Annotated in this window: 96 protein-coding genes, 3 tRNA genes and 5 pseudogenes (2 of these 104 only partly in view); 57 read left to right on the forward strand and 47 right to left on the reverse strand. The window is 71.7% G+C overall.

All coding sequences use genetic code 11. The features are described 5' to 3' along the window. The 8 genes from gnd to ACLF5H_RS25515 all read left to right on the forward strand — a co-directional run. Nucleotides 1-559, forward strand: the 3' portion of a protein-coding gene (gnd, locus tag ACLF5H_RS25480) for a phosphogluconate dehydrogenase (NAD(+)-dependent, decarboxylating) (RefSeq protein ID WP_421678351.1). It extends 320 nt beyond the left edge of the window; 559 of the gene's 879 nt are visible here — the last part of the coding sequence; its start codon lies off the left edge, out of view; its stop codon occupies nt 557-559. Between the two features lie 96 nt (nt 560-655). Next, a complete protein-coding gene (recF, locus tag ACLF5H_RS25485) occupies nt 656-1,777 on the forward strand; it encodes a DNA replication/repair protein RecF (protein WP_421678352.1) in 1,122 nt (373 codons plus the stop codon). Beyond that, the gene (locus tag ACLF5H_RS25490; RefSeq protein WP_421678353.1) at nt 1,774-2,310 is read left to right on the forward strand and encodes a DUF721 domain-containing protein; all 537 of its coding nucleotides are present in this window, start codon (nt 1,774-1,776) and stop codon (nt 2,308-2,310) included. Before recF ends, ACLF5H_RS25490 begins: the two co-directional genes overlap by 4 nt. A gap of 421 nt (nt 2,311-2,731) precedes the next feature. Further along, a complete protein-coding gene (gene gyrB / locus ACLF5H_RS25495) occupies nt 2,732-4,780 on the forward strand; it encodes a DNA topoisomerase (ATP-hydrolyzing) subunit B (RefSeq protein WP_037650806.1) in 2,049 nt (682 codons plus the stop codon). Between the two features lie 42 nt (nt 4,781-4,822). Continuing rightward, the gene (gyrA, locus tag ACLF5H_RS25500) at nt 4,823-7,417 is read left to right on the forward strand and encodes a DNA gyrase subunit A (RefSeq protein ID WP_421678354.1); all 2,595 of its coding nucleotides are present in this window, start codon (nt 4,823-4,825) and stop codon (nt 7,415-7,417) included. An 18-nt stretch (nt 7,418-7,435) separates the two neighbouring features. Further along, the gene (locus tag ACLF5H_RS25505; RefSeq protein WP_421678355.1) at nt 7,436-8,281 is read left to right on the forward strand and encodes a DUF3566 domain-containing protein; all 846 of its coding nucleotides are present in this window, start codon (nt 7,436-7,438) and stop codon (nt 8,279-8,281) included. A gap of 109 nt (nt 8,282-8,390) precedes the next feature. Further along, nucleotides 8,391-8,467 (forward strand) — tRNA-Ile (locus ACLF5H_RS25510). A 72-nt stretch (nt 8,468-8,539) separates the two neighbouring features. After that, nucleotides 8,540-9,406: an acyl-CoA thioester hydrolase/BAAT C-terminal domain-containing protein gene (locus tag ACLF5H_RS25515; protein ID WP_421678356.1), complete on the forward strand. Its 867-nt coding sequence runs from the start codon at nt 8,540-8,542 to the stop codon at nt 9,404-9,406. Between the two features lie 4 nt (nt 9,407-9,410). Here the strand turns inward: ACLF5H_RS25515 and ACLF5H_RS25520 are convergent, their stop codons facing one another. The 3 genes from ACLF5H_RS25520 to ACLF5H_RS25530 form a co-directional block, all read right to left on the reverse strand. Further along, nucleotides 9,411-10,223 carry a hypothetical protein gene (locus tag ACLF5H_RS25520; protein ID WP_421678357.1) on the reverse strand — a complete coding sequence of 271 codons (813 nt, stop codon included), beginning with the start codon at nt 10,221-10,223 and terminating at the stop codon, nt 9,411-9,413. Continuing rightward, nucleotides 10,220-10,759, reverse strand: a complete 540-nt coding sequence (locus ACLF5H_RS25525) for a SigE family RNA polymerase sigma factor (RefSeq protein ID WP_421678358.1) — start codon at nt 10,757-10,759, stop codon at nt 10,220-10,222. The genes ACLF5H_RS25520 and ACLF5H_RS25525 overlap by 4 nt, the downstream gene beginning before the upstream one ends. Nucleotides 10,760-10,939: 180 nt before the next feature. Continuing rightward, nucleotides 10,940-15,022: an AAA family ATPase gene (locus ACLF5H_RS25530; RefSeq protein WP_421678359.1), complete on the reverse strand. Its 4,083-nt coding sequence runs from the start codon at nt 15,020-15,022 to the stop codon at nt 10,940-10,942. Nucleotides 15,023-15,582: 560 nt separating this feature from the next. On the opposite strand from ACLF5H_RS25530, the gene ACLF5H_RS25535 reads away from it, so the two are divergent. Both ACLF5H_RS25535 and ACLF5H_RS25540 read left to right on the forward strand, forming a co-directional pair. Further along, complete coding sequence (locus ACLF5H_RS25535; RefSeq protein WP_421678360.1) at nt 15,583-16,086, forward strand: hypothetical protein; 504 nt, start codon at nt 15,583-15,585, stop codon at nt 16,084-16,086. Nucleotides 16,087-16,150: 64 nt separating this feature from the next. Further along, nucleotides 16,151-16,339 carry a ferredoxin gene (locus tag ACLF5H_RS25540; RefSeq protein ID WP_111583350.1) on the forward strand — a complete coding sequence of 63 codons (189 nt, stop codon included), beginning with the start codon at nt 16,151-16,153 and terminating at the stop codon, nt 16,337-16,339. Between the two features lie 25 nt (nt 16,340-16,364). Here ACLF5H_RS25540 and ACLF5H_RS25545 read toward each other — a convergent pair whose 3' ends face one another. Beyond that, nucleotides 16,365-17,141 (reverse strand): glycosyltransferase family 2 protein, encoded by a 777-nt coding sequence (locus tag ACLF5H_RS25545; RefSeq protein ID WP_421678361.1) that lies wholly within the window; start codon nt 17,139-17,141, stop codon nt 16,365-16,367. Between the two features lie 187 nt (nt 17,142-17,328). Further along, entirely contained in the window at nt 17,329-17,724 is a 396-nt protein-coding gene (locus tag ACLF5H_RS25550; protein WP_421678362.1) for a DUF6344 domain-containing protein, read from the reverse strand. A 349-nt stretch (nt 17,725-18,073) separates the two neighbouring features. On the opposite strand from ACLF5H_RS25550, the gene ACLF5H_RS25555 reads away from it, so the two are divergent. Together ACLF5H_RS25555 and ACLF5H_RS25560 are read left to right on the forward strand one after the other, a co-directional pair. Continuing rightward, nucleotides 18,074-18,202, forward strand: coding sequence for a DLW-39 family protein (locus tag ACLF5H_RS25555; RefSeq protein ID WP_003999697.1), 129 nt, complete (start codon nt 18,074-18,076; stop codon nt 18,200-18,202). 284 nt (nt 18,203-18,486) lie between these two features. Next, nucleotides 18,487-19,770: a hypothetical protein gene (locus ACLF5H_RS25560; RefSeq protein WP_421678363.1), complete on the forward strand. Its 1,284-nt coding sequence runs from the start codon at nt 18,487-18,489 to the stop codon at nt 19,768-19,770. Here the strand turns inward: ACLF5H_RS25560 and ACLF5H_RS25565 are convergent. Together ACLF5H_RS25565 and ACLF5H_RS25570 are read right to left on the reverse strand one after the other, a co-directional pair. Continuing rightward, nucleotides 19,734-21,089, reverse strand: coding sequence for a protein kinase domain-containing protein (locus ACLF5H_RS25565; RefSeq protein ID WP_421678364.1), 1,356 nt, complete (start codon nt 21,087-21,089; stop codon nt 19,734-19,736). The genes ACLF5H_RS25560 and ACLF5H_RS25565 overlap by 37 nt on opposite strands. A 66-nt stretch (nt 21,090-21,155) precedes the next feature. Continuing rightward, on the reverse strand, nt 21,156-21,704 hold the full coding sequence (locus tag ACLF5H_RS25570) for a helix-turn-helix domain-containing protein (RefSeq protein ID WP_085565637.1): 549 nt from the start codon (nt 21,702-21,704) through the stop codon (nt 21,156-21,158). Between the two features lie 181 nt (nt 21,705-21,885). Between ACLF5H_RS25570 and ACLF5H_RS25575 the strand changes: the two genes are divergently transcribed. The 3 genes from ACLF5H_RS25575 to ACLF5H_RS25585 all read left to right on the forward strand — a co-directional run bounded on the left by ACLF5H_RS25575 (nt 21,886) and on the right by ACLF5H_RS25585 (nt 23,028). Continuing rightward, nucleotides 21,886-21,958, forward strand: a tRNA-Ala gene (locus ACLF5H_RS25575). 183 nt (nt 21,959-22,141) lie between these two features. After that, nucleotides 22,142-22,570 (forward strand): DUF7144 family membrane protein, encoded by a 429-nt coding sequence (locus ACLF5H_RS25580; protein ID WP_421678365.1) that lies wholly within the window; start codon nt 22,142-22,144, stop codon nt 22,568-22,570. A gap of 101 nt (nt 22,571-22,671) precedes the next feature. Then, nucleotides 22,672-23,028 (forward strand): beta/gamma crystallin domain-containing protein, encoded by a 357-nt coding sequence (locus tag ACLF5H_RS25585; RefSeq protein ID WP_421678366.1) that lies wholly within the window; start codon nt 22,672-22,674, stop codon nt 23,026-23,028. Between the two features lie 70 nt (nt 23,029-23,098). Here ACLF5H_RS25585 and ACLF5H_RS25590 read toward each other — a convergent pair. Continuing rightward, a pseudogene (locus tag ACLF5H_RS25590) lies at nt 23,099-23,754 on the reverse strand (DUF5324 family protein). Between the two features lie 202 nt (nt 23,755-23,956). Between ACLF5H_RS25590 and ACLF5H_RS25595 the strand changes: the two are divergent. Continuing rightward, nucleotides 23,957-24,487: a peptidylprolyl isomerase gene (locus tag ACLF5H_RS25595; RefSeq protein ID WP_162132274.1), complete on the forward strand. Its 531-nt coding sequence runs from the start codon at nt 23,957-23,959 to the stop codon at nt 24,485-24,487. Between the two features lie 95 nt (nt 24,488-24,582). Further along, nucleotides 24,583-25,503, forward strand: a complete 921-nt coding sequence (locus tag ACLF5H_RS25600) for a rhomboid family intramembrane serine protease (RefSeq protein WP_421678367.1) — start codon at nt 24,583-24,585, stop codon at nt 25,501-25,503. Nucleotides 25,504-25,738: 235 nt separating this feature from the next. Here ACLF5H_RS25600 and crgA read toward each other — a convergent pair whose 3' ends face one another. Next, nucleotides 25,739-25,993 (reverse strand): cell division protein CrgA, encoded by a 255-nt coding sequence (gene crgA, locus ACLF5H_RS25605; RefSeq protein WP_421678368.1) that lies wholly within the window; start codon nt 25,991-25,993, stop codon nt 25,739-25,741. 151 nt (nt 25,994-26,144) lie between these two features. On the opposite strand from crgA, the gene ACLF5H_RS25610 reads away from it, so the two are divergent. The 5 genes and pseudogenes from ACLF5H_RS25610 (at nt 26,145) to ACLF5H_RS25630 (ending at nt 30,368) form a co-directional block, all read left to right on the forward strand. Beyond that, on the forward strand, nt 26,145-26,933 hold the full coding sequence (locus ACLF5H_RS25610; RefSeq protein WP_421678369.1) for a DUF881 domain-containing protein: 789 nt from the start codon (nt 26,145-26,147) through the stop codon (nt 26,931-26,933). A 21-nt stretch (nt 26,934-26,954) separates the two neighbouring features. Continuing rightward, the gene (locus ACLF5H_RS25615) at nt 26,955-27,653 is read left to right on the forward strand and encodes a class E sortase (RefSeq protein WP_421678370.1); all 699 of its coding nucleotides are present in this window, start codon (nt 26,955-26,957) and stop codon (nt 27,651-27,653) included. Nucleotides 27,654-27,872: 219 nt separating this feature from the next. Beyond that, on the forward strand, nt 27,873-28,511 hold the full coding sequence (locus ACLF5H_RS25620; RefSeq protein ID WP_421678371.1) for an aminodeoxychorismate/anthranilate synthase component II: 639 nt from the start codon (nt 27,873-27,875) through the stop codon (nt 28,509-28,511). Then, a pseudogene (locus ACLF5H_RS25625) lies at nt 28,508-29,600 on the forward strand (class E sortase). Before ACLF5H_RS25620 ends, ACLF5H_RS25625 begins: the two are co-directional and overlap by 4 nt. Before the next feature lie 15 nt (nt 29,601-29,615). Continuing rightward, nucleotides 29,616-30,368, forward strand: coding sequence for a class E sortase (locus tag ACLF5H_RS25630; RefSeq protein ID WP_421678372.1), 753 nt, complete (start codon nt 29,616-29,618; stop codon nt 30,366-30,368). 81 nt (nt 30,369-30,449) lie between these two features. Here ACLF5H_RS25630 and pknB read toward each other — a convergent pair whose 3' ends face one another. From pknB to ACLF5H_RS25660, 6 genes and pseudogenes are all read right to left on the reverse strand, one after another. Then, a complete protein-coding gene (gene pknB / locus ACLF5H_RS25635) occupies nt 30,450-32,447 on the reverse strand; it encodes a Stk1 family PASTA domain-containing Ser/Thr kinase (RefSeq protein ID WP_421678373.1) in 1,998 nt (665 codons plus the stop codon). A gap of 169 nt (nt 32,448-32,616) precedes the next feature. After that, entirely contained in the window at nt 32,617-34,092 is a 1,476-nt protein-coding gene (locus tag ACLF5H_RS25640; RefSeq protein ID WP_421678374.1) for a peptidoglycan D,D-transpeptidase FtsI family protein, read from the reverse strand. Then, on the reverse strand, nt 34,089-35,537 hold the full coding sequence (locus ACLF5H_RS25645; RefSeq protein ID WP_421678375.1) for an FtsW/RodA/SpoVE family cell cycle protein: 1,449 nt from the start codon (nt 35,535-35,537) through the stop codon (nt 34,089-34,091). Before ACLF5H_RS25645 ends, ACLF5H_RS25640 begins: the two co-directional genes overlap by 4 nt. Nucleotides 35,538-35,564: 27 nt before the next feature. Then, entirely contained in the window at nt 35,565-37,127 is a 1,563-nt protein-coding gene (locus tag ACLF5H_RS25650) for a Stp1/IreP family PP2C-type Ser/Thr phosphatase (protein WP_421678376.1), read from the reverse strand. 140 nt (nt 37,128-37,267) lie between these two features. Continuing rightward, a pseudogene (locus tag ACLF5H_RS25655) lies at nt 37,268-37,836 on the reverse strand (FHA domain-containing protein FhaB/FipA). Between the two features lie 10 nt (nt 37,837-37,846). Continuing rightward, nucleotides 37,847-38,757: pseudogene (locus tag ACLF5H_RS25660) on the reverse strand (FhaA domain-containing protein). 671 nt (nt 38,758-39,428) lie between these two features. Here ACLF5H_RS25660 and ACLF5H_RS25665 point away from each other — a divergent pair. Continuing rightward, nucleotides 39,429-39,512 (forward strand) — tRNA-Leu (locus ACLF5H_RS25665). A 352-nt stretch (nt 39,513-39,864) separates the two neighbouring features. Then, complete coding sequence (locus ACLF5H_RS25670) at nt 39,865-40,206, forward strand: helix-turn-helix domain-containing protein (RefSeq protein ID WP_421678377.1); 342 nt, start codon at nt 39,865-39,867, stop codon at nt 40,204-40,206. On the opposite strand, the gene ACLF5H_RS25675 is transcribed toward ACLF5H_RS25670, so the two are convergent. Next, on the reverse strand, nt 40,203-41,000 hold the full coding sequence (locus ACLF5H_RS25675; protein WP_421678378.1) for a hypothetical protein: 798 nt from the start codon (nt 40,998-41,000) through the stop codon (nt 40,203-40,205). The genes ACLF5H_RS25670 and ACLF5H_RS25675 overlap by 4 nt on opposite strands. Nucleotides 41,001-41,418: 418 nt before the next feature. Next, entirely contained in the window at nt 41,419-41,589 is a 171-nt protein-coding gene (locus ACLF5H_RS25680; protein WP_421678379.1) for a hypothetical protein, read from the reverse strand. Between the two features lie 315 nt (nt 41,590-41,904). Here ACLF5H_RS25680 and ACLF5H_RS25685 point away from each other — a divergent pair, with 315 nt between their 5' ends. Continuing rightward, the gene (locus ACLF5H_RS25685; RefSeq protein WP_421678380.1) at nt 41,905-42,153 is read left to right on the forward strand and encodes a response regulator transcription factor; all 249 of its coding nucleotides are present in this window, start codon (nt 41,905-41,907) and stop codon (nt 42,151-42,153) included. A gap of 14 nt (nt 42,154-42,167) precedes the next feature. On the opposite strand, the gene ACLF5H_RS25690 is transcribed toward ACLF5H_RS25685, so the two are convergent. Next, complete coding sequence (locus tag ACLF5H_RS25690; RefSeq protein ID WP_421678381.1) at nt 42,168-42,680, reverse strand: hypothetical protein; 513 nt, start codon at nt 42,678-42,680, stop codon at nt 42,168-42,170. A gap of 111 nt (nt 42,681-42,791) precedes the next feature. After that, on the reverse strand, nt 42,792-43,841 hold the full coding sequence (locus ACLF5H_RS25695) for a LuxR C-terminal-related transcriptional regulator (protein ID WP_421678382.1): 1,050 nt from the start codon (nt 43,839-43,841) through the stop codon (nt 42,792-42,794). Between the two features lie 436 nt (nt 43,842-44,277). Between ACLF5H_RS25695 and ACLF5H_RS25700 the strand changes: the two genes are divergently transcribed. The 5 genes from ACLF5H_RS25700 (at nt 44,278) to ACLF5H_RS25720 (ending at nt 49,565) form a co-directional block, all read left to right on the forward strand. Continuing rightward, the gene (locus ACLF5H_RS25700; RefSeq protein WP_421678383.1) at nt 44,278-45,741 is read left to right on the forward strand and encodes an MFS transporter; all 1,464 of its coding nucleotides are present in this window, start codon (nt 44,278-44,280) and stop codon (nt 45,739-45,741) included. A gap of 234 nt (nt 45,742-45,975) precedes the next feature. Beyond that, the gene (locus tag ACLF5H_RS25705) at nt 45,976-46,515 is read left to right on the forward strand and encodes a MarR family winged helix-turn-helix transcriptional regulator (protein WP_421678384.1); all 540 of its coding nucleotides are present in this window, start codon (nt 45,976-45,978) and stop codon (nt 46,513-46,515) included. A gap of 206 nt (nt 46,516-46,721) precedes the next feature. Next, the gene (locus ACLF5H_RS25710) at nt 46,722-48,164 is read left to right on the forward strand and encodes a DUF2252 domain-containing protein (RefSeq protein ID WP_421678385.1); all 1,443 of its coding nucleotides are present in this window, start codon (nt 46,722-46,724) and stop codon (nt 48,162-48,164) included. A 209-nt stretch (nt 48,165-48,373) separates the two neighbouring features. After that, nucleotides 48,374-49,186, forward strand: coding sequence for a hypothetical protein (locus ACLF5H_RS25715; RefSeq protein ID WP_421678386.1), 813 nt, complete (start codon nt 48,374-48,376; stop codon nt 49,184-49,186). 49 nt (nt 49,187-49,235) lie between these two features. Then, nucleotides 49,236-49,565 carry a rhodanese-like domain-containing protein gene (locus tag ACLF5H_RS25720; RefSeq protein ID WP_037650299.1) on the forward strand — a complete coding sequence of 110 codons (330 nt, stop codon included), beginning with the start codon at nt 49,236-49,238 and terminating at the stop codon, nt 49,563-49,565. 30 nt (nt 49,566-49,595) lie between these two features. Here the strand turns inward: ACLF5H_RS25720 and ACLF5H_RS25725 are convergent, their stop codons facing one another. The 6 genes from ACLF5H_RS25725 to paaA form a co-directional block, all read right to left on the reverse strand. After that, on the reverse strand, nt 49,596-50,738 hold the full coding sequence (locus ACLF5H_RS25725; protein ID WP_421678562.1) for an acyl-CoA dehydrogenase family protein: 1,143 nt from the start codon (nt 50,736-50,738) through the stop codon (nt 49,596-49,598). Nucleotides 50,739-50,862: 124 nt separating this feature from the next. Further along, nucleotides 50,863-51,927 carry a 2Fe-2S iron-sulfur cluster-binding protein gene (locus ACLF5H_RS25730; protein ID WP_421678387.1) on the reverse strand — a complete coding sequence of 355 codons (1,065 nt, stop codon included), beginning with the start codon at nt 51,925-51,927 and terminating at the stop codon, nt 50,863-50,865. Further along, on the reverse strand, nt 51,927-52,481 hold the full coding sequence (paaD, locus tag ACLF5H_RS25735) for a 1,2-phenylacetyl-CoA epoxidase subunit PaaD (protein ID WP_421678388.1): 555 nt from the start codon (nt 52,479-52,481) through the stop codon (nt 51,927-51,929). The genes ACLF5H_RS25730 and paaD overlap by 1 nt, the downstream gene beginning before the upstream one ends. Then, the gene (gene paaC / locus ACLF5H_RS25740) at nt 52,475-53,206 is read right to left on the reverse strand and encodes a 1,2-phenylacetyl-CoA epoxidase subunit PaaC (RefSeq protein ID WP_421678389.1); all 732 of its coding nucleotides are present in this window, start codon (nt 53,204-53,206) and stop codon (nt 52,475-52,477) included. Before paaC ends, paaD begins: the two co-directional genes overlap by 7 nt. Next, on the reverse strand, nt 53,203-53,490 hold the full coding sequence (gene paaB / locus ACLF5H_RS25745; RefSeq protein ID WP_014673816.1) for a 1,2-phenylacetyl-CoA epoxidase subunit PaaB: 288 nt from the start codon (nt 53,488-53,490) through the stop codon (nt 53,203-53,205). Before paaB ends, paaC begins: the two co-directional genes overlap by 4 nt. Beyond that, nucleotides 53,487-54,521, reverse strand: coding sequence for a 1,2-phenylacetyl-CoA epoxidase subunit PaaA (paaA, locus tag ACLF5H_RS25750; RefSeq protein WP_421678390.1), 1,035 nt, complete (start codon nt 54,519-54,521; stop codon nt 53,487-53,489). Before paaA ends, paaB begins: the two co-directional genes overlap by 4 nt. A 379-nt stretch (nt 54,522-54,900) precedes the next feature. Here paaA and ACLF5H_RS25755 point away from each other — a divergent pair, with 379 nt between their 5' ends. From ACLF5H_RS25755 to ACLF5H_RS25765, 3 genes are read left to right on the forward strand one after another with little or no spacing between them, the layout of a single operon-like run. Continuing rightward, entirely contained in the window at nt 54,901-55,860 is a 960-nt protein-coding gene (locus tag ACLF5H_RS25755; RefSeq protein WP_421678391.1) for a DUF5819 family protein, read from the forward strand. Next, nucleotides 55,857-57,056, forward strand: coding sequence for an HTTM domain-containing protein (locus tag ACLF5H_RS25760; RefSeq protein WP_421678392.1), 1,200 nt, complete (start codon nt 55,857-55,859; stop codon nt 57,054-57,056). The genes ACLF5H_RS25755 and ACLF5H_RS25760 overlap by 4 nt, the downstream gene beginning before the upstream one ends. Continuing rightward, nucleotides 57,053-57,805: a TrmH family RNA methyltransferase gene (locus ACLF5H_RS25765; protein ID WP_421678393.1), complete on the forward strand. Its 753-nt coding sequence runs from the start codon at nt 57,053-57,055 to the stop codon at nt 57,803-57,805. Before ACLF5H_RS25760 ends, ACLF5H_RS25765 begins: the two co-directional genes overlap by 4 nt. 51 nt (nt 57,806-57,856) lie before the next feature. Here ACLF5H_RS25765 and paaN read toward each other — a convergent pair whose 3' ends face one another. Then, nucleotides 57,857-59,548, reverse strand: coding sequence for a phenylacetic acid degradation protein PaaN (gene paaN / locus ACLF5H_RS25770; RefSeq protein WP_421678394.1), 1,692 nt, complete (start codon nt 59,546-59,548; stop codon nt 57,857-57,859). Between the two features lie 159 nt (nt 59,549-59,707). Between paaN and ACLF5H_RS25775 the strand changes: the two genes are divergently transcribed. Both ACLF5H_RS25775 and ACLF5H_RS25780 read left to right on the forward strand, forming a co-directional pair. Beyond that, a complete protein-coding gene (locus ACLF5H_RS25775; protein WP_421678395.1) occupies nt 59,708-61,222 on the forward strand; it encodes a 3-hydroxyacyl-CoA dehydrogenase in 1,515 nt (504 codons plus the stop codon). Continuing rightward, nucleotides 61,219-61,809, forward strand: coding sequence for a TetR/AcrR family transcriptional regulator (locus ACLF5H_RS25780; RefSeq protein WP_421678396.1), 591 nt, complete (start codon nt 61,219-61,221; stop codon nt 61,807-61,809). The genes ACLF5H_RS25775 and ACLF5H_RS25780 overlap by 4 nt, the downstream gene beginning before the upstream one ends. Before the next feature lie 101 nt (nt 61,810-61,910). Here ACLF5H_RS25780 and ACLF5H_RS25785 read toward each other — a convergent pair whose 3' ends face one another. Then, nucleotides 61,911-62,408, reverse strand: a complete 498-nt coding sequence (locus ACLF5H_RS25785) for an Lrp/AsnC family transcriptional regulator (RefSeq protein ID WP_421678397.1) — start codon at nt 62,406-62,408, stop codon at nt 61,911-61,913. 175 nt (nt 62,409-62,583) lie between these two features. Between ACLF5H_RS25785 and pdhA (ACLF5H_RS25790) the strand changes: the two genes are divergently transcribed. The 7 genes and pseudogenes from pdhA (ACLF5H_RS25790) (at nt 62,584) to ACLF5H_RS25820 (ending at nt 70,763) form a co-directional block, all read left to right on the forward strand. Next, complete coding sequence (gene pdhA, locus ACLF5H_RS25790; protein WP_421678398.1) at nt 62,584-63,738, forward strand: pyruvate dehydrogenase (acetyl-transferring) E1 component subunit alpha; 1,155 nt, start codon at nt 62,584-62,586, stop codon at nt 63,736-63,738. Then, nucleotides 63,735-64,739, forward strand: a complete 1,005-nt coding sequence (locus ACLF5H_RS25795) for an alpha-ketoacid dehydrogenase subunit beta (protein ID WP_421678399.1) — start codon at nt 63,735-63,737, stop codon at nt 64,737-64,739. Before pdhA (ACLF5H_RS25790) ends, ACLF5H_RS25795 begins: the two co-directional genes overlap by 4 nt. After that, nucleotides 64,739-66,148 carry a dihydrolipoamide acetyltransferase family protein gene (locus ACLF5H_RS25800; RefSeq protein WP_421678400.1) on the forward strand — a complete coding sequence of 470 codons (1,410 nt, stop codon included), beginning with the start codon at nt 64,739-64,741 and terminating at the stop codon, nt 66,146-66,148. The genes ACLF5H_RS25795 and ACLF5H_RS25800 overlap by 1 nt, the downstream gene beginning before the upstream one ends. 60 nt (nt 66,149-66,208) lie before the next feature. Then, on the forward strand, nt 66,209-67,144 hold the full coding sequence (locus ACLF5H_RS25805) for an NTP transferase domain-containing protein (RefSeq protein WP_421678401.1): 936 nt from the start codon (nt 66,209-66,211) through the stop codon (nt 67,142-67,144). A gap of 205 nt (nt 67,145-67,349) precedes the next feature. Further along, nucleotides 67,350-68,594 (forward strand): annotated as a pseudogene (locus tag ACLF5H_RS25810) (molybdopterin molybdotransferase MoeA); the annotation flags it as partial. Next, entirely contained in the window at nt 68,582-69,724 is a 1,143-nt protein-coding gene (locus ACLF5H_RS25815; protein WP_421678402.1) for a potassium channel family protein, read from the forward strand. The pseudogene ACLF5H_RS25810 and the gene ACLF5H_RS25815, both read left to right, overlap by 13 nt. 58 nt (nt 69,725-69,782) lie before the next feature. Next, entirely contained in the window at nt 69,783-70,763 is a 981-nt protein-coding gene (locus ACLF5H_RS25820) for an NAD(P)H-quinone oxidoreductase (RefSeq protein WP_421678403.1), read from the forward strand. Nucleotides 70,764-70,814: 51 nt separating this feature from the next. Here the strand turns inward: ACLF5H_RS25820 and ACLF5H_RS25825 are convergent, their stop codons facing one another. Continuing rightward, on the reverse strand, nt 70,815-71,501 hold the full coding sequence (locus ACLF5H_RS25825; protein WP_421678404.1) for a hypothetical protein: 687 nt from the start codon (nt 71,499-71,501) through the stop codon (nt 70,815-70,817). A gap of 181 nt (nt 71,502-71,682) precedes the next feature. On the opposite strand from ACLF5H_RS25825, the gene ACLF5H_RS25830 reads away from it, so the two are divergent. Beyond that, a complete protein-coding gene (locus tag ACLF5H_RS25830) occupies nt 71,683-72,225 on the forward strand; it encodes a bacterial proteasome activator family protein (protein ID WP_085565677.1) in 543 nt (180 codons plus the stop codon). Nucleotides 72,226-72,361: 136 nt separating this feature from the next. On the opposite strand, the gene ACLF5H_RS25835 is transcribed toward ACLF5H_RS25830, so the two are convergent. After that, the gene (locus ACLF5H_RS25835) at nt 72,362-74,002 is read right to left on the reverse strand and encodes a protein kinase domain-containing protein (RefSeq protein WP_421678405.1); all 1,641 of its coding nucleotides are present in this window, start codon (nt 74,000-74,002) and stop codon (nt 72,362-72,364) included. Between the two features lie 344 nt (nt 74,003-74,346). On the opposite strand from ACLF5H_RS25835, the gene ACLF5H_RS25840 reads away from it, so the two are divergent. Next, nucleotides 74,347-75,981 (forward strand): protein kinase domain-containing protein, encoded by a 1,635-nt coding sequence (locus ACLF5H_RS25840; RefSeq protein WP_421678406.1) that lies wholly within the window; start codon nt 74,347-74,349, stop codon nt 75,979-75,981. Nucleotides 75,982-76,151: 170 nt separating this feature from the next. Here ACLF5H_RS25840 and ACLF5H_RS25845 read toward each other — a convergent pair whose 3' ends face one another. Then, nucleotides 76,152-77,171 carry a phosphotransferase gene (locus ACLF5H_RS25845; RefSeq protein WP_421678407.1) on the reverse strand — a complete coding sequence of 340 codons (1,020 nt, stop codon included), beginning with the start codon at nt 77,169-77,171 and terminating at the stop codon, nt 76,152-76,154. Nucleotides 77,172-77,717: 546 nt separating this feature from the next. Here ACLF5H_RS25845 and pdhA (ACLF5H_RS25850) point away from each other — a divergent pair. From pdhA (ACLF5H_RS25850) to ACLF5H_RS25860, 3 genes are read left to right on the forward strand one after another with little or no spacing between them, the layout of a single operon-like run. Then, on the forward strand, nt 77,718-78,971 hold the full coding sequence (gene pdhA / locus ACLF5H_RS25850) for a pyruvate dehydrogenase (acetyl-transferring) E1 component subunit alpha (protein ID WP_421678408.1): 1,254 nt from the start codon (nt 77,718-77,720) through the stop codon (nt 78,969-78,971). A gap of 1 nt (nt 78,972) precedes the next feature. Next, on the forward strand, nt 78,973-79,950 hold the full coding sequence (locus ACLF5H_RS25855; RefSeq protein WP_085565680.1) for an alpha-ketoacid dehydrogenase subunit beta: 978 nt from the start codon (nt 78,973-78,975) through the stop codon (nt 79,948-79,950). A gap of 11 nt (nt 79,951-79,961) precedes the next feature. Then, entirely contained in the window at nt 79,962-81,389 is a 1,428-nt protein-coding gene (locus ACLF5H_RS25860; RefSeq protein WP_421678409.1) for a dihydrolipoamide acetyltransferase family protein, read from the forward strand. A 79-nt stretch (nt 81,390-81,468) separates the two neighbouring features. On the opposite strand, the gene ACLF5H_RS25865 is transcribed toward ACLF5H_RS25860, so the two are convergent. Continuing rightward, nucleotides 81,469-82,323 (reverse strand): calcium-binding protein, encoded by an 855-nt coding sequence (locus ACLF5H_RS25865; RefSeq protein ID WP_421678410.1) that lies wholly within the window; start codon nt 82,321-82,323, stop codon nt 81,469-81,471. Nucleotides 82,324-82,695: 372 nt separating this feature from the next. Here ACLF5H_RS25865 and ACLF5H_RS25870 point away from each other — a divergent pair, with 372 nt between their 5' ends. Beyond that, nucleotides 82,696-83,466 carry a hypothetical protein gene (locus ACLF5H_RS25870; RefSeq protein WP_421678411.1) on the forward strand — a complete coding sequence of 257 codons (771 nt, stop codon included), beginning with the start codon at nt 82,696-82,698 and terminating at the stop codon, nt 83,464-83,466. A 25-nt stretch (nt 83,467-83,491) separates the two neighbouring features. On the opposite strand, the gene ACLF5H_RS25875 is transcribed toward ACLF5H_RS25870, so the two are convergent. From ACLF5H_RS25875 to ACLF5H_RS25885, 3 genes are all read right to left on the reverse strand, one after another. Beyond that, nucleotides 83,492-84,490, reverse strand: a complete 999-nt coding sequence (locus tag ACLF5H_RS25875; protein WP_421678412.1) for a DUF1648 domain-containing protein — start codon at nt 84,488-84,490, stop codon at nt 83,492-83,494. Continuing rightward, complete coding sequence (locus tag ACLF5H_RS25880) at nt 84,487-84,837, reverse strand: GntR family transcriptional regulator (protein WP_421678413.1); 351 nt, start codon at nt 84,835-84,837, stop codon at nt 84,487-84,489. Before ACLF5H_RS25880 ends, ACLF5H_RS25875 begins: the two co-directional genes overlap by 4 nt. A 181-nt stretch (nt 84,838-85,018) precedes the next feature. Further along, complete coding sequence (locus tag ACLF5H_RS25885; RefSeq protein WP_421678414.1) at nt 85,019-85,921, reverse strand: D-alanyl-D-alanine carboxypeptidase family protein; 903 nt, start codon at nt 85,919-85,921, stop codon at nt 85,019-85,021. 188 nt (nt 85,922-86,109) lie between these two features. Here ACLF5H_RS25885 and ACLF5H_RS25890 point away from each other — a divergent pair, with 188 nt between their 5' ends. Continuing rightward, nucleotides 86,110-86,781 (forward strand): GntR family transcriptional regulator, encoded by a 672-nt coding sequence (locus ACLF5H_RS25890; protein WP_421678415.1) that lies wholly within the window; start codon nt 86,110-86,112, stop codon nt 86,779-86,781. Continuing rightward, nucleotides 86,778-88,073 carry an MFS transporter gene (locus ACLF5H_RS25895; protein WP_421678416.1) on the forward strand — a complete coding sequence of 432 codons (1,296 nt, stop codon included), beginning with the start codon at nt 86,778-86,780 and terminating at the stop codon, nt 88,071-88,073. Before ACLF5H_RS25890 ends, ACLF5H_RS25895 begins: the two co-directional genes overlap by 4 nt. 21 nt (nt 88,074-88,094) lie before the next feature. Here the strand turns inward: ACLF5H_RS25895 and ACLF5H_RS25900 are convergent, their stop codons facing one another. Beyond that, the gene (locus tag ACLF5H_RS25900; protein WP_421678417.1) at nt 88,095-88,847 is read right to left on the reverse strand and encodes an SAM-dependent methyltransferase; all 753 of its coding nucleotides are present in this window, start codon (nt 88,845-88,847) and stop codon (nt 88,095-88,097) included. Between the two features lie 111 nt (nt 88,848-88,958). Continuing rightward, complete coding sequence (locus ACLF5H_RS25905; protein WP_421678418.1) at nt 88,959-89,783, reverse strand: maleylpyruvate isomerase family mycothiol-dependent enzyme; 825 nt, start codon at nt 89,781-89,783, stop codon at nt 88,959-88,961. A 182-nt stretch (nt 89,784-89,965) separates the two neighbouring features. Between ACLF5H_RS25905 and ACLF5H_RS25910 the strand changes: the two genes are divergently transcribed. Then, nucleotides 89,966-90,784 (forward strand): carbon-nitrogen family hydrolase, encoded by an 819-nt coding sequence (locus ACLF5H_RS25910; RefSeq protein WP_421678419.1) that lies wholly within the window; start codon nt 89,966-89,968, stop codon nt 90,782-90,784. A 129-nt stretch (nt 90,785-90,913) separates the two neighbouring features. Here the strand turns inward: ACLF5H_RS25910 and ACLF5H_RS25915 are convergent, their stop codons facing one another. Continuing rightward, nucleotides 90,914-91,408, reverse strand: coding sequence for an LURP-one-related/scramblase family protein (locus ACLF5H_RS25915; RefSeq protein WP_421678420.1), 495 nt, complete (start codon nt 91,406-91,408; stop codon nt 90,914-90,916). Nucleotides 91,409-91,561: 153 nt separating this feature from the next. On the opposite strand from ACLF5H_RS25915, the gene ACLF5H_RS25920 reads away from it, so the two are divergent. Continuing rightward, entirely contained in the window at nt 91,562-93,406 is a 1,845-nt protein-coding gene (locus ACLF5H_RS25920) for an NHL domain-containing thioredoxin family protein (RefSeq protein ID WP_421678421.1), read from the forward strand. Here ACLF5H_RS25920 and ACLF5H_RS25925 read toward each other — a convergent pair. From ACLF5H_RS25925 to ACLF5H_RS25935, 3 genes are all read right to left on the reverse strand, one after another. Further along, nucleotides 93,394-93,654 (reverse strand): DUF6458 family protein, encoded by a 261-nt coding sequence (locus ACLF5H_RS25925; RefSeq protein ID WP_085565692.1) that lies wholly within the window; start codon nt 93,652-93,654, stop codon nt 93,394-93,396. The genes ACLF5H_RS25920 and ACLF5H_RS25925 overlap by 13 nt on opposite strands. 147 nt (nt 93,655-93,801) lie before the next feature. Then, nucleotides 93,802-95,151, reverse strand: coding sequence for a M18 family aminopeptidase (locus tag ACLF5H_RS25930; RefSeq protein ID WP_421678422.1), 1,350 nt, complete (start codon nt 95,149-95,151; stop codon nt 93,802-93,804). A 123-nt stretch (nt 95,152-95,274) separates the two neighbouring features. Continuing rightward, nucleotides 95,275-97,101, reverse strand: coding sequence for an acyl-CoA dehydrogenase (locus ACLF5H_RS25935; RefSeq protein ID WP_421678423.1), 1,827 nt, complete (start codon nt 97,099-97,101; stop codon nt 95,275-95,277). A 195-nt stretch (nt 97,102-97,296) separates the two neighbouring features. Here ACLF5H_RS25935 and ACLF5H_RS25940 point away from each other — a divergent pair, with 195 nt between their 5' ends. The 3 genes from ACLF5H_RS25940 (at nt 97,297) to ACLF5H_RS25950 (ending at nt 100,186) form a co-directional block, all read left to right on the forward strand. Beyond that, nucleotides 97,297-97,779: an SseB family protein gene (locus ACLF5H_RS25940; RefSeq protein WP_037650207.1), complete on the forward strand. Its 483-nt coding sequence runs from the start codon at nt 97,297-97,299 to the stop codon at nt 97,777-97,779. A 150-nt stretch (nt 97,780-97,929) separates the two neighbouring features. Then, a complete protein-coding gene (locus tag ACLF5H_RS25945; RefSeq protein ID WP_421678424.1) occupies nt 97,930-98,907 on the forward strand; it encodes a pirin family protein in 978 nt (325 codons plus the stop codon). 160 nt (nt 98,908-99,067) lie between these two features. After that, nucleotides 99,068-100,186, forward strand: a complete 1,119-nt coding sequence (locus ACLF5H_RS25950) for an AI-2E family transporter (protein ID WP_421678563.1) — start codon at nt 99,068-99,070, stop codon at nt 100,184-100,186. Here ACLF5H_RS25950 and ACLF5H_RS25955 read toward each other — a convergent pair. Beyond that, a complete protein-coding gene (locus ACLF5H_RS25955) occupies nt 100,084-102,285 on the reverse strand; it encodes a SpoIIE family protein phosphatase (protein WP_421678425.1) in 2,202 nt (733 codons plus the stop codon). The genes ACLF5H_RS25950 and ACLF5H_RS25955 overlap by 103 nt on opposite strands. Before the next feature lie 165 nt (nt 102,286-102,450). Here ACLF5H_RS25955 and aspS point away from each other — a divergent pair, with 165 nt between their 5' ends. Continuing rightward, the gene (aspS, locus tag ACLF5H_RS25960) at nt 102,451-104,214 is read left to right on the forward strand and encodes an aspartate--tRNA ligase (protein WP_421678426.1); all 1,764 of its coding nucleotides are present in this window, start codon (nt 102,451-102,453) and stop codon (nt 104,212-104,214) included. Between the two features lie 78 nt (nt 104,215-104,292). Here aspS and ACLF5H_RS25965 read toward each other — a convergent pair whose 3' ends face one another. The 4 genes from ACLF5H_RS25965 to ACLF5H_RS25980 all read right to left on the reverse strand — a co-directional run bounded on the left by ACLF5H_RS25965 (nt 104,293) and on the right by ACLF5H_RS25980 (nt 110,165). Continuing rightward, nucleotides 104,293-104,988, reverse strand: a complete 696-nt coding sequence (locus ACLF5H_RS25965) for a nucleotidyl transferase AbiEii/AbiGii toxin family protein (RefSeq protein WP_421678427.1) — start codon at nt 104,986-104,988, stop codon at nt 104,293-104,295. A gap of 100 nt (nt 104,989-105,088) precedes the next feature. After that, entirely contained in the window at nt 105,089-106,705 is a 1,617-nt protein-coding gene (metG, locus tag ACLF5H_RS25970) for a methionine--tRNA ligase (RefSeq protein WP_421678428.1), read from the reverse strand. A gap of 98 nt (nt 106,706-106,803) precedes the next feature. Continuing rightward, nucleotides 106,804-109,128, reverse strand: coding sequence for a VWA domain-containing protein (locus ACLF5H_RS25975; protein ID WP_421678429.1), 2,325 nt, complete (start codon nt 109,126-109,128; stop codon nt 106,804-106,806). Nucleotides 109,129-109,376: 248 nt separating this feature from the next. After that, on the reverse strand, nt 109,377-110,165 hold the full coding sequence (locus ACLF5H_RS25980; RefSeq protein WP_421678430.1) for an alpha/beta fold hydrolase: 789 nt from the start codon (nt 110,163-110,165) through the stop codon (nt 109,377-109,379). Nucleotides 110,166-110,264: 99 nt separating this feature from the next. On the opposite strand from ACLF5H_RS25980, the gene ACLF5H_RS25985 reads away from it, so the two are divergent. After that, nucleotides 110,265-111,632 (forward strand): PLP-dependent aminotransferase family protein, encoded by a 1,368-nt coding sequence (locus ACLF5H_RS25985; protein ID WP_421678431.1) that lies wholly within the window; start codon nt 110,265-110,267, stop codon nt 111,630-111,632. On the opposite strand, the gene ACLF5H_RS25990 is transcribed toward ACLF5H_RS25985, so the two are convergent. After that, the gene (locus ACLF5H_RS25990; RefSeq protein WP_421678432.1) at nt 111,520-112,455 is read right to left on the reverse strand and encodes a hypothetical protein; all 936 of its coding nucleotides are present in this window, start codon (nt 112,453-112,455) and stop codon (nt 111,520-111,522) included. The genes ACLF5H_RS25985 and ACLF5H_RS25990 overlap by 113 nt on opposite strands. Nucleotides 112,456-112,579: 124 nt before the next feature. Next, on the reverse strand, nt 112,580-112,705 hold the 3' end of the coding sequence (locus ACLF5H_RS25995; protein WP_421678433.1) for a hypothetical protein. 357 nt of this gene lie beyond the right edge of the window; 126 of the gene's 483 nt are visible here — the last part of the coding sequence; the start codon falls outside the window, past its right edge; it ends in the stop codon at nt 112,580-112,582.

Consider the following 112,705-nt stretch of genomic DNA (forward strand, 5'->3'; position numbering starts at 1 on the left):
GGACTGCGGCGTCTCCGGCGGCGTCTGGGGCCTGGAGAACGGGTACGCGCTGATGTACGGCGGCGACGCCGAGCACGTCGCCCGGGTGCGGCCGGTCTTCGACGCGCTCAAGCCGGAGGGCGACTTCGGCTCGGTGCACGCGGGCAAGGTCGGCGCGGGTCATTTCGCGAAGATGGTCCACAACGGCATCGAGTACGCGATGATGCAGGCCTACGCCGAGGGCTGGGAGCTGCTGGAGAAGGTCGACTCCGTCACGGACGTCCGTGAGGTCTTCCGCTCCTGGCAGGAGGGCACCGTCATCCGCTCCTGGCTGCTCGACCTCGCGGTGAACGCCCTGGACGAGGACGAGCACCTGGACGACCTGCGCGGTTACGCGCAGGACTCCGGCGAGGGACGCTGGACCGTGGAGGCCGCGATCGACAACGCGGTGCCGCTGCCCGCGATCACCGCGTCGCTGTTCGCGCGGTTCGCCTCCCGCCAGGAGGACTCGCCGCAGATGAAGATGATCGCCGCGCTGCGCAACCAGTTCGGCGGCCACGCCGTGGAGAAGAAGCCGTAGCGAAGAAGTAGTCCAGGGGCCGCCCCGCGGCCCACAGCCCGTTCGACCCACAGCCCGTTCGTCGCACGGAAGCGGAAGGAGGCCGGCGCACCGCTCATGCACGTCACGCATCTCTCGCTGGCCGACTTCCGCTCGTACACGCGGGCCGAGGTCCCGCTCGACCCGGGCGTCACGACCTTCGTCGGGCCCAATGGCCAGGGCAAGACCAATCTGGTGGAGGCGGTCGGCTACCTGGCGAGCCTGGGCAGCCACCGGGTCGCCTCCGACGCGCCCCTGGTGCGCATGGGCGCCGAGCGCGCCGTCATCAGGGCGCAGGTCCGCCAGGGCGACCGGCAGCAGCTGGTCGAGCTCGAGCTGAACCCCGGCCGCGCCAACCGCGCCCGCATCAACCGGTCCTCGCAGGTCAGACCCCGGGACGTGCTGGGCATCGTACGGACCGTGCTGTTCGCGCCCGAGGACCTCGCCCTGGTGAAGGGGGACCCCGGGGAGCGGCGCAGGTTCCTGGACGAGCTGATCACCGCGCGCTCCCCGCGGATGGCCGGGGTGCGCTCCGACTACGAGCGGGTGCTCAAGCAGCGCAACACGCTCCTGAAGTCGGCGGCGCTCGCGCGCAGGCACGGCGGGCGGACCATGGACCTGTCCACGCTCGACGTGTGGGACCAGCACCTCGCGCACGCCGGTGCCGAGCTGCTCGCCCGCCGGCTCGATCTGATCGCCGCGCTGCGGCCGCTGGCCGACAAGGCGTACGAGCAGCTGGCCCCCGGCGGCGGCCCGCTCGCGCTGGAGTACAAGCCGTCCGCGCCCGGCGAGGCCCACAGCCGCGAGGACCTGTACGCGCAGCTGCTGGCCGCCCTGGCCGAGGCCCGCAAGCAGGAGATCGAGCGGGGCGTCACCCTCGTCGGCCCCCATCGGGACGATCTGGTCCTGAAACTCGGCCAGTTGCCCGCCAAGGGGTACGCCTCGCACGGCGAGTCCTGGTCGTACGCCCTCGCCCTGCGCCTCGCCTCGTACGAGCTGCTGCGCGCCGAGGGCAATGAGCCCGTCCTCGTCCTGGACGACGTCTTCGCCGAGCTGGACGCGCGCCGCCGCGAGCGGCTCGCCGAGCTGGTCGCGCCCGGCGAGCAGGTGCTGGTCACCGCGGCCGTGGACGACGATGTCCCGGATGTGCTGGCCGGGGCGCGGTACTCCGTCTCGGGTGGGACGGTGGAACGCGTATGAGCGGCGAAAAGGACAGCTCCAAGAAGAGCGGCGAGCCCTCCGGTGTGGACCTCGCCCGCGTGGCGTTGCGCGCGGCGAAGGAGCAGGCCCGCGCGCGCGGTGACGCGGCCCGGCAGAAGAAGCAGGCCCGGCGGGGCGGCGGGCTGCGGTCCGGGGCGCGGGCCGACGGCCGGGACCCGATGGCGCTCGGTTCGGCGATCAACCGGCTGATCACCGAGCGCGGCTGGGAGACCCCGGCGGCCGTGGGCGGGGTGATGGGCCGCTGGCCGCAGATCGTCGGCGAGGACCTGGCCAAGCACTGTGTGCCGCAGCGTTACGACGAGGACGAGCGGGTGCTCGTGGTGGCCTGCGACTCCACGGCCTGGGCGACCCAGCTGCGGCTGCTCGCGCCGGCCCTGGTCGCCCGGCTCAACGCGGATCTCGGCCATGGCACGGTCCGGCTGATCAAGGTGCACGGGCCCGGTGGCCCGGCCCGCCGCTACGGCCCGCTGCGGGCCCCGGGAAGCATGGGCCCGGGCGACACCTACGGGTGACGTACCTCACGTCGCGATCTCTCGTCACCCCCCTCTGTCCTGCGGGTTTGCCCTGCGCGCGCCCTTGTGTCCAGGGGTGCGGGACGCGTACTGACCCTGGAGTAGCCAAGGGTTGACGGCTCGAAGCTCTGAGTGCCGCTGTGAGGCTCTTGGAGCCCCCTTCCGTATATCGGTACCCGGCCGAGACCGGTTCAGGGCGGCACATGGGGACTCAGGTACCGGCAAACCCCCATCGATGTCAGCGCTACCGGTAGACTGGAAGCCAATCCCGCCCCAACGTGGGGACCGCCCGGGAAAAGCTGAGCAACGCTGATCAAGGCTTACCAACGCAACATGCCGCAGCCGCTCCGGCAGCCTTCCCCCATCGGGGGTGCCCTCAGGAGCCCGGCTCGTGCTGTGCCAGTGCCAGAAAGGGCGCTTCGTGGCCGATTCCGGCAACCCCAACGAGAACATCCCGTCCACCGACGCCGGCGTGAACGCCGAGGCCCCGGCCTCGACGGCCTCGTACGACGCCAGCGCCATCACCGTGCTCGAAGGGCTGGACGCGGTCCGCAAGCGGCCCGGCATGTACATCGGCTCCACGGGCGAGCGCGGACTGCACCACCTGGTGTACGAGGTCGTCGACAACTCGGTCGACGAGGCGCTGGCGGGTTACGCGGACCTCATCGACGTGACGATCCTCCCCGACGGCGGCGTCCGCGTCGTCGACAACGGCCGTGGCATCCCGGTCGGCATCGTGCCGTCCGAGGGCAAGCCGGCCCTGGAGGTCGTGCTGACCGTGCTGCACGCGGGCGGCAAGTTCGGCGGTGGCGGCTACGCCGTCTCCGGCGGTCTGCACGGTGTCGGTGTGTCCGTCGTGAACGCCCTGTCCGGCAAGGTCTCCGTCGAGGTCAAGACCGACGGGTACCGGTGGACGCAGGACTACAAGATGGGCGTGCCCACCGCCCCGCTGGCCCAGCACGAGGCCACCGAGGAGACCGGTACGTCGGTCACCTTCTGGGCCGACCCGGAGATCTTCGAGACCACCGAGTACTCCTTCGAGACGCTGTCCCGGCGCTTCCAGGAGATGGCCTTCCTCAACAAGGGCCTGAACATCAGGCTCACCGACGAGCGCGAGTCGGCGAAGGCCACCAGCGGCGCGGACGAAGCGGGCGCGGACGAGAAGGCCGAGGTCAAGTCGGTCACGTACCACTACGAGGGCGGCATCGTCGACTTCGTGAAGTACCTCAACTCCCGCAAGGGAGAGGTGGTGCACCCCACCATCATCGACCTGGAGGCGGAGGACAAGGACAAGAGCCTGTCCCTCGAGGTCGCGATGCAGTGGAACAGCGGCTACAGCGAGGGTGTGTACTCGTTCGCCAACATCATCCACACGCATGAGGGCGGCACCCATGAGGAGGGCTTCCGCGCCGCGCTGACGTCGCTGATCAACAAGTACGCGCGCGACAAGAAGCTGCTCCGGGAGAAGGACGACAACCTCACCGGCGACGACATCCGCGAGGGTCTGACCGCGATCATCTCGGTCAAGCTCAGCGAGCCGCAGTTCGAGGGCCAGACCAAGACCAAGCTGGGCAACACGGAGGCCAAGACCTTCGTGCAGAAGGCGGTCTACGAGCACCTGAACGACTGGCTGGACCGCAACCCGAACGAGGCCGCGGACATCATCCGCAAGGGCATCCAGGCCGCCACCGCGCGGGTCGCGGCCCGCAAGGCCCGTGACCTCACCCGGCGCAAGGGCCTGCTGGAGTCGGCGTCGCTGCCGGGCAAGCTGTCCGACTGCCAGTCGAACGACCCCACCAAGTGCGAGATCTTCATCGTCGAGGGCGACTCCGCCGGTGGTTCGGCCAAGTCCGGCCGCAACCCGCAGTACCAGGCGATCCTCCCGATCCGCGGCAAGATCCTGAACGTGGAGAAGGCCAGGATCGACAAGATCCTGCAGAACCAGGAGATCCAGGCGCTGATCTCCGCCTTCGGCACGGGTGTGCACGAGGACTTCGACATCGAGAAGCTCCGCTATCACAAGATCATCCTGATGGCGGACGCCGACGTCGACGGCCAGCACATCAGCACCCTGCTGCTGACCTTCCTGTTCCGCTTCATGCGGCCGCTGGTCGAGGCCGGGCACGTCTACCTCTCCCGGCCGCCGCTCTACAAGCTCAAGTGGGGCCGGGACGACATCGAGTACGCCTACTCGGACCGCGAGCGCGACGCGCTGATCGAGATGGGCCGCCAGCGCGGCAAGCGGGTCCGCGAGGACTCCATCCAGCGCTTCAAGGGCCTCGGCGAGATGAACGCCGAGGAACTGCGCGTGACCACGATGGACCAGGAGCACCGCGTGCTCGGCCAGGTCACCCTGGACGACGCCGCCCAGGCCGACGACCTGTTCTCGGTGCTGATGGGCGAGGACGTCGAGGCACGCCGCCAGTTCATCCAGCGCAACGCCAAGGACGTCCGCTTCCTCGACATCTGAGTCGGTCTCAGCTGACCGCACAGGGAAGGATCTTCACCAGCAATGGCCGACGAGAACACTCCAGTCACCCCCGAAGAGGGCGGCGAACTCGCCATGCGTGTCGAGCCCGTCGGGCTCGAGACCGAGATGCAGCGCTCGTACCTGGACTACGCGATGTCCGTCATCGTGTCCCGTGCGCTGCCCGACGTCCGGGACGGCCTCAAGCCCGTCCACCGGCGTGTGCTGTACGCGATGTACGACGGCGGCTACCGCCCCGAGCGCGGCTTCTACAAGTGCGCCCGTGTCGTCGGTGACGTCATGGGCAACTACCACCCGCACGGCGACTCCTCCATCTACGACGCCCTGGTGCGCCTCGCCCAGCCGTGGTCGATGCGGATGCCGCTGGTGGACTCCAACGGCAACTTCGGCTCCCCGGGCAACGACCCGGCCGCGGCGATGCGCTACACCGAGTGCAAGCTGGCGCCGCTGTCGATGGAGATGGTCCGCGACATCGACGAGGAGACCGTCGACTTCACGGACAACTACGACGGCCGCTCCCAGGAGCCGACCGTCCTGCCGTCCCGCTTCCCGAACCTGCTGATCAACGGCTCGGCCGGCATCGCGGTCGGCATGGCGACCAACATCCCGCCGCACAACCTGCGCGAGGTCGCGGCCGGCGCCCAGTGGTACCTGGAGAACCCCGAGGCCTCGCACGAGGAGCTGCTCGACGCGCTCATGGAGCGCATCAAGGGCCCCGACTTCCCGACCGGCGCCCTGGTGGTGGGCCGCAAGGGCATCGAGGAGGCGTACCGCACCGGGCGCGGCTCGATCACGATGCGCGCGGTGGTCGAGGTCGAGGAGATCCAGGGCCGGCAGTGCCTGGTGGTCACCGAGCTGCCGTACCAGGTGAACCCGGACAACCTGGCGCAGAAGATCGCCGACCTGGTGAAGGACGGCAAGATCGGCGGCATCGCGGACGTCCGCGACGAGACGTCCTCGCGCACCGGTCAGCGGCTGGTGATCGTCCTCAAGCGGGACGCCGTCGCCAAGGTCGTGCTGAACAACCTGTACAAGCACACCGACCTCCAGACGAACTTCGGCGCCAACATGCTGGCGCTGGTCGACGGCGTGCCGCGCACGCTGTCCCTGGACGCGTTCATCCGGCACTGGGTGACGCACCAGATCGAGGTCATCGTGCGCCGGACCCGCTTCCGGCTGCGCAAGGCCGAGGAGCGCGCGCACATCCTGCGCGGTCTGCTGAAGGCCCTGGACGCCATCGACGAGGTCATCGCGCTGATCCGGCGCAGCGACACCGTCGACATCGCGCGCACCGGCCTGATGGGGCTCCTGGAGATCGACGAGATCCAGGCCAACGCGATCCTCGAGATGCAGCTGCGGCGCCTGGCGGCCCTGGAGCGGCAGAAGATCGTCCAGGAGCACGACGAGCTCCAGGCGAAGATCAACGAGTACAACCAGATCCTGGCCTCCCCGGTGCGCCAGCGCGGCATCGTCAGCGAGGAGCTGGCCGCGATCGTCGAGAAGTTCGGCGACGACCGCAAGACCAAGCTGATCCCGTACGAGGGCGACATGTCCATCGAGGACCTGATCGCCGAGGAGGACATCGTCGTCACCGTCTCGCGCGGCGGTTACGTCAAGCGGACCAAGACGGACGACTACCGGGCGCAGAAGCGCGGCGGCAAGGGGGTGCGGGGCACGAAGCTGAAGGAGGACGACATCGTCGACCACTTCTTCGTCTCCACCACCCACCACTGGCTGCTGTTCTTCACCAACAAGGGCCGGGTGTACCGGGCCAAGGCGTACGAGCTGCCCGAGGCGGGCCGGGAGGCGCGCGGCCAGCACGTGGCGAACCTGCTCGCCTTCCAGCCGGACGAGGCGATCGCCGAGATCCTCGCCATCCGGGACTACGAGGCGGCGCCGTACCTGGTGCTGGCCACCAAGTCCGGCCTGGTCAAGAAGACGCCTCTGAAGGATTACGATTCGCCCCGCTCCGGCGGTGTGATCGCGATCAATCTGCGGGAGCGCGAGGACGGCGGCGACGACGAGCTGATCGGCGCCGAGCTGGTCTCGGCCGACGACGACCTGCTGCTGATCAGCAAGAAGGCGCAGTCGATCCGGTTCACCGCCACCGACGAGTCCCTCCGCCCGATGGGCCGCGCCACCTCCGGCGTCAAGGGGATGAGTTTCCGCGAGGGCGACGAGCTTCTCTCGATGAATGTGGTGCGACCCGGTACGTTCGTGTTCACTGCCACCGACGGCGGGTACGCGAAGCGGACCCTCGTCGACGAGTACCGCGTCCAGGGCCGCGGCGGCCTCGGCATCAAGGCCGCCAAGATCGTGGAGGACCGCGGTTCGCTCGTCGGGGCGCTGGTCGTGGAGGAGACCGACGAGATCCTCGCGATCACCTTGTCCGGTGGTGTGATTCGCACGCGAGTCAACGAGGTCAGGGAGACGGGCCGTGACACCATGGGCGTCCAACTGATCAACCTGGGCAAGCGCGATGCCGTGGTAGGTATCGCACGTAACGCCGAGGCGGGGCGCGAGGCGGAGGAGGTCGACGGCGAGGACGCCGACGACATCACCGCCGAGGAGGCCCAGGCCACCGGCACGGACGAGGGTGAGTCGCCCTCGGCCGAGTAGCACGAGGAGTGAGTCATCGTGAGCGGAGCCACGGGCGCCGGATCGGCCGGTACCTCCACGGGTACGGAGACGGACGGCGGCGGCCGTGGCTCCGCCGCGCATGCGGGGGCGGCCACCGACCCGCAGACGACCAACCTGAAGCCGGTGCGGGCGTCCGCGGCGGACGCCTCCGGCACGTCTGCACCCCAGGGGGGAACTGTGACGGACACCCGAGGCCCGGCCGCGGCCGGTGAGGCGCAGTCGTCGTCTCCGCTCCCCGGGGAGCGGCGCCCCGAGCAGCCCGGCGGGCCGTACCACCCGCCGCAGGAGGGGGGGATGGGGACGGACACCCGGGGCCTTGCTGTGGCTGGTGATGTGCAGTCGTCTTCTCCGCTCCCCGGGGAGCGGCGCCCCGAGCAGCCCGGCGGGCCGTACCACCCGCCGCAGGCCTACCCGGCGCAGCAGGCGGCCGGCGGGGTACGGCGCCCCCGTACCGGGGTGCGGACCGCGCCGCGCACCCGTAAGGCGCGGCTGCGGGTGGCCAAGGCCGACCCGTGGTCGGTGATGAAGGTCAGTTTCCTGCTCTCCATCGCGCTGGGCATCTGCACGATCGTCGCCTCGGCGGTGCTGTGGATGGTCATGGACGCGATGGGCGTGTTCTCCACGGTCGGCGGCACGATCTCGGAGGCGACCGGCTCGAACGAGGCGAACGGCTTCGACCTCCAGTCCTTCCTGTCGCTGCCGCACGTCCTGATGTTCACGACGATCATCGCGGCCATCGACGTCGTCCTGGCCACCGCGCTGGCCACGCTCGCCGCCTTCATCTACAACCTCTCCGCGGGCTTCGTCGGCGGCGTCGAACTGACCCTCGCCGAGGACGAGTGACGGCCGAGTGACGGACGAGCGACGGCCGCCGGTAACCGATTTTGGGACTGACGTGGTCGTGCGCTAATCTTCAGGAGTCAGCGCGCGGGACATACACCGCAGGCGCGGCGGGGCTATAGCTCAGTTGGTTAGAGCGCATCCCTGATAAGGATGAGGCCACAGGTTCAAATCCTGTTAGCCCCACCAGCACGAAAACCCTCGATCGGCAACGGTCGGGGGTTTTCGGCATTTCGATGACGGTTCATCGGATCGGTGCGCATGCCTGGGGGGCCTGTGGAGATCGTGGAGCGGGAGCTGGCCGAGCCCTGGGAGGGGATGCTGGCCTCCCCGGTGGGCGGCAGTGCGGCCGGGGTGCTGGTGCTGGCCGGGTCCAGCGGGCGGGTCATGCGGGAGCGGGCGCGGCTGCTCGCCCGGCAGGGGATCACCGCGCTCACGATCCGCTGGTTCGGGGGGCCCGGGCAGCCGCCGGGGATCTGCGAGGTGCCGCTGGAGACCTTCACCGCCGCCGTCGATCTGCTGCGCGGCACGGGGGCGCGCCGGATCGGTGTGCTCGGCCTGTCCAAGGGGGCCGAGGCGGCCCTGCTCACGGCCGTTCACGACGACCGGGTGGACGTGGTGGTCGCCCTGTCGCCGAGCCCGCTGGTCTGGTGCAATGTCGGGCCCGGCCGGGACGGGGCCGACCGCCCGTACCGCTCCTGCTGGACCTGGCGGGGCCGCCCACTGCCCTTCGTGCCGATGGACGACTCCTGGACACCGGCCGAGCCGGAGGACGGGCCCGTCGCCATCCGGGGCTGGTACGAGCGCAGCGAGCGGACCTTCGCCGATCTGCTCCCGGCGGCGGAGATCCCCGTCGAGGCGGCGCGGGCCGAACTGATCCTGGTCGCGGGCGGCGACGACGCGATGTGGCCCTCGGATGTCTACGCCGCACGGCTGGCCGAGCGCGGGCGGGCGGCCGGGGCGGGAGTCCGCCTGATCACCCGCGCCGACGCCGGGCACCGCCCCCTCTTCCCCGGCGAACTCCCCTCGCCGCCGTCCCCGACCTTCCGGTACGGCGGCACACCGGAGGCCGACGGACTGCTCGGCGCGGCCGCCTGGCCGCACGTCCTGGACGCGCTGCGGGGCTGAGGGGCTACCTGGTCACCTCCGCGGACTGGTAGGCGGTCCCGCCGGGGGCCGCGCAGAAGAACCAGTTGGCGGTGGGGAACCCCTCGATGGACCGGATGGCGGCGTTCGAGGGGCGGATCGGGGTGTCGTCGGGTGCGAGATCGGCCGTGGTCGCGCTGCCGTCCTTCCAGTGGCAGGTGACCTGGCGTGCCGTCCTCGCCACCATGCCGACGACCAGGTTCTGGGTGCTGTCGTCGGGCGCGAGGGGCTTGAGGAAGACATGGATCTCGGTGCCCTTCGGGCGGGGCAGGGCGGCGACGGTGTCGGAGGTCACCATCCGCAGAGTGGGTTTGCTGTCGCCCTTCTTGAAGGCGCGGTAGATGAAATAGCTCGTCCTGCCGATCAGATCGGAGGGGCTGCCCGAGGTCACCGGGGTGAGGCCCCAGTCCGCCATGGCCTTCATCTGCCGGACGGCCTCGCTCCGGTCGCGGGGCGCCGGCCACACCTGGGTGTTCACGCTCCAGTTCGCGCCGTCGCGGGTGCCCGAACCCACCATCGCCATCACCGGCTCGTCCACCAGCTCCCCGCCGACCCCCCTCTCCGCCGGAGCGGCCGACTCGCGGCCGGGCAGGGCGGTCACCGCCCCCACCGTGCCCCCCGCCACCACCGCGGCCGTGACCGCGGCTGCCGCCCACCGCCGTGCCCGGCGCCGCCGTCCGCCCCGTACGACCGCCGCGACGGGCGCCGGACCGGTCTCGATCTCCCGCGCCGTGTCCGCGAGGAGGAGGGCGATCCTGTCCTGTGCCATGCCGTGCTCGTTCCCGTCCGTGTTCGTCATGCCCGCCCTCCCTGCGGGACCGCGTCGGCCAGCGCCGGGATGAGGCGCAGCTTCGCTATCCCCTTGGCCGTATTGCTCTTGACCGTGCCGACGGAGCAGCCCATCGCGTGTGCGGTCTGGGTCTCCGTCAGGTCCTCCCAGTAGCGCAGGACCACCGCCTGGCGCTGCCGCGCGGGCAGCTGGGCGAGCGCCCTGAGCAGCACGTCGCGGTCGACGGCCTGGGTGATCCGGTCGCCGCGGTCGGCCTCCTCGCGCACCAGGCCGGAATCGTCCTTCGGCGCCAGGAACTCCTTGAGCTTGCGGCGGTGCCGACGGGCGTGCAGGTTGATCATCACGCGCCGGACATAGGCGTCCGGGTCGTCCGCCCTACCGACTCTGCGCCAGGCCGTGTAGGCCCGCTCCAGCGTGGACTGGGCGAGATCCTCGGCGGAGTGCCGTTCCCCGGTGAGGAGAAAGGCCGTCCGCAGCAGCCGTGACCAGCGGGCGGTCATGAATCTGCCGAACTCTTCGTCCCGGTCCTGTTTTCCGTCCTCCATGGACACCTCCTGAACATCTAAGGGAGTCCATGGGCCGTGCGGGGCGTTGCCTCGGGCCGGGCATGAAAAGACCCGATCGCTGGCGACGGGGGATGCACCAGCGATCGGGCTATGGCCAAGGGTAACAAGGTTGTCGGTCGTGTGGAGCCAAGTCGGAGGGAAAAAACGGAAGTTGGCCGATCAGTGGCCACACGGAGGGTCGTAGGACAGGCGCGGGAGGTACTCCTGCCACTTGGCGGGCGTCAGGACGCCCCGGGTGACCGAGCAGATGTGATCGATGGCCGTGCCGGCGTCCAGGTCCCACAGGCGCACCGTGTCCGGGCCGCTGGAGACGCCGAGGACGCGGCTGCCGGGGCTGAAGGACAGGAAGGTGCCGGTCTTGGCGTTGGGCGTCATGGACTGGCCGATCGGCCGTGCCGCGGTGGGGTCGGTGACGTTCCACAGCCGGACCGTGTTGTCGTCGCCGCCGCTGGCCAGCGTGTTGCCGTCCGCGTCGAAGGTCAGCGAGGTGACCGCCTCGGTGTGGCCGGTGAGCGGTGCGCCGAGCGGCTTTGCCGCGGCCGGGTCGGCGACGTTCCACAGCCGGACCGTGTCGTCGTCGCTGCCGCTGGCCAGTGCCTTGCCGTCGGGGGTGAAGGCCAGCGCGTTGACCGGGCCGGTGTGCAAGGTGAGCGGTGCGCCCAGCGGCTTTGCCGCGGCCGGGTCGCGCAGGTCCCACAGCCGGATGGTGCTGTCCGCGCTGCCACTGGCCAGGGTGTGCCCGTCGGGGCTGAAGACGAGCGCGTTGATGTAGCCGTGGTGGCCGGCGAGCGGCGCGCCCAGCGGGGCCGGGCGGGCCGGGTCGGACACGTTCCACAGCCGTATGGTCCGGTCGTCGTTGGCCGTCGCCAGGGTGTGCCCGTCGGGGCTGAAGGCGAGGGCGTTGGGCCCCATGAAGCGGGTCCGCAGCGGCAGCGGCGGCCCGGGCAGGGAGGGGCGGGCCGGGTCGGAGACGTTCCACAGGTACACCTTCTGCTCGCCGGTGAGGACGGCCAGGGTGCGGCCGTCCGGCGAGAAGACCAGGGTGTCGGCGCCGTCGCCGCTCATGAACGGCGGGCCGAGCCGCACCGGCCGCCCCGGGTGCGCCACGTTCCACAGCCGCAGCCGCCCGTCGCGCGCGGTCGTGGCCAGCACCCGCCCGTTGGGGCTGAACGCGCCGCTGCGGCCGATCATGTCCGAGGTCGGGATCGACCACAGGCGCACCTTGGCGTCCCCGCTGCCGGTGGCGAGGGTGCGTCCGTCGGGGCTGAAGCCCAGCGCGTACATCTCGCCGCTGCTGCCCGCGAGGGGCTCGCCGATCTGCGAGGGGGAGTCCGGGTCGCTGACGTTCCACAGGCTGGCCGTGCTGTCCGCGCTCGCGGCGGCGAGCCGCCCGCCGTCGGGGCTGAACGCCACCGACCAGACGGGCCCGGTGTGTCCGGTCAGGGGCGCGCCGAGCGGTTTCGCCGCGGCCGGGTCGGCGAGATCCCACAGCCGTACGGTGTCGTCGGCGCTGCCGCTGGCCAGGGTGTGCCCGTCCGGGCTGAACGCGACGGAGTGCACGATGTCGGTGTGGCCGCGCAGCACGCGCAGCAGGGTGGGCCGGCGCGGGTCCGTCACCTTCCACAGCCGGATCGTGTGGTCGTCGCCGCCCGCCGCGAGGGTGCGCCCGTCGGGGCTGAAGGCGACGCTGCGCACGGCCGCGGTGTGCCCGCGCAGCACGGCGAGGGCGGTGGGGTGCGCGGGGTCGCGCACGTTCCACAGCCGTACGGTGCCGTCCTCGCCCGCGGTGGCGAGGGTGTGCCCGTCGGGGCTGAAGGCGACCAGGTAGATGGTGCCCGAGTGGCCGGCCAGGGGTGTGCCGAGCGTGGTCGGGTGGGCCGGGTCGGCGACGTTCCACAGCCGGATCGTGCCGTCGTCGCCCGCGCTGGCCAGCACCCGGCCGTCGGGGCGGAACACCGCGCTGCTCACCCAGCTGGAGTGCCCGGTCAGGGGCCCGCCGAGGGGGCGGGGCCGGGTCGGGTCGGTGACGTTCCACAGCCGTACGGTCCGGTCGTAGCTGGCGGTGGCCAGGGTGTGGCCGTCGGGGCTGAAGGAGGTCAGGTAGACGGCGCCGGTGTGCCCGGACAGCGGCGTGGCCAGCGGCGCGTTCACTATGGAGATCAGCCTGCTGTACGTGCCCTTGTCGTCGGGGCGCAGATGGTGGGCGACCAGGTCCAGTTGGGCGGCGAGCGAGGGGTCGGTGCGCTGCACCCGGTCCGCCTCGGCGAGCACCTGTTCGAACACGGCGTCGTCGCGCTGCTGCCAGGCGATCACCGCGGAGCCGCCCGCGACCAGCGCGAGCACCACCAGGGCGGCCACCGCCGCCCGGCTCAGCCACACCGTGCGCTTGCGCAGCCGTACCGAGGCGGCCAGGAACTCCACCGCGCTGCGGGTCAGATAGGTGTCCCCCGCCGAGCGCGCCCAGGCGCGGGCCTGTTCGAGCCGGGAGCCCCGGTACAGCAGCGAGCTGTCCCGTTCCGAGTCCTCCCAGGACCGGCCGTCCTCCTCCAGGCGCTGGCGCAGCAGATGGTCGTTGCGGTTGTCGTCGATCCAGTGCCGCAGCCGGGGCCAGGCGTGCAGCAGCGCCTCGTGGGTGATCTCCACGGTCTCCGCGTCCAGCGTCACCAGCCGGGCCCGGACCAGCGCCTCCAGTGACTCCTCGGTCTTGCCGGGGTCCGCCGACTCCTGGGCCAGCTGGCGCCGGGTGCCGCGCCGCCGGGTGGCCACGGTGTCCTCGCCGAGCCGCACCAGGCGCAGCAGGAGCAGCCGGGCGGCCGTACGGGCGGCGGGATCGAGCCCCGACCAGGCGCGTTCGGCGGTCGCGGCGACGGCGCCCTGGATGCCGCCCGCCGCGCGATAGCCGGCCAGCGTCAGCTTTCCGGCCTTGCGGCGCTGCCAGGTGGCCAGCAGGGCGTGCGAGAGCAGCGGGAGCACGCCCGCGTCGTGCGCCCCGCGCGGGCCGTCGGCGCTCACCTCGCGCACGATCAGCTCGGCGAGGCCCGGCTCCAGCTCCAGGCCGACCGCCTTGGCCGGGCCGGTCACCGCGTCCCGCAGCTCGCCGCTGGTCAGCGGGGAGAGCACCATGTGCCGGTGCTGGAGCGCGTCGGCCAGTTCCGGGTAGCCGAGGCACTGCTCGTAGAAGTCGGCGCGTATGCCGAGCACGACCAGGACGGGGGCGGGTCCGGACGCGCCGAAGGGCGGGGTGCAGGAGGCGTGCAGCAGCTGGATGAAGGTGCGGCGGTCCGCCTCGTCCGGGCAGAGGGTGAACGCCTCCTCGAACTGGTCCACGATGATCACCGGGCGGACCCCCGGTGGTGCCTCCCGGGCGGCCCACGCCGTGACCGCGGCCCGGGCGCCGCGCACGATCCGGGGCGCCTCGGCACCCGCGGTCACGGTGCCCTCGGTGGCCTGCTGCCGGGCCGTGGCCGCCCGCTCGGCCGCGCGCGCCTCGGCGGCCACGGGAGCGAGATCGGGGATACGGCGGATCAGCTCGGCGAGCGGATCGGCGCCGGGCACCAGCTGGACGACGGGGGCGCGCTGCCCTGGCTCGCCGTCCGGCTGCGGGGTGAGTCCCGCGTCGGCCAGGGCGCCGCCCGCGATCGCCGGGACCAGGCCGGCGTTCAGCAGCGAGGACTTGCCCGCGCCGGAGGCGCCGACGAGCATCACCAGGCCGCCGGTACGGCCCGCCGTGCGCAGCTGGGCGATGATCGCGTCGGTGCTGCGCTCCCGGCCGAAGAACCAGCGCGCGTCCTCCTGCCGGTACGGCGCGAGACCCCGGTAGGGGCACACGCCGCCGGTGATGGGCGGGGCCTGGGCGGGCGGGCGGCCGTTCTCCTCGGCGGGCGAGGCGGGCGGCGCGGCGCGATCGCCGACCGGGTCGGCCAGCGCGCGCTCCCACTGACGCTGCCAGTGGGCGAGGTCGTACAGGCCCGTGGAGACCGGGTGCGGGTGGGTGCGGCGCGCCTCCGGGATCAGGATCTGGAGCACCGCCGCGAGGGCGGTGAACTGGGCCGGCACGTTCTTGGCCCGCCGCCAGTCGCTGATCCGCTGTGCGGACACGCGCACCGGGCGGCCGCGTTCGTCGACCCGCTGCAGCCTGCCGACCGCCTCGGCGACGCTTTTCAGGGGAGGGTTTCCGGCCTCCTTGTAGAGCAGCGCGAGGCGCTCGGCGAAAGCTGTGCGTGCCCCTGAGTCGGAACCCAAGGTCCCACCCCTCACTTCCCCCCGCCTGTGTACGTCCGGACCGGAAAACTCACCTTATACGGCTGACCTGCGGATAAGCCTCGCTCCGGAGACCGGGATCTCCTCCCCGGTGGCGACAAATGGCAGGATCGCAACCCCGGTAGCGGAACCGTCACACACCGTCCGGACAGGCCAACGGCCCGGCGCTCGGAGAGACACCTCATGGCGTTGCACATTTTCGGTCGACTTCCATCGAGAGCCGCGAGCAGTCGGCGATCCGACAGCTGATCCGCCCCGCACCGGGCCGACCTGCCCCCACCCCCACCTCCCCCCACCTCCGCCCCCCACGACCTTCCTCGCTCTTCGCCACTTCTCGCCTCTTCATCGCCTTTCATGCTTCGATCCGCGCCATCACGCCGACGAGGCGCGGATCGACGTCCCGCACCGCCCGGCACCGGTCCCCACGAGGGGAGGGACCGGTGCCGGCGGGCAGGGGACATTTCCGTCGCGACACATCTGGATATCTGACGGGCCGTCAGTTACGGTCGCGGGCACCGGCTCTTCCCGAAGGGGTGTGCGCCATGCCCGAGCCTTCCCCGTGCCCGCCTCCGTCCGGCGCCCCGCGCTGGGTCGCGATGGTCCACGAAGCCGCCCGGGACTCCTGGGCCCCGGCCGCGCAATCCCCGTACCGGACGCCCGTGCTGTACGCCGTCGGCGAGATGACCCGGACCGTGCGGACCCGCGGGGCCGAGCTGACGCTCGCGCTGTGGGGGCCGCAGGGCGGCGGCTGGCGGTTGTACGACGCCCCGCAGGACACGGCCGCCGCCGAGCGGTCGGTCGTACGGGATGAACCGGCTGTGTCGGGTGAACCGTCTGAAACATCCGAACCGGACAAGCTGGCCGAACGCATGACGAGCCGTCGCCACCAGGTGCTCACCGCCGCCCTGAGCAGGGCGGGTCTTTACGACCTCGCCCCTGAGGACGGCGCGGCCGTGCGGGCGCTGGCCGGCCGGCTGGACGAGCCCACGGTTCGCCGGGTCGCCCACTGGCTCGCGGCCGCGGCCGGTGCCTCGGCCGCCGGTTGAGCGCCCGCCCGGCCGGGCAGTGACCTCCTGGAACCCGAAGTGCCCGGGGAGGGCTGGAGGACGTATGAAGGTCACCGTCGACCGCGCCGCGTGTTACGGCTCCGCGGAGTGCGCGTTCCGTGCCCCCGCCGTGTTCGCCTTCGAGGACGGCTACGGCGTGGTGCTCCCCGGCAAGGAGGACGCCGCCGGTGAACCGGGGGTCCGCGAGGCGGCCGAACGGTGCCCCTCGCAGGCGATCGTGCTCGGGGAATAGGCGTACTCCCCGAGGTGCACGGCGCTCACCGCGCCGGATATGCCCAGCCGAGGCCGGCCAGCGCGCGCGCCCTGGCCTCCGCGACCGCCGCGCGGGCCGTGCGCTCGGCGGGGTCGGTGTGCGCCGACTGGCCGGTGACCTGGCCCTCCCACTTGCGGTAGAGCAGCCCGGCCTCGGCCGAGAACCAGCCGCGGCTCACCGCGTCCAGCGCCAGCAGCAGCCCCGTGTCCTCGGAGGCGGGCAGCGCCATCCAGCCGCCGAGCGCGGTCAGCAGCTCCCGGCGCACGCACAGGGTCGCCGGATGGACCGGGGGCCGGAAGTCGTTCGCCTTCCAGTGCCGCAGCACGGCGCCGCGGTCCAGCGGGCCCTCGTCCGGGTCGCCGGGAAAACCGGCCGTGGAGCCGTCGGGCAGCAGGTCCAGGACCCGGCAGGCCGTCCAGCCGAGGTCGGGGCGCGCCTGAAGTACGGCGAGATCGCGGGCGAGCGCGCCCGGGGTGAGCCGGTCGTCGGCGTCCAGGACCTTCACATACGCGCCCCGCGCGTGCGCCAGCGCGATCGTGCGGGCGACCCCCGGACCACCGGGTCTGCCCTGGTGGAAGACGACGCGCGGATCCTCGGGGACGTAGGGGCGGACCTCGTCCGTCGTGCCGTCCTCCTGGATCACCCACTCCCAGCGCGCGCCGCCGGGCAGCTCCTGCTCGCACAGGGACGCCCAGGCCTGCGGCAGGAACCGGGCCGAGGGGGCGTGGACGGCGGTGACGACGGTGACAACGGTGGCGCGCCGGGTCACGGCAGCACTCACCACCTCTCAAAGACCTCTCCGGGATGTCGCGGCCATCGTCTCAGGCCCCGCCCGGGGTGGATCAGGCCCCCGGAAGAACGCGCGCGTGACCCCCGGCCGTGGCCGGGGGCCTTTCCGTGTCGACTGTGCGTACGCAAGTCGCCGAGTTGTCGAGACGTCGCGGTGCCGAGGGGAGAGGAGGGTCGGTTCAGCAGTCGAGCGATGCGGAGGGCTCTCTGGCCTCTGTCTCCCGCGTCCGTTCCGTCTCTTGCGCCTCGCGGGCCTTCTGTGTCTCGTGGCCGTCCGATGTCAGCTCGGTGTCGTCGAGGGCTCGGTGCCGGCAGCTGGGGGATTTCCCGTGGGCCTCGGCCCTGATCCGCTGTTTCATCGTGGGGGGCAGGGCCTTGGTGGAGGACCAGGACCAATGGCGTGGCGCCGGGATCGCCGGGACCGTGCGTTGCGCGGTCTCGGTGCGGGGGCTCTCGGTGCGCGGCGCGGCGGCCGCGGGGGCGGTGGCGGCGCTCACGAGTCCGAGCGTCGTGCACAGCGCGAGAAAGGCGGTGACGATGGCAGTCCACAGCTTCATGACCTTGTTCCGGTCCATGGCCCCTCACTTTCGGGTTGGGCGATTTGCGTACTTTCCTCATGATGTGTATGTGGACCGCGAAGTGGTGGACCGACGCCCGTGGCGCGGCGATGTTCAGATGAACACCACCCGGATGGCCCCAAGAAGGTCGGAAAGCCCCTAAATCGCGGTCAGCGCGCGCGAAGGGGGAGCAAAGTGACCGTCCGTGGGGGTGTGATCACCCTCCGATCGGAATGGCGTCCGACCTGGGCTATTGCGCTGGCAGGGACCGGAGTTGGGGCCGGACGTAGGTCACCGATCGATATCGGCCGGTGTGTATAGTCGGGCGCCAGAGGTCCCCTACGTCAAGGAAAGACGAGGTCGCGCGGTGAAGAAGCTGCTCCTGGTCGCACTGGCCGCCATCGGCGGGCTCCTCGTGTACCGCCAGATTCAGGCGGATCGCGCCGAGCAGGACCTGTGGACGGAGGCGACTGACTCCGTGCCCACGGGTTCGTGAGTCCGATTCCAGAATTTCAGCAGGCCCCGGTCGCACCAAGCGGCCGGGGCCTTTGCTTGGGGTTGCGGGGTCCCACGGGGTGCGGTAGGCGGGGCTGCGGCGGGCGTCCGGGGGCGGGGTCTTTCGGACGGTCCCGCGCATAGCCCTGCTGGCGCGGCGGCCGCCGGGGCAGGATGGGCCGCGAAGACGTGACGTCATAGGGGGTGCACGTGCGGCGGCGCAGGCGCGGGGCGTGGGGACACGGGCGTACGGCGTGGATACGGGGCGGCGGACGCCCGGCGGCCGTGCTCCTGGCACTGGGGCTGTGCGGTACGGGACCGCTCCCGGCCGCCGCCGCGTCGGCCGCCACCGGCCCCGGGGCCTATGCCTTCGCCCCCGGCGCCCGCACCGTCGAGGGCACGGCCTCCGCCGCGGCCGCCCCGCTCCTGGAGCCCGGCCGTGCCTACCGCGGCTCCCTGCCCGCGCACGGCCGGCTCACCTACCGCCTCGACCTCGCCGACGCCACGACCACGGCCTACGTCCCGGTCACCGCCGTACCGCCCGCGCACACCGACGTCACCTCGACCGACGGCATCCGGGTCACCGTCCGGGACGCGCACGGCACGGCCTGCTCCTTCGCCACCGCCCGCTTCGGCGCCGGGCTCAGCCCGCGTCCGGTCACCGCCCTCGGCAAGCGCGAGGCGGGCAGGGCGCTGTGCCGGGGCGCGGGGACGTACTCCGTACTGGTCGAACGCCTCGACACCGGGGGCACGGCCGCGCCCTGGGACCTGGAGCTGGCACCCGCGACGGAACCCCGGCTCACCTCCCCAGGACCCACCGGCGCGCCCCGGGCCCCGGACTCCGCCTCGCCCGAGCCGATCACCGGCGAGGCCCGCGAGCGCGCCGGTGGGGCGGGGTTCACGGCGGCCCGGACGCTGGGGCCCGGGGTCTGGCGGACCACCCTCGTGCCCGGCCGTACCGTGTTCTACAAGGTGCCGCTCGACTGGGGCCGCCGGCTCCAGGCCGCCGCCGAACTGGGCGGCGCGGCGGGGCACGGGTACATCGGCGGCGCCCTCGACCTCTCCCTGTACGACCCCGTCCGGGGCCTCGCCGACGATGTCTCCCTCGGCTACACCGGCGTCCGCAAGCCCGTCGCCCTGGCGCCGCTGCCGCCCGTCGAGTACGCCAACCGCTACGCCGCCCCCGCCGCCGTCAGCGCCCTGCGCTTCGCCGGGGACTACTACCTGGTGCTGCACCTCAGCGACCGGCTGACCGAGACGTTCGGGCAGGGGCCGTACGAGGTGACACTGCGGGTCCGGGTGGACGGCCGGGCGCACGCCGGGCCGGGGTACGCCGGGCGTCCGAAGCCGGACGGCGTCTTCACGCCGACGGCCCAGGACGAGGCGGTGCCGCCGCTCGGGGACGGCGGCGGTGCCGGGGGCACCGGGGGCGGCGGCTCGTCGGCGATGCGGGCCGTCGCGGCCGGTGGGATCGGGATGGGGACCGCGCTGCTGCTGGTGCTCGGCGGATGGACGCTGGCGGCCCGGCGGGCTCAGACCCGGGTCAGCGCCCAGAAGCCCACGGCGTAGCAGGCCAGGGCCAGCAGCAGGATCGGCACGACGGCCTTGGCCGGGGGACCGGGCCGGCGCCGGGCACGGCGGCCGTGCGTGGCCGGGGTGCGGGAGGCGACGGGCGGGGAAGCCGGGGGGACTTGAGGGGTTTGGGGGGCCGGGGTGGTGTAAGCGGCGGTGACGCTGTCGCCGGGGTGCGGGGGCGTGGGGTGCGCCTGGTGTCCGGTGTGCGCGGGCGGTGGGGGCCAGGAGCCGTAGGACGGTGTGGGGGTGGGGGGCTCGGCGGGGGGCGGCGGTACGGCGGGCGGGGGCGGCGGCGTGGGGTCGGCGGCCGGGGGCGGGAGACGGAAGCTTCCGGTGTCCGACAGGGAGCCGGTGTCCGACGAAGAGCCGGTGTACGGCGAGGAGCCGGTGCCGGTGTCCGGCAGCGGGGCGGTGCCGGGCCTCGGTGAGCTCCTCAGCGGACCGCTCGGCCCGAAACCCGGGGGCAGGGAGGGGAGCTGGTCGAAGATCTCGATCGGCTCGTCGTCCAGGGTCGGCTCCGGCAGGAGTTCGATGACCGGAGCGAGCGACTTGCGGGCCCCCGTGGCGGAGCGGTACCGCGCCCCCGGATCGGGCTGGAGCAGGGTGGCGACGACCTCCCACAGCGGCCCGGGAATGCCCTTGGGCGCGCCCGGGGTGCCGTGCTCGGTGAAATACCGCACGAGTTTTTTGGCGTCGGGTTTGGCGCCTTCGAGCAGATATACGGCGACGAGTCCCACCGCGAACAGATCGGCGGTGAAGTCGGGGTCGGCGCCCGCCAGTTGTTCCGGGGCGAGATAACCGGGCGTGCCCACCACGAGGTTGGTCTCGGTCAGGCGCGGCTCACCGAACCGCATGGCGATGCCGAAGTCCCCGAGCCGCAGCCGGGGCCTGCCCGTACCGGTCGCCTCCAGCAGGATGTTGGCGGGCTTGATGTCCCGGTGCACGACCCCCTCCGCGTGCACCGCGGCGAGCCCGGACAGCAGCTGGTCGAGCAGGACGCAGACGAACGCCGGCGGCAGGGGGCCGTAGTCGTTGACCAGGCGGACGAGGGAGCCGCCCGCGACCAGGTCCATGGTGAACAGCACCTGGTCGTCGTCGGCGGCCCAGCTGGCGGGGGCGAGCACATGGGGATGGTCGATGCGCAGGGCCTGTTCGCGCACGAAGCGCAGGAGGGAGTGGGCGTCGCGCTGCTGGAGCACCTTGGCGGCCACATAGCGCCGCCGCCGGTGGTCCCAGACGCGCCAGACGTCGCCCGCGCCGCCGCGCCCGATCGGGTCGGCCAGTTCGTACCGGCCGTTGAACATCTCACCCATGACTGCCGCAGCTCCTCCCCCTCGGGCCCTCGCCCCTCCCGGCTTCCCCCTGCGCCGGGCGGGCGCTCAGTTCTGGTGCGACTGGTAGTGCGCGACCGCGTCGGAGGTGCGGCCGGCACCGTAGACCCGCAGGAACTCGGCGAGTTCGGGCTGGGTCGGGGCGAGCGCGTCCGCGGCCTCGATGATGTCGCTCGCGGCGGCCACCGAGCGCAGCAGCGACTGGATCTCGCGGACGACCCGCTTGACGGTGGGCGCGCCCGAACCGTTCGTGGTGTGCGTGGTGTTGCTCAGCACCGAGCCCCCCTGGGACTTCTTGATCTCGTCCATCCGCTCGGTCGCCTCGGCCGCGCTGACGCTGCCGTCCGCCACCTGTGCCGCCAGATCCTGGAGCAGCTGCACTCGCTGGACCACCGCGGGATTGCCGATCTTGGCGCGCTGGCCGCTCATCAGCTGCGAGAGCATCGGAGCGGACAGCCCCAGAACCGCCGCGAGACGGGCCTGGTTGAGCCCGAGATCGTCGATCAGCTTACGGAAGAGCGCCCCCAGCGGCTCCCCGTACCAGTTCCGCTGAAGCTCTCTCGCTCTCGCGGTGGCTTCCTGCTGTGCGGCGTCCATTGCGTCTCCCCATCGCTTCCCCTGAAAACCGCGGTTCGCTGTAGCGAACCACGGTTGAGCATCTTACGGAGCGTGGTCATCTGCGGGGACCCCCAATCTTTTTGCGGGATACGGGGGGTGACCCGGTACTCTGGTCCCCGGCACCGGCGGGCAAACCTCCTCCGGACGCCACTCCCTTCCCGGGGCCTTAGCTCAGTTGGTAGAGCGCCGTCTTTGCATGGCGGATGTCAGGGGTTCGACTCCCCTAGGCTCCACAGTCAAAAGAGCCCCTCTGATCTGCGGAGACGCAGGTCAGAGGGGCTCTTTGTGGTTCACGGCGGGTCGGTGGGGCGGCTGCGGTCGCAGGTCCGGGGGATTGCGGTGATCCTGTCAGGAAGCGCGTGGCTGGCTTCGCACGGCCGCTGTCGGCGGTCGTGCCGCACAGGAAGGCGACGCCCATGACAGTGGCATCCGACAAGACGCGGCACGGGCCCAGGGAACCCGGTGGCGGTCATACGGTCGACAGCGCTTCCCTGGCCGCCGGGATCATGCTGATGCTCAGCGGGCCGCTCAGCATCCTCATGGGCGCGGCGGGCATCGCGAACGACGGGCTGTTCGCCACGTCGACCGGGTACGCCTACAACTTCAGCCTGACGTCCTGGGGCATCATCCACCTCGTCATCGGCATCGTGCTCGTCGTCGCGGGCTTCGGCCTGCTCGCGGGCATGAGCTGGGGTCGCGGGGCCGGAGTGGTGGCGGCGGGCGTCAGCCTGATCACCCAGTTCATGTTCGTGCCGTACTACCCGGCGTGGGCGATCCCCGTCATGGCCCTGGACCTGCTGATCCTGTTCGCCCTGACCAGGTCGCACATCGAGCACGCCCGGTAAGACCTCATCGCGCATCACTTCGGCGGATTTCTCCATAAGCGCACACAGTGTCCGTTCGGTCACCTATCGTGAGCGGTGCGCTCTTATGGGAGGAACCGCATATGAGGAAGTGGCGAGGGGCCTTCGTCGCCGTGGCGTCGACGGCCGCACTGCTGACCGGGGTCGTGCCCGCGCACGCGACGAACGAGGTCAATGTCTTCGACTGCCAGGCCGACTTCGGCAGCCAGTACTTTCACCTGGGCATCCGCAATCCCAATGGCACCGGCACCACCCGGTGCTTCGCCAACGCGGGCGACCTGGACATCGGGCAGGGCGGGGTCGAGCAGTTCAGCAGCGGGAACAACGCGGGCTGGTTCGACTACGAGCCGGGCGACGGCTATGTCTACCGGCACTCGTTCGGCAAGGGCGAGTCCAAGTACCAGGAGTACGGCTATGTGACCCATCTGCACATCAACTGACCCACCGCGGCGGACGTTTCACGTGAAACGGGCTCCTTCCATCGGAAAGAGCCCGTTTCCGCGTGAACTCTCAGGGCTGCTCCTCGTCGCCGCTGCCGTCCACCGAGCCGAGACCGCCCGGCTCGGGGACCTCCGTCGCGGCCGGCGGCTCGACCAGCCACTCGGGGTTGGCCTGGCGCTCCCACCACTTCCATGCCGCGAAGGCGCCGCCCGCCACCAGGGCCGCCAGCGCCACCATCTTCGCGGCGCGGCCGGCCCGGCACCTGCGCGCGTTGCGCCGGGCCAGCTTCTGGATGTCCCGCGCGGAGACCTGGCCGCGCAGCGCGACCAGCGCGGCGGCGCCCCGGCGCCCCGGGCCGCGGCCTCGTCCGCCACCGGTGCGGCGGCGGCCACCGCCTGCTCGATCCGGGGGCGCGAGTACTCGGCCGCCTGCCGGGCGGCCTTGCGGGTGCGGCAGGCCGCCTCCTGCGCGGCGAGGTCCACCTTCGGTGGGACATAGGTGCGCCGGGCTTGTTCCAGACGCGGGGCGAGCTGGGCGTTGTACTGCACGCGGGCCTGCTCTGCGGCCCCCGACACCACGGGCGCGAGCCGTACGCGTGCCTCTTGCGCGTAGAACGCGGCACGCTCCTTGGCCGTGTCGGCGTAGGGCGCCACCACTTCCGCGGCGTGCAGCACGCTGTCCTTCGCCGAGCCGGTCGCGGCGCGCACGCTGTCAATGCGGGTCACGGGTTTCCTCCTCCTCGGTGGCGTACGGAATTCGACTTTCCACCCTTTTACGGATCATGCCTGTCAACGGTCATCGCGGCATGCGCGGAGGGGCATATGGGTGCCGCGCGCTCCTTCGGTCGGCCGACTGGCACCCCGCGCGCCCACACATGCGAGGATCAGAGGTCGCAGTAAGACGACAGAAGACGACGGAAGGCAGATCGTGGCCGAGCAGCTTTACGCCACCCTGAAGACCAACCACGGCGACATCGAGGTCCGGCTGTTCCCGAACCACGCGCCGAAGACGGTCAAGAACTTTGTCGAGCTGGCCAAGGGCGAGCGCGAGTGGACCCACCCGGCGACCGGCAAGAAGAGCAACGACCCGCTGTACGACGGCACGGTCTTCCACCGTGTCATCAGCGGCTTCATGATCCAGGGCGGTGACCCGCTGGGCACCGGCATCGGCGGTCCGGGCTACAAGTTCGGGGACGAGTTCCACCCCGACCTGTCCTTCAACAAGCCCTACCTGCTGGCCATGGCCAACGCCGGTCCGGGCACCAATGGCTCGCAGTTCTTCATCACCGTCGCGCCGACCACCTGGCTGACCGGCAAGCACACCATCTTCGGCGAGGTCACCAACCCCGCCGGGCAGAAGGTCGTGGACGAGATCGCGGCCGTGAAGACCGGTCGTAACGACCGTCCGGCCCAGGACGTCGTGATCGAGTCGGTCGTCGTCGAGACCCGCGAGGGCTGACGGAACGCCCCACCGGGAACCAAACGCCCCGCTCGTCCGTAAGGATGGGCGGGGCGGGGTATGTGCCGGGGGAATGCCAGAGGAGCGAGGGGATCATGGACCACGTTGCAAGCAGCGCGCCGGGCGCCCGGAGCGTGCCCGTGTGCTACCGGCACCCGGACCGTGAGACCGGGGTGCGCTGCACCCGCTGTGAGCGCCCCATCTGCCCCGAGTGCATGGTCAGCGCCTCCGTCGGTTTCCAGTGCCCCGAGTGCGTCCATGGCGGCGGTCCCGCCCACCCGCATGCACCGGGCGGCGGTGGCGCCGGGCGCACCATGGCCGCGGCCCGTCCGCGCACCGTGGCCGGCGGCACCATGACGGCGGATCCCCGGCTGCTCACCAAGGTGCTGATCGGGATCAACATCGCCCTGTTCCTGGTGCAGCTGGCCGTGGGCGAGGGCTTCACCCAGCGCTTCGAGATGATCGGGCAGGCGTACACGCCCCTGATCCCGGGGGTGCAGGGCGTCGCCCAGGGGCAGTACTACCGCCTGCTGACCGCGATGTTCCTGCATGCCGGGTTCACGCATCTGCTGTTCAACATGCTCAGCCTGTGGTGGATCGGCGGTCCCCTGGAGGCGGCGCTCGGCCGCGCCCGCTATCTCGCCCTGTACGCGGTCTCGGGCCTCGCGGGCAGCGCGCTCACCTATCTGCTCGCCGCCCCGAACGCGCCCTCGCTCGGCGCCTCCGGAGCGATCTTCGGCCTCTTCGGCGCCACCGGTGTGCTGATGCGGCGGCTCAACTACGACATGCGGCCGCTGTTCGCCCTGCTGGTGATCAACCTGATCATCACCTTCACCCCGGGCTTCAACATCGCCTGGCAGGCGCACGTCGGCGGCCTGGTGGCGGGTGTCGTCACCGGCTACGCGATGGTGCACGCCCCGCGCCGCAACCGGGCGCTCGTCCAGTACGGCACCTGTGCGCTGGTGCTCGTCGCGGTGGCCGTTCTCACCCTGGTCAGGACGGGCCAGCTCACCTGATACCGAACCGTTGTCCACAGCGGGTGCCGGATCTTGTGCACTCCGTGCGGTATCAGCTGCGCGTTTTACCGCTCGGATGTGTTTTCGCAGGTCGCCCTAGGTGCGAACGGATGTGTGACCACCGGTACGGCTGTCGTACCGGTGTCAACACTCGATGAGTTATCCACAGATCGTAGTCTTTTCCCCAGGGTGCTGTGGAAATCCTCAGGCCTGTGGATAACTCAGTGGAGCCGGGCTACTTCCACTGCGTGGAGACACCGAAACCGGCGGCGATGAAGCCGAAGCCGACCACGATGTTCCAGTTGTCCAGCGCGTCGATGGGCAGCGAGCCGTCGGTCACATAGAAGACGACGATCCAGGCCAGGCCGATGACGAACATGGCCAGCATGACAGGGGCGACCCAGCTGTGGTTGGTCAGCTTGATCGCCGCGGCCTGCTTCGCCGGCGGCGGCGTGAAGTCGGCCTTCTTGCGGATACGTGACTTCGGCACGAGGGTCTCTCCTGTCGATGCGCTGCGTGGCCGCGCAGTTAACTGGTCGGGCTCGGGCAGCTACAAGTGGCCAACATGACGACTTCTGTGTGCTCCCCCGGGCGTCCGTTAGCGTAGTGCTTCCGTGGCGCCGAAGGAGAGCAAGGGTACGTTGAGCAATTCTGCCGACTCCCCCGGTACGGGAGCAATGGGTTCCGGCCCCCGTCGCGGGCCGCGGGTGCGCCCGGTGCGGATGCTCACCGCGGCCGTCTTCGCGCTCGCGGGCCTGATCTTCTTCACCAGCTTCGACACGGCCAAGGGCACCGACATCCGCCAGGACGGCTCCCTGCTGAAGCTGTCCGACCTGATCCAGCAGCGCAGCCGCAAGAACAAGGACCTGGACGAGTCCAACGCCTCCCTGCGCGACGGTGTGGAGTCCCTGGCGAAGAGCGACGGCGGCAGCACCAAGGCCCAGGACCGGCGGCTGACCGGCCTGGAGAAAAGCGCGGGCACCCAGGAACTCAGCGGCAAGGGCGTCACCGTCACCCTGAACGACGCCCCGCCCAACGCCACCGCCAAGCTCCCCGGCTACCCCCCGCCGCAGCCCGACTACCTGGTCATCCACCAGCAGGACCTCCAGGCCGTGGTGAACGCGCTCTGGCAGGGCGGCGCCAAGGGCATCAAGGTCATGGACCAGCGGCTGATCTCCACCAGCGCGGTCCGCTGCGTCGGCAACACGCTGATCCTCCAGGGCCGCGTCTACTCACCGCCGTACAAGATCACGGCGATCGGGGACCCCGGGCGGCTCCAGCAGTCGCTCGCGGACAGCAAGGCGATCCAGACCTACATGGTGTACGTCAACGTCTACGGCCTCGGCTGGAAAGTCACCGACGACGGCACGGTGACTCTTCCGGGTTACTCCGGCACAGTGGACCTGCACTACGCGAAGCCCGTGCAGTAGCCGCCCGCCCAGGAGCCGCCGGTGCGCCTGATCGTGAGGACCCTCAGCGAGCTGTGCCTCACCGTGGGCACCCTGATCGTGCTCTTCGTCGCCTACGTCCTCTTCTGGACCGGCGTACGGGCCGACGGCGCCATGAACGACCAGATCGACCAGCTGCACAAGCAGTGGTCCACGGGCAGCGTCCCGGCCGCGACGACCACCACGGCCCCGGCGGACCCGGCCGCCGCGCCCCCGCCCCCGGCGCCGTACCACTACGGCAGGCCCTTCGCGATCATGTACATCCCCCGGCTCGGTTTCACGTGGAACAAGCCCGTCCTCGAAGGCACCGGCCGGGACGTGCTGGCGAAGGGACTCGCGCACTACGGCGGCACCGCCCGGCTCGGCCAGGTGGGCAATTTCGCGGTGGCCGGGCACCGGCGCACGTACGGCGATCCGCTCAAGGACTTCCCCAGGCTGCGGCCCGGTGACGCGGTGGTGCTCACCGACGGAACCACCTGGTTCACGTATCGGATCGACAAAGGGCCCTACAAAACCGTCCCGACCGACATCGGCGTCATCGACCCTGTGCCACGGAAGTCCGGTTACTCGCGTCCGGGCCGCTATCTGACGCTGACCACGTGCGATCCCGAATGGGGCCACAGTCACCGGCTGATCGTCTGGGCGCATCTGGACTCCACCCAGCCTGTGGAGTCAGGCGAACCGGACGCGCTGCGCCGCTAGTCTGGTGACGTACGGCGTGTGTCTGGTGCCGTAGGGACACGGAAGGGACGGCAAGGACGGCATGTACGGCTGGTTCTGGCGGCATCTGCCGGGAAACGTTTGGGTGAAGTTGCTGGTCTCCGTCGTCCTGGCCCTGGCGGTGGTCTACGTCCTGTTCCAGTACGTCTTCCCGTGGGCCGAGCCGCTGCTGCCCTTCAACGATGTGACGGTGGACAACCAGTGAGTGCGCGCATTCTCGTCGTGGACAACTACGACAGCTTCGTCTTCAACCTCGTCCAGTACCTGTATCAGCTGGGTGCCGAGTGCGAGGTGCTGCGCAACGACGAGGTGTCGACCGCGCACGCGCAGGACGGCTTCGACGGCGTCCTGCTCTCGCCCGGCCCCGGCACCCCCGAGCAGGCCGGCGTCTGCGTGGAGATGGTCCGCCACTGCGCGGCCACCGGGGTGCCGGTCTTCGGCGTGTGCCTGGGCATGCAGTCGATGCAGGTGGCGTACGGCGGCGTGGTGGACCGGGCGCCCGAGCTGCTGCACGGCAAGACCTCCCCGGTCGAGCACGAGGGCAAGGGCGTCTTCGCCGGGCTGCCCTCCCCCTTCATCGCGACCCGCTACCACTCCCTGGCCGCCGAGCCCGCGACGGTCCCGGCCGAGCTGGAGGTCACGGCCCGTACGCACGACGGCATCATCATGGGCCTGCGCCATAGTGAACTGCCCGTCGAAGGCGTGCAGTTCCACCCGGAGTCGGTGCTGACCGAGCACGGCCACCGGATGCTGGCCAACTGGCTGGCGGAGTGCGGCGACCAGGGTGCCGTGGCGAGGTCGGCGGGGCTCGCCCCGGTGGTGGGCAGGGCCACGGCGTGACCGCCCTGCGCCCCGAGCGCGAGGACTTGTACGGCGGCGGGGAACCGTACGAGTCCCGCGGCGGTGCGCCCCACGAAGCCCCCTTCGACGCGGAGACGATGGCCCTGCGGGTCACCGACCCGGCGTCCGCGGGGCCCACAGGGGCCTCTGGGGCCCCGGCAGCCCCCTTCGATCCTGGACCCGCTCCCGGTGGCCGCGCGGCCCGCAGAAAGGCGGCCAAGCGGCGCGGCGGGCGCCGTGGCGGCCAGGGGGACCCGGTGGCCCCGGGCGCGGCAGGGGGACCCGGTGGCCCCGGGCGCGGCCTCCGGTGCGCCCGCCGGCCCGCCCGCGGTGACGGCCTCCCCCACCTGGGCGGAGGACGATCCGGACCGTCCGCTGACCCGGGTCGAGGCCCGGCGGCGGGCGCGGCTGGCCAAGCCGGGACCCGGGGTGATCGCGAGCCGCGCGATCGGCGAGGTGTTCATCACCACCGGCGTGCTGATGCTGCTGTTCGTCACCTACCAGCTGTGGTGGACCAACGTCCGCGCGCACGCCCAGGCCGGCAGCGAGGCCCATCAGCTCCAGGACGACTGGGCGAACGGCAGGCGCAACCCGGGGGTCTTCGCGCCCGGACAGGGCTTCGCCATCCTGCACATCCCGAAGCTGGACGTGGTGGCGCCGATCGCGGAGGGCGTCAGCACCACCAGGGTCCTCGACAAGGGCATGGTCGGGCACTACGGCGAGGCGCCGCTGAAGACCGCGATGCCGGACGCCAAGACCGGTAACTTCGGGCTCGCGGCGCACCGCAACACCCACGGCGAGCCGTTCCGTTACATCAACAAGCTCACCCCCGGCGACCCCGTGGTGGTCGAGACCCAGGACACGTACTACGTCTACAAGGTGACGTCGACCCTCCCGGTCACCTCGCCGTCCAACACCAGCGTGCTGGACCCGGTCCCGAGGGGCTCGGGCTTCACCGGGCCCGGCCGCTACATCACCCTGACCACCTGTACACCGGAGTTCACCAGCAAGTACCGGCTGATCGTCTGGGGCAAGATGGTCGAGGTGCGCCCCCGCAGCAAGGGCAAGCCGGACGCGCTCATCGAGTAAGGGCTAGGAACCACTGTGGCAGCGACCGCCGACGAGACCGAAGAACACACGGACGCGCCCGAGCCGGAGCCCGCCGAGCGGCGCCGGCGTCCGGGCAGGATCGCGGGGGCCGTCAGCGTCTTCGGTGAACTGCTCATCACCGTGGGCGTGTTGCTCGGCCTCTTCGTCGTCTACTCGCTCTGGTGGACGAATGTGCTGGCGGACCGCAAGGCCGACAAGCAGGCCGACAAGGTGCGCGAGCACTGGGCGCAGAGCACGGATCCGGGGCCCGGCGCGCTGGACACCAAGGACGGCATCGGCTTCCTGCACGTGCCCGCGATGAAGAACGGCTCGGTCCTGGTCGAGAAGGGCACCAGCACCGACGTCCTCAACAACGGTGTCGCCGGCTACTACACCGACCCGGTCAAGGCGATGCTCCCGATGACCGGCGAGAAGGGGAACTTCACCCTGGCCGCCCACCGCGACGGCCACGGAGCGAAGTTCCACAACATCGACAAGCTGGAGAAGGGCGACCCGATCGTCTTCGAGACCCGGGACGACTGGTACGTCTACAAGGTCTCCTCGATCCTCCCGGAGACCTCGAAGTACGACGTCGGTGTCGTCGACGCGGTCCCCAAGGAGTCGGGCTGGAAGAAGCCCGGCCACTACATCACGCTGACCACCTGCACCCCCGTCTACACCTCGCGCTACCGCTACATCGTGTGGGGCGAACTGGTCCGGGTGCAGAAGGTCGACAGCAAGCGGACGCTCCCGCCGGAACTGCGCTGAGCGCTCCCGGGAAAGCGAGTGGGCCCCCGCCGGAATCTCCCGGCGGGGGCCCACTCGCTCGTACTCGCTCGTACGACCGGCTCAGCCGTCGACACCACCGAAGATGTTGGTGCCGCCGTTGTCACCGTTGTTGCCGGGGTTCGCCCCGCCGATGGTGGTCACGTCGATGGCCTGGTTCTGGTTGACCTGGGTGCCGGGGGCCGGGTTCGAGTTGATGACCAGCGCGTTGTCGTCGTTCGCGCCCGTCACGTTGCCCAGCGTCAGGCCCGCCTGGGCGAGCATCTGCTTCACCTGGCCGAGCTTCTTGCCCTGGATGCCCGGGACCTGGACCTGGCCGCTCTGCGCCTTGCCGACGTTGACCGCGATCGGCGTGTTCTTGGCGACCTGCTGGCCGGCCGGCGGGTTGATCGACAGGACCTTGCCGTCGTCGTCCGGGTTGTCGGTCGGCTGGTCGTTGCAGGTCGGCACCAGGCCCATGCCCTGGAGCTCCGCCTTGGCGTCGTCACAGGACTTGCCGATGACGTCGCCCGGGATGGTCACCTTGTCCTCCGCCTTGGCGACGACGAGGGTGATCGTGGCGCCCTTCTGGACCTCCGCGCCGAGGCCCGGGTTCTGTCGGATGACCGTGCCGGGCGGCTGCGTGGACACCTCGTCCTTGCGGTTGACCTTGAACCCGTACTTGTCCGCGGTCAGGGCCGACTGGGCGGCGTCGAAGCTCTGGCCCAGCACGTTCGGCACCGCGACCTTGGGTGCGCCCGTGGAGATCACCAGGTCGACGGTGGTGTTCTTGTCGACCTTCGCGCCCTTGGCCGGGTCCTGCGAGCACACGAGGCCCTTGGGCTGGCTCTCGCAGGGCTTGCGCTCGGAGACGCTGATCTTCAGGTCGATGTTCCCGGCGGTGTTGCGGGCGTCCTTCTCGGACAGACCGACGAAGTTGGGCACCTGGGTCCTGTTGTCCATGCTGTGCCCGCTGAACGCGTACTTGCCGATCAGGATGGCGCCGATCAGCACCAGGACACCGGCGACGATCAGCAGGATCGTGGAGGTGTTCGACTTCTTCGGCTGCTGGCGGCGCCGGTCGGGGCGGTCGTCGTAGCCGAAGCCGCCGTCGTCCCCGTTCATCGGCGGGAGCATGGCCGTGGCCGCCGCGGGCGACTCCGGGCGCAGCGCGGTGGTCGCCTGGTCGTCGCCGTATCCGGCGTAGCCGACCGAGCCCATCGCGGCGGTGGCGCCGACCGGCTGGCCGTCCAGGCACGCCTCGATGTCGGCCCGCATCTCGTCGGCCGACTGGTAGCGGTAGTTCGGGTCCTTGACCAGCGCCTTGAGGACGATCGCGTCCATCTCGGGGGTGATCTCGGGGTCGAAGACCGAGGGTGCCTGCGGTTCCTCGCGGACGTGCTGGTAGGCCACGGCCACCGGGGAGTCACCGACGAAGGGCGGCCGCACGGTCAGCAGCTCGTAGAGGAGGCAGCCCGTGGAGTACAGGTCGGATCGGGCGTCGACCTGCTCGCCCTTGGCCTGCTCGGGGGAGAGGTACTGGGCCGTGCCGATGACCGCCGCGGTCTGCGTCATCGTCATGCCGGAGTCGCCCATCGCGCGGGCGATGCCGAAGTCCATGACCTTGACCTGACCGCCCCGGGTCAGCATGACGTTGGCCGGTTTGATGTCGCGGTGGACGATGCCGTTGCGGTGCGCGTACTCGAGGCCCTGGAGGATGCCGATGGTCATCTCCATGGCGCGCTCCGGCAGCAGCTTGCGGCCGGAGTGCAGCAGCTCACGCAGGGTGGAACCGTCGACGTACTCCATCACGATGTACGGGATGGAGACCCCGTCGATGTAGTCCTCACCCGTGTCGTAGACCGCGACGATCGCGGGATGGTTGAGCGAGGCGGCCGACTGGGCCTCCCGGCGGAACCGGGCCTGGAAGGACGGGTCGCGCGCGAGGTCGACGCGCAGCGTCTTCACCGCCACCGTGCGGCCGAGCCGGGTGTCATGCGCGAGATGGACCTCAGCCATGCCACCACGGCCGAGCACGTGGCCCAGCTCGTACCGGCCGCCGAGGCGACGCGGCTCTTCCATAGCTACCTACCAGCCCTCTCCGTCGGTCCCGGCCGTCACATCGCTGTGCGCCGGGGCTGCCGTCCGGGCCTACGGTACCCGGCTCCCTTTGTATGACCTGGCCAAGCCCGGATCCCGATATCGGACCGGTATCGCAACGTGCGTCCTTGTGCGGCTGATGTGATGGGCGTCACTTCTTGGCGTTGATGACCGCCTCCATCACGTTCTTCGCGATCGGCGCGGCCAGGCCGCCGCCGGAGATGTCGTCACGGTTGGCGTGCTCGTCCTCGACGACCACGGCCACGGCCACCGGGGAGCTGCCGTCGGGGAGCTTGGCGTAGGAGATGAACCAGGCGTACGGGTTGGCGCTGTTGGCCACACCGTGCTGCGCGGTACCGGTCTTGCCGCCGACCTTGACGCCGGGGATCCGGGCGTTGGTACCGGTGCCCTTCTCGACCACGGTCTGCATCATCGACTGCAGCATCTGCGCGTTCTGCGGGGACAGCGGCCGGCTCATCTCCTGCGGCTTGGTCTTCTCCACCGGGTCGAGGTTGGAAGCCTCCAACTCGTCCACCATGTACGGCTTCATCAGCTTGCCGTCATTGGCGACCGCGGAGGCGACCATGGCCATCTGGAGCGGGGTCGCCGCGGTGTTGTACTGGCCGATGGAGGACAGCGCGGTCTGCGAGGCGTCCATGTTGTCCGGGAACACCGAGGCGTTGGAGCGGACCGGGGTGAACTGCTGCGCGTCGAAGCCGAACTTCTTCGCCTCCGCCAGCATCTTGGCGTTGCCGAGGTCGGCGCCGATCTTGCCGAAGACGGTGTTGCAGGAGTACTGGAGCGCGACCCGCATCGGGGCGTCCTTGCAGGGCAGGTTGCCCTCGTTGGGCAGCGGGGTCGTGGTGCCCGGCATGATGTACGGCAGCGGCGAGTTGGTCCGCTGGTCGGGCGAGGTGTACAGGCCGTTCTCCAGCGCCGCCGCCGCGGTGACCACCTTGAAGGTGGAGCCCGGCGGGTAGGTCTCGCGCAGCGCCCGGTTGAGCATCGGGTCGGCCGGGTTGTTCTCCTTCAGGAGCTTGTTCCTGGCCTTGGCGTCGTCGTCGGTGTTCCCCGCGAAGGACGAGGGGTCGTACGACGGGTACGAGGCCAGCGCCAGGATCTTGCCGGTGGCCGGGTCGAGCGCGGCGACCGCGCCCTTGCCGCCGACGGCCTTCAGACCGTTGTACGCGGCCTTCTGCGCGGCGCCGTTGAGCGTGGTGACGACATTGCCGCCCTGCTTCGGCTTGCCCGTGATCATGTCCAGGGTGTTGCGGAAGAACAGCCGGTCGTCGTTGCCGGTCAGGATGCCGTCGTCCAGGTTCTCCAGCTGGGTGCCGCCGAACGCCTGGGAGGAGAAGCCGGTCACCGGGGCCCACATGGGCCCGTTCTTGTACGTGCGCTTGTACTTGAAGTCGCCGTGCTTGACCTCGACCGAGCCGGTCACTGGGTTGCCGTCCACGATGATGTCGCCGCGCGGAGCGGAGTAGCGCTCGATGGAGACCCGCCGGTTCAGCGGGTCGGTGCGCAGGGTGTCGGCCTTGACGTACTGGAGGTAGTTGTCGCGGACGAGCAGGGCCAGCACGAGCAGGCCGCAGAAGATCGCGATCCGGCGCAGGGGCTTGTTCATGACGGGCGGACCACCTGGGTCATCTCGGCGTCGGGGTTGGCCGCGGGGGCGGGTGCCGGGCGGCGGGCGGTGTCACTGATGCGGAGCAGGACGCCGATGAGCGCCCAGTTGGCGATCACGGACGAACCGCCGTACGCGAGGAACGGCATGGTCATACCGGTCAGCGGGATGAGGCCCATCACACCGCCGGCCACGACGAAGACCTGGAGCGCGAAGGCGCCCGAGAGGCCGATGGCGAGCAGCTTGCCGAACGGGTCGCGGGCGGCGAGGGCGGTGCGCACGCCGCGTTCCGCGATCAGGCCGTAGATCAGCAGGATCGCCATGAGGCCGGCCAGGCCCAGCTCCTCGCCGAAGGTGGCGAGGATGAAGTCGGAGTTGGCGGCGAACTTGATCAGCTCGGAGTGGCCCTGGCCCCAGCCGGTGCCGAGGGTGCCGCCGGAGCCGAACGCCCACAGCGCCTGCTGGAGCTGGTCGGAGTGGGCGATGCCGTCGTGGGTCACCATCCGGCTGAGCTTGTACTCGCGCATCGGGTTGAGCCAGGCCTGCACACGGGTCTGGATGTGCGGCTCGAAGCTCGCCACGCCGACGGCGCCGACCGCGGACATCAGCAGACCGAAGACGATCCAGCTGGTCCGCTCGGTGGCGACGTACAGCATGATCACGAACATGCCGAAGAACAGCAGCGACGTACCGAGGTCGGTCTCGAAGACCAGGATGAGGATGGACATCGCCCAGACCACGAGGATCGGACCGAGGTCGCGGCCGCGCGGCAGGTAGAGGCCCATGACCCGGCGGCTGGCGAGGGCCAGCGCGTCGCGCTTCACCATCAGATAGCCGGCGAAGAAGATCGTCAGCACGATCTTGGCGAACTCACCGGGCTGGATGCTGAAGCTGCCGACGTGGATCCAGATCTTGGCGCCGAAGACATTGGTGCCGAGGCCCGGGACCAGCGGGAGCAGCAGCAGGATCAGCGCGCACACCATCGAGATGTAGGTGTAGCGCTGCAGCGTGCGGTGGTCCTTGAGGAAGTACAGCACCGCCACGAACAGGGCGATGCCCATCGCCGTGTACATGAGCTGGTTGGTGGCCTTGCCGCCCGCGACATGGATCTGCTGGAGCGCCTTGGACTGGTCAAGGCGCCAGATGCAGACCAGGCCGAGCCCGTTGAGCAGGGTGGCGAGCGGCAGCAGCAGCGGGTCGGCGTACGGGGCGAACTTCCGTACGACGAGATGGGCCACGCCGGCCAGCAGGCCGAGGCCCAGACCGTAGCTCAGCAGCCCCGCGGGGACCTGGTCGTTGATGGCCAGGCCCACGTTGGCGTAGGCGAACACCGGGATCAGCACCGCGAAGACCAGCAGGGCCAGCTCGGTGTTGCGGCGGCTCGGCGCGCCGATCGCGCCGATGGTGGACGTGTGGTGCGTCGGCGAGTTAGTCGTACTGCTCATCGTGTGACAGGGCCTCTCACGGCTTGCCTACTGCTTACCGCACAGCGAGACGACCTTCTGCTCATCCTCCGAGAGGGTGGGGCCGGGGCTGGGGGTCGCGGACGGGGTCGTGGACGAAGACTTCGAGGATCCCGGCGTGCCCGTGGACGGGGACGTCTTCGGGTTCGTGGTCGCGGTGGTCCGGGTGAAGGCGGCGGTGCTCAGGGTGCCGGTGGCGCCCGCGTCGGACTTGGTGCCGCTGGTCTTGCCCGTGTGCGGCTTGCCCGGCTGGGTGCGCTCGGCGTCCTGGCGCTCCGTCTCCTTCTTGCAGGCGGAGGCCTGCACGGCCAGTTCCTGGATCTTCGACTGGGCGTCCTTGAGGCCGCCCTCGGCGATCGTGGCCTTGACCTGCTTCTGCTGGTACGACGGCAGGTACTTGAGTTCGATCTCCGGGTGGTCCTGCTGCATCTTCGACAGCGACACCCAGGCCAGGTCCTGGCTGATCCCGCGGTACAGCGCGACGTGCTCCTCGCTGGTGCCGACGTAGTACTGCGTCTGCGTCCAGCGGTAGCCGCCGTAGAGACCGCCGCCGATGACCGCGAGGGCGAGGGCGCTGTACAGCGACGCCTTCAGCCATCTGCGGCCCTTGCGCTTGGTGAAGTCGCCGTCGGCGTAGTCGTCGAAGCTGCCCTCGGGGGCGTAGCCGGTGCTGTCGCCGGAGCCGGGCGGGCCGAACTCGCCGCCGCCGTGGCCCTGGCGGCCCAGGTGGGAGGCGCGGCCGGCCGGGGTCTGCATGATCCCGTTGTCGTGCAGATGGCTCTGGTTCTCGGCGACCGCGCCGACCACGACCGGCTGGTCGGACAGCTGGCCCGCGAGCGTGTCGCCGGTGTCCAGATCGAGGACGTCGGCGACGATGACGGTGATGTTGTCCGGGCCGCCGCCGCGCAGCGCGAGCTGGATCAGCTCCTGCACGGTTTCCTGCGGGCCCTGGTAGCTGGCGAGGGTCTCCTCCATCGTCTGGTGGGAGACGACGCCGGACAGGCCGTCGGAGCAGATCAGATACCGGTCGCCGGCGCGGACCTCGCGGATGGACAGGTCGGGCTCGACGTTGTCGCCGCTGCCGAGGGCACGCATCAGCAGCGAGCGCTGCGGATGGGTGGTGGCCTCCTCCTCGGTGATCCGGCCCTCGTCCACGAGCCGCTGCACCCAGGTGTGGTCCTGGGTGATCTGGGTGAGCACCCCGTCGCGCAGCAGATAGGCGCGCGAGTCGCCGACGTGCACCATGCCGAGCCGCTGCCCGGTCCACAGCAGCGCGGTCAGCGTGGTGCCCATGCCCTCGAGCTGGGGGTCCTCCTCGACCATGGAGCGCAGCTGGTCGTTGGCGCGCCGCACGGCCACGCCGAGGGAGGTGAGGATGTCGGAGCCGGGCACGTCGTCGTCGAGCGTGACCAGGGTGGAGATCACCTCGGAGGAGGCGACCTCGCCGGCCGCCTGGCCGCCCATGCCGTCGGCGATCGCGAGCAGGCGGGGGCCGGCGTAACCGGAGTCCTCGTTGCCCTCGCGGATCATGCCCTTGTGCGAACCGGCGGCAAAGCGCAGTGACAGACTCATGCGCACCTCGCCCGTCGGCTCCGAATGCAGCCGGTCGTGTCGAGCCACACTGCCCACCCTCCGGTCGGGAGCGCGCCGGGGACCGGAAGGCGGTCCGCCGCCGCGTGCTCGCTCCGTTCGCGCTCACTCATGATGTAGCACTACTTCCGCAGCTCGATGACGGTCTTGCCGATGCGGATCGGCGCGCCCAGCGAGATCGGCGTGGGGGTCGTCAGCCGGGACCGGTCCAGGTAGGTGCCGTTGGTCGACCCCAGGTCCTCGACGATCCACTGGCCGTCGCGGTCGGGGTAGATCCTGGCATGACGGCTGGAGGCGTAGTCGTCGTCCAGCACGATCGTGGAGTCGTGCGCCCGGCCCAGCGTGATGGTCTGGCCCTGGAGCGCGACGGTGGTGCCGGTCAGTGTGCCTTCGGTCACGACCAGCTTGCTGGGGGCGTTGCGCCCGCGCCGGCCGCCGCCACCGCTCTGCTGGCCGCGCTGCTGCGGGGGCGCGGCCTGCTGCGGCCTGGCGAGATCGGAAGAGCACACGTCCCCCCCCCCCCCCCCCCCCCCCCCCCCCCCCCCCCCCCCCCCCACAGGTGCGCACACTTTTTCCCTACACGACGCTGACCGAACAGGTCGCTGCGGATGACCTGCACGGCCACGATCACGAACAGCCACAGTACGGCCAGGAAACCCAGCCGCATGACCGTGAGGGTCAGCTCTGACATTGCCCCCGCTTCACCCTTCGGCTTGCCTATAGATAACGGTGGTGCTGCCCACGACGATCCGCGAGCCGTCGCGGAGCGTAGCGCGGGTGGTGTGCTGCCCGTCCACCACGATGCCGTTGGTGGAGCCGAGATCCTGGATCGTCGAGGGCGTTCCGGTCCGGATCTCGCAGTGCCGGCGGGAGACGCCGGGATCGTCGATCCGCACGTCGGCCTCGGTGCTGCGGCCCAGCACCAGGGTCGCGCGGGAGATCTGGTGGCGGGTGCCGTTGATCTCGATCCAGTAGCGGGTGCGTCCGCCGCTCATCGGGGCGGCCGCGGGGCGCTGGGTGGCGGGCTGCGGGTAGCCGTAGCCGCCGGGGCGGGCGCCGGGCGGCGGGGCGGCGGGCATGGGGGCGGGGCGGCGGGCATGGGGGGCGCGCCGGCGGGCATGGCGGGCGGATAGCCGTACCCGCTCTGGCCCTGTGCGCCCTGTCCCGGGCGGCCCGGGGCCGCCGCGGGGCCCTGACCCTGCGAGCCCTGCGCGGAGGGGCCCGCCTGCTGGTCGCTGGAGGAGGCGAGGGTGCGCGAACGCACCCGGTAGAGGCCGGTGTCCAGGTCCTCGGCCTTCTCCAGGTTTACCTTGATCGGGCCCATGAAGGTGTAGCGCTGCTGCTTCGCGTAGTCACGCACCATGCCGGCCAGCTCGTCGCCGAGCTGCCCGGAGTAGGGGCTGAGGCGCTCGTGGTCGGGCGCGCTGAGCTCCACGATGAAGTCGTTGGGTACGACGGTGCGGTCGCGGTTCCAGATGGTCGCGTTGTTGTCGCACTCCCGCTGGAGCGCGCCCGCGATCTCCACGGGCTGGACCTCGGACTTGAAGACCTTGGCGAAGGTGCCGTTCACCAGACCTTCGAGACGCTGCTCGAACTTCTTCAGGACTCCCATGGGGCACCTCCTCCGTCCCTTGTCGGTTCCTTGTCCTGCGCTGTGTGGTGCGTGTGCTGCTCTGTGCGTTGCGTGCCCGGTACCGCCGGTACTGCTTACTGATCGTATCCACGCCCCCGGCAAACAGCCGGTTCCCCCAGCCGCTCCGCTCGGAACTCCTCCCTGGCATGGATCGTAGAGCCGGGCGAAGACCAGTGTCCCGCACCCTGCCCCGCCCCCGCCCCTCTCCTGGGGAGATGGCCGGGACCGGTACGAGGTTGATACGTGAACCGGGACTCCTTGATACGCGGTGAAACGGCCGGGCGCTGTGCGGATGGTCACGGGTGTGGGGACAGTCACGGTGGGGGTCGGGGGTGAGTACGGGGGCGGGTGCGTACGGCGACGGGGGCGGCGGGCGTCCGGCGAGCGTGCGGGGGTGGGGTCGGCCGGAGCGAGGGCGGCGTACGGACGGCGTGCGGACGGCGTGCGGGTGGGGCGTGCGGAGGGCGCCCGGTCGACGGCACCCTGCCCGGCGGGGCGAGCCGGGGTCGACCGGCGCGCGGGGCCGACCCGGGACGGGCTGGTCAGGGGCCCTGAGAAAGGGATGTGAACCCACCCCGTACGACGTGCTAATGTTCTGCATGTCGGAAGGGGCCAGCCCGAAAGGGCAGAAGCCGGAAGACACACCCAATGCGCGGGTGGCGGAATAGGCAGACGCGCTGGATTCAGGTTCCAGTGCCCGAAAGGGCGTGGGGGTTCAACTCCCCCCTCGCGCACAGAGGGAATGGGCGGCATCGCAATGGCGATGCCGCCCTTCTTCTTTTCCCGTTCTTCTCCCGGACGCCTGTAGGCGTGTGAGGAAGGTCTCAGGCCGACGGCGGCGATGAGGACCTGGTGCGCCGGTCCGACGTCGGCTGACGCGTCGTAGCCCATTGGAGTTGTGCCGAAGCGGTCGTGGAACTGCTGGCTCAAGGGCGAATAGCCGCAGGTCACAGGCGTCGCGGCGGGACATGACGAGGTCTCAGGGGCACAGTTTCCGCGGGAAGTGAGTGTTTAGCTAGACCTAAAGGTGGCATCCTGGAGACAGCCACAACAACCGTTGCGGTGAAGCGAGTTGGGGGTCGTTCCATGAGCTTCTTCGGTCGGAGCGAGGGCAACGCCGAGTCGGGCGGTGCCCAGTTGGCGCGGCAGGCGACCGCGTCGCTCGCGGGGTTGCTGGCGGGGCTGGGGAAGTCGCGGGCGGATCTCGCCAAGGCGATGGGGGTGAGCCCCGGCCGGGTCAGTCAGATCATGTCGGGTGACGCCAACCTGACCGTGCGGACGTTGGCATCACTGGCGGATGCGCTGGATGCCGATGTGGAGATCAGATTTTCTCCCCGTGGCGCCCAGGCCGCGGAGGGGGTGTCCGTGCACCGAGGCGAGCCCGTGCCGCTGCGTTCGAGAGGCGTGGCCGCCCGTCGGGTCGGTTAGCCGCGGTCGCGGCGGAGGCTGAGCCGTCGCCGTGGTCGGGGCACGGGTGCACTGTGGAAGGCGTCGTTGGACAGTGCCTTGGCCCGCAGGGACTCGAGTTCGGGCTGTTCCGTCCGGCGGCCGTGCACATAGGCGTGCAGCAACAGGTCTCCGCAGCGGTTGCGGGCCTCACCGAAGGCGCTGCGGCAGCGGTAGGTCTCGTCGTCGGTCGGCTCGCGCATCCAGGGTGAGCGGGCGTCACGGCGGGCCTGGTCGGTCTTCGTCTGCACATCGAGGGCGTGGACCATGGCGTCGTCCGCCGCGTCGAAGAGGTTGTTGACCGCCTTGGTGAGCGTGGGATGCCGGTCCAGCAGGTAGTTCCTGAGGTCGTACACGAAGACGCGGAGCTGCGTCGACTTCTCGAAGCCGTCCAGGAAGCGGTCGCACCAGCGGCAGGCGTCGAGATGCATCCGGTATTCGAGCCGCTCCCGGAACCAGGCGATGCCGAGCGTCATGAACTTGACGTAGGGCTGGGTCGTGTCGTCCTGCTTCTTGCGCGGCATGGCCGTGGCGCCGGTGGCCAGGCCCGCGGTGAGCGGGGGCAGCTTCGCCAGGTGGGGAAGCGCCATCGCGGCGACGATCCCGACCGCGCCGGTCAGGGCGAGGATCAGCAGGGTCAGGCCGGCCGACCGTCGGCTGCCCAGCAACCGGCCCTTGCCCACCGCGTTGCGGGCCAGGCCGATCCACGCGAGTCCGGCGCTGACGGCGGCCGGTAACGCGTACTCGGCGAGCCAGCCGTGGTGATACCAGGTCATGAACAGCCCCAAGTCATGCATGGACAGGGAGGGCCGTCATCCGCCTGCCTCGGGGTGAGCCGGGCTCCCCCTCGGCGTTCGCGCCCAGCCCTTTCACCGCGGGCGTGCGGCGGGCGGGCCGGACGCGGTGAGTACCGCAGATGATGTCACCTGCCACGGACGCGTGACACGGCTTTGGCGGCACGTGCCCACCGGCTGTGCCGATCCAGCCATCTAGGGGAGGGGAATGGCCGAGGTGGTGGCTACGACGCGAAGGGCGTGGGGGCGTGGCGGCGTGGGGGTATGGGGTGCGCGGGGGCATGGGGTGCGCGGGGTGTGCCGGGGGTGTGGCGATGTGGCCGGTCCCGCCGGTGAGGCGGCTCACCGGTGGGACCGGGCGGGTTGGCGCCGGGGCGTCGGGGGCCCGGGGCGGGTCCGGTTACTTCTCTTCGGGCATGCAGTGGCCGAGGTCGCACATGCCGGCCGGGGTGACGGTGTGGGAGACGGTGGCCGTGGGCTGCGGGGCGGCCCAGCCGGTGGCGGGGAGGGCCAGGGCGGTGAGGGCGGCGGTCAGGGCGGTGGTGGCGGCGATACGGCCGACGAGGGACATGAGGTCTGCTCCGGATTCGGGGTGGATGTGAATGCCGTGGGGCTGACCCGTTGGGGGGCGGGGGGCCTTGGCGGCGGTCCAGATCCTGGCGTTCCGGGGGCGGCGGCAGTAGTCACGTGAACGCGGTCCCCGGGTCGCGGGATGTCCAGCCCCTTGGTGTCCCGCCCCTTGGTGTCCTGCCCTGTGGTGTCCCTCTTCTTGGTGTCGCGCACTTTGCTGAGGGGTCCGGGGTGTGGTGGGGCGGGGCGGGGGTTCGCATGCTGGAAAGGCGATTCCCGTGCGTTTCCCGCGCGTTCGACGACTGAGAGGAACCCCATGCCTTCGCCTGCAGGCACGATGCCGTCACCTGACTTCTCCCCTCGCGAGCGGGAGGTGCTCGCCTCCCTGTGCGACGGGGAGACGTACCCGTCCATCGCCCGCCGGCTCGGCATCAGCCGGCACACGGTGGACACCTATGTGCGTCGGCTGCGCAGCAAGACGGGTGCGGTGAGCCGTTCGCAGCTCGTCGTCGCCGCGGTCAGGTGCGGGGTGTTCGATGTGCACACCCAGACGGACCGGAGCTGAACGAACCCGGGGGGTCAATGGGGGCGTTGGGCCGTGCGGAACGGTTCGCGGTCCAGCCCCCGCCCGTGGGCCGGGGTGGCCAGGGAGAGGGAGATGAGCCGGCTGCCGGCGGTCGCGGTGACGGTCGTACGGGAGCCACGCGGGAGGTAGAGGACCTCGCTGGCCAACAGCGGCAGGACGAGGGGCCGTTCGGGCTCCTCCGCCGTGGCGACGGACCAGTGGGTGCGGCCCGCGGTCTGCACCACCAGGGTGTGGGCCGTCGCGGGGCCGTCGAGCGGGGTGCCGGAGGTTTCGTTCACGGGCACGCCCAGAGCGGACGTCAGGCTGCGCGCGAGATACGCGGACAACCGGCGGTCGGCGGCCGGGGAGGCCCGGTCCGTCGTGTCGTACACGGCGGGTTCGTGCTCGGGCCACAGCAGGGCGGGCGAACGGTCCGTGCAGGCGCGCAGGAAGAGCACGATCTCCTCCACGTACGCCTCCTGGGACTCCGGAACGTCCGTGCCGTCGTACGCACTTCCCCAGACCATGCAGGCTTCACCATCGTCGTCGTGACTCGCGGCCGTCCCGCGCTCCTCGCCCGGGGGGCGGGAGCGGAGAACCTTTCGTGCAGCATGCCGTATCGGCACGCGCACCGTCAGTCACGGGTTCGCGTGACCGTCCACCTCCTCCAGCAGCCCGGAACGGGCCGCGGCGACGCCCGCCTGGAAGCGGCTCGACACGTTCAACTCGGAGAGGATGTCGGCGACATGACGGCGTGTCGTGCGCAGCGACATGCCGAGGCGCCGGGCGATCGCCTCGTCCTTGAGGCCGTCGGCGAGCAGGCGCAGGATCGTGCGGTGCAGTTCCCTGGAGACCGCCTCCATGGCGCGCCCGGTGGCGTCGACGAACGGCCTGGCGTGGGTCCAGGCCAGTTCGAAGACGTCGTACAGGTAGGCGACCACCGGCGGTTCGCTGATGAGGATCGCGCCCTGGCCGTCGTGTCCGGGCGCGGGGATGAAGGCGGTCTCCCGGTCCACGATGATCAGCCGGCCGAACAGTTCGTGCAGCGTGCGGTACTCCGCGCCGCGCGTGGAGAGCTCCGCCACGTATGCCTGGCTCGGGCCGTTGAAACGCGCCGTGTGGTGGTAGAGGGTGCGGATGCGGACGCCCCGGTCGAGCATCGCCCGGTCGCGCCCCATGGCCTCGGCCATCGCCGCCGGGACCCGGGAGCCGCCGCCGGGCTGGCAGGAGACCAGTTCGGTGCGGCAGCCGTCGCTGAGCCGGTTGAGCCGGTCGCGGACCTCGGCCACCGTGGAGATCTCCTGGAAACCGCTGCCCCAGGAGCGCGATTCCCGCTGGAAGACCAGGCTGAAGGGGTCGACGCTGCTCCTGATGTGCGCGATCGCCTCCTGGCGCTCACGGATCTGCGCCTCCAGGGGCGCGGTACGACGGCTCGCCGCGGCCTCCGCGGGTACGACGGTCAGCCGGGAGCCCGGCAGCGGCTCCTCGGTCAGCAGCCCGGTCTCGAGGAGGCGGGAGAGGACGCGGCGGACATCGGCAAGGTCGGCGGGCAGCTCGCGGGCGATGGTCTCCGGGTCGTGCGTGCCCGCTCTCTGATTGCGGACGAGCCAGGCGTAGACCCTTAAGTCCAGCGACTCCGACTTGAGTTCATCGGGGGTCGATCGTGGGCAATGAGGAGCTATGTCCATGTTCGCTCCGTCCTCCCCTTGCTGCCTTGCCGTTTGATGAGGCATCGGAAACCTGGCGGACGACATTGAGTTTTCCGAGACTGAGATCACCGTAACGTCCTTGTGTATGGAACGGAGTTCGTGTCATGAGGCGCTTTCTCATTGCTGTGACCGGCTTGTTGGCCGTCTTCGCCGTCGGAATGGGCTCCTCGCACCACGGGGCCCCGGACCGGGGCACGCAGGTCCAGGCCTCCTGCCGCGCCCTGCCGGCCGGGATGAGCGGAACGTGTGACAGCTCCTGGGGTGGGTGAGTGCATTTCCCGGGGGTTGGTTGCTCGGTGCCACCCAGAGGGCGGCGCGTGCCGCTCCACGGGGTGGTGCGGGAGGCCGCTCTCGGTGTCCGTCCGTGAGATAGGACGCTAGCCAAGTATTTCGGTGACCGTTGTAACCTGGAGGCATGGTCACCGACACGCGACCGCACCCGTCCGTCCGGCGGGGGCTCGCGCTGCTCACCTCGGAGCGGCCCCGCCCCGAGGCGATCCGCGCGCGGCCGAACGCCTGGTGGCTGGCCGTGGCCGCGGTGTGCTTCGGCGCGTTCATGGGCCAGCTGGACGCCAGCATCGTCACGCTCACCTACGGCGGTCTGCGCACCGGCTTCCACGCCTCGCTCGCGGCCGTCGAATGGGTCTCGCTGGCCTATCTGCTCGCCCTGGTGGCGCTGCTGGTGCCCGCGGGGCGCCTTGCCGACGCCCACGGCCGCAAACTGCTCTACCTGTACGGCTTCGCCGTCTTCACCCTCGCCTCCGCGGCCTGCGGCTTCGCGCCCTCGCTCTGGGTCCTCGTGGCGTTCCGCGTGGTCCAGGCGGCCGGCGCGGCCATGATGCAGGCCAACAGCGTGGCGCTGGTGACCACCAGCGCGCCGCGCGAGCGGATGCGCAGCGCCCTCGGCGTGCAGGCCGCCGCGCAGGCCCTGGGGCTGGCCCTGGGACCGACGGTCGGGGGCGCCCTGGTGTCCACCCTGGGCTGGCGCTGGGTGTTCTGGGTGAACGTGCCCGTGGGTGTCGTCGCCCTCGTCGGCGGCCACTACCTGCTGCCCCGCACCCGGGCCCGTACCCGGGTCACCCGCTTCGACTGGCCGGGGCTCCTGCTGCTGGCCGCGGCCACCACCGGTGCCCTGATGGGCGTCTCCGCGGCCTCCGGGCTGCCGGTGCCCGGCTGGGGCGTCGCCGCGCTGTTCCTGCTCGCGGCCGGGGCGGGACGGGCCTTCGTACGACGCCAGCGGCGGGCGGCCGCGCCCCTGCTCGACCTCGCCCTGCTGCGGGTACGGGCGGTGGCGTACGGCCTGGTGGGCGCCCTGAGCGGCTATCTGGTGCTGTTCGGGCCGCTGGTGCTGGTGCCCGTGGTGCTCACCGCGCGGGGCGTGTCCGAGCTGACGGCGGGGCTGGTGCTCACCGCGCTGCCGGCCGGGTTCGCGCTGGCCGCGACCGGGGGCGACCGGGTGCTGCCGCGCGGCCTCTCGGACCGGGGGCGGTGCCTGGCCGGTGCGGGGATCTTCACGGCGGCGCTGACCGCGCTGCTGGTGGTGGCGCCGGGGATCGGTGAGCTGGTGCCGGTGCTCGCGGTGACCGGGCTGGGGCTGGGGATGTTCACCCCGGCCAACAATGCGCTGATCATGGGCGCGATACCCGCGCGGTCGTCCGGGACGGGCGGGGGGCTCGTGAACATGACCCGGGGGCTGGGGACGGCGCTCGGGGTCGCTCTGGTCACGCTCGCCTTGCAGGTGGACGGCGGAGGCGAAGGCGCCGGGCGGGGCGGGAGCCAGGCGGCCGCGATGGTGCTGGTGGCGGCGTCGGTGGTCGCGGTGGGGGCGGCTTGGTTCGGGCCGAGGGAGGGGGCGCGGGAGGGGATTCGGGAGGAGTGATGCGGGAGGGTGATGCGGGAGGGGATTCGGGAGGGGTGAGAGGGCGTGAGGGGGCTCGCGGTGGGTTCGGGGAGGGCTCGCGGTGGGCTTGTGGCTCGCTCGTCGGAGCGGTTCCGGGAGGGGCCGGTTCCGGGAAGGGTGTTCGGGGGTGGCCGGGGCCAGGGCCGGTGTCGGGGGCCGTCCGAGCCCTGGACGCCCGGCCGTTCCCGGGTGCCGCCCGGCTAGGCTTTCCGCATGTCCGCGCAGCCACGCCCCGCCGTCTCCGCTCCCGGCCCCGCCGCGCAGGTGGAGTCCGCGCAGGCGGAGTCCACCCAGGCGCCCGAGGCCCGACTGCTCACCGAGGCCGTCACCCGGCTGCGCCGCGCGCTGCGCTCCTCGATCCGCACCGACTATCCGTGGGAGACGCTTCCCATGGCGCAGGTCGAGCTGCTCCAGGTGCTCGGCGAGCACTCGCCCACCCGGATCAGCGACCTCGCCGCGCGGCGCCGCCTGGCGCCGAGCACGGTCAGCGGGCTGATCGGTCAGATGATCAGCGCGGGACTGGTCGCGCGGGACGTCGACGCCGCCGACCGCCGGGCCTCCGTCGTCACCCTCACCGACGCGGGCCGGGAGAAGCTCGTGGCCTGGACCACGGCGCACGAACGCCGCATCGACGCCGCGCTCGGCGCCCTGGACGACGACGCCCGCGAGGCCATCGGGAACGCGCTGCCCGCGTTGTTCCGGCTGGCCGAGAACTTGGGCGGGGAGGCGGGCGAAGGCACGTCGGAGCGGTGAACCGGCTGCCGGGGCAATGGCTGCCGGGGTAGCGGCCTTGTCCGTGACCGGCGGGTGGGGTGGCGAGCGGGGTTTTTCCACAGCCACCGGGTTGTCCACAGGGCTGACCCGGATTCCGGCGTCGGCGGTACGGTCTTGCCGAGTCGATGTTCGTCTCGATGCGTACGGGGGAGGCGGTCGCTGTGGCCGGGAGCGGTGCGGGTGTGATGAGTGAGCCGCGGCAGCGGGAGCGCGGGGAGCAGGGGGAGCGGCTTGAGGGCGGGGCGCGCAGGCTGCCCCGGGTGCGCGGGTTCGCCGAGTGGCCCCGGCAGGGCTCGCCCAAGGAAGAGGGCAAGGCACTGCGGACCGGTGTGCCACGCCGTGACCACGCCCTCTTCGAACCGGACGCCGCCCGCCCGGACGCGGTGAGCGCCGTCATCGAGTCCAACGCCGGCCGGATACCGGAGCTGACCCCGATCCGCGTGGGCCGGATGGCGGCCACCCCCTTCGCCTTCCTGCGGGGCTCCGCCGGACTCATGGCGTACGACCTGGCCCGCACCCCCGTCACCGGGGTGGGCGCGCAGCTCTGCGGCGACGCGCACGCCGCCAACTTCGGGCTGTACGGCGACGCCCGCGGCGGCCTCGTCATCGACCTGAACGACTTCGACGAGACCGTGCACGGCCCCTGGGAGTGGGACCTGAAGCGGCTCGCCACCTCGCTGGTGCTGGCCGGGCGCGAGGCCGGTGCCGACGAGGACACCTGCCGTGCCGCGGCGCGGGACGCGGCCGGCGCCTACCGCCACACCATGCGGCTGCTGGCGAAGCTCCCGGCGCTGGACGCGTGGAACGCCATCGCGGACGAGGAGCTGGTCTCCCACGCCGACGCCCATGACCTGCTCGGCACCCTGCGACGGGTCTCGGAGAAGGCGCGGGCCAACACCAGCGGCCGGTTCGCGGCGAAGTCGACCGAGCCGCACCCGGACGGCGGCCGGCGCTTCGTCGACGCCTCGCCGGTGCTGCGCCGGACACCGGACGGCGAGGCCGCCGCGGTCGCCGCGTCCCTGGAGGAGTACCTGACGACGCTGTCCGAGGACCGCCGCCCTCTGCTCGCCCGGCACACGGTGCACGACGTTGCTTTCCGCGTGGTCGGCACCGGCAGCGTCGGCACCCGCTCGTACGTGGTCCTGCTCCTCGACCACCGTGAGCACCCGCTGGTCCTCCAGGTGAAGGAGGCCCGCCCCTCCGCGCTGCTCCCGCACCTGGCCGCCGCCGGCTTCGAGAACCCACCGGTCGCGCACGAGGGGCGCCGGGTCGTGCTCGGGCAGCAGCGGATGCAGGTGGTCAGCGACACCCTGCTGGGCTGGACCACGGTCGACGGACGGCCTTTCCAGGTACGGCAGTTCCGCAACCGCAAGGGCAGCGTCGACCCCGCCGCCCTCGCCGCCGACCAGGTCGACGACTACGCCCGCATGACCGGCGCCCTCCTGGCCCGCGCCCACTCCCACAGTGCCGATCCCCGCCTGATCGCCGGCTACTGCGGCAAGAACGAGGACCTGGACAACGCCGTCGCCGCCTTCGCCCTGACCTACGCCGACCTCACGGAGTCCGACCACGCCACCCTGATCACAGCGATACGCGCGGGCCGCATAGCGGCGGAGCTGGGCGTGTGAGCGGGGGCATCTCGGTTCTCTCGGCTTTCTTGTTTCTTGAGCTTCTTGAGCGGGGCCGCCGCGGCCCCTAAGGGGCGCGGGGAACCGCGCGACCAGCCACCACGCACCCGCACTCGCCGACGGCCCGGCACCCCCACGGCGAACCGCCCCCGCCACCGGCATGGATCCGCCCCGGCCCCGAGCCGAGCGCAGCGACTACGCTGGGGCGGGTGACCACCCCGGAAGCCGAACAACCCCACGCCCCCCGCCCCGAGGCGCGGCTCGAACAGGCCGTACGGGCCGCCGAGCAGGCGTTGATCGAGTACGAGATCGCCGTGGAGACCTTCCGCGTCGAGGTCGAGAACTTCTCCCGGCTGCACGAACAGCGACTCGGCCCGCTCTATCTGCGCCTTGAGGAACTGGATGCCGAGATCGCCGAGGCGACGGCCGCCCGCACCGGTGACCCGGAGGATGTGCGCCGCGCCGAGGAGGCTCGCGCCAACGTCCTGCCGATCCCCGGCGTCGAGGAGCTGATGCACGGCTGGATGGACGGCCACGGCCTCTACCCCGAGGCCGCCGCCATGCTCACCGGCCAGGCGGTACGTCCCCCGGAGCGGGTACGGCCCAGCGAGGAGGCCCGCAAGCTCTATCGCGACCTCGCCCGCAAGGCCCACCCCGACCTGGCGCAGGAGGAGGACGAGCGCACCCGGCGCGAGGAGTTCCTCACCCGCGTCAACGCCGCCTACGCCCGTGGTGACGAGGCGCTGCTGAAGGAACTGGCCGAGGAGTGGGCCGCGGGACCGGTACCGCCCGAGCGGCGCCCGAGCCCCGCCGAGGAGCTGTACGCCCGCCTCGAATGGCTCTCCCAGCGCAAGGAACTGCTCAACCTGGTCGCCCGCGAACTGGAGGACGGCGCCATCGCCGGCATGCTCCGCCTCGCCCCCGACGACCCGGACGCGCTGCTGGAGGAGATCGCCGACAAGCTCCGCGGGGACATCACCCGGCGCGAGGAGGAGCTGGCGGCCCTGCTGGCGCAGGACTGAGCCGGGCCCGCCGTCGGGTAGCGTCGGAGTCATGAATTTCGGAGCTGGTGTGCCCACCGTCGGTGTCACGGACCTCAAGGACGACGACTTCCTGCTGGACGTCCGCGAGGACGACGAGTGGCAGGCGGGCCACGCCGAGGGAGCGCTGCACATCCCGACCAGTGAGTTCGTGGCCCGTTACGGCGAGCTGACCGAGGCCGCCCCGCAGGACGGCCGCGTCCATGTGATCTGCCGCTCCGGTGGCCGGTCCGCCCAGGTCACCATGTATCTGGTGCAGCAGGGCATCGACGCGGTGAACATCGACGGCGGTATGCAGTCCTGGGCCGCCGCGGGCCGCCCGGTGACCACCGACGACGGCCGCCCGGGCCACGTGCTCTAGCCCCCCGGGTCGGCCGTCGGCGATCGGCGGTCAGCTGAGCGGGTGCGCCGCCAGCAGGTCGCCGAGCCGTTCCTCGTACGCCGCCGCCGGGCCGAGCGCCAGTTCCAGGTGCTTGGCCCAGGCGTGGTAGCGGTGCAGGGGGTAGTCGGTGTCCGCGCCGAAGCCGCCGTGCAGATGCTGCGCCGTCTGCACCACCCGGCGGACGCCCTCCGCCGCCCAGATCTTCGCCACCGCGACATCCCCGGCGGCGGGCAGCGCGCCCGGCGCCCCGGAGGCGATCCGCCACGCGGCCTGCCACAGGGTGGCCGCCATGGCCCGCAGATCGATGTACCGGTCGGCGGCCTGCACGGCCACCGCCTGGAAGGTCGCGATCGGATGCCCGAACTGCTCGCGCCTGCCGGTGTATTCGCCGGTCATCTCCAGCACCCGTTCACCCAGCCCGAGCGCCAGCGCGCAGACGCCGGTGGCGAGCAGCGCGTGCAGCCACTCCCAGGCGCCCTCGGCCTCGATGACCTCGCCCGCCGTCTGCCGTGCCCCCGCCAGCCGCAGTTCGGCCAGCCGCTCCCCGGTGGTGGACACCTGCTCGACGAGCGTCACCCCGTCCAGCCCCCGGGGCAGCAGCGCGAGCACACTCCCCCCGGCCGCCGCGCCCTCGATGTGCGCCGGTACGACGACGAGATCCGCGTCGTACGCCCAGGGCACCGCGGTCTGCACCCCGTCCAGCACCCAACTCGGGCCCTCCCGCCGTGCGGTGACGGCGAGTTCGGCGGGGTCATGGCCACTGCGACCGCTCGCGGCGACGGTCAGCACCAGCTCCCCGCGCCCCGCCCGCTCCAGCAGACGCTCCCCCGACTCCTTGCTCCCATAGGCCCCTACGACCGCCGCCGCCGCGCTGTGCTCCAGCAGCGGCACCCGCGCGAGGACCTTCGCCGACTCCCGCAGCACCAGGCACAGGGCGATCGCGTCCAGACCCGCGCCGCCGTACGCCTCGTCGAGCAGCAGGCTCAGCAGATCCGCGCCGGCCAGCCGGGACCACAGCTCCCGGTCGAGGCCCTCGGCCACGGCGCCCGGGGTCAGCGCCGGGCTGGGCACCGCGTCCGGCGCGACACCGGCGAACACCCCCCGCGCCGCCTCGGCCGCCGCCTGCTGCTCCTCGGTGAAGGTGAAGTCCACGGCCTGTCCCTCCGACGGTGCGGTCGTCATCTGACGGGCCGTCAAGATAGAACAGGTTCTAGGAGAAGGGAACCTCGACGGCTCCCTCCGCGAAGCGTTCCGTGGAGCGTGCCATGGTGCTTTCTCAGCGGTCGAAGTCCAGCTCCACCTGTTCGGTCAGCGGATGGGACTGGCAGGCCAGTACGTATCCGGCGTCCGTCTCCTCCTCTTCCAGGGCGAAGTTGCGGTCCATGCGGACCTCGCCGGAGACCAGGAAGGCCCGGCAGGTGCCGCACACCCCGCCCTTGCAGGCGTAGGGCGCGTCGGGGCGGTTGCGCAGCACGGTCTCCAGCAGGGACTCGCCCTCCTGCACCGGCCAGGTGCCGCCGCGTCCGTCGAGCCGAGCGGTGACCGTGCTGTGCGCGGCCCCTGGCGCGATGCCCGCGGCGGTCGGACCCGAGTCCACATGGAAGATCTCCTGGTGGATCCGGGCGCGGTCCACGCCCAGCTCGCGCAGCGCCCCCTCGGCGCCCTGCACCAGCCCGTAGGGCCCGCACAGGAACCATCCCGCCACCCGCTCGGTCGGCAGCAGCGCGGGCAGCAGTCCGGTGAGCCGCTCCTGGTCGAGCCGGCCGGACGGCAGACCCGCCTGCTGCTCCTCCCGGGAGAGCACGGTCACCAGCTGGAGCCGCTCGGGGTAGCGGTCCTTCAGGTCGGCGACCTCTTCCAGGAACATCGTGGACGCGGCCGTACGGTCACCCCGTATCAGGCAGAACCGGGCCTCCGGCTCGCGCGCGAGCAGGGTGGAGACGATGGACAGCACCGGGGTGATGCCGCTGCCGCCGACGATCGCCGCGTACAGCCCCGGCGCCGGTTCCAGGGTGAAGCGGCCGGCCGGGGTCATGACCTCCAGCTCGTCCCCGATGTTGATCTCCTTCAGCGCGTAGGTGGAGAAGGCGCCGCCCTCCACCAGTCGCACCCCCACACGCAGACTGCTCGGGCCCTCGCCGTCCGCGGCGGGGGCGGGGGAGCAGATCGAGTAGGTCCGCCGCACCTCCGTGCCGTCCACCCGGCGGCGCAGCGCGAGGTGCTGGCCGGGCGTGTGCCGGTACTCCGTGCGCAGTTCGGCGGGGACGGTGAGGGTGAGGGCGACGGAGTCGTCGGTGAGCCGGTCGACCGCGGCCACCTGGAGCGGGTGGAAGCGCGCCATCACAACTCCTTGAAGTGGTCGAACGGTTCGCGGCAGGACAGACAGCGGCGCAGCGCCTTGCACGCGGTGGAGGAGAACCGGCTGAGCAGTTCGGTGTCGGCCGAGCCGCAGTGCGGGCAGTGGACCGGCTCGGCCTCGACGGCCCCGACGGCCCCGACGGCCCCGGCGGCCCCGGTGCGGGTCGGGCCGAGGGTCAGCGGTATCGGACCGGTGGCCTCCAGTGCCCTCGGGGGAGCTATGCCGAACTCCCGCAGTTTGCGGCGGCCTTCAGGGGTGATGTCGTCGGTCGACCAGGCGGGCGTGAGCACCGTGCGCACCGAGACCTCGCGCAGGCCGTGCTCCCGCAGGACCCGTTCGATGTCGAGGGACATCGCCTCGATGGCCGGGCAGCCGGTGTAGGTGGGGGTCAGATCGACCTCGGCGGCATCGCCGCCGTGCAGGCGCAGCGCGCGCACCACGCCCAGCTCATGGAGCGTGAGCACCGGGAGTTCGGGGTCGGGGACCGAACCGGCCAGCTCCAGCAGCTCCGCCTCCAGGGCGGTGGCGGTCACCATGACGCCCCCGGATGGCTGCGGTGCAGATGCTGCATCTCGGCGAGCATCCGGCCGAAGGACTCGGTGTGGACGCCCTGGCGGCCGGCGCCCGCCGACCAGGCCCCGGTGCGGGGCCCCTCCGGAACGGTCAGGGTGGCCCGGTCCAGCACCCGTGTGACCGACTCCAGCCAACGGGACTCCAGGCCCGCCCAGTCGACGTCCAGTCCCTCCACGGGCTGGAACATCTCCCCGGTGAACCGCCACAGCGCGTCACAGGCGCGCCGCATCCGCTCATGGCTGGTCTCAGTGCCGTCGCCGAGACGCAGGGTCCACTGCTCGGCGTGGTCGCGGTGGTAGGCGACCTCCTTGACGGCCTTCGCGGCCAGCGGGGCGAACACACCGTCACCGGCGGCGAGTTCGGCGTGCAGCAGGTGCTGGTAGGTGGAGAAATACAGCTGGCGGGCGATGGTGTGGGCGAAGTCGCCGTTCTCCTGCTCGACCAGCTGGAGGTTGCGGAAGGACCGCTCCTCGCGCAGGAAGGCCAGTTCGTCCTCGTCGCCCGCCAGGGACAGCAGCACTCGGGCCTGGCCGAGCAGGTCGAGGGCGATGTTGGCGAGGGCGACCTCCTCCTCCAGGGCGGGGGCGTGCCCGGCCCACTCCCCCAGTCGGTGGGAGAGCACCAGGGCGTCGTCGCCGAGCGCGAGCGCGGCGGTCAGCGGGACGGTGGCGGGGCCGGTGGCGGTCACAGGTGCTTCACCCCTTCCGGGATCTCGTAGAAGGTCGGGTGCCTGTACGGCTTGTCGGCGGCCGGCTCGAAGAAGGGGTCCTTCTCGTCCGGCGAGGACGCGGTGATCGCGGCGGCCGGGACGACCCAGATGGAGACGCCCTCGCCGCGGCGGGTGTACAGATCGCGGGCATTGCGCAGCGCCAGCTCGGCGTCCGGCGCGTGCAGGCTGCCGGCGTGGGTGTGGGAGAGGCCGCGCCGTGAGCGCACGAAGACCTCCCACAGGGGCCAGTCGGTGGTGCTCATGCTCGCTCCGCTCCCGTCGTCCGGTGTCCGGCGGCCTCGGTGCCGCCGCTGTGCCTGGCCGCGTGGGCGACGGCCGCTTCCCGTACCCAGGCGCCCTCGTCGTGGGCGCGTTTGCGCTGGGTCAGGCGTTGTTCGTTGCACGGGCCGTTGCCCTTGAGGACCTCCCAGAACTCCGTCCAGTCGATGGTGCCGAAGTCGTACTTCCCCCGCTCCTCGTTCCACGTGAGGTCGGGGTCGGGGAGGGTGAGGCCCAGGGACTCGGCCTGGGGGACGCAGATGTCGACGAAGCGCTGGCGCAGCTCGTCGTTCGAATGGCGCTTGATCTTCCAGGCCATCGACTGGGCGGAGTGCTGGGACTCGTCGTCGGGCGGGCCGAACATCATCAGCGAGGGCCACCACCAGCGGTCCACCGCGTCCTGCGCCATCGCGTGCTGCTCCGGAGTGCCCCGGCTCAGGGCCAGCAGCAGCTCGTAGCCCTGGCGCTGGTGGAAGGACTCCTCCTTGCAGACCCGCACCATGGCGCGCGCGTAGGGGCCGTAGGAGCAGCGGCACAGCGGCACCTGGTTGGTGATCGCGGCGCCGTCCACCAGCCAGCCGATCGCGCCGACGTCGGCCCAGGTCAGCGTGGGGTAGTTGAAGATCGAGGAGTACTTCTGGCGGCCGCTGTGCAGCTTGTCGAGCAGTTCGTCCCGGCTGGTGCCGAGGGTTTCCGCCGCGCTGTACAGATACAGGCCGTGTCCCGCCTCGTCCTGGACCTTGGCCATCAGGATCGCCTTGCGGCGCAGGGAGGGCGCGCGGGTGATCCAGTTGGCCTCCGGCTGCATCCCGATGATCTCGGAGTGCGCGTGCTGGGCGATCTGGCGGACCAGCGTCGCGCGGTACGCGTCCGGCATCCAGTCGCGCGGTTCGATGCGCTCGTCGGCGGCCACCGCCGCGTCGAAGACGTGCTGGTATTCCGCCTCGTCCCCGGTGGTGTTCCGGGCGCCGTCCGCCTCTGGGCGGGCCGTGCCCTGCGCGGCTGCTGTGGCCATGCGATCCCCCTGACCTCGGGCTCTGCGGTGGGATTCTCCCGACCGATCGTTCGGTCCGTGCGTCATCAATGGTTGCCGGGCCGCCGGACAGTGTCAACCGCTGTGGAAAACTCCGCGCGGAACCTGTGGACGAGCGGGATTCCGCGGGCGTGGGATCGGTGCGAGCGGTGCCTGTGGACGAAGCGTGCGGGGACGGCGGGGTCCGGCCCCCGGGGCTGCGCTCGGTGGCCGGGGCTGAGTACCGTTCCGTGCAGGCGCCGCGACGGGGCGCTCGTGCACCGCACGGCACCCGGGCCGGGCGGCCGTATCGAAGGGGTCGGCTCTCTGCCGACCCGGTGGGCCGACCCACGACTGAGCCGGAATTGGGGGACGGGGCGGAATGGACGCGTACGACGAGGACCCGAGGGCCGCGCGTGGCCCGGACGGGTCGACCGGGGCGCGTCCCCCGGAGAAGCCAGAGGCCCCGGAAACTCCGGGTGGCCCTGAGAGCACGGGCACCTCTGAGAACACGGGCACTCCTGAGAACACGGGCACTGCGGAGAAAGCGGGCACCCCTGAGAACACGGGCACTCCTGGGAGTCCGGACACCGTTTTGAGTCCGGACACCGCGTTGAGCTCGGAGACCTCTGAGGGCTCGGAGCCGGACCGGACACCGCCGGGCCAGGCCCCTGCGCCTGCACCCGATCCCGCCCGCCGCGGTCTCGCCGCCCTCTCCCCCCGCTACCAGGCCGTCGCCGCGCTGGCGGTCGCCGTCATCGGTGTCGGCGTCGGGGTGCACCTGCTGATGGTGTTCCTCAGCCTCGCGCCGCAGAACACGGTGTCGAAGCAGCACGGCAAGGCCGTCGAGGCATGGGTCTTCCCGGAGTTCGAACAGAACTGGAAGCTGTTCGCCCCCAATCCGCTCCAGCAGAACATCGCCGTGCAGGTGCGCGCCGACGTGCGGATGAAGGACGGCAGCGTGCGCACCACCGGCTGGATCGACCTGTCCGCCCAGGACGGCGCCGCCATCAAGGGCAATCCGGCGCCCAGCCACACCCAGCAGAACGAACTGCGCCGCGCCTGGGACTTCGTCACCGCCACGCACACCGCGGACAACCGCCCGGTCGGCATGCGCGGCGCGCTGTCCGAGCAGTATCTGCGCCGGATCGCGGTGATGCGCCTGTACCGCACCGATCCGACCAGCCGGATCGGCGTCATCCAGCGGGTGCAGGTCCGTTCCCGCACCCTCAATGTGCAGCCCCCCTCCTGGAGCGGTGAACAGGTGCCCGACAAGCCCCTCTACCGGATGCTGCCCTGGTGGACGGTGAGCGCCGCCGAGGCCGCCGGAGGTGTGCGGTGAACCAGCCCTCTCAGGTCCTCTCGCGCGGGCTCGCCCGTATCACCGAGGCGGCGCTCGGGCCGTACCAGAGCGCCGTGATCCGGATCGGCTTCGCCGGTACCTGGCTGCTCTTCCTGCTGCGCGAGTTCCCCCACCGACAGGAGTTGTACGGTCCCGACGGTCCCTGGGACTGGAACATGGGCCGGCGGCTGATCCTGGACAACCACGCCTTCACGGCCCTCATGTGGTCGAGCGGGCAGCTGTGGTTCGAGTGCTGCTACGCGCTCGCGATCCTCGCCAGCGCCGCGCTGCTGCTCGGCTGGCGCACCCGTACGGCGTCCGTGCTGTTCATGGTGGGCGTCCTGTCGCTCCAGAACCGCAGCGTCTTCGTCGGTGACGGCGGCGACAACGTGCTGCACCTGATGGCCATCTACCTCGTGTTCACGCGCTGCGGACAGGTGTGGTCCCTCGACGCGCGGCGCCGGGCGCGCGAACAGCGGCTTCCCACCGACCGGACCGGCCTCGCCCTGTGGACGGTGCTCGGGTTCGTCCTGGTCACGGTGACCGCGTCGGGCCGGCTCTTCGGCGGCGCCTGGCTGATCCCCGTCCTGCTGTGGACGGCGTGGGTGGGGCTCGCCCTGTGGTGGCTGGTCCAGCGGCTGGTGCGCTCGGCCGAGCCGCGGATCCTGCTGGACGTGATCGCCAACGTCCTGCACAACGGGGCCCTGGTGGTGATCATGGGCGAGGCGTGCCTGATCTATGCCACGGCCGGCTGGTACAAGATCCAGGGCTCGCGCTGGCAGGACGGCACCGCCGTCTACTACCCGCTGCACCTGGACTACTTCTCGCCCTGGCCCGGTCTCGCCGATCTGATGTCCGCCAGCGGCACCATCCTGATGGTCGTGGCGTACGGCACCGTCATCGTGCAGGTCGCCTTCCCGTTCACCCTGCTCAACCGGCGGGCGAAGAACGTGCTGCTGGTGGCGCTGATGATGGAGCACTTCGTGATCGCGGTCGTGCTCGGGCTGCCGTTCTTCTCGCTGGCGATGATCACCGCGGACGCCGTCTTCCTGCCCACGTCCTTCCTGCGCCGGGTCGGCGCCCTCGCCGCCCGCGCGCGGGGACGGTTCGTCAAGGGCGGCGGCGAGGACGGTACGGTGCCCGCGCCCCGCGCTCCGGAGGACAGCACGGCCGGCCGCGTAGGGTTCACGGCATGACCGACCCGTTGATCCGCTGGCGCGAGCACGCCGCCCGTGCCGTGCTGCTCGACGGCTTCCATGCCCTCAAGCACGCGCTGCGTTTCGGGGCCGAGGTGCCGGTGGCGGTCACCACCGACCGGCGGGCCGCGCTCGCCCTGGCCGAGGAACTGGCCGGGGACGTACGGGAGGCCCTGGACGGCCTGCTCATCGAGGTGCCCGAGCAGGCGTACGCCGCGCTCGTGGCCCGCCCGCATCCGACGGGGGTCGCCGCGCTCGCCGTACGACCCGCGCGTGAGGCCAACCTGGAGGCGCTCGCCCGGATGCCGCGCACCGCCCCCGTGGTGGTCCTCGACAACCCCCGCAACCTCGGCAACGCGGGCGCCGTGATCCGGCTGGCCGCCGGTTTCGGTGCGACCGGGGTGGTCACCACCGGCACGCTCGACCCCTGGCATCCCACGGTGGTGCGCGGCGGCGCGGGCCTGCACTTCGCGACCGCCGTGGAGCACCTCGGCGTCGACGAGCTGCCGCCCGGTCCGCTGTTCGCCCTCGATCCCGAGGGCGAGGACATCAGGGGCACCGAGCTGCCCGACGACGCCGTGCTCGCGTTCGGTTCGGAGCGCACCGGCCTCTCGGCGGAGGTACGCGCGCGGGCCGACCATCTGCTGCGGCTGCCGATGCGCCCCCAGGTCTCCAGCTACAACCTCGCCACCAGCGTGGCGATGACGCTGTACCACTGGAGCGCCACCGCGGGCGCACCCGCCGCGTAGCCTTCGCGGCCGTCGGGAGAAGAAACCCGCTTCTCCCGACGGTTTTTTCGGCTAGCCCTGGTGGCGCACCTCGACCACCCGGAAGCGGTTCGCCACGAAGGCGCCGTCGCACAGGGCCGCGTTCGCCGCCGGGTTGCCGCCCGAGCCGTGGAAGTCGGAGAAGGCGGCCGTCTGGTTCACGAACACCCCGCCCGTGAGGTTGAAGGACAGCTGGGCGGCCTCCTCCAGGCAGACCTCCTCGATGGCCCGCTCCACCTCGCTGTCCGTGGTGTACGCGCCGACGGTCATCGCGCCCTTCTCGCGGACCGTGCGCCGCAGCAGCTCCACCGCGTCGGTCACCGAGTCGAGGGCGACGGCGAAGGAGACCGGGCCGAAGCACTCGCTCATGTAGGCGGCCTCGGCGTCCGGCTTGGCGCCGTCCAGCTTGACGATCACCGGGGTGCGCACCACCGCGCCCGGGAACTCCGGGTTGGTGATCTCCCGCGAGGCGAGGGCGACCTCGCCGAGCCCTGCGGCGGCCTCCAGCCGGGCCTTGACGTCGGGGTTGACGATCGCGCCCAGCAGCCCGTTGGCCCGCGCGTCGTCGCCGAGCAGACCGTCGACCGCGCGGGCGAGGTCGGCGGTGACCTCGTCGAACGTCTTCGGGCCCTGGTCGGTGAGGATGCCCTCGCGCGGGATCAGCAGGTTCTGCGGGGTGGTGCACATCTGGCCGCTGTACAGGGACAGCGAGAACGCCAGGTTGGACAGCATCCCCTTGTAGTCGTCCGTGGAGTGCACGATCACCGTGTTGACGCCGGCCTTCTCCGTGTAGACCTGCGCCTGGCGGGCGTTGGCCTCCAGCCAGTCGCCGAAGGTCGTCGAACCGGTGTAGTCGATGATCCGGATCTCCGGGCGGGTCGCGAGGGCCTTGGCGATGCCCTCGCCGGGGCGCTCGGCGGCCAGCGCGACCAGGTCGGCGGCGAAACCGGCCTCGGTGAGCACCTCACGGGCGATCCGCACGGTCAGCGCGAGCGGGAGCACCGCGCGCGGGTGCGGCTTGACCAGGACCGCGTTGCCGGTCGCCAGGGAGGCGAACAGGCCCGGATAGCCGTTCCACGTCGGGAAGGTGTTGCAGCCGATGACCAGGCCGATGCCGCGCGGCACGGGCGTGAAGTTCTTGGTGAGCACCAGGGGGTCGCGCTTGCCCTGCGGCTTGGACCACTCGGCGGTGCCGGGGGTGCGGACCTGCTCCGCGTACGCGTACGCCACCGCCTCCAGGCCGCGGTCCTGGGCGTGCGGGCCGCCCGCCTGGAACGCCATCATGAAGGCCTGGCCGCTGGTGTGCATGACGGCGTGCGCGAACTCGTGCGTCCGGTCGCTGATGCGCTTGAGGATCTCCAGGCAGACCACGGCACGCACCTCGGCGCCCGCGTCCCGCCAGGCCGGCTGCCCGGCCTTCATCGCGGGCAGCAGTACGTCCAGGTCCGCGTGCGGGTAGCTCACGCCCAGCTCGATGCCGTACGGCGAGATCTCACCGCCCACCCAGTCGTCCGTGCCCGCCTGGCCGAGGTCGAGGCGGGTGCCGAGCAGGGCGTCGAAGGCGGCCTTGCCCGCGGCCGCGTCCAGGCTGCCGTGTTCGCCGTACGCCTTGGGGTGCTCGGGGTGCGGGGACCAGTACGCGCGCGTGCGGATCGCTTCCAGGGCCTGGTCGAGAGTGGGCCGGTGCTTCGCGATCAGCTCGGGGGCGGTCAGTTCGGCGGCCATGCGGGACCAACTCCTCGTCTGGAGAACTCGTCTTCGAGTTCAGGACCTGGCGGAAAGAGCAGCGGGATGGGACGGTCAGGGCTAGAGTAACCGAACGATCGGTCGGTTCAAGGGGGTCCGCCGCATCTGTGGAAAACCCCGTGCGGGAGGATCGCGCACATGACAGCACTCGACCTCAGCAGCCCCGTGGCCGTCGTCGGCACCGGCACCATGGGCCAGGGCATCGCCCAGGTCGCACTGGTCGCCGGCCACCCCGTGCGGCTCTACGACACCGCACCCGGGCGGGCCCGGGAGGCGGCCGCGGCGATCGGCGCGCGACTGGACCGGCTGGTGGAGAAGGGCCGGCTCGACGCCACCGCCCGGGACGCGGCCCGCGCCCGTCTCGAGCCCGCGGAGGCGCTCGCGGAGCTGGCCGACTGCGGCCTCGTCGTGGAGGCCGTGGTGGAGCGGCTGGACGTCAAGCAGCGGCTCTTCGGCGAGCTGGAGGACGTCGTCGGCGAGGACTGCCTGCTCGCCACCAACACCTCCTCGCTGTCGGTGACGGCGATCGGCGGCGCTCTGCGCCATCCGGGCCGCTTCCTCGGCCTGCACTTCTTCAACCCCGCGCCGCTGCTGCCGCTGGTCGAGGTCGTCTCCGGCTTCGCCACCGACGTCACCTCGGCGACGCGCGCGTACGAGACCGCCCGCGTCTGGGGCAAGACCCCGGTGGCCTGCGCGGACACCCCCGGCTTCATCGTGAACCGGATCGCCCGGCCCTTCTACGCCGAGGCATTCGCCGTCTACGAGGCCCAGGCCGCCGACCCGGCCACCATCGACGCGATCCTGCGCGAGTCGGGCGGCTTCCGCATGGGCGCGTTCGAACTCACCGACCTGATCGGCCAGGACGTCAACGAGGCGGTGACGCACTCGGTGTGGCAGTCCTTCTTCCAGGACGTGCGGTTCACCCCCTCGCTGGCCCAGCGCCGCCTGGTGGAGTCCGGCCGCCTGGGCCGCAAGGTCGGCCACGGCTGGTACGACCACGGGGAGGGCGCCGAGAAGCCCGAGCCGCACACCGCCGACAAGGAGCGGCCGCCCGCCTATGTCCTCGCCGAGGGCGATCTCGGCCCCGCCGCCGAACTGCTCGCGCTGATCCGCGAGGCGGGCATCCAGGTCCGCACGGAGGACGGCGACGAGGACGGCCACCTGGAGCTGCCCGGTGGCGGCCAGCTGGTCCTCGCCGACGGCCAGACCTCGGTGGAGTTCCGCGACGTCGTCTACTTCGACCTCGCCCTCGACTACCGCAAGGCCACCCGTATCGCCCTGTCCGCCTCCCAGGACACCTCGCAGACGACCCTCGCCGAGGCCGTCGGCCTGTTCCAGGCGCTCGGCAAGGACGTCAGCGTCATCGGCGACGTCCCCGGCATGATCGTGGCGCGCACGGTGGCCCGGATCATCGACCTCGCCCATGACGCGGTCGCCAAGGGCGTCGCCACCGAGGAGGACGTCGACACCGCGATGCGCCTCGGCGTCAACTATCCGCTGGGTCCCTTCGCGTGGGACCGCAGGCTGGGCGACGAGTTCGCCTACGACGTCCTGGACGCGATGCACGAGCGCGACCCCTCCGGACGCTACGCGCCCTCCCTCGCGCTCTACCGCCACGCCTACGCCGACGACAAGCGGGAGGGCACCTCATGACCACGCCCCGGCGCGACACGTACACCCCCGAGACGCTGCTCTCCGTCGCCGTCCAGGTCTTCAACCAGCGCGGTTACGACGGCACCTCCATGGAGCACCTGTCCAAGGCGGCCGGCATCTCCAAGTCGTCGATCTACCACCATGTCAGCGGCAAGGAGGAGCTGCTGAAGCGGGCCGTCAGCCGCGCCCTGGACGGCCTTTTCGCCATCCTGGAGGAGCCGGCGGCACGCGAGGGGCAGGCCGTGGAGCGCCTGGAGCACGTCGTGCGGCGCATGGTCGAGGTGCTCATATCCGAGCTGCCGTATGTGACCCTGCTGCTGCGGGTGCGCGGCAACACCGCCACCGAGCGCTGGGCGCTGGAGCGGCGCCGCGACTTCGACCACCGGGTCGCCGAGCTGCTCAAGGCGGCCGCGGCCGAGGGCGACGTACGCCCCGACGTGGAGGTGCGGCTGGCCACCCGGCTGGTCTTCGGCATGATCAACTCCATCGTGGAGTGGTACCGGCCGGAGGCTCGCGGCGCCTCGGGCCGCGAGGTGGCCGACGCGGTCGTCCAGCTGGTCTTCTCCGGACTGCGCCGGGCTGTCTGATCCTCCGATGACGCCGGGCTGTCTGACTTTCTGGTGATCCGAGAAAAACAGCCTACGGATCACAGCCTACGGATCACAGCCTGCTGATCCGAGAAGACGGCCTAGGCGTCCGGTTCCAGGTCCTCCTCCTCGAACACCAGCAGCGTGCGGGTGCTCAGCACCTCCGGGATCGCCTGGAGCCGGGTGAGCACCAGCTCGCGCAGCGCGCGGTTGTCGGGCGTGTGCACCAGCAGCAGGACGTCGAAGTCGCCGCCCACCAGCGCGATGTGCGAGGCCCCGGGCAGCTGGCGCAGCTGCTCGCGGACCGTGCGCCAGGTGTTCTGGACGATCTTCAGCGTGATGTACGCCGAGGTGCTGTGCCCGGCCCGCTCATGGTCCACGCGGGCGCCGAAGCCCCGGATCACCCCGTCCTCGACCAGCCGGTTGATGCGCGCGTAGGCATTGGCCCGCGAGACATGGACGCGTTCGGCGACCGACCGTATCGAGGCGCGGCCGTCCGCCTGGAGGATGCGCAGGATGTCCTGATCGATGGCGTCCAGCGGTCGCGCCGGCGGCGGCAGCGCGTCCTGCGTCATCTCGGCCATTTGTTCAGGTGCCATGTCCCCCCGCTTCATCGCCGTGGACGTCCTGCGTTCATTGCAGGCTGTGGAGAACCGTTTGTCCACAGCCTGGAGGCGCCTGTAGCCAAAATGTGCCGACGACCGAACAATCGGTAGGTGAGACGGGTCACAGCCGACACGTCTCCCGTAGCCGCTCCCACGAGGAGGTGCCGTCATGACGGTTCTGGAGCAGCGGGGCGCGTACCGGCCATCGCCGCCGCCCGCCTGGCAGCCCCGTATGGACCCCGCGCCGCTGCTGCCCGACGCCGAGCCGTATCGCGTCCTCGGCACCGAGGCGGTCGCCAAGGCCGATCCCGATCTGCTCCGCAGGCTCCACGCCCAGCTGGTGCGCGGCCGCCGCTACAACACGCAGGCCACCGCGCTCACCAAGCAGGGCCGCCTCGCCGTCTACCCCTCCAGCACCGGCCAGGAGGCCTGCGAGGTCGCCGCCGCGCTGGCCCTCGAAGAGCGCGACTGGCTCTTCCCCAGCTACCGCGACACCCTGGCCGTCGTCGCCCGCGGGGTGGACCCGGTCGAGGCCCTCACCCTGCTGCGCGGCGACTGGCACACCGGCTACGACCCGTACGCGCACCGGGTCGCCCCCCTCTCCACCCCGCTGGCCACCCAGCTGCCGCACGCCGTCGGCCTCGCCCACGCCGCCCGTCTCAAGGGCGACGACGTGGTCGCGCTCGCCATGGTCGGCGACGGCGGCACCAGCGAGGGCGACTTCCACGAGGCGCTGAATTTCGCCGCCGTCTGGCAGGCACCCGTCGTCTTCCTGGTCCAGAACAACGGCTTCGCCATCTCCGTCCCGCTCGCCAAGCAGACCGCCGCGCCCTCCCTGGCCCACAAGGCCGTCGGCTACGGCATGCCGGGCCGCCTGGTCGACGGCAATGACGCGGCCGCGGTGCACGAGGTGCTCACCGACGCCGTACGGCACGCCCGCGCGGGCGGCGGACCGACGCTGATCGAGGCGGTCACCTACCGCATCGACGCCCACACCAACGCCGACGACGCCACCCGCTACCGGGGCGACGCCGAGGTCGAGGCATGGCGCGCGCACGACCCGGTGCGCCTGCTGGAGACGGAGCTGACCGAGCGCGGCCTGATCGACGCGGCCGGTCTTGAGGCCGTACGGGAGGACGCCGAGGCGATGGCCGCCGACCTGCGTGAACGCATGAACCAGGACCCCGAACTCGACCCGATGGACCTCTTCGACCACGTCTACGCCGAGACCACCGCCCAACTGCGCGAGCAGCGGGACCTGTTGCGGGCCGAGCTGGCGGCCGAGCAGGACGGTCCCGGCCCGCAGGAAGGCGACCGCCGATGACCACCGTGGCCGTCAAGCCCGCCACCATGGCCCAGGCCCTCACCCGCGCGATGCGCGACGCGATGGCCGCCGACCCCACCGTGCATGTGCTCGGCGAGGACGTCGGCACCCTCGGCGGTGTCTTCCGCGTCACCGACGGGCTCGCCAAGGAGTTCGGCGAGGACCGCTGCACCGACACCCCGCTCGCGGAGGCCGGCATCCTCGGCGCCGCCGTCGGCATGGCCATGTACGGCCTGCGCCCGGTGGTGGAGATGCAGTTCGACGCCTTCGCCTACCCGGCGTTCGAGCAACTGGTCAGCCATGTCTCCCGGATGCGCAACCGCACCCGCGGCCGGATGCCCCTGCCGATCACCGTCCGCATCCCCTACGGCGGCGGCATCGGCGGCGTCGAGCACCACAGCGACTCCTCCGAGGCGTACTACATGGCCACCCCCGGCCTGCATGTGGTCACGCCCGCGACCGTCGCCGACGCCTACGGCCTGCTGCGCCGGGCCATCGCCTCCGACGACCCGGTCGTCTTCCTGGAGCCCAAGCGGCTCTACTGGTCCAAGGACACCTGGAACCCCGAGGAGCCGACCGAGGTCGAGCCGATCGGGCGCGCGGTGGTCCGGCGCACCGGCCGCAGCGCCACGCTGATCACCTACGGCCCCTCCGTGCCCGTCTGCCTGGAGGCCGCACAGGCCGCGCGGGCCGAGGGCTGGGAGCTGGAGGTGGTCGATCTGCGCTCCCTGGTGCCGTTCGACGACGAGACGGTCTGCGCCTCCGTGCGGCGCACCGGACGCGCGGTCGTGGTGCATGAGTCCACCGGGTTCGGCGGGCCGGGCGGCGAGATCGCGGCCCGTGTCACCGAGCGCTGCTTCCACCACCTGGAGGCGCCCGTGCTGCGCGTGGCCGGGTTCGACCTGCCCTACCCGCCGCCCATGCTGGAGCGGCACCATCTGCCCGGCGTGGACCGCGTCCTGGACGCCGTGGCCCGGCTCCAGTGGGAGGCCGAGGGCTGATGGCACAGGTGCTGGAGTTCAAGCTGCCCGACCTCGGCGAGGGACTGACCGAGGCGGAGATCGTGCGCTGGCTGGTCCAGGTCGGTGACGTGGTCGCCGTCGACCAGCCGGTGGTCGAGGTCGAGACGGCCAAGGCGTCGGTCGAGGTCCCCTGCCCCTACGGCGGCGTGGTCACCGCCCGCTACGGCGAGGAGGGTGCCGAACTCCCGGTCGGCGCCCCGCTCCTGACGGTCGCGGTCGGCGAACCGGACGGGAAGTCCACGGCCGGTTCGGGCAATGTCCTGGTCGGTTACGGCACGTCCGAGGCGCCGGGCCGGCGCCGCAGGGTGCGCCCGGTGGCCCTGACCGGAGGCGGCGCGGGCGGGAGCGACGGTGGCGCGGGCGGAAACGGTGCCACGGGCGCGCATGCCGCGGTGAACGGCGCCAAGGCCGCGAGTTCCGGCGTGAACGGCACGGCCGCCGCGCCGACTTCGAGCCTGCCCGCCACCGCCCTGCCGTCCGACGGCCCCGTGCCCGTGATCTCGCCGCTGGTCCGCAGGCTCGCCCGCGAGGGCGGACTGGATCTGCGGCGACTGGCGGGCTCCGGCCCGGACGGGCTGATCCTGCGCGCCGACGTGGAGCGCGCCCTGCGGACCGGAGCGGATCAGAGCAGCGGTCGTACGGCCGAGGCGCCCGTCGCGGCCCTGCCCGTCCAGGCCGCGGCGGCGGCCTCGGTGCCCGGCGAGGTGCGTGTTCCGCTCAAGGGCATCCGCGGTGCCGTCGCCGACAAGCTGTCCCGCAGCCGCCGGGAGATCCCGGACGCCACCTGCTGGGTGGACGCCGACGCGACGGAACTGATGCGCGCCCGGGCCGCGATGAACGCGGCGGGGGGCGCGAAGATCTCCCTCGTCGCGCTGCTCGCCCGCATCTGCGCCGCGGCCCTCGCGCGCTTCCCGGAGCTGAACTCCTCGGTCGACACCGAGGCCCGCGAGATCGTCCAGCACCCGTATGTGCACCTCGGGTTCGCGGCGCAGACCGAGCGCGGCCTGGTCGTGCCGGTCGTCCGGGACGCCCACACCCGCGACGCGGAGTCGCTGACCGGCGAGTTCGCCCGGCTCACCGAGGCGGCCCGCGCCGGGACGCTGACCCCGGGCGAACTCACCGGCGGCACCTTCACGTTGAACAACTACGGAGTCTTCGGCGTCGACGGCTCCACGCCGATCGTCAACCACCCCGAGGCGGCCATGCTCGGCGTCGGCCGGATCGTCCCCAAGCCGTGGGTGCACGAGGGCGAGCTGGCCGTGCGCCAGGTCGTCCAGCTCTCGCTCACCTTCGACCACCGGGTCTGCGACGGCGGCACGGCGGGCGGTTTCCTGAGGTACGTGGCGGACTGCGTGGAACAGCCGGCGGTGCTGCTGCGCACCCTGTGACCCGCCGGTTCCCGTCATCCCTCGGTTCCCTGTGATCGGCACGGCCCGCATACTCGGGGAGTGACCGACAACGCCACCGCCGGGCCGGCGGCCACCGCGGCCGCCCCCGGAGCCACCGCGGCACCCCTGCCGTACGACGCCGTCGTACTGGCCGGAGGTGCCGCGCGGCGGCTCGGCGGGGCCGACAAGCCCGGCGTCCGGGTCGGCGGCCGGGCGCTGCTGGACCGGGTGCTCACGGCCTGCGCGGACGCTCGTACGACCGTCGTGGTGGCCGCGCCCCGGAGCACCGCCCGCCCGGTGCGCTGGGCCCGCGAGGAGCCGCCCGGCGCGGGACCGGTCGCCGCGCTGGCGGCCGGGCTGCGGCACACCACGGCCGAACACGCCGTCGTCCTCTCCGCCGACCTGCCCTTCCTCCGCGCGGACACGCTGCGGCGGCTGCTGACCGCCCTGGGCGAAAGCGGCACCGACGGCGCGCTGCTCACCGACGCCGACGGCCGCGACCAGCCCCTCGTCGCCGCGTACCGCACCGCCGCGCTGCGCCGTGAACTGGACGCCCTCGCCGCCGCGCACGACGGCCTCACCGGGCTGCCGCTGCGCCGCCTCACCGGCGCCCTCCGCCTCATCCGTGTCCCGGACCCGCACGCGTCCTTCGACTGCGACACCTGGGACGACATCGTCAACGCCAGGGCACGCATCAGGGAGCATGGGCACGTGTTGGATGAATGGATCTCCGCAGTCAAGGACGAGCTGGGCATCGACCTGGACGTCGACACGAACGTCCTGCTCGACCTGGCCCGGGACGCCGCGCACGGGGTCGCCCGGCCCGCCGCCCCGCTGACCACCTTCCTCGTCGGCTACGCCGCGGCCCGGGGCGAGGGTGGCCCCGAGGCCGTCGCCGAGGCCGCCCGCAAGGCCGCCGCGCTGGCCCTGCGCTGGGCGGAAGAGGCGTCGGAGACCGGGGAAAGCGGGGGCCCGAGCGCCCCGGACGCCGGATGACCGCGCCCGGCCTCCGTGACGGGGCACCCGCGGAGGACAGCGACGACCTCGATGTCGAGGAGGCCCTGGCCCTCGTGAGGGACGCCAAGGACGACGGCACCGGCCCGGCCCGGGACCCGCTGCCCGCCGGGCCGCGCCGCCGCGACCCGGCGGAACGGCACCGCGCCACCCCCTGGCCTCTTCCGATCTCCGCGACCCGGCGGAACGGCACCGCGCCACCCCCTGGCCCCAGGCCCGCGAGATCGCCGCCCGCGCCGCCCGGGCCACCCGCGCGCCCCGGCCCGCCACTCCGTCATCTTCATCGGCCCCTCGCCGCACCCCCCTCTCCGTCCCCCTCGGTGACGCCCTCGGCCTCGTCCTCGCCGCGCCCCTCGACGCGCTCAGCGACCTGCCCTCCTTCGACACCTCCGCGATGGACGGCTGGGCGGTCGCCGGACCCGGACCCTGGGCGGTGCGCGAGGAAGGGGTGCTCGCCGGGCACGCCCAGCCCGCGCCGCTCACCGACGGCGAGGCGGTCCGCATCGCGACCGGCGCCCGTGTCCCCGCCGACACCACCGCCGTCCTGCGCACCGAGCACGGCCGCACCGACGCCCAGGGCCGACTGCACGCCACCCGGGACATGGGCCATGGCCAGGACATCCGCCCGCGCGGCCAGGAGTGCCGCAGCGGCGACCAGTTGCTGCCCGTCGGCACCCAGATCACCCCGGCCGTCCTCGGCCTGGCCGCGGCCGCGGGATACGACACCGTCACCGTCGTCCCCCGGCCCCGCGCCGAAGTCCTGGTCCTCGGGGACGAGTTGCTGACCGAAGGGCTGCCGCGTGAGGGGCTGATCCGGGACGCGCTCGGCCCCATGCTGCCGCCCTGGCTGCGGGCGCTCGGCGCCGAGGTCGTCGCGGTGCGCCGGATCCGCGACGACGCCAAGGCCCTGCACAAGGCGATCACCGCCTCGACGGCCGACCTGGTCGTCACCACCGGGGGCACCGCCGCCGGACCCCACGACCATGTCCACCCCACCCTGGAACGCATCGGGGCCGAACTCCTCGTCGACGGCGTGAAGGTGCGGCCCGGCCACCCCATGCTGCTGGCCCGCGTCAAGGACGACCAGCACCTCGTCGGTCTGCCCGGCAACCCCCTCGCGGCCGTCTCCGGCCTCATCACGCTCGCCGAACCGCTGCTGCGCACCCTCGCCGCGCGCCCTGCCCCCGAGCCGTACACGCTGCCGCTGACGGAGACGGTGCACGGGCACCCGTACGACACCCGGCTCGTGCCCGTGGTGCTGCGCGGCGATCGCGCCGTACCGCTGCACTACAACGGCCCGGCCATGCTGCGCGGTATCGCCGCCGCCGACGCGCTGGCCGTCGTGCCGCCGGGCGGGGCCCGGCAGGGCGCGGAGACGGAGCTGCTGGACCTGCCCTGGGCGACCGCGGGGATCGGGGTATGTTTCACGTGAAACACGCGGACGGCGACACCCTCAACGCCCAGGACACCACCGGGATTCCGCAGGACGACACCCTCACGGTGGACGAACGCTCGGTCGTCCACCGGGTGAAGCTGCCGGTGAAGGTGGTGGAACGGCCGCTCCGCCAGGTCGCCAAGCGGCTGCTCATGGCGCTGCTGGTGCTGGTCCTCACCGCGCTGGTCGTCTACGCCGACCGCGCGGGCTACCACGACAGCGCCGATGACTCCGTGGACCTGCTCGACTCGTTCTACTACGCCACCGTCACCCTCTCCACCACCGGATACGGTGACATCACCCCGGTCAGCGACAGCGCCCGGCTGACCAACATCTTCGTCATCACGCCCCTGCGTGTGCTGTTCCTGATCATCCTGGTCGGCACCACGCTGGAGGTCCTCACCGAGCGCACCCGGGAGGAATGGCGCCAGAAACGCTGGAGGTCCGCCTTGCGCGAGCACACCGTCGTCGTCGGCTTCGGCACGAAGGGGCGCTCGGCCGTGCAGACCGTCTGCGCGACCGGGCTGAAGAAGGAGCAGGTGGTCGTGGTCGACCCCAGCGCCAAGGTGATCGACGCGGCGACCGCCGACGGCTACGCGGGGGTCATGGGCGATGCCACCCGCAGCGATGTGCTCAGGCGCGCCGAGGTGCACAAGGCCCGGCAGATCATCGTGGCCCCGCAGCGCGACGACACCGCCGTGCTGGTCACCTTGACCGCACGTCAGCTCAACCGCAGCGCGAAGATCGTGGCCGCGGTGCGCGAGGAGGAGAACGCCCCGCTGCTGCGGCAGTCCGGCGCCGACGCGGTCATCACCAGCGCCAGCGCGGCCGGCCGGCTGCTCGGCCTGTCCGTCCTCAGCCCCGCCGCCGGCATGGTCATAGAGGACCTCATCCAGCAGGGCAGCGGCCTGGACCTGGTGGAGCGGCCGGTGGTGCGCGCCGAGGCGGGCAAGGGGCCGCGCGAGATCGACGACCTCGTGGTGAGCGTCGTACGCGGGCATCGGGTGCTCGGTTACGACGACCGGTCCATCGGCACCCTCCAGTTGACGGACCGGCTCATCACCATCGTGCGCGCCAGCCCCGGCACCCAGATCACCCCGCATCCGCGTCCCCTGCCCAGGGACTAGGGCGGGGCCGTCGAGCGCCGCGGTCGGCCGGCACATCGGGGGGAGTAGCGTCACCGACATGCATGCGATCACGATTCCCGAACCTGGTGGTCCCGAGGCGCTGGTGTGGGACGAGGTCCCCGAACCGGTGGCCGGCGAGGGCGAGGTGCTGGTCGAGGTGGTGGCCAGCGCCGTCAACCGTGCCGATGTCCTGCAACGGCAGGGTTTCTACAACCCGCCGCCCGGCGCGTCCCCCTACCCCGGCCTGGAGTGCTCCGGCCGGATCGCCGCGATCGGCCCCGGGGTGTCCGGCTGGACCGTGGGCGACGAGGTGTGCGCGCTGCTCGCGGGCGGCGGTTACGCGCAGAAGGTCGTCGTACCGGCCGGGCAGCTGCTGCCGGTGCCGGAGGGCGTCGACCTGGTGCGGGCCGCCGCGCTGCCCGAGGTGGCCTGCACGGTCTGGTCCAACGTGTTCATGATCTCCCATCTGCGGCCGGGTGAGACCCTGCTGGTGCACGGCGGCTCCAGCGGCATCGGCACCATGGCGATCCAGTTGGCCAAGGCGGTCGGCGCCAAGGTCGCGGTGACCGCCGGGACCAAGGAGAAGCTGGAGCGCTGCGCCGAGCTGGGCGCGGACATCCTGATCAACTACCGGGAGCAGGACTTCGTCGCCGAGGTCGAGGAGGCCACCGGCGGCGCGGGTGCCGACGTCATCCTCGACAACATGGGCGCCAAGTACCTCGACCGCAATGTGCGGGCCCTGGCGATCAACGGGCGCCTGGCGATCATCGGACTCCAGGGCGGTGCCAAGGGCGAACTGAACATCGGCGCGCTGCTGCACAAGCGGGCCGCCGTCACCGCGACCTCGCTGCGGGCGCGGCCGGTGGAGGAGAAGACGGCCATCGTCGCCGCGGTGCGCGAACACGTCTGGCCGCTGATCGCCGGGGGGCATGTGCGTCCGGTGGTGGACCGTGAGCTGCCGATGGCGCGGGCCGCCGAGGCGCACCGGGTGCTGGAGGAGAGCGGCCACATCGGCAAGGTGCTGCTCGTGGCGCCGTAGCGCAGCGTCTGGTCCCGGGGCTCAGGTCCTGCAGCCGTCCGGTCCCGGGGCTCAGGTCCTGCGCAGCCGCAGTCCCAGGAAGGCCAGGCCGAGGCCCAGGCCGATGAGGACGAGCCCGCTGCCGAGCGGCAGGATCCGCAGGGTCGGCTCGCTGGCGTTCTCGCTCTGCCGGGTGGCGTTCTGCTCGGCCGACTGCCCCGGTGTGGGATCGAGGCCCGCCTCCTCGGTGGGCCGGGAGGCCGTCGGGGTCTCCGCGGTCTCCGGCTCCGCCGGCTGTGCGGCGGCGGAGCCGGGGACGGCGTCCTCGTCGCCCTCCACCTGGGCCCAGGGCCCGTCCTGCCGCCCCGGGTGCAGCTTCCCCTCACCGGCCCCGCTCCCCGCCCGGGACGGCTCGCCGGACGGCGCGTGGTACAGGGCGGAGGCGGATCCCGACGGCGGGGCCGGGTGCTGGGGGCCGGCGCCGTCGTGTTCCGGGCGGCCTTGCTGATCGGGCCCGGAGTGCCCGGAACCCGTGGTGCTCCCGGACGCCGGGGACCCCCCGGCACCGCCCGAGCCGCCCGCGGGGCCGGAGGGCGAGGACGAGGCCGAGGGCGTGCCGGCGGGGTGGCGCGCGGTGGGGGAGTGCGGGGGACCGGCCTCGGCGGCGTACGCGGCGGCGGTGCCGTAGGCGGGCAGGGCCGCCGTGAGGACGAGCAGCAGCCGCAGACAGGGGTGGGTGAGTCGCAGCCATGGAGTCACGTCGGTGACCTCCCGGAGCCCAGCTGGTGTGAGCGCGTGATCGATGATGAACCGACGGGAACAGCCTCACATCGCCGGACTCTCCGGGCATTCCGGGTTGGGCCGACGGGTCTAAACGGCGGATCCGCTGCACCGGGGGGCGCCCCGGTGGTGAGGTGGGCGGGTGCGAGAGAATGACGGCATGGAGATGCCGAGGAACGAACGGTCGCCGGAGAAGCCCCAGATCCTCGTCGTGGGCCAGGACGGGATGGCGCTCGGCGGCGGAGGCGGGGACGACGATTCCCGCGAGATTCCGGTCACCGAGCAGGTCGAGCAGCCCGCCAAGGTCATGCGGATCGGCAGCATGATCAAGCAGCTCCTGGAGGAGGTGCGTGCCGCTCCCCTCGACGAGGCCAGTCGGGTGCGGCTGAGGGAGATCCACGCCAGCTCCGTGAAGGAGCTGGAGGACGGTCTGGCGCCGGAGCTGGTCGAGGAACTGGAGCGCCTGTCGCTGCCGTTCACCGACGATGTCACCCCGAGCGACGCCGAGCTGCGTATCGCCCAGGCACAGCTGGTCGGCTGGCTGGAGGGCCTCTTCCACGGGATCCAGACCACGCTGTTCGCCCAGCAGATGGCCGCGCGGGCGCAGCTGGAGCAGATGCGCCGGGCGCTCCCGCCGGGTGTGTCGGGCCCCGAGGGCGACGACCAGCACACGGGCGGGCACTCGGGCGGCCCGTACCTCTAGGCCCCGACCGGGTCCTACGGGGCCCTACGGGTCCTACGGGTCCCCCGAGGATTCCCCTCCCGCATACGAGGTTTCGCGCGCCGAACACGCGAAAGGGGCCCGGCGCACGAGCGCCGGGCCCCTCCTCGTACGCGCGTCACTGCTGCGGCGGATTACCCGTCGACACGCTCAGCTCGATGGTGCCCGGGTCCTTGGCGTTCACATCCGTGCCCTCGGACGGGAACTGGTCCATGACCGTGCCGTCGCCCCAGGTGTTGTCGTCCACCTTCTTGACGTGCAGCGTCCAGCCCGCGGCCTGGAAGCAGGCCTTCACGGAGTTGATGTCCTTGTAGCGGAAATCGGGCAGCTGGATCTTGCTCGGGTCGTCGTAGGACTCGGAAGGCTCCGTGCACTTGGTCTTGTCGATCACCCGGGTGGTGTCCGGGCCCCGGTAACCCGCCTGGTGGGTGGGGGACGCCGAGCTGCTGGAGCCACCGCGCCCGCCCGTGTCGTCACCGCCGCCGCCACCGCTGTTCATGGTCAGCGCGACGACCAGGCCGACGACCGCGACGAGCGACACCCCGACCGCGCCGATGATCACGGCCTTGCCGCTCTTGCCGCCGCCCGGGCCTGACCCCTGCGTGGTCGTCTGCGGGGTCCCCGCGTACGGCGGCGGGGTGCCGGGCCCGTAGCCCACCGGAGGCGTCTGGTAGCCCCCTTGCTGGGGATAGCCGTAGGACGGCGCGGGCGTGGCCGGTGCCGGGGTCTGGGGCCCGTAGGGACCCGGCTGGTACGGCGTCTGCACCGGTCCGGGCGGCGTCTGCCGGCTCTGGTCGACCGGCGGGAACACCGCGGAGCCGACGCCCGAGCCGCTCTGCTGCGGACCGGCGTTCGGCACGATGCTCGGCGCGGCCGCCTGGAGGGAGGCGGCGACCCGCAGGCACTCCTCGCGCATGGCGTCGGCGGTCGGGAAGCGCTCGTTCGGGTTCTTCCGCAGCGCGCGGGCGACCAGCGCGTCCACCGCCGGGGGCAGCGAGCGGTTGATGGCGGAGGGGGCGACCGGCTCCTCCTGCACATGCGCGTAGGCGATCGCCAGCGGGGAGTCCGCGTCGAACGGCAGCCGCCCGGTCACCAGATGGAAGAGCATGATGCCGACCGAGTACAGGTCGGAGCGGGCGTCCACGCCGCGGCCGAGGGCCTGCTCGGGCGAGAGGTACTGCGGGGTGCCGACGACCATGCCGGTCTGCGTCATCGAGGTCACGCCGGACTGCATGGCGCGCGCGATGCCGAAGTCCATGACCTTGACCACACCGCGCTTGGTCACCATCACGTTGCCGGGCTTGATGTCGCGGTGGACCAGGCCCATCTCATGGCTGATGTCCAGCGCCGCGAGCACGTCCGCGGTGACCTTCAGCGCCTGGTCTGCGGGCATGGCGCCGTACCGCCGTATGTCCTCCTCCAGGACCGAGCCCAGCGGGCGGCCCTCGACGTACTCCATGACGATGTACGGAGTCGCCAGGCCGCCCAGGTCGTCCTCGCCCGTGTCGAAGACGGAGACGATGTTGGTGTGCGTGAGCTTCGCCACGGCCTGGGCCTCGCGGCGGAAGCGCTCGCGGAAGGCCTGCTCCCGGCCCAGCTCGGTGTGCAGTGTCTTGATCGCGACCTGGCGGTCCAGTACGGAGTCGTAGGCGAGGTGCACCGAGGCCATGCCGCCCTCGCCGAGCAAGTCGCGCAGCTGGTATCGGCCACCGGCCAGACCCTGCCCCGAGTACCGGCCGTGTGTGCCGTCCTGGCTCATCTCTCCGCGTCCCCCATCGGCCGTCCGGCACCTTGGCTCGTCGCACAGGCCTTGATCGAATGTGTCATTCCCGGCCAAGTCTGCCCCAGGCCACTGACACGTCAAGCTCGGTGCCCGTTCCGTGACCGTACGGGCAAGAAGCGTCGCGCAAGCGTTACAGGGGGCGTGCGAGCGGCACACAGAATTTGCACGAGGAGCCGTGCTGAGGGTTTCATGACCGGTCCGTCGCAGAGTCGGTCCCGGTTCCGGTTCCGGACCGGCGGCCCCCACGGAGGCTGTAGCGTGGCCGACGGAGACCGTGACAACACCGCGCGCATCGCGGGCAGAAACGACGGCGAGGACTGATGGCACAGACGCACAGCGCCCAGGGCCCGTCCGACCCGGAGGCGTCTGGCGGCGGCGGCATGTCCGACGGGCCGGAGAACTGGGGCAACGCGGGGCTGGTCGGCGACGGCCGGTACCGGCTCACGCATCGCCTGGGCCGGGGCGGCATGGCCGAGGTCTTCGCGGCCGAGGACGTCCGTCTGGGCCGTACGGTCGCGGTCAAGCTGCTCCGCGCCGACCTGGCCGAGGACCCCGTCTCCAAGGCGCGATTCACGCGTGAGGCACAGTCGGTCGCCGGGCTCAACCACCACGCGATCGTCGCCGTGTACGACTCCGGCGAGGACGTCGTGGGCGGCCAGTCGGTGCCGTACATCGTGATGGAGCTGGTCGAGGGCCGCACCATCCGCGATCTGCTGATCAACGCGGAGGCGCCCGGGCCCGAGCAGGCGCTGATCATTGTCTCCGGCGTCCTGGAGGCCCTCGCCTACTCGCACCAGCACGGCATCGTGCACCGCGACATCAAGCCCGCGAACGTGATCATCACCGACAGCGGCGCCGTCAAGGTGATGGACTTCGGCATCGCCCGCGCCCTGCACGGCGCGCAGTCCACGATGACCCAGACCGGCATGGTCATGGGCACCCCCCAGTACCTCTCCCCCGAGCAGGCGCTCGGCAAGGCCGTCGACCACCGCTCCGACCTGTACGCGACCGGCTGCCTGCTGTACGAACTGCTCGCGCTGCGGCCCCCGTTCACCGGCGAGACGCCGCTGTCCGTGGTCTACCAGCACGTCCAGGACACGCCCGTCGCGCCGTCGCAGGTCCTCCAGGCCTGCCCGCCGGAGCTGGACGGCCTGGTCATGCGCTCGCTCGCCAAGGAGCCGGACGACCGGTTCCAGACGGCGGAGGAGATGCGCGGCCTGGTCCAGTACGGCCTCCAGATGCTGTACGACCAGGGCGGTCACACCGGCACCTGGAACACCGGCCCGGTGGCGGCGCACGACGGCCGGCACACCCCGGCGGGCGGCTTCGCGGGGACCACCGCCATGTCGCACCCGATGGCCGGCGCCGGTACCACGCAGATCCCGCAGCCGCTGCTGCCGCAGGGCTACGGCCATGGCGACGACGGCGGCTTCGAGGGGCACGGCAACAAGGGCAGCGGCCGCGGCAAGCTGTGGATCCTCGCCGTGCTCGCGGTCATCGCCATCGCGGCGGGTGTGGCGCTGGCGCTGAAGGGCGCGGGCAGCGGCGGCGGCGCCGGTACGGACACCAAGCCGCCGGCCACGCACACCAAGAGCACCGACGACGACTCGGCCACGTCGAGCCCGAGCGACGACAGCACCGGGCAGCCCACGGACACCTCGACCGACGACGGGACGGGCATCGGCTCCGGGTCGGGCTGGTCGCCGTCGTACACGCCGTCGTACACCCCGACCGACCCGGAGACCACCGGACCCACCGACCAGCCGACGAAGACCCCGCCCACGTCGACGCAGCCCACGGACCCGACGGACGGCGGCAACGCGGACGGCGGCGCAGCGGACGGCGGCACCGACACCGGCGCCACGGGTGGCGGTACGGACGCGGGCACCACGGCCGGCAACGCCACCGACGGCAACGCGGCGGCGGGCGGGGCCGCGGGACTGCCCACCGGCTGAACATCGGCGGGGCTGCCACCGGCTGATTGCCGGCAGGGCTGCCCGTCGGTCGAATACGGCGGGATCGTCCGCCAAGAGGACATCCGCGGGGCCCGGGAAACCGGGCCCCGGTCGCGTTCACGGGCCGGTGGAAGACCGCTCCTCGGCCGCCGGGGCGGACGTAAACCCGCTCACCCGGTGAACGCGTCGCACACCGCGTCGTACTCGCGGGTCCACCACACCACGAGCGCCGAGGCGGCCGGGAACTGGCAGTCGGCCCGGGTGTCGCCGCGCTCGTAGTGCCAGCGCAGCATCCAGAAGTCGTTCAGGCGTTCCCACCACACCCGGCGTACGGCCGCCGCCAGCTCCGCGGGCGTGACATCGGCCGCGCGCCGGTACGCGCGGGCGTACGCCCGCACCTTCGGCAGGTCCAGGGCGCCCGCGGGGCGTACGAAGAAGATCGCGGCGGCGCGCACGGCCTCCTCGGCGCGGGGCTGCACGCCGAGCCGGTCCCAGTCCACGATGGCCGCTGGGGTGCCGTCCTTGTAGAGCAGGTTGAACGGGTGGAAGTCGCCGTGCACCCAGCCCACCGGGCCGCCGGGCGGCGGGCGCCGGTCCGCGTGCCGCTCCAGCAGCACCCGCCGCTCCCGCAGCCGGTGCCGGGCCAGTGTGTCGAAGGCGTCGGCCGGGCGGTGCCGGCGCACCCGGGCGAGTAACTCGTCGATGAGCGTGAACGTGTCGGCCGGGTCGGCGCTCTCCACGGGATGGGGGCTGGTGGCCGGGCGGGTGCGCCCCTTGGGCGGCATCACGCGCTCCAGGCAGGCGTGCACGGCGCCCAGCAGCGCTCCCAGGCGCGCGCTCTCCGAGCGGGTGAGCTGGCCGCCGTGGCGGTGTCCGCCGTCGATCCAGGGGTGCAGGGCGTAGGCGTGGCCGCCGACGACGGCGACGGTACGGCCCTCGCGGTGCGCGAGCGGCACGGCGACCGGCACGCCGAGGGCGGCCAGGCGCTGGGTGGCCCGGTGCCGGCGTTCGATGGCGGCCGGGTCGGCGGTGTCGGGGTCGAAGTGGTGCTTGAGGAAATACCGGCCGCGCGTGGTGCACAGCCGGTAGCCGCGGTTGAGCAGCCCCTGGTCGACGGGTTCGCAGGCCAGGGGCGTCCCGGCGGCGTCGTACAGGCGGAGCAGGGCGCCCAGAGGGGGCGCGTGGGACATGGGGGGTGGTACACAAAGGCGCGGCACGCCGCAGATGCTAGGGCACGAAAAATACCCTGTGAGCTGGGGCTTTCACAGTCAGTCGTCGGCGGTCGCAATCGGTCACAGGGTGCACCGGGCCGAAGGGGAATGCCCGCCGTGTTCGAGCATGTCTGGAGGCTTGGTCTTGAGGCTCGGACTTGAGGCTTTTCAAGGTTTCGGAGTTTTCCTCCCACAAAGCACCGGACCGCTCTCCCTTCGGGAACTCTTCCCGTCACCTGGGTGACCGGGATAACGTTCGCTTGCTCCGGCCTTGCCGCAAGGCTGTGACCAGCGCGCTTCCGCATCTCCTCGATTTACTTGGAAATCCAAGCAAAATCGCAGGTCAAGTGGGGTTTCACAGAAATGTGGAGCACTGGGTAACGTAATGGTCGCAGGGCGCTCGCCGGGGCACCTGTCACGCCTGTTCCCGGCCGAGTGGCACCCACCCCGTGCCCGGTGGTCGAAACAGGTGAGCCGCACTGGCCTACCGGCAACCCCGGGGGCCGGAACGACGGAGGAGCACACGTGACCGTGGACAGCAGTGCCGCGCGCAAGCGCAGCGCCGCAGGCAAGGCCGGCACCACCGGCAGCAAGGCCGACTCGGCCGGGACCGAGTCCGGAGCCACCGGCGCCAAGCGCACCACCAGCACGACCCGGGCCCCGCGCGCCGCGCGCGCCGGCGCGAAGAAGAGCACCGAGCCCGAGCTCGTGCAGCTTCTGACGCCGGAGGGCAAGCGGGTCAAGAACGCCGTGTACGACTCCTACGTCGCCGGCATCACCCCCGAAGACCTGCGCGGTCTCTACCGCGACATGGTGCTCACCCGTCGCTTCGACGCCGAGGCCACCGCACTCCAGCGCCAGGGCGAGCTGGGCCTGTGGGCCTCCCTGCTGGGCCAGGAGGCCGCCCAGATCGGCTCCGGCCGGGCCACCCGTGAGGACGACTACGTCTTCCCGACCTACCGCGAGCACGGCGTCGCCTGGTGCCGCGGTGTGGACCCGACCAACCTGCTCGGCATGTTCCGCGGCGTGAACAACGGCGGCTGGGACCCGAACAGCAACAACTTCCACCTGTACACGATCGTCATCGGCTCGCAGGCGCTGCACGCCACCGGCTACGCGATGGGCGTGGCCAAGGACGGCGCGGACTCGGCCGTCATCGCCTACTTCGGCGACGGTGCCTCCAGCCAGGGCGACGTGGCCGAGTCGTTCACCTTCTCGGCGGTCTACAACGCGCCCGTGGTGTTCTTCTGCCAGAACAACCAGTGGGCGATCTCCGAGCCGACCGAGAAGCAGACCAGGGTGCCGCTCTACCAGCGCGCCCAGGGCTACGGCTTCCCGGGCGTGCGCGTGGACGGCAACGACGTGCTGGCCTGCCTCGCGGTCACCAAGTGGGCCCTGGAGCGCGCCCGCAACGGCGAGGGCCCGACCCTGGTCGAGGCGTTCACCTACCGCATGGGCGCCCACACCACCTCCGACGACCCCAGCCGCTACCGTGGCGACGAGGAGCGGCAGGCCTGGGAGGCCAAGGACCCGATCCTGCGCCTGCGCCGCCATCTGGAGGCGTCGAACCACGCGGACGAGGGATTCTTCGAGGAACTCGAAACGGAGTCCGAGGCGTTGGGCAAGCGGGTGCGCGAAGCGGTCCGCGCCATGCCCGACCCGGACCACTTCGCCATCTTCGAGAACGTGTACGCGGACGGGCACGCGCTCGTCGACGAGGAGCGGGCCCAGTTCGCCGCCTACCAGGCGTCGTTCGCGGACGCAGAAGGGGGTCACTGAGATGGCCGAGAAGATGGCGATGGCCAAGGCCATCAACGAGTCGCTGCGCCGCGCCCTGGAGGCCGACCCCAAGGTCCTGGTCATGGGCGAGGACGTCGGCAAGCTCGGTGGCGTCTTCCGGGTCACGGACGGCCTTCAGAAGGACTTCGGCGACAGCCGGGTCATCGACACCCCGCTCGCCGAGTCCGGCATCGTCGGCACCGCGATCGGCCTGGCCCTGCGCGGCTACCGGCCGGTGGTGGAGATCCAGTTCGACGGTTTCGTCTTCCCGGCGTACGACCAGATCGTCACCCAGCTCGCCAAGATGCACGCGCGCTCGCTCGGCAAGGTCAAGATGCCCGTCGTCGTGCGCATCCCCTACGGCGGCGGCATCGGCGCGGTCGAGCACCACTCCGAGTCCCCCGAGGCCCTGTTCGCGCACGTCGCCGGCCTGAAGGTCGTCAGCCCGTCGAACGCGTCGGACGCCTACTGGATGATGCAGCAGGCCATCCAGAGCGACGACCCGGTGATCTACTTCGAGCCCAAGCGCCGCTACTGGGACAAGGCGGAGGTGGACGTCGAGGCGATCCCCGCCCCGCTGCACAAGGCCCAGGTGGTCCGCGAGGGCACCGACCTGACCCTCGCGGCCTACGGCCCGATGGTGAAGCTGTGCCAGGAGGTCGCCGCCGCGGCCGCCGAGGAGGGCAAGAGCCTGGAGGTCCTGGACCTGCGCTCGGTCTCCCCCCTCGACTTCGATGCCATCCAGGCCTCGGTCGAGAAGACCCGCCGCCTGGTCGTGGTCCATGAGGCGCCGGTGTTCTTCGGCTCCGGTGGCGAGATCGCCGCCCGGATCACCGAGCGCTGCTTCTACCACCTGGAGGCCCCGGTGCTCCGGGTCGGCGGCTATCACGCCCCGTACCCGCCGGCCCGCCTGGAGGAGGAGTACCTGCCGGACCTGGACCGCGTGCTCGACGCCGTCGACCGCTCGCTGGCGTACTGAGGGAGAGGGTCGTGACGACGATGACGGACGCGTCCGTACGCGAGTTCAAGATGCCCGACGTGGGCGAGGGGCTGACCGAGGCCGAGATCCTCAAGTGGTACGTCCAGCCGGGGGACACGGTCACCGACGGCCAGGTGGTGTGCGAGGTCGAGACCGCCAAGGCGGCCGTCGAACTGCCCATCCCCTACGACGGCGTGGTCAGCGAGCTGCGGTTCCCCGAGGGGACCACGGTCGACGTGGGCACGGCGATCATCACGGTGCAGGTGGCGGGCGGGGCTCCGGCCCCGGTTCCCGCGCAGGCCGAGGCGGCGGCGCCCGCGGCTCCGGAGGCTCCGGCTGTGTCGGCAGCGGCAGCGCCTTCGGCTCCGGCTCCGGCTTCGGCCGAGGAGGCCAAGCCCGCGGCTCGTCAGCCGGTCCTGGTGGGCTACGGCGTGTCGACCTCCGCGACCAAGCGCCGCCCGCGCAAGGGCCCCGAGGTCACCGTCCCGGCGCCCGCCCAGCCCGAGCTGAACGGCCACGCCCCGGCGGCGGACGGCCCCCGCCCGCTGGCCAAGCCCCCGGTGCGCAAGCTGGCCAAGGACCTGGGCGTCGACCTGACCGCGGTCACCCCGTCCGGCCCGGACGGGATCATCACGCGCGAGGACGTCCACGCGGCGGCCACGCCCGCTTCCGTGACCGCGCCCGCGCCGGTGGCGGCGGCTCCGGCCGCGCCCGCCCCGGTGGCGTCGTACGACGGTGCCCGCGAGACCCGTGTCCCCGTCAAGGGTGTGCGCAAGGCGACCGCGGCGGCGATGGTCGGCTCGGCGTTCACGGCCCCGCATGTCACGGAGTTCGTGACGGTCGACGTGACCCGCACCATGAAGCTGGTCGAGGAGCTGAAGCAGGACAAGGAGATGCAGGGCAGGCGGGTCAACCCGCTGCTGCTGATCGCCAAGGCCCTGCTGGTCGCGATCAAGCGCAACCCGGACGTCAACGCGTCCTGGGACGAGGCCAACCAGGAGATCGTGGTCAAGCACTACGTCAACCTGGGCATCGCGGCGGCAACCCCGCGCGGTCTGATCGTGCCGAACATCAAGGACGCGCAGGCCAAGACGCTGCCCCAGCTGGCCGACTCCCTCGGCGAACTGGTGGCCACGGCGCGCGAGGGCAAGACCTCCCCGTCCGCCATGCAGGGCGGCACGGTGACGATCACCAATGTCGGCGTCTTCGGCGTCGACACCGGCACGCCGATCCTCAACCCGGGCGAGTCGGCGATCCTCGCCATCGGTGCGATCAAGCTCCAGCCGTGGGTCCACAAGGGCAAGGTCAAGCCGCGCCAGGTGACCACCCTCGCCCTGAGCTTCGACCACCGCCTGGTCGACGGCGAGCTCGGCTCCAAGGTCCTGGCCGACGTGGCCGCGATCCTGGAGCAGCCGAAGCGGCTGATCACCTGGGCGTGACCGGCCCTTCCGGGTAAATCCGAAGGCCCTGTGGATCGCTCCACAGGGCCTTCGTCATACCGCCGTCTCCGGCGAAGGGTCAGCGCACGTCGACGTAGTCGTAGGCGTCCGCGACGGAGGAGTTGGCGTTACCGGCGTAGTGGAAGCGCCAGGTGCCGTCCACCGAGGCGGTGACGGTGGTCTTCAGGTAGCCGGTGGACGAGCTCTTGATCGTCTTCACCGTGCTGTAGGTGCTGCTGTTCGCGGGCTTGAACTGCAGCTGCACGGACTGGCTGCCGTAGCCGTAGTACTTCATGTACGACCAGCTGGCACGGTTCAGGGTGCCGGTGACCGTGATGGTCTTGCCCTTGGTGACGGGCTCCGGAGCGGCGTTGAAACCGCTGAAGCTGGCGGCACGCTTGACCCAGCGGTTCTTGTAGACGTCCGTCTCGATGTAGTCGCCGTTGTTGGCGACCGCGTAGACGGCCACGTTCCACTTGCCGTTCAGGGCGCTGTCGTACAGGTCGGTGCCCGGCGTGGCGGTGATCGTGATCTTGCAGGTGGCGCTCGTGGCGCTCCAGTTGTCGCAGGTGGCGTTGCTGGAGTCGCTGTCCGTGTAGAGCACGCCGTCCACGTCGCTGTCCAGGCTGGTGCCGTGCCACAGCATGGCATCGGCGCTGTAGATCCCGGACGGGGCGGTGGCCGTGACGTAGATGTTGAACGTCTTCTTGCCGAGGCCGACGACGACGTCCTTGTTGGCGTTGTCGGTGACCTTGGTGATCTGGATGTCACCCTGCTTCTCGTCGGCCGGCGCGTTGCGCCCGACGGACGGCTTCGAGGTGAAGCCGTGCGGAATCTTCGGGCTGTCCGCCGCCTGCGCGGCAGGAGCGAGAAGCGCGGTGAGCGCCACGGCACCGGACATCGTCACGGCGGCCAGGCTGGCACGAATACGCATCTGTGTTCCCCACGTGGAGAGAGCCTCGCGCACGATGCATGGGGGGTATGCGGGCTCTGAACGATGTAGTGAGCCTGTTGGCTCGCAAGAAAGACACGTGACACCTACGAACGGTTGTACGCCTCACCGACTTTTTCTGAACCGAATGTGGACGGCTCCTGACAAGGGGCCGGGACAGGGCGGGAGTTCGTCGACGGAGTGGAGGGAAAGGTGCGCTTGCCGCAATTCGGCCCGTGAATTGCGGGAGGGGAACGGAGCCGGTCCCCGAGCCTTTTCCCGGTCGTTCCCTGACGGCGTATCAGGGGCGGGTCAGGGTCCCGCCAGGGGTGTCACGGATGGTGAGGGTGTGGCGGTCGGCGGCACGCTGGTGGCATGACGAAATCCACTGCTCCCGGGACCGGTTCGGGTCCTGTTCGCCGTTCCGCCCTCGTGCGGCGGGTGTCCTTCCGCCGCGCCGCCGCCGTCGCGGGTGCGGCCGTCCTCGCCGGTACGGCGGCCGTGTCCGCACCCGGCGTCGCGGTCGCCGCGCCCCGGGCCGCCGTGTCCGCCGCCGTGCCCACGACCGACTTCCGTGACTGCCCGCCCCTGCCCGGCGGGGTCGACCCGGCCCGCTGGAGATGCGAAGTGCACACCGCGGCACCGGTGTTGACCATCGGGAAGGTGACGGTGCGGCTCGCTCCGATCACCATGACACACGCCGAGGGGCCCCTGCCGGACGGCGGCGACGGGCAGGTGTGGGGCGCGATGCACAGCACGCCGACGAGCGTGCCGGGTGTCCGGGGCCTCTCGATACGGCCCGAGTACGGGGGCCGGTCCGACTTCTACACCGGCACGTTCAGTCTCCGCTTCCGGCTCCTCGGCCACCTGCTGGCTCCCGGCTGCACCATCGGCGCCACCGCCCCCGTCGACTTCCGGCTGAACCGCTCGGGTCCCTCCACCTGGGTCTCCCAGGATCCGCCGCTGATCGAGTTCTCGGCCTACGACGACACATTCGCCGCCCCCGCCGCCGAGCACTGCGGACCGCTCGCCCCGCTCGTCAACCACCGCCTCGGCCTCCCGGCGGCCGAGGGGAACCTGATGACGTACGACGCGTCGTACACCTTCAAGACCTACGACCGACTTCCCCGAATACCGGCGCGGTAGAAGGGCCAAGGCGCCGGGCCGCGACTCATCGGCCCGATTCGGGCCGACGGGCGCGGAGGGCGTTCAGCAAAGCCGCCCCGCGTTCCGCGTCGTCCACGCTCACCGCGAAGTCGGAACGGCGGCCCCGGGGGCGTACGACCAGGCAGTCACCGGCGCGCAGCATGACCGTGGTGCCGAGGCCGCTGAGCCGGTAGCCCCAGCCGCCGACCTGGGAGGGCAGGCGCCGCTCGGCGCGGGCGGATTCGAGGGCGTCCGGGGTCCAGCGGCGGGCGGGCCAGCCGAGGGGGCCGAAGGAGACCTCCAGGCCCGCCTCCGAGACCTTCGCCCGGACCGAGGAGGAGACACCGCCCGCGAGAGCGAGGACGGCACAGGCGGCGCACACCGGCCAGAGCGTCGCGGCGGGAGCCAGACCCAGCACCAGCCCCAGCGCCGAGCCGACGGCGACCAGGCCGGCCACCGCCGACAGCGACTGGAGCCAGGGGTTGGCCGTGCGGGAGAACCAGACCAGGCGCTCGTCCCGCGCCAGGTCCAGCTCCGGTGTCCCGGCCCGGGGCGCGGTGGCGGTGGCCCGGACGGTCAGCCGCCAGGCGAGCACCCCGGCCGCGGCGGCGAGGGCCAGGGTGACGGCGATCCACCAGCCAGGCTGGCGGGCCTGGTGCCAGTCGGCGCGATCGAGATTCGCCCGCACGATCGAGACCTGGGCGCCGACGAGGACGACACCGGTGGGGGCGAGGGCGATCGGCAGCCAGGAGCGGGGTCCGGCCCAGGAGCGGCGCCATCGCACGCTCAGGGCGAGGGCGAGCACCAGCCAGACCGCGGCCGGTACCAGGGAGGCCGACCACAGCGGCATCGAGCCGTCGGGTGCCGGGCCGCCGCTCCAGTGGGTGGCCAGCCGGTCGGGGAGCCGGCCTCGCTGGAGCCAGGGAAGCCCGGCGACCAGCGCGGCGACGGCCGCCGTACCGCCCACCAGTGCCCAGCGCCCGGCCCGGCGCCGGCCGGGTCCCCCGTCGTGCCCGTCCGTCATGACGACTCCCGGATCATGTCGATGAGATCGGTCCGGCTGTATCCCAGCCGGGATGCCTCGGCCACCAGCTCCCGCACCTTGATCCGGAGCCCCGAGCGGGGGGCCGCGGCGCCCTCGGCGACGGTGATGCCCCGGCCCCGGCGGAACTCCAGCAGTCCCTCGTCGCGCAGTTCGCGCAAGGCCCGCAGGACGGTGTTCACGTTGAGGTCCAGCGCCGTGGAGAGATCGCGGGCGGAGGGCAGGCGCTCGCCCGCACGGCATTCACCCTCGGCGATGGCCCGTCGGATCGCCGCCGCAACCTGCTCGTGCAGGGGGCGGGTGTCGGTGGTGTCCAGACGCAGCAACATGGTGCTAATGAAGCTAGCACCATTCGCTTCATCCCGGCACCCCGCCCGGCCTCCCGGCTCCGGTGGCCGTTCGGTGCCCGGCTCCGGTGGCAGCACGGCCCCGGACAGCGCGACGGGCCCGCCGCTGGGTGCGACGGGCCCGGGTTGTGCTGCGGACGAGCCGGTGAACCGGCGTCCGTGGTCAGCCGAGCTTGGCGAAGCCGTAGTTGAGGAGCTTCGTGGCGTCCGACTCGCGCTGGGTGATGGAGCTGGAGGACAGGACGGTGCCGATGACGGTCTTGCCGTGGCGGGTGGCGGCGAAGACCAGGCAGTAGCCGGCCTCGGGACCGGAGCCGGTCTTCACGCCGATGGTGCCGCTGTAGCTCTTGAGCAGACCGTTGGTGTTGACCCAGGCGCCCATCGTGCGGGTGCCACCGGACTTGGTCTTCGTCTTGGCCGTGTACGACTTGGTCTTGACGATGGTGCGGAACGTGGAGTTCTTCATCGCACTGCTGGCGATCTTCGTGAGATCGCGCGGCGTCGAGTAGTTCTTGCCGTTGCCGATGCCGTCGAAGGAATCGAAGTGCGTGTTCTTCAGGCCGAGGCTCTTGGCGGCGCTGTTCATCTTGCCGATGAAGTTCGACACGCGGGCGGCGCGGGAGGAGCCGGAGCCGTACTTGTCCGCGAGGGCGTAGGCGGCGTCGCAGCCGGAGGGCAGCATCAGCCCGTACAGCAGCTGGCGGACGGTCACCTTGTCGCCGACGATCAGGTGGGCCTGAGAGGCGTTGTTCTTGACGACGTAGTCGCTGTACACCTTCTGGATCGTCACCGTGGCGTTGAGATTCAGGTTCTTCTGCGCCAGGACGACCTTGGCCGTCATGATCTTGGTCGTGGACCCGGTGGACCGCTTGGTGTCCGCGGCCTTGGTGTAGAGGGTCGAACCGCTCCCGTTGTTCATCACATAGCCGCCCTTGGCCCCGATCGAGGGCGTGGTGACGGCCTGTGCGGGCGCCGCGGTCAGGGCGCCGGTGGCGATCAGCGCACCGGAGGTGATCGCGACGGCGGTGGCTCGGCGGAGGCGGATGCCCTTGATGCCGGTAATCAAAGTGAATACCCCGATTGTCTGGAATGCCCCTGGATGCGGCCGAGTTGAGGTGCTCAGAGAAAAGGGCCGCATCTGTCTGACACGTAGGTAGCACAGAAGGTTGTGTGGCCATCCGGGGGAGACGGGTGTCACGTCCGCATCGTGGACGCCCGCGCACGTTGCGTACCTGTTGTATCTATCCTGTAGGCATGAAGACGGCCGTCCCGCACTCTGCCCCTCCCGCCAAGCAGCCACCCGCCGCCGACCGCGTCTACACGCACGTCAAACAGAGCGTCCTCGACCGGAGCTACGAGGGCGGCACCCTCCTCACCGAAGGCGAGCTGGCCGAGGCCGTGGGCGTGTCGCGCACCCCCGTGCGGGAGGCGCTGCTGCGGCTGGAGGTGGAGGGCCTGATCCGGCTCTACCCGAAGAAGGGCGCCCTGGTGCTGCCCGTCTCCGCGCAGGAGATCTCCGATGTGGTGGAGACCCGGCTGCTGGTGGAGGAGCACGCCGCGCGCAAGGCCGTACCCGCCCCGCCGGGCCTGGTGGAGCGGCTGGCCGAGCTGTTGGAGCGGCAGAAGGCGCAGGTCGCCGCCGGGGAGCTGGCCGAGGCCGCGGTGACCGACCGCTGCTTCCACGCCGAGATCGTCCGCAGCGGGGGCAATGAGATCCTGGCCCGCCTCTACGACCAGCTGCGCGACCGCCAGCTGCGGATGGGCGTCGCCGTCATGTACTCCCACCCTGACCGGGTGGCCACCACGCTCGCCGAGCACGAGGAGATCCTCCAGGCGCTGCGTGCCGGGGACGCGGACGCGGCCGTCGGGGTCGTGCACCGGCACGTGAGCCGGGTTTCGCTGCTCGCGCGGGGTGAGGTCCGATGAACAAGCTCACCCTTCCGGGTGACCCGCCGGGCGGCGTCCGGGCCGTCGGCGTGTGGTCCATAGGCGTCGCGGTCTACTTCGTCGCCGTCATCTTCCGCACCTCGCTGGGCGTGGCGGGCCTCGACGCGGCCGACCGCTTCCATGTGAACGCCTCGGCGCTGTCCACCTTCTCCATACTCCAGCTGCTGGTCTACGCCGGCATGCAGATACCCGTCGGCCTGATGGTCGACCGCCTCGGCACCAAGAAGGTGCTGGCCCTGGGCGCCGTCCTGTTCACGCTCGGGCAGCTGGGCTTCGCCTTCTCGCCGTCGTACGGCACCGCGCTCGCCTCCCGGGCGCTGCTGGGCTGCGGTGACGCGATGACGTTCATCAGCGTGCTGCGCCTGGGCACCCGCTGGTTCCCGGCCCGCCGCGGCCCCCTGGTCGCACAGCTCGCGGCCCTGGTCGGCATGGCGGGCAACCTCATCTCCACCCTCGTCCTGGCCCGGCTGCTGCACAGCATCGGCTGGACGCAGGCGTTCGCCGGCAGCGCGCTGGCCGGCGTGGTCGTCCTCGTACTGACCCTGCTGTTCCTGAAGGACCACCCCGAGGGGCACGAGCCCGCGCCGTTCCCGCACCAGGGCTCCGCCTACGTACGTCGGCAGATCGCCGAGGCCTGGCGGGAGCCGGGCACCCGGCTCGGGATGTGGGTGCACTTCACCACCCAGTTCCCGGCGATGGTCTTCCTGCTGCTGTGGGGCCTGCCGTTCCTGGTCGAGGCGGAGGGGCTCAGCCGGGCCACGGCCGGTGAGCTGCTGACCCTCGTCGTGCTCTCGAACATGGTGGTGGGACTGGTCTACGGCCAGGTCATCGCCCGGCACCACACCGCCCGGCTGCCGCTCGCGCTGTGCACGGTGGCGGCGACCGCGCTGCTGTGGGCGTCGACGCTGGCCTACCCCGCGCCGCACGCCCCGATGTGGCTGCTGATCGTCCTGTGCGCGGTGCTCGGCGCCTGCGGGCCCGCCTCGATGATCGGTTTCGACTTCGCCCGCCCGGCCAACCCGCCCGAGCGTCAGGGCACCGCGTCCGGCATCACCAACATGGGCGGTTTCATCGCCTCGATGACCACACTGCTCGCGATCGGCGTGCTGCTGGACGCGACGGGCGACGACTACCAGGTGGCGTTCAGCGCGGTGTTCGTCCTCCAGGCGATCGGCCTCAGCCAGATCCTGCGACTGCGGTCCCGGGCGGCCCGCCGTGAGCGGGAGCGGCTGGTGGCCAGCCGGGTGGAGACGGTGCACGTACCGGCGTGAGCCGCACGCCGGGGTCCCGGGTCAGCGCTGGTCGGGTACGAGGGTGAGGTACGCGATGCCGAGGACGCCCCGGTAGCTCATCCACTGGCCGCGGTGCCGGTCCAGGCGGGCGCGGGTCTCGGGCGCCAGCGGATGGTCCGGGTGCTGGGCGAGCCATACCTCCAGGCCCGCCTGGTAACCCGACTCGAACTCCTCCCACTCCTGGGGGCTCGCCGTCTCGGTCCACTCCGGGCGGAAACCGGCCTCCACCGCGAGGTCGAGCAGTCCGCCGAGGTCGTCGTGGTCGTCCGGGGCGGCACCGGGCCACATGCCGGACAACTCGGCCTCGGTGGGCGGCCGCTGCCAGAAACCCTCGCCGACCAGCACCCGGCCCCGGTCGGTCACCAGGCGCCGCAGTGCGCGCAGGGCCTCGGCGGTCGGCGGCTCGGCCTCGCTGAGGGCCTGGGTCGCGCCGAGACAGAGCACCAGGTCGGCCGGGCCCCGCTCGGTGCCCACGGCGGACTCCTCGGCGAACCGCACCCGGTGGCCGAGCCCGCGTTCCTCGGCGTTCTTCCGGGCGCGCGCGATGTCCTCGGCGTTCAGGTCGACACCGGTTCCGGTGGCGCCCGGGACGGCGTCCAGCACCCGCAGCAGCAACTCGGCCCAGCCGCAGCCGATGTCCAGCACGGTGCGGGGACGGTTGGCCGCGAGCCGCTGGACCATGGCGGTCGCGCGGGCTTCCGAGAGGGGGCCGTGGAAGGTGAGCCGGGCGAGCCGAGGCAGGTCGATGGTCATACCGGGCAACGCTAGAAGGTCGCCCCGACCGCCACCACCGAATTGCCGGCACCCTCAATTCCCGCCGGGGAAAGGGCGGTCACGGCGTCACGGCGCCACAGGGCCATGACGTCACGGCGTCACCGCGAAGTTCCGCAGGATGGCCTCCGCCAGCTCCTGGTCGCCCTCCGTCTTGACGCGGTCCGCCACCGCCTCGGGGGTCACCCGGCCGCAGGCCAGCCGGACATAGGTCTCCCAGTCGAGGGTGAGGGAGGCCACCGGGCCGAGCGCCGGGGCGGTCTCCAGGGTGCCGCGGCCCTGGATGTCGACGCGGATGGTGCGCAGGAACTCCACGGGCCCGTGCACATCGAAGACGACGGCCGAACTGCGGGGCGCGTCCGCGTCCTTCGCCACGATCTTCGGCAGCGCGTCCAGCAGGAAGTCACGGGTGACGTACGCGCCGGGCGAGTCGAGGTTGCCGGGGCGGCCGAGCGCCGTCCGCAGGTCCTGTTCGTGCACCCAGACGTCGAAGGCGCGCGTCCGGTAGGCGTGTTCGAGGGTGATCTCCCTGCCCATCGGGCCGCGCACGGTGGCACCGGGCTCGCGGTTCTCGTTGCGCATCTGGCGGTTGCGGCGGATGACCGTGTACTCCAGTTCGGCCGTCATCTCCGGCGCCGTGTGGTGGCGGCGGACGTCGACCTGCATCTCCATGTAGCGCTGGTGCTCGTTGGCGACGTGGAAGAGGTCGCGCGGCAGGGAGTGGATGGGGCGCGGGTCGCCGAGCAGCTCGCAGTCCAGGCCGATGACGTGCGAGACGACATCGCGTACCGACCATCCCGGGCACGGCGTCCGCCGGTTCCACTCGGCCTCGGGCAGTGGCTGCACCATCTCTGATATCGCGTCGACGGAGTGCGTCCAGGCGTCGGCGTAGGGCTGGAGGGTGGGATGCAGACTCACGGAACGGGACCCCTCGGCGGTCGGTACACGGGCAGGTTGCGGCGGCGGTGCCAGCGGGCGGCGGCTGCACGTCGGCGGGTGTCTGGGAAGCTAAGTTACGCTGCTGGCAGGCACCCCGGCAGTGCTTTCGCGTGACGATCGTAGGCCCGTATGGACGACTCGAATGCCAGGACGGTGGTAGTGTGCGCGCCTCTCTGATCCAGATCGCCGTCGACGAGGGCGAATCGCCCGTCTCGCGCAGGCAGCGCGCGGCCGCGCTGGTCCGGGCCCAGGCCGGGGCCGACCTGGTGGTGCTGCCCGAGCTGTGGACCACCGGCGCCTTCGCCTATGAGGACTTCGGCCGCGAGGCCGAGCCGCTGCACGGACCGACCTACGAGACGATGGCGTCGGCCGCGGCCGACGCGGGCGTGTGGCTGCACGCCGGGTCGATCCCCGAGCGCGCGGCGTCCGCCGACGGCTCCGCGCCGGACGACGGGACCCTCTACAACACCTCTCTCGTCTTCTCCCCCTCCGGTGAACTGGCCGCCGCCTACCGCAAGATCCACCGCTTCGGCTTCGACCAGGGCGAGGCCGTGCTGATGGGCGCGGGGCGGGAGCCGGTGACGGTCCCGCTGCCCGGCACCACGCTCGGCCTCGGCACCTGCTACGACCTGCGCTTCCCCGAGCTGTTCCGAGCCCTGGTCGACGCCGGTGCCGAGCTGCTGGTGCTCCCGGCGGGCTGGCCCGAGCGGCGCCGCGCGCACTGGACGCTGCTGGCCCGGGCGCGGGCGGTGGAGAACCAGGCGTTCGTGCTCGCCTGTGGAACGGCCGGGACGCACGCGGGAGTTCCGCAGGCGGGTCACTCGATCGTGGTGGATCCCTGGGGGGAGGTGCTGGCCGAGGCCGGTGCCGGCGAGGAGGTCCTCACGGTCGACCTCGACCCGGCGAAGGTGGCGGCGACGCGCGAGCAGTTCCCCGCGCTGAAGGACCGCGTGCTGGGGCTGGCGACGCCCCGGCGATAGCGGGGGCCGTCCGCGCGCCGACGGCCCCGCCGACGGTACGTCAGCCGTCCGGTACGCCGGTCGTCCGTCATGCCAGCCGCCCGGCATGTCCGGCCCCTCAGTCGCCGGGCCCGTCAGCCGCCGGGCCCGTCAGTGGTCCTCCCGCTCCTTCTCCGCGAGGTGGATCACGCACACCGCGACCGCGATGAGCAGCGCCGGGTCCGCGTCCTCGCGTACCACGTCCACGCCGTAGGTCTCCCGCAGGTGCAGCCAGCGCCGGGAGATCACGGCCAGCACCTGGTCGTCGTACTCGACGACGAACTCGCGGTCGAGGATCTTGCCGCTGACGTCCAGCTCGGAGCCGTCGGCCAGCGCGACGCGGTAGTGGTTGCGCAGCAGGGACAGCCGCTTGCGCTTGATGGTGGCCAGGCCCTCGCCGTCCCGCTCGATCACCATCGTGTCGCGCAGGGCGAACATCTTCTGGTGGATGTCGATCAGGACCCGGCCCTGGGCGTCCTTCAGCTCGAAGGTGTCCCGCAGCCGCATGGCCTTGCCGTCGACGAGGAAGACCTTGCGGCCGTGCTCGTCCTCGATCCAATAGTCTTCGCCGATGCCGAGGAGCCGGTCGCGTACCAGGAATCTCATGTCCTGAGCCCTTCCCAGGTTCGGCGGATTCATCACGGCGGGCGTGGGGCGATCCGCCGTGCGCGGGCCGTTTTTCCACAGGCCGTGGAGCCGAGTTGTCCGGGTTATCCACAGGCCGAGCGGGATGTCGGAGGCCGGTGGCACTCTTGAGCCATGACCGATTCCGCACCACCCCGGCGCCCCCGCGTCCGAGCCCCCGAGCTGATCGGCAAGGGCGGCTGGCTGAACACGGGCGACCGCGAGTACACCCTGTCCGACCTGCGCGGCCGCATCGTCGTCCTGGACTTCTGGACCTTCTGCTGCATCAACTGCCTGCACGTCCTGGACGAACTGCGCGAGCTGGAGCACCGGCACCCGGACACGGTGGTGGTCATCGGCGTGCACTCCCCCAAGTTCGCGCACGAGGCGGAACACGGCGCGGTCGTGGACGCGGTGGAGCGGTACGGAGTGGCGCACCCGGTGCTCGACGACCCCGAGCTGGCCACCTGGAAGCAGTACGCGGTGCGCGCGTGGCCGACGCTCGTGGTGATCGACCCGGAGGGGTACGTCGTCGCCCAGCACGCGGGCGAGGGCCATGTGCACGCGATCGAGCGGCTGGTGACGGAGCTGGAGGCCGAGCACGCGGCGAAGGGCACGCTGCGCCGCGGTGACGGCCCGTACGTCCCGCCGGAGCCGGAGCCGACGGTGCTGCGCTTCCCCGGCAAGGCCCTGCCGCTCCCGTCCGGGAATCTGCTGGTCAGCGACACCACCCGGCATCAGCTGGTGGAGCTGGCGGCGGACGGGGAGACGGTCGTACGGCGGATCGGCCAGGGCGACCGGGGGCTGACCGACGGCCCGGAGCACCGTGCCCGGTTCCAGGAGCCGCAGGGGCTCGCCCTGCTGCCCGACGGCACCGTGGTGGTGGCGGACACCGTCAATCACGCCCTGCGCCGCTTCGACCCGTCGACGGGCCGCACTACCACCCTCGCGGGCACCGGGCACCAGTGGATGCAGGGGGCCGCCACCTCGGGACCGGCCCGCGAGGTCGACCTCTCCTCGCCCTGGGACGTCGCCTGGTGGCAGGGCAGGGTGTGGATCGCCATGGCGGGCGTCCACCAGCTGTGGACGTACGACCCGGAGGACGGCACGGTCGCCGTCGCGGCCGGCACCACCAACGAGGGACTGGTCGACGGCTCCGCCGCCGAGGCGTGGTTCGCCCAGCCCTCCGGGCTCGCGGCCACCGCCGACCGGCTCTGGCTCGCCGACTCCGAGACCAGCGCCCTGCGCTGGGTGGACCCCGACGGGGCGGTGCACACCGCGGTCGGCACCGGCCTGTTCGACTTCGGGCATCGGGACGGCGCGGCCGGACAGGCGCTGTTCCAGCACCCGTTGGGCGTCACCGCGCTGCCGGACGGCTCGGTCGCGGTCGCCGACACCTACAACCACGCCCTGCGCCGCTTCGACCCCGCGACCGGCGAGGTGACCACGCTCGCCACGGATCTGCGGGAGCCCAGCGACGCGGTGCTCGTCGGCGCGGACATCGTGGTGGTGGAGTCGGCCCGGCACCGGCTGACCCGGCTGCGGCTGCCGGAGGAGGCGGTGCGCGTGGAGCCGGTGGCCCACCGCACCCGGCGCGCGGCCACCGAGGTCGCCCCCGGCCGGCTGCGGCTGGACGTCGTCTTCCAGGCTCCGCAGGGCCAGAAGCTGGACACCCGGTACGGCCCCTCCACCCGTCTCCTGGTCTCCTCCACCCCGCCCGGGCTGCTGCTCAAGGGCGAGGGGGCGGGCAGCGACCTGAGCCGCGAGCTGGAGCTCGACGCGGCCGTCCGGGAAGGGGTGTTGCACATATCCGCGATGGCCGCGTCCTGCGACGACGATCCCGCCAACGAGTACCCCGCGTGCCATGTGCACCAGCAGGACTGGGGTGTCCCGGTCCGCCTCACCGAGGGGGCGACGGACCGTCTGCCGCTCGTCCTGGCGGGCCTGGACGAGCAGGAGAGCGGGTCTCAGATGCCGTAGCCGTCGGTGTAGCCGTCACCGGTGTGGTGGTGATGGCGGTGGGGTTCCTCCTCCACGATCGGCGTCGTGGGCGGCACGACGACCCGCCGACGCCGGGCGATACCGCTGAATGTGGCGACGCCGATCAGCCCGACGGCCATCAGGATCAGGCCGACGACGGTGAGATTGACGCCGTGCATGTGCCAGTCGGTCGCGAACGTGAGTATGGCCCCCACGGCGATGAGGATGATGCATCCGCCGAGCCCCATGAGGCTTCGCCTCCCCTTTCGGTTCCGGAATCTCCGGTCCCGTCCGGGTACCCGGCGCGGCCCCGAGTAGCCCTGCGCACGACGGCCGTTCGACAGCCGCCCCTCCGTAAGGCCGTTCGCGACCGGCCTTACGGAGGACCGAGCGGGCTATCCCTCCAGGAAGGCCGTCAGGGCGCTCGCGAGGAGGAACGGGTCGTCGGCGCCGCACAGTTCGCGGGCGCTGTGCATGGAGAGGATGGCCACGCCGATGTCGACGGTGCGGATGCCGTGCCGGGCCGCGGTGATCGGGCCGATGGTGGTGCCGCAGGGCATCGAGTTGTTGGAGACGAACGACTGGAAGGGGACACCGGCCTTCTCGCAGGCGGCGGCGAACACCGCGCGGCCCGAACCGTCCGTGGCGTAGCGGTTGTTGACGTTCACCTTGAGGATCGGGCCGCCGTTGACACGGGGGTGGTGCGTCGGGTCGTGCCGCTCCGCGTAGTTGGGGTGCACGGCGTGTCCGGTGTCGGAGGAGAGGCACACGGAGCCGGCGAGGGCGCGGGCGCGGTCCTCGTAGGTGCCGCCGCGGGCGAACACCGAGCGCTCCAGGACGGAGCCGAGCAGCGGGCCGTCCGCGCCGGTGTCGGACTGGGAGCCGTTCTCCTCGTGGTCGAAGGCGGCCAGCACCGGGATGCGGGTGAGCGGGGCGCCGGAGGTCGCGGCGGCGGCCAGCGCGGCGGCGCCCGCGTGCACGGACAGCAGGTTGTCCATGCGCGGACCGGCGACCAGTTCGCGGTCCCGGCCGAGGTAGGCCGGTGCCTCCACCGGGTACGTCATCAGGTCCCAGCCGGCCACCGAGTGCGCCTCCAGGCCGGCCTCCTGCTCCAGGAAGGAGATCAGGTCGCCGTCGAGCACCTCGTCGCCGAGGCCCCACACCGGCTGGAGGTGGCGCTGCTTGTCCAGCTTGAGGCCCTCGTTGCTGACCGAGCGGTCCAGGTGGATGGCGAGCTGCGGCACCCGCAGCAGCGGCCGGTCCACGTCGACCAGGACGGTGGAGCCGTCGCGCAGGGTCAGCCGGCCGGCCAGGCCCAGGTCGCGGTCCAGCCAGGAGTTCATCAGCGGGCCGCCGTAGATCTCCACGGTGACCTGCCGCCAGCCGTGTGCGCCGGTGTCCGGGCGCGGCTTGATCCGCAGATTGGGGGAGTCGGTGTGCGCGCCGATGATGTGGAACGGCGTGTGCGGCGCGACGCCCTCGGGGACGTACCAGGCGATGATCGCGCCGCCGCGCAGCACGTACCGGCCGCCGCTGGTGCCGTCCCAGGCGTCCGTCTCGGCGACCTGCCTGAAGCCGGCCTTCTCCAGCCGCTCGGCGACGTTCGCCACGGCGTGGTACGGCGAGGGGCCGGCCGCCAGGAAGGACATCAGGTCGTCGGTGTGGCCGCGGTCGAAGGTGAGAGGTGCGCGCGCAGCGCTCGCTGGAGGGGTGGCGGCGGGCGACGGGCGGGATGGTGCGCTCATGGGATTCACCTTAACGACGGGCACGGGCCCGCTCCCGGTAAGGGGAGCGGGCCCGTGCACGGAAACGGCAGGGACGTCCGGAACGTCCGGAAGCGACGTCGGGTAACGACGCCGTTCCGTGTTCTAGAAGGCGGCCTCGTCCAGCTCCATCAGGTCCAGCTCGATGCCCGTGGACAGCTTGCGGGCCAGGGTGACGCCCGGCAGGACGTTCGCGGCGAAGAACTTCGCGGCGGCGATCTTGCCGGTGTAGAACGCCTTGTCCTTCGCGGAGGCCGTGGCGAGCTTCTCGGCGGCGACGGCGGCACCCTTGAGCAGCAGGTAGCCGACGATGACGTCGCCGGAGGCGAGCAGCAGGCGGGTGGTGTTCAGGCCGACCTTGTAGATGTTCTTGGCGTCGTCCTGGGTGGCGGCGAGGTCGGTCAGCATCAGGCCGACGATCGCCTCCAGCTCCACCGCGGCCTTGGCCAGGTGCTCGCGGGCGCCGGACAGCTCCTCGCCGCCGGTGCCGAGCGCCAGGAACTTCTTGATGTCCTCGGCGAGCGAGTTCAGCGCGGCGCCCTGGTTGCGGACGATCTTCCGGAAGAAGAAGTCCTGGCCCTGGATCGCGGTGGTGCCCTCGTAGAGGGTGTCGATCTTGGCGTCCCGAATGTACTGCTCGATCGGGTACTCCTGGAGGAAGCCGGAGCCGCCGAAGGTCTGCAGCGACTGGGCCAGCTGCTCGTAGGCCTTCTCGGAGCCGTAGCCCTTGACGACCGGCAGCAGCAGGTCGTTGAGGGCGTGGTCGGCGGCGGCGTCCTCGCCGTTCGCCTCCTTGACCTGGATCGCGTCCTGGACGGAGGCGGTGTACATCACCAGGGCGCGCATGCCCTCGGCGTACGCCTTCTGCGTCATCAGCGAGCGGCGCACATCGGGGTGGTGGGTGATGGTGACCTTGGGCGCGGCCTTGTCCATGAAGTTGGCCAGGTCCGGACCCTGGACGCGCTCCTTGGCGTACTCCAGGGCGTTCAGGTAGCCGGTGGACAGCGTGGAGATCGCCTTCGTGCCGACCATCATGCGGGCGAACTCGATGATGCGGAACATCTGGCGGATGCCGTCGTGCTTGTCGCCGATCAGCCAGCCCTTGGCGGGGTGGCGGTCGCCGAAGGTCATCTCGCACGTGTTGGAGGCCTTCAGGCCCATCTTGTGCTCGACGTTGGTTGCGTAGACGCCGTTGCGCTCGCCCAGCTCACCGGTCTCGAAGTCGAACTCGTACTTCGGCACCAGGAAGAGGGACAGGCCCTTGGTGCCGGGGCCGGCGCCCTCGGGGCGGGCGAGCACGTAGTGGAGGATGTTCTCCGACATGTCGTGCTCACCCGAGGTGATGAAGCGCTTCACGCCCTCGATGTGCCAGGAGCCGTCCTCCTGCTGGACCGCCTTGGTGCGGCCGGCGCCCACGTCCGAGCCCGCGTCGGGCTCGGTGAGCACCATCGTGGAGCCCCACTGCTTGTCCACGGCGATCGAGGCGATGTGCTTCTGGACCTCGTTGCCCTCCTCGAAGAGGATGCCGGCGAACGCGGGGCCCGAGGAGTACATCCACACGGCCGGGTTGGCGCCCAGGATCAGCTCGGCGTAGGCCCAGATCAGGGAGCGCGGCGAGGTGGTGCCGCCGATCTCCTCGGGCAGGCCGAGGCGCCAGTACTCGGAGTCCATGAAGGCCTGGTAGCTCTTCTTGAAGGACGCCGGGACCGGCGCGGTGTTGGTCTCCGGGTCGAAGACCGGCGGGTTGCGGTCGGCGTCGGCGAAGGACTCGGCCAGCTCGTTCTCCGAGAGGCGGGTCAGCTCCTCCAGCACGCTCTTCGCGGTCTCGACGTCCATCTCCTCGAACGGGCCGGTGCCGTACACCTTGTCGCGCCCGAGTACTTCGAAGAGGTTGAACTCGATGTCGCGGAGATTCGACTTGTAGTGCCCCATGGCGACGGCTCCGTTGAGGGATCGGCGAGGCACTGAATCCTCGCATCTGTTTCACGTACCAATAAGTAGCTCCGATGATGCTACCCGCCGGTAATAAGGCGCAACCCCAGTCCGGCCAAGTGTGAGAAGGGTCTACTCCTGTGGGCCTTTCGGGTCCATCCCTGCGGCGGCCCGGATCTCGGTACGCTTGCGCCCATGTACGGATACGGCCAGCCCATGGACGGCGGCGCCGCGCAGCAGCAGTACACGTCGGGGCAGCAGCAGATGGCGGGCGGGGCCGGCGGGTACGGCCAGCAGCCGCCGCTCTATCCGGAGCCGTCCCCGCCCTCGCTCGCGGACGCGGTGCGCGCGTTCACCACCGGGCAGATGTCCCCCGAGGACTTCCAGCAGATCTTCGCGTCGTCGAAGGTGTACTGCCCGCGCGGTGACACCCCCGGCTTCCTCGCCCTGCACAACACCCAGCAGCCGGTGATCCCGATGTTCACCTCGCTCAAGGAGCTGCGGCGGTACGCGGGCAAGGAGTCCAAGTACTTCGTGATCACCGGAGCCGAGGTGATCGACCTGCTGCCGACCGGCTACGGCTTCGTCCTGGACATGGAGGGCGAGCACCGGATGGTGTTCGACGCGAAGGCCGTCGAGCAGATGGTCGATTTCGCGATGCGCCGGATGTACGGCTGACCGGAATGTGCGGTCGGCCGGACGTGCGGCCGATCGGCTGAGACTCGTCGCTGCACGGGCCCGGAGGGAATTCCCTCCGGGCCCGCCCTGTTGTGGGTGGCAAGAAGTTCAACGCTCAACTAAAGTGGGCGTACGAAGGAGGTAGCCACCATGCCTGCAGTGACCGTCGAGAACCCGTTGACGCTGCCCCGTGTGACCGCTCCCGCCGATGCCGTGGCGCGCAAGGTGCTCACCGTCACCACCGCGCCGAGCGGGTACGAGGGCGAGGGCTTCCCCGTGCGCCGGGCGTTCGCGGGGATCAATTACCGCCATCTCGACCCGTTCATCATGATGGACCAGATGGGTGAGGTGGAGTACGCGCCGGGCGAGCCCAAGGGCACCCCCTGGCACCCGCACCGCGGCTTCGAGACCGTCACCTACATCATCGACGGGATCTTCGACCACCAGGACTCCAACGGCGGTGGCGGCACCATCACCGACGGCGACACCCAGTGGATGACGGCGGGCGCCGGGCTGCTGCACATCGAGGCGCCGCCGGAGCACCTCGTCGTCTCGGGCGGGCTCTTCCACGGGCTCCAGCTGTGGGTGAACCTCCCCGCCGAGGACAAGATGATGGCCCCGCGCTACCAGGACATCCGGGCCGGCAGCGTCCAGCTGCTGACCTCGCCGGACGGCGGCGCGCTGCTCCGGGTGATCGCCGGTGAGCTGGACGGCCACGAGGGCCCCGGCATCACGCACACCCCGATCACCATGGTCCACGCGACGCTCGCGCCCGGTGCCGAGATCACGCTGCCCTGGCGGGAGGACTTCAACGGCCTGGCGTACGTGCTGGCGGGCCGCGGCGGCGTCGGCGAAGAGCGCCGTCCCGTCCACACCGGTCAGACGGCCGTCTTCGGCGCCGGGTCCTCGCTGACCGTGCGCGCGGACGAGCGGCAGGACGGCAACACGCCGGACCTGGAGGTCGTGCTCCTCGGCGGCCGCCCGATCCGTGAGCCGATGGCGCACTACGGCCCGTTCGTCATGAACACCAAGGACGAACTGATGCAGGCCTTCGAGGACTTCCAGAAGGGCCGCCTCGGCACCGTCCCGGCCGTGCACGGCATGACGGACGAGGGCCCGCAGGCCTGACCCGCCCCCGGGACAGGGCGCCCCTCCAGCCGACGAAGCCTGGAGCGGCGCCCTTTCGGCCGACCGGATGCCGCGGCACCCCGGCCCGCCCGGTCCCGTGCTCACCCGCCCGGTCCCGCAGGACGAGACACTCGGCGGTCTGCGTGATCCGCTGGGGGACGTGCATCTGTTGCCCGAGCCCGTTCGGCGGCTTGCCGCGTGGTGCGCCGTGCTGCTGCTGGTCGCCGGGGTCGGATGGGTCGGGGTGCGGCTGTGCGGGGAGCTTCGTACGGCCGTCACCGCGGTCCTGCTCGCACTCCTCGGCACCGCCCTGCTCGGCCCCCTGCACCGGCGGCTGGTGCGGGCCGGCGTCCAGCGCTCGGTGTCGGCCGGGCTGACCTGCGTCGCGGTCGTGGCCGTCGTCGGCGGCGCCGTCTACATCGTCGTCGCCGCCCTCGTCGACAGCGGCGACGAGATCATGACCTCGCTGCGCAACGCCGCCAAGAGCGTCTCCCGGCACTTCGGGGCCGCCGGGACCGGCCTGGAGGACCTCACCACCAACTCCGGGGAGCTGCTGCGCCGGTTCGGCGGCACGGCCGCGTCCAACGTCATCAGCGGGGTGAGCGTCGTCGGCGAGAGCATCGCGCTGGCCGTCCTCGCCCTCGTCCTGGTCTTCTTCTTCCTGCGCGACTCCCACCTCGTGGCGGGCACCCTGCGCTCCCTCGCGCCCCGGGGCACCGGCGACACCCTCGAAGCGGTCGCGCGCCGCGCCTACCAGGCCGTCGAGGGGTTCATGCGCGGCACCACCCTGATCGCCCTGATCGACGCCCTCTGCATCACCGTCGGCCTGCTGATCCTCCGGGTGCCCGGCGCCCTCGGGCTCGGCGCGCTGGTCTTCGTCGGGGCCTTCATCCCCTACCTCGGCGCGTTCATCTCCGGCGCGGTCGCGGTGCTCGTCGCCCTCGCGGACCGGGGCTTCGTCATCGCGCTGTGGACGCTCGGGGTGGTGCTCGCCGTGCAGGTCCTCGAGGGGCATGTGCTCCAGCCGATGATCCAGAGCCGCACCGTGCAGATGCACCCCGCGGTGGTCATGGTCACCATCACGGCCGGTGCCTCCGTGGCGGGCATCCTCGGCATGCTCCTGGCCGTCCCGCTGACCGCGGCCGCCTTCGGCGTCCTCCAGGAACTGCGCGACCGCTACGGCCCCTCGCCCGCGGGCGACTCTCCGTCCACCGGCTCCTCGTCACCCGGTAGCCCGTCCCCCGGCTCCCCGCCGCCCGGTTCCCCCGGCCCTTCGTAGAGCTCGAACCAGATGCTCTTGCCCTCGCCCCGCGGATCCACCCCCCACGCGTGCGCCAGGAGCCCGATCAGCAGCAGTCCCCGCCCGGAGGAGGCCAGTTCGCCGGGCCGCCGCTTGTGCGGGAGGTCGTCGCCGCTGTCGAAGACCTCGATCCGCAGCCGGCGCCGCCCGCCCTCCTCGGCGACCTCGGCCAGCAGCAGCGCGTCCGCGTCGGTGTGCACCAGGACATTGGTGACCATCTCGGAGACCAGCAGCTCCGCCGAGTCGACCTGGTCCGGGGAGGCCCAGTCGTGCAGCAGATCGCGCACATGCCGGCGTGCCACGGCGATCCGCTCGGGCTCGTCCTGGCCCACCGACAGCAGCAGGCGCCGCACCCGGGGCCGTACCGCCACCGTGTCGTCGCAGCCGCAGCCGCAGCCCGGCCCGGGGCGGCACAGCAGCAACAGCGCGATGTCGTCCTCGCGCCGGTCGGCCAGCGGTCCCGTCGTGTGGTGCGAGGACGGCCCGTGCACGCCCTGGACCAGCGCGTCGGCCAGCGCCTCCAGATCGCCCTCGTGGCCCTCCAGGATCGAGCGCAGCCGCAGCCAGCCGCTGTCCAGGTCGTGCCCCCCGGTCTCGATCAGCCCGTCGGTGCACAGCATCAGCGTCTCCCCGGGCTGGAGCGCGAACCGGGTCGTCGGATAGTCCGCGTCCGGGTCGATGCCCAGCGGCAGCCCGCCCGCCGTCGGCCGCAGCATCACCGTGCCGTCGGCCATCCGGATCACCGGGTCCGGATGGCCCGCGCGGGCGATCTCCAGCCGTCCGCTCACCGGATCGACCGCCACGTACAGACAGGTCGCGAACCGCGGGTCGGACATCTCCTCGTCGTGCGTCATCCCGTGCAGGAAGCGGGAGGCGCGCGAGAGCACGGCGTCCGGGCGGTGCCCCTCGGAGGCGTAGGCGCGCAGCGCGATCCGCAGCTGCCCCATCAGCCCGGCCGCCCGCACATCGTGCCCCTGCACATCCCCGATGACCAGCGCGAATCGGCCGGCGGGCAGCGGGATCATGTCGTACCAGTCGCCGCCCACCTGGAGTCCGCCGCCGGTCGGGATGTACCGGGCGGCGATCCGCACCCCCGGGACCTCCGGGCCCAGCGAGGGCAGCATGGAGCGCTGGAGCCCCTCCGTCAGCTCCCGCTCCGACTCGGCGGTCTCCGCCCGGGACAGGGCCCCCGCCAGCATCCGGGCCACCGTCGTCAGCACCGCCCGCTCGTCCGGGGTGAAGCCCACCGGATAGGCGAAGCCCGCCATCCAGGCGCCCATCGTCCGGCCGCCCACGGTCAGCGGCAGGAACGCCCAGGAGCTGCGCCCGAAGGGCCGGGCCAGCGGCCAGGTCACCGGATAGCGGTCCCGGTACTCCTCAGGCGAGGAGAGGTACACCGCCCGCCCGGTGCGCACCACCTCGGCCGCCGGGTACTCCAGCCCCAGCGGCATGCTGGTGAACGGGCCCATCTCGTCGGACTGGTGGCCGTGGTGGCCGATCATCGTCAGCCGGTCGCCCTCCACCCCGAACACCACCAGGCCGTTCGGCGAGAACCCCGGCATCGACAGGCCCGCCGCGACCCGCAGCACCTCCGCCGTGGACCGCGCCTCGGCCAGCGCCCGGCCCGCGTCCAGCAGGAACGCCTCCCGCGAACGCCGCCAGGGCCCGGTGACCGCGGTGCGGCCGCCCGCCGGGTCCGGGCCCGGCTCGGCGACCTCCTGGAGGGTGCCGGTCAGTACATAGGCGCGCCGCCCGGCGTCGTACGACGGCTTCGAACGGCTGCGTACGACGCGCAGGACCGTGCCCTCCTCGTCCATGATCCGCACCCGTACCTCGGCGAGCGTGCCCTCGGCGACCGCGAGCTGCACCACCGCGGTGATCTCGTTCCAGTCGGCCGGATGCAGCCGGGCCCGGGTCTGGGCCTCGGTGAGGGTGGCCGGCGCCGCGGGCAGCCCGAGCAGCCGCGCCGCCTCCGCGTCCACGGTGACCAGCTTGTCCGCGGTGTCCCAGTGCCACAGCCCGGTCGCGAGGGCGGCGAGGACGTCCCCGACGGCCGGGAGCGGCTCACCTGTACGCATTGTCCCTATTTAAGGAGATGCGCTCGATGCGTGCCACCGTAGGATCGCGGGCGGTAAATCGCGGGGAGCCGATCTTGGGGTGGCCGGTACCCTTGGATCAGCCAGGGCGGCAACCCGGGCGATCACCAACTCGAAGCTCGCACCCACGAAGGACGATGAACGACGATGCATCGGTACAGGTCCCACACCTGCGGCCAGCTCCGCGCCTCTGACGTCGGCACCGACGTCCGGCTCAGTGGCTGGCTGCACAATCGGCGCGACCTGGGCGGCATCCTCTTCATCGATCTGCGCGACCACTACGGCATCACGCAGCTGGTCGCCCGCCCCGGCACCCCCGCCTACGAGGCCCTGGACAAGCTCTCCAAGGAGTCCACGGTCCGCGTCGACGGCTCCGTTGTTTCACGTGGAACCGAGAACGTGAACCCGGACCTGCCGACCGGCGAGATCGAGGTCGAGGTGACCGAGGTCGAGCTGCTCGGCGCGGCCCAGCCCCTCCCCTTCACCATCAACGCGGAGGACGGGGTCAACGAGGAGCGGCGCCTGGAGTACCGCTTCCTCGACCTGCGCCGCGAGCGCATGCACCGCAACATCCTGCTGCGTACGGCGGTCATCTCGGCGATCCGCCACAAGATGACCGCGCTCGGCTTCAACGAGATGGCGACGCCGATCCTGTCCGCGACCTCCCCCGAGGGCGCCCGTGACTTCGTCGTCCCCTCCCGGCTGAACCCCGGCAAGTTCTACGCCCTGCCGCAGGCCCCGCAGCAGTTCAAGCAGCTGCTGATGATCTCCGGCTTCGACCGCTACTTCCAGATCGCGCCCTGCTTCCGCGACGAGGACGCCCGCGCCGACCGTTCGCCGGGCGAGTTCTACCAGCTCGACGTCGAGATGAGCTTCGTCGAGCAGGAGGACGTCTTCCAGCCGATCGAGAAGCTCATGACCGAGCTGTTCGAGGAGTTCGGCGGCGGCCGCCATGTCACCTCCCCCTTCCCGCGGATCCCGTTCCGCGAGGCGATGCTGAAGTACGGCTCCGACAAGCCGGACCTGCGCGCCCAGCTGGAGCTGGTGGACATCACCGATGTCTTCGAGGGCTCGGAGTTCAAGGCGTTCGCGGGCAAGCACGTGCGCGCGCTGCCGGTGCCGGCGGTCCAGGACCAGCCGCGCAAGTTCTTCGACCAGCTCGGTGACTTCGCGGTCACGCTGGGCGCGAAGGGCCTGGCCTGGGTCCGCGTCGGCGAGGACGGCACGCTCACCGGTCCGATCGCGAAGTTCCTCACCGAGGCGAACGTCGCCGAGCTGACCAAGCGCCTCTCGCTCGCCCCCGGCCACGCGATCTTCTTCGGCGCGGGCGAGTACGACGAGGTCTCCAAGATCATGGGCGCGGTCCGCGTCGAGGCCGCCAAACGCGCCGGCCAGTTCGAGGAGAACGTCTTCCGGTTCTGCTGGATCGTCGACTTCCCGATGTACGAGAAGGACGAGGAGACCGGCTCGATCGACTTCTCGCACAACCCCTTCTCGATGCCGCAGGGCGGTCTTGAGGCCCTGGAGACCCAGGACCCGCTGGACATCCTGGGCTGGCAGTACGACATCGTCTGCAACGGCGTCGAGCTGTCCTCCGGCGCGATCCGGAACCACGAGCCGGACATCATGCTGAAGGCGTTCGAGATCGCGGGCTACGACCGGGAGACCGTCGAGGAGAAGTTCGCGGGCATGCTGCGCGCGTTCCGCTTCGGCGCCCCGCCGCACGGCGGTATCGCCCCTGGCGTGGACCGCATCGTGATGCTCCTCGCGGATGAGCCCAGCATCCGCGAGACGATCGCCTTCCCGCTCAACGGCAACGCCCAGGACCTGATGATGGGCGCGCCGACCGAGCTGGACGAGTCCCGCCTGCGCGAGCTGCACCTGAACGTCAGGAAGCCGCAGCCGAAGTAGTCCGGTCGGCGGCTGTCGCTGTCGCTGTCGCTGCCGTGAAGACGCCCGGAGCCCTTGGGGGTTCCGGGCGTCTTCGTGTCACCCGTCCTCCTCCGGCCCGTCCTCCTCGTCAGGTGAGGCCCCGTCCTCCAGCAGCCGCTCGGCGATGTCGTCCGACCAGTGCTGGGCCCAGGCCCGCAGCCCGGCGATCTCCGCCTCGTTCGGGCCGTACCGGGTGAACTGGCCCTCTGGGTAGAAGTCGGTGCCGGTCAGCCGGGACTGGAGGGTGGGCAGGTCGAAGGCGTCATGGGCGTGCCGACGGCCCAGTTCCTCCAGGTCGGGCAGCGAGAAGCGGGCCGCGGCGGCCCGCGCGTCGATCAGGTCGACGGCCGCGCCCCGGTCGTAGAGCGCGCGGATCTTCGTACCGACGGCGTCCTCCAGGCACAGGGCGGGCCCGTACGCGGTGAGGTCCGGCGGCCCCCACAGGCTCTCCTTGTGCAGCGCGAGGATGTGCGGCTCCCCGGTCGGCGGGTCGGTGACGGTCAGCCGCGCGGTGCGCGCGGTCGCGGCCTCGGCCCGGACGGTACGGCCCCTCGCCTCCAGGGCGGCCGCGACGGCGCCGGCGATGCCGGCCATGTCCTCGGCGCTCTCGGTCGCGAGGTCGACATCGGTGTGCGGCCGCCGGACGAGTCCGTGCGCTTCGAGCGCGTATCCGCCGGCAAGGACCAGGCCATGCGGCGCACCCGCCGTGACGGCGTCCGCGATCAGCCGCCGGTGGGGTTCGGGAAGGTTCACGGGATCCGCACTCTGCCAGGGGGAACGGGGGTGGTGGAGACGGGCAGGGCCCGGAAGCCATGATGGCGTTCCGGGCCCTGGTGTGTCGTACGAGCGCGACTCAGGCGGTCGGCTTCTCCTCCAGGCGGGGGAAGAGCACCGCGCCCTTGGTGACGGTGGACCCGGCCGGGAGCCTGCCCCAGTCGCCCGCGTCCTGGACCCGCTGCTCGGCGAGCGCGCCCAGAGTGGCCTCGGCGCCCAGGGAGTCCCAGAGCTTCTGCGAGGTCTCCGGCATCACCGGGTTGAGCAGGACGGCGACCGCGCGCAGCGACTCGGCGGCGGTGTAGAGGATGGTCGCGAGGCGGGCCCGGCCCTCCTCGGACTCGTCCTTGGCCACCTTCCACGGCTCCTGCTCCGTGATGTAGCCGTTGACCTGCTTGACGAAGTCGAAGACGGCCAGGATGCCGCCCTGGAAGTCCAGCTCCTCGCCGATCTTCCGGTCGGCCTCGGCGACCGCCTTGGCCAGTCCCTCGTGGACCGCCGTCTCCGCCGGGCCGTCGGCCGCGGCGGCGGGCAGGGCGCCGCCGAAGTACTTGCCGACCATGGCGGCCACGCGGGAGGCGAGGTTGCCGTAGTCGTTGGCCAGCTCGCTGGTGTAGCGGGCGGAGAAGTCCTCCCAGGAGAAGGAGCCGTCCTGGCCGAAGGCGATGGCGCGCAGGAAGTACCAGCGGTAGGCGTCGACGCCGAAGTGCTCGGTGAGGTCCTGGGGCTTGATGCCGGTCAGGTTGGACTTCGACATCTTCTCGCCGCCGACCATCAGCCAGCCGTTCGCGGCGATCTTGCTGGGCAGGGGCAGGCCCTGGGCCATCAGCATGGCCGGCCAGATCACCGCGTGGAAGCGGAGGATGTCCTTGCCGACGAGGTGCACGTCGGCAGGGAAGGTCTCCTCGAACTTCTCCTGGTTCTCGTTGTAGCCGACCGCCGTGGCGTAGTTCAGCAGGGCGTCGACCCACACGTAGATCACATGCTTGTCGTCCCAGGGGATCGGGATGCCCCAGTCGAACGTCGAGCGGGAGATGGAGAGGTCCTGGAGGCCCTGGCGGACGAAGTTCACGACCTCGTTGCGCGCGGACTCGGGCTGGATGAAGCCCGGGTTCGCCTCGTAGAGGGCGAGGAGCTTGTCGCCGTACTCGCTCAGGCGGAAGAAGTAGTTCTCCTCGCTGAGGATCTCCACGGGCCGCTTGTGGATGGGGCACAGCTTCTGGCCCGCGTACTCGCCCTCGCCGTCGAGGAGCTCGCCGGGGAGCTTGTACTCCTCGCAGCCGACGCAGTACGGGCCCTCGTAGCCGCCCTTGTAGATCTCGCCCTTGTCGTACAGGTCCTGCACGAATTCCTGGACGCGGTCCGTGTGCCGCTGCTGGGTGGTGCGGATGAAGTCGTCGTTCGCGATCTCCAGGTGCTCCCACAGCGGCTGCCAGGCCTCGGTGACGAGCTTGTCCGCCCACTGCTGGGGCGTCACCCCGTTCGCCTCGGCCGTGCGCATGATCTTCTGACCGTGCTCGTCCGTGCCGGTGAGGTACCACACCTTCTCGCCGCGCTGGCGGTGCCAGCGGGTGAGCACGTCGCCTGCGACGGTCGTGTAGGCGTGGCCCAGGTGAGGAGCGTCGTTGACGTAGTAGATGGGCGTGGAGACGTAGTACGCCTTCCCCGCCTGCTTCTCGGATCCAGTGGCCGCCATAAGGCGAAATCCTACTGGTCCCGGGGAGATGGGCTCACACGCGTTTCGGGGGGTGGACGCGGTCGTCCACCCCCCGGGCGCTTCGGTGTCCCGACGGGTTACGGGCGCCAGGTGGCGAGGACGCCCTCGTAGAGCTCCGTGTCCGTCAGTTCGCGGGGGGCCGGGCCCGCGTGGAAGAAGGCGGTGTTGGGGGTCTTCAGCTTGCGGAGGTAGTCGAAGGCCTTGTTGTCGAGTTCACCGAACGCGACGAAGGAGAAGAAGACCGTGGGGTGGGACTTCGCGGCGGCGGTCAGGGCCTGGGTCGCGGGGGTCTTGGCGTCCGGGGCGCCGTCGGTCTGGAAGACGACGAGGACGGGGGTGCCGGGGGCGACGTTCGCGTCGTAGTGGGCGAGTACGGCCTCCACGGCGGCGTGGTAGCTGGTACGGCCCATCCGGCCCAGGCCCGCGTGGGTGTCGTCGATCCGCGTCGTGTGGTCCGGGGTGAGGGTGAGGTCGGTGGTGCCGTCGACCTCGGTGGAGAAGAAGACGGTGTGGACCGTGGCCTCGGGGTCCAGGTGCGCGGCGAGGGCGAGGGTCTGGTCGGCGAGGGCCTGGGCGGAGCCGTCCTTGTAGTACGGGCGCATGCTCGCGGAGCGGTCCAGCACGAGGTAGAGCTTCGCTCGGGTGCCGGTGAGGTCGGTGTTCGCGAGGGGGGCGGTGGCGGCGGTGTAGGCGGTGGCGAGGGCGGGGGCGGAGTCCTTGAGGGCGGGGAGGGGGGTGGCGGGCGTGCGGGGGCCGTCTTCGCCGGTGTCCTTCCCACCCGCGCCACCCGTGCGGGGGGTTTGGGGGGCGGGGGTCGCCTGCGGGGCGGGCTCGTCGTCGGCGGGCTGCGGGTCGTGGGGGGTGTCTTTCCCACCCGCGCCGCCCGTGCGGGGGGTTTCGGAGGTGGGGGTCGCCTGAGGGGCGGATTCGCCGTCGGCGGGCTGCGGGTCGTGGGGGGAGTCGTCCCCACCCGCACCACCCGTGCCGGTTGCGTTGTCGGGTGCGGGTGCCGCCTGGGGGGCGGGCTCGTCGTCGGCGGCTTGCGGGTCGTGGGGGGTTTCGGGGGCGTCTGTTGTCGCCTCCGGCTCCTCGTCCGTGGGCGCGGCGGCGGCCTCGCGCGCCTCTTCGGCCTCCGCCACGCCGGAAGCCGGCTCGGGGGTCGGTTCCGTCCGCTCCGCGGTCCCGGGCTCGGCTTCGGCCTCCGGCTGGAGGTCCGTCTCGATCGCAGGCTCAGCCTCGACCGCGGCCTGCGGCTCGATACCCGCCCCGGGCTCGCCCGGCCCATCGAGGTCGGCCTCGGCGTCTGCCTCCGGCTCGGCGGCCTCGGCCTTCTCCTCGGTCTCGACCGGGGTATCGAGGGCAGCGGCGGCTGCTGCCTCCGCCTCCGGCTCGTCCTCGCCGTCTGCCTCGGTTTCGGCGTTCGGCTCGGTGGCCTTGGGCTGCTCCTCAGCTTCTACCGGAACCTCGGTTTCGGGCGCGGCCGTCGGCTCGGCCTCGACCGGCGCATCGAGGGCAGCGGCGGCTGCTGCCTCGGCCTCCGGCTCGGCTGCGGCTGTTGTGTTGGGCTCGGCCGGTTCCTCAACCGAGGCGTCGGCCTCTGCCGCGACCTCGGCCCCTGCCTGCGGCTCGACGTCTGCCTCGGTTTCGGCGTTCGGCTCGGTGGCCTTGGGTTGCTCCTCCGCCTCTACCGGAACTTCGGCCTCAGGCGCGGTCTCCGGCTCGGCTTCGGCCGTGGCTTGCTCTTCGGTCTCGACCGGGCCGTCGAGGGCAGCGTCGGTGGCTGCGGCTTCCGGCTCCGGCTCGGCGTGGGGCTCGGCTTCGGCTGTTGTGTTGCGCTCGGCCGGTTCCTCAACCGAGGCGTCGGCCTCTGCTGGAACCGCCTCGGTCTCAGGCGCGGTCTCCGGCTCGGCTTCGGCCGTGGCTTGCTCTTCGGTCTCGACCGGGCCGTCGAGGGCAGCGTCGGTGGCTGCGGCCTCCGGCTCCGGCTCGGCGTGGGGCTCGGCTTCGGCTTCAGCTGTTGTGTTGGGCTCGGCCTGTCCCTCAGCCGAGGCGTCGGCCTCCGCGACCTCGGTCTCCGGCTCGTCCTCGGCGTCCGCCTCCGGCTCGGCGTCTGCCTCCACCGTCGGCTCACGCTCGGCCTTCGACTCGGCCCCGGCTTCAGTTTCCACGGCGGGCTCGGTCTTCACCGTCGCCTCGGGGCCCTCCGCCGCACGCTCAACTCCAGCCTCGGCCCCCACTCCGTCAGCCTCAGCCTCGGCGTCACCCTTGGCCGCGCCCTCAGCCTTAGCGTCGCCCTTGACCGTGCCCTCAGCCTCGACGTCACCCTCGGCCGCGTCCTCGGTCTCGACGTCGGTTTCGCCCGGTTGCCTCGGGACCCGGACCTTGTCGAACGCGGCGGCCACCAGGTCGTGTTCCTGTTCGAGGGACGGGGACTCGCGGGGTTCCGGGATCGTCGGGGTCGGTTCCGGTTGGGTCGTCGCACCCTCTGCCTCGGCGGCCCGGGGCTTGCGTGAGCGGCCGAATACGTTTCGCAGGAGAGTGAGAATGCCCATGTGTGCAACCCTTCGCTGAGGTGACACCGTCAATCGCTGGCCAGGACGGACACGTAAGGTTAGCGGCCCTGGATGCGGTGCCCGGTCCGCGTCCGTGCCTACGCGGTGCCGTCCACGCGCAGCAGGAAGGCGTGCAGCGCCCGGTTGAACTCCTCGGGACGTTCCAGATTCGGCAGATGCGCCGCGCCCTGGACCACCTCCACGACGGAGTCCGGCACCGCGGCGCCCAGGGACTCGGCGTCCGAGACGGGCGTGTAGGTGTCGTCGGCGCCGACCACGATCAGCGCGGGGACCGATACGCGGGTCAACACGGGCCGGTAGTCGGGGCGTTCGGCGCGACCGCGCAGCGAGGCCGCGGCACCCTCCGGCGGCGTGGCCGTCATCATGCCGTGGACGTGGGCCTTCACCCGGGCGTCGGCGTACGGCGCGACCATCCGTTCCAGCACCTCGCCGGCGTACCCCCGCATGCCCTCCCTGAGCAGCCGGTCCGCCATCGCCCGCCGGCCCCGCTTCCCCTCGGGCGTCTCCGGGGTGGCGAAGGTGTCCGCGAGGACCAGGCCCCTGATCCGGTCGCCGAAGCGGTCCCAGCACTCCATCGCGATCTGGCCGCCCATCGAGAGTCCGGCGAGCACGCAGGTGTCCACGCCCAGGGAGTCCAGGAGTTCGGCCAGATCGTCGGCATGGCGGGCGAACGGGACGGTACCCGGGGTCACCGGTGAGGCGCCGTAGCCGCGCAGATCCGGGGCGATCACCCGGCGCTCGGCGGAGAACCGCGCCACCTGCGGATCCCACATCGTGCGGTCGAAGGGGTGGCCGTGGAGAAGGAGGAGAGGGGCCCGGTGGGAGGTTTCGGGGTCTTTGTCGGTGTAGGACAGGTAAGGGGGCATGTGGGTGACCCTAGGTGGCTCAACTCCTCGGTGCAATAAGATCTTTGCCCTCGGTGCAATCCATCACCGCGCCGAGAGCGCAAGGCATCAGGGGGAGCAATGAACGACTACCGGCGTATCGCCGACCGAATAGCCGCCGACATCGCGAGCGGACGACTGCGGGCGGGGCAACAGCTGCCCCCGCAGCGGGCGTTCGCCCGGCGGCACGGCCTTGCGCCCTCCACCGCGGGGCGCGTGTACGCCGAACTCGTGCGCCGGGGGCTGGTGGTGGGGGAGGTCGGGCGCGGGACGTTCGTACGGGCCGGGGCGCCGGACGGGCAGCCGGGGCGCGCCCTGACCGAGGCGGTGGGCGACGAGCCGGTGAATCTGGAGCTCAACTACCCGTACCTGCCGGGGCAGTCGGAGATGCTGAGCCCGGCCCTCGCCTCGCTCGCGCGCTCGGACGCGCTCGGCGACGCGCTGCGCCCGACCTCGGTCGCGGGCACCCCGGCCGCCCGGGAGGCGGTCGCGGGGCTGCTCGCCCAGGGGGGTGTGCACGCCGACCCGGAGCGGATCCTGTTCACCGGAAACGCCCGGCAGGCCATCGCCGCCACGCTCGTCTCCCTGGTCCGGCCCGGCGGCCGGGTCGGCGTCGAAGCGCTGACGTATCCGCTGGTCAAGGAGATCGGCGCCCGGCTCGGGCGGACCCTGGTGCCGCTCGCCATGGACGCGGAGGGCCCCCGGCCGGACGCCCTCGCCGCCGCGCACCGCGCCGCGCCCCTGTCCGCCCTCTATCTCCAGCCGACCCTGCACAACCCGACCACGCTGACCATGAGCGCGAGCCGCCGGGCCGAGCTGGCGGACGTCATCCACAGGCTGGGGATACCGGTGGTCGAGGACCGGATCTGGTCCTTCCTGCACCCCTCGGCCGAAGCGAGCGCACCCCCGCTCGCGGCCCTCGCCCCCGATCTCGTCCACCTCGTCGACGGCCTCTCGAAACGCGTCGCCCCCGGGCTCACCGTCGGCTTCGTCGTCGTACCCGGCGACCGCACCGAGGCCGTGGCGCGGGCGATCCGGTCCGGGGGCTGGAGCGCGGGCGCGTTCGCGCTGGAGGCGGCGGTGCGCTGGATCGGCGACGGGACCGTGGAGCGGCTGGTGGCGGCCAAGCGGCGGGACGCCGCCCGGCGCCGGCGGCTGCTGGCCGAGGCGCTGGACGGGTTCGCCGTACGGTCGGATCCGTACTCCTATTTCGCCTGGTGGGAGCTGCCGGCGCCCTGGCGGGCCGACACCTTTGCGGCGGCGGCGCGGGAACGCGGGATCGCGGTCACGCCCGGGACGGCGTTCTCGGTGGGGCCCGGCGGGGCGCCGGGCGCGGTCAGGCTTGGACTCGGGTCGGCTCCTGAGCCGGAGCTGGCGCGGGCTCTTTTGGTCCTCGCAGCCGTCGCACGAGGCGGGCGGGCCGCAGGTTCCGGGTCAGCCAGGTGGTGAGGGCCACCGTGAGGCCGAGTCCGAGCAGCAGCCAGGAGACCGTGCGCAGGGTCCCGGTCAGGGCGTCGTAGACGGCTCCGGCGGCCGGGTGCGGCACGTCGGCGGGCAGTCCGGCGAGGGTCAGGGAGCGGCCCACGGCGACCGCGAGTCCGAGCAGCGCGCCCGCGAGGGCGGTGCCGAGGGCGGTCGCGGCGATGGCCCGGCGGCGGCGCACGGCCAGGGCGATCCCCGCGGCGGCGAAGACCACGGCCGCGAGCGGAAGCCAGAATCCGGCGACTTCGAGCACGTGGAACCCCTTTCGTAGCGAGGTCAGTTCGTCGGCCGGGAGCACGGCGACCGCGGTGTGCTGCACCGGGATACGGGCGGCGAGCGGTATGTGCTCGTCGCTGAGCTGCTGTTTGACCTGGGCGGTGACGGGGGCGAAGTCCACGGTGACCGGCTCGGCGGCCGCTTCGTCGCGGTCGTCGCGCAGGGCCCGCAGCACCGCGTCGTGGGTGACCCGGTTACCTGCGTCCCAGGCGAGCCGGAAGGCCTGGGTCTGGGTGAAGGAGCGCACGGCGTCGTGCACGAAGGGGCGTACGGAGCTGTGCAGCGGACCGGCGTCCAGCCGTCCGCCGGCCTCGCGGAGCAGGCTGTCGCCGACGGCGTCCGCGACGGCCTCCCGCACGTCCGGGTCGGTGGCGAGCGGGGCCATCGTGGTGACGTACCGGCCCGTGTCGGTGAGCCCGTACGTCGCCCAGAGTGCCAGCGCGCCGAACGGCACGAGCAGGCAGGACAGGGTGATCAGTACGGCCGACAGGGCGCTCCTCAGGCGTGGCGGCACCCTCCCAGGCAACGGCCCGCGGGCCCGGCACGCGACCGGAGTGCGTCCGCTCGGGCGATCCGGGCGGATCCGATGCGGGCGGATCCGATCCGGGTGCATCCGGTCCGGGTGGATCGCGCCCGCCTCAGCGGATCCGCCGCCCGAAGGCGTCCTCGCGTGTGTAGTACCGGTAGAAGAAGACGACGAAGGTGGCCCCGGCGATCAGCAGGGACATCACGATGGAGCGCAGGATCGAGTGGCCGCTCTGGCT

It is taken from the genome of Streptomyces sp. LaBMicrA B280 (genome assembly GCF_049222185.1).
Classification (GTDB): Bacteria; Actinomycetota; Actinomycetes; order Streptomycetales; family Streptomycetaceae; genus Streptomyces; species Streptomyces murinus.

Coding starts and splice junctions, on each gene's coding strand:
- ACLF5H_RS25600 (WP_421678367.1), top strand. CDS start 24,583: ATGGACCACGTTGCAAGCAGCGCGCCGGGCGCCCGGAGCGTGCCCGTG.
- ACLF5H_RS25865 (WP_421678410.1), bottom strand. CDS start 82,323: ATGCGTATTCGTGCCAGCCTGGCCGCCGTGACGATGTCCGGTGCCGTG.
- ACLF5H_RS25870 (WP_421678411.1), top strand. CDS start 82,696: ATGACGAAATCCACTGCTCCCGGGACCGGTTCGGGTCCTGTTCGCCGT.
- ACLF5H_RS25940 (WP_037650207.1), top strand. CDS start 97,297: ATGTACGGATACGGCCAGCCCATGGACGGCGGCGCCGCGCAGCAGCAG.
- ACLF5H_RS25515 (WP_421678356.1), top strand. CDS start 8,540: ATGCCTGGGGGGCCTGTGGAGATCGTGGAGCGGGAGCTGGCCGAGCCC.
- ACLF5H_RS25780 (WP_421678396.1), top strand. CDS start 61,219: ATGACCACGCCCCGGCGCGACACGTACACCCCCGAGACGCTGCTCTCC.
- ACLF5H_RS25925 (WP_085565692.1), bottom strand. CDS start 93,654: ATGGGGCTCGGCGGATGCATCATCCTCATCGCCGTGGGGGCCATACTC.
- ACLF5H_RS25835 (WP_421678405.1), bottom strand. CDS start 74,002: ATGAGCCAGGACGGCACACACGGCCGGTACTCGGGGCAGGGTCTGGCC.
- ACLF5H_RS25670 (WP_421678377.1), top strand. CDS start 39,865: ATGAGCTTCTTCGGTCGGAGCGAGGGCAACGCCGAGTCGGGCGGTGCC.
- ACLF5H_RS25580 (WP_421678365.1), top strand. CDS start 22,142: ATGACAGTGGCATCCGACAAGACGCGGCACGGGCCCAGGGAACCCGGT.
- ACLF5H_RS25710 (WP_421678385.1), top strand. CDS start 46,722: ATGAGTGAGCCGCGGCAGCGGGAGCGCGGGGAGCAGGGGGAGCGGCTT.
- pknB (WP_421678373.1), bottom strand. CDS start 32,447: ATGGAAGAGCCGCGTCGCCTCGGCGGCCGGTACGAGCTGGGCCACGTG.
- ACLF5H_RS25930 (WP_421678422.1), bottom strand. CDS start 95,151: ATGAGCGCACCATCCCGCCCGTCGCCCGCCGCCACCCCTCCAGCGAGC.
- metG (WP_421678428.1), bottom strand. CDS start 106,705: ATGGCGGCCACTGGATCCGAGAAGCAGGCGGGGAAGGCGTACTACGTC.
- ACLF5H_RS25520 (WP_421678357.1), bottom strand. CDS start 10,223: ATGACGAACACGGACGGGAACGAGCACGGCATGGCACAGGACAGGATC.
- ACLF5H_RS25845 (WP_421678407.1), bottom strand. CDS start 77,171: ATGTCCCACGCGCCCCCTCTGGGCGCCCTGCTCCGCCTGTACGACGCC.
- ACLF5H_RS25935 (WP_421678423.1), bottom strand. CDS start 97,101: ATGGGGCACTACAAGTCGAATCTCCGCGACATCGAGTTCAACCTCTTC.
- recF (WP_421678352.1), top strand. CDS start 656: ATGCACGTCACGCATCTCTCGCTGGCCGACTTCCGCTCGTACACGCGG.
- ACLF5H_RS25895 (WP_421678416.1), top strand. CDS start 86,778: ATGAACAAGCTCACCCTTCCGGGTGACCCGCCGGGCGGCGTCCGGGCC.
- ACLF5H_RS25915 (WP_421678420.1), bottom strand. CDS start 91,408: ATGAGATTCCTGGTACGCGACCGGCTCCTCGGCATCGGCGAAGACTAT.
- ACLF5H_RS25685 (WP_421678380.1), top strand. CDS start 41,905: ATGCCTTCGCCTGCAGGCACGATGCCGTCACCTGACTTCTCCCCTCGC.
- ACLF5H_RS25540 (WP_111583350.1), top strand. CDS start 16,151: ATGAAGGTCACCGTCGACCGCGCCGCGTGTTACGGCTCCGCGGAGTGC.
- ACLF5H_RS25815 (WP_421678402.1), top strand. CDS start 68,582: ATGTTTCACGTGAAACACGCGGACGGCGACACCCTCAACGCCCAGGAC.
- ACLF5H_RS25980 (WP_421678430.1), bottom strand. CDS start 110,165: ATGCCCCCTTACCTGTCCTACACCGACAAAGACCCCGAAACCTCCCAC.
- ACLF5H_RS25955 (WP_421678425.1), bottom strand. CDS start 102,285: ATGCGTACAGGTGAGCCGCTCCCGGCCGTCGGGGACGTCCTCGCCGCC.
- ACLF5H_RS25755 (WP_421678391.1), top strand. CDS start 54,901: ATGGACGCGTACGACGAGGACCCGAGGGCCGCGCGTGGCCCGGACGGG.
- ACLF5H_RS25855 (WP_085565680.1), top strand. CDS start 78,973: ATGGCCGAGAAGATGGCGATGGCCAAGGCCATCAACGAGTCGCTGCGC.
- ACLF5H_RS25880 (WP_421678413.1), bottom strand. CDS start 84,837: ATGTTGCTGCGTCTGGACACCACCGACACCCGCCCCCTGCACGAGCAG.
- ACLF5H_RS25700 (WP_421678383.1), top strand. CDS start 44,278: ATGGTCACCGACACGCGACCGCACCCGTCCGTCCGGCGGGGGCTCGCG.
- ACLF5H_RS25820 (WP_421678403.1), top strand. CDS start 69,783: ATGCATGCGATCACGATTCCCGAACCTGGTGGTCCCGAGGCGCTGGTG.
- ACLF5H_RS25985 (WP_421678431.1), top strand. CDS start 110,265: ATGAACGACTACCGGCGTATCGCCGACCGAATAGCCGCCGACATCGCG.
- ACLF5H_RS25585 (WP_421678366.1), top strand. CDS start 22,672: ATGAGGAAGTGGCGAGGGGCCTTCGTCGCCGTGGCGTCGACGGCCGCA.
- ACLF5H_RS25525 (WP_421678358.1), bottom strand. CDS start 10,759: ATGGAGGACGGAAAACAGGACCGGGACGAAGAGTTCGGCAGATTCATG.
- ACLF5H_RS25730 (WP_421678387.1), bottom strand. CDS start 51,927: ATGGCGCGCTTCCACCCGCTCCAGGTGGCCGCGGTCGACCGGCTCACC.
- ACLF5H_RS25890 (WP_421678415.1), top strand. CDS start 86,110: ATGAAGACGGCCGTCCCGCACTCTGCCCCTCCCGCCAAGCAGCCACCC.
- ACLF5H_RS25650 (WP_421678376.1), bottom strand. CDS start 37,127: ATGAGTCTGTCACTGCGCTTTGCCGCCGGTTCGCACAAGGGCATGATC.
- ACLF5H_RS25875 (WP_421678412.1), bottom strand. CDS start 84,490: ATGACGGACGGGCACGACGGGGGACCCGGCCGGCGCCGGGCCGGGCGC.
- ACLF5H_RS25690 (WP_421678381.1), bottom strand. CDS start 42,680: ATGGTCTGGGGAAGTGCGTACGACGGCACGGACGTTCCGGAGTCCCAG.
- ACLF5H_RS25945 (WP_421678424.1), top strand. CDS start 97,930: ATGCCTGCAGTGACCGTCGAGAACCCGTTGACGCTGCCCCGTGTGACC.
- ACLF5H_RS25785 (WP_421678397.1), bottom strand. CDS start 62,408: ATGGCACCTGAACAAATGGCCGAGATGACGCAGGACGCGCTGCCGCCG.
- ACLF5H_RS25680 (WP_421678379.1), bottom strand. CDS start 41,589: ATGTCCCTCGTCGGCCGTATCGCCGCCACCACCGCCCTGACCGCCGCC.
- ACLF5H_RS25565 (WP_421678364.1), bottom strand. CDS start 21,089: ATGGGTGAGATGTTCAACGGCCGGTACGAACTGGCCGACCCGATCGGG.
- ACLF5H_RS25800 (WP_421678400.1), top strand. CDS start 64,739: ATGGCACAGGTGCTGGAGTTCAAGCTGCCCGACCTCGGCGAGGGACTG.
- paaD (WP_421678388.1), bottom strand. CDS start 52,481: ATGGTGACCGCCACCGCCCTGGAGGCGGAGCTGCTGGAGCTGGCCGGT.
- ACLF5H_RS25830 (WP_085565677.1), top strand. CDS start 71,683: ATGGAGATGCCGAGGAACGAACGGTCGCCGGAGAAGCCCCAGATCCTC.
- ACLF5H_RS25920 (WP_421678421.1), top strand. CDS start 91,562: ATGACCGATTCCGCACCACCCCGGCGCCCCCGCGTCCGAGCCCCCGAG.
- aspS (WP_421678426.1), top strand. CDS start 102,451: ATGCATCGGTACAGGTCCCACACCTGCGGCCAGCTCCGCGCCTCTGAC.
- ACLF5H_RS25535 (WP_421678360.1), top strand. CDS start 15,583: ATGCCCGAGCCTTCCCCGTGCCCGCCTCCGTCCGGCGCCCCGCGCTGG.
- paaN (WP_421678394.1), bottom strand. CDS start 59,548: ATGGCCGCCGAACTGACCGCCCCCGAGCTGATCGCGAAGCACCGGCCC.
- gyrA (WP_421678354.1), top strand. CDS start 4,823: ATGGCCGACGAGAACACTCCAGTCACCCCCGAAGAGGGCGGCGAACTC.
- ACLF5H_RS25795 (WP_421678399.1), top strand. CDS start 63,735: ATGACCACCGTGGCCGTCAAGCCCGCCACCATGGCCCAGGCCCTCACC.
- ACLF5H_RS25705 (WP_421678384.1), top strand. CDS start 45,976: ATGTCCGCGCAGCCACGCCCCGCCGTCTCCGCTCCCGGCCCCGCCGCG.
- ACLF5H_RS25775 (WP_421678395.1), top strand. CDS start 59,708: ATGACAGCACTCGACCTCAGCAGCCCCGTGGCCGTCGTCGGCACCGGC.
- pdhA (WP_421678398.1), top strand. CDS start 62,584: ATGACGGTTCTGGAGCAGCGGGGCGCGTACCGGCCATCGCCGCCGCCC.
- ACLF5H_RS25675 (WP_421678378.1), bottom strand. CDS start 41,000: ATGACCTGGTATCACCACGGCTGGCTCGCCGAGTACGCGTTACCGGCC.
- ACLF5H_RS25570 (WP_085565637.1), bottom strand. CDS start 21,704: ATGGACGCCGCACAGCAGGAAGCCACCGCGAGAGCGAGAGAGCTTCAG.
- ACLF5H_RS25695 (WP_421678382.1), bottom strand. CDS start 43,841: ATGGACATAGCTCCTCATTGCCCACGATCGACCCCCGATGAACTCAAG.
- paaB (WP_014673816.1), bottom strand. CDS start 53,490: ATGAGCACCACCGACTGGCCCCTGTGGGAGGTCTTCGTGCGCTCACGG.
- ACLF5H_RS25490 (WP_421678353.1), top strand. CDS start 1,774: ATGAGCGGCGAAAAGGACAGCTCCAAGAAGAGCGGCGAGCCCTCCGGT.
- ACLF5H_RS25640 (WP_421678374.1), bottom strand. CDS start 34,092: ATGAACAAGCCCCTGCGCCGGATCGCGATCTTCTGCGGCCTGCTCGTG.
- ACLF5H_RS25840 (WP_421678406.1), top strand. CDS start 74,347: ATGGCACAGACGCACAGCGCCCAGGGCCCGTCCGACCCGGAGGCGTCT.
- ACLF5H_RS25765 (WP_421678393.1), top strand. CDS start 57,053: ATGACCGACCCGTTGATCCGCTGGCGCGAGCACGCCGCCCGTGCCGTG.
- ACLF5H_RS25900 (WP_421678417.1), bottom strand. CDS start 88,847: ATGACCATCGACCTGCCTCGGCTCGCCCGGCTCACCTTCCACGGCCCC.
- ACLF5H_RS25550 (WP_421678362.1), bottom strand. CDS start 17,724: ATGGACCGGAACAAGGTCATGAAGCTGTGGACTGCCATCGTCACCGCC.
- ACLF5H_RS25645 (WP_421678375.1), bottom strand. CDS start 35,537: ATGAGCAGTACGACTAACTCGCCGACGCACCACACGTCCACCATCGGC.
- paaA (WP_421678390.1), bottom strand. CDS start 54,521: ATGGCCACAGCAGCCGCGCAGGGCACGGCCCGCCCAGAGGCGGACGGC.